The sequence below is a fragment of the Sulfurovum indicum genome (assembly GCF_014931715.1).
Taxonomy (GTDB): Bacteria; Campylobacterota; Campylobacteria; order Campylobacterales; family Sulfurovaceae; genus Sulfurovum; species Sulfurovum indicum.
Map to the genome: position 1 here is coordinate 1,090,043 of NZ_CP063164.1, position 115,343 is coordinate 1,205,385.

The 115,343-nt window shown below is 42.2% G+C and carries 119 protein-coding genes (2 of these 119 running past the window's edge); 72 read left to right on the forward strand and 47 right to left on the reverse strand.

Annotated elements, in window-relative coordinates; translation table 11 throughout:
• The 3 genes in view from IMZ28_RS05490 to IMZ28_RS05500 are tightly spaced (at most 40 nt apart) and all read left to right on the forward strand, a layout consistent with a single transcriptional unit that may run on beyond the window.
• On the forward strand, positions 1 to 482 hold the 3' portion of the coding sequence (locus IMZ28_RS05490) for a phosphatidylserine decarboxylase (RefSeq protein ID WP_197549733.1). It extends 337 nt beyond the left edge of the window; 482 of the gene's 819 nt are visible here — the last part of the coding sequence; the start codon falls outside the window, past its left edge; it ends in the stop codon at positions 480 to 482.
• A 40-nt stretch (positions 483 to 522) separates the two neighbouring features.
• A complete protein-coding gene (locus tag IMZ28_RS05495; RefSeq protein WP_197549734.1) occupies positions 523 to 1,452 on the forward strand; it encodes a PDC sensor domain-containing protein in 930 nt (309 codons plus the stop codon).
• A 6-nt stretch (positions 1,453 to 1,458) separates the two neighbouring features.
• Positions 1,459 to 2,109 (forward strand): HAD family hydrolase, encoded by a 651-nt coding sequence (locus IMZ28_RS05500; protein ID WP_197549735.1) that lies wholly within the window; start codon positions 1,459 to 1,461, stop codon positions 2,107 to 2,109.
• Here IMZ28_RS05500 and IMZ28_RS05505 read toward each other — a convergent pair.
• On the reverse strand, positions 2,091 to 2,402 hold the full coding sequence (locus IMZ28_RS05505) for a hypothetical protein (RefSeq protein ID WP_197549736.1): 312 nt from the start codon (positions 2,400 to 2,402) through the stop codon (positions 2,091 to 2,093). The genes IMZ28_RS05500 and IMZ28_RS05505 overlap by 19 nt on opposite strands.
• A 121-nt stretch (positions 2,403 to 2,523) precedes the next feature.
• The gene (locus IMZ28_RS05510) at positions 2,524 to 3,660 is read right to left on the reverse strand and encodes a type IV pilus twitching motility protein PilT (RefSeq protein ID WP_197549737.1); all 1,137 of its coding nucleotides are present in this window, start codon (positions 3,658 to 3,660) and stop codon (positions 2,524 to 2,526) included.
• Positions 3,661 to 3,849: 189 nt separating this feature from the next.
• Here IMZ28_RS05510 and IMZ28_RS05515 point away from each other — a divergent pair, with 189 nt between their 5' ends.
• From IMZ28_RS05515 to IMZ28_RS05540, 6 genes are all read left to right on the forward strand, one after another.
• Positions 3,850 to 4,677 (forward strand): hypothetical protein, encoded by an 828-nt coding sequence (locus IMZ28_RS05515; RefSeq protein WP_232087526.1) that lies wholly within the window; start codon positions 3,850 to 3,852, stop codon positions 4,675 to 4,677.
• Between the two features lie 61 nt (positions 4,678 to 4,738).
• A complete protein-coding gene (locus IMZ28_RS05520; RefSeq protein ID WP_197549738.1) occupies positions 4,739 to 5,185 on the forward strand; it encodes a hypothetical protein in 447 nt (148 codons plus the stop codon).
• Positions 5,186 to 5,206: 21 nt separating this feature from the next.
• Positions 5,207 to 5,821: a hypothetical protein gene (locus IMZ28_RS05525; RefSeq protein ID WP_197549739.1), complete on the forward strand. Its 615-nt coding sequence runs from the start codon at positions 5,207 to 5,209 to the stop codon at positions 5,819 to 5,821.
• A gap of 739 nt (positions 5,822 to 6,560) precedes the next feature.
• On the forward strand, positions 6,561 to 7,214 hold the full coding sequence (locus IMZ28_RS05530) for a TetR/AcrR family transcriptional regulator (protein WP_197549740.1): 654 nt from the start codon (positions 6,561 to 6,563) through the stop codon (positions 7,212 to 7,214).
• A gap of 57 nt (positions 7,215 to 7,271) precedes the next feature.
• The gene (locus IMZ28_RS05535) at positions 7,272 to 7,877 is read left to right on the forward strand and encodes a class I SAM-dependent DNA methyltransferase (protein WP_197549741.1); all 606 of its coding nucleotides are present in this window, start codon (positions 7,272 to 7,274) and stop codon (positions 7,875 to 7,877) included.
• Position 7,878: 1 nt separating this feature from the next.
• Complete coding sequence (locus tag IMZ28_RS05540) at positions 7,879 to 8,472, forward strand: DUF2238 domain-containing protein (protein ID WP_197549742.1); 594 nt, start codon at positions 7,879 to 7,881, stop codon at positions 8,470 to 8,472.
• A gap of 8 nt (positions 8,473 to 8,480) precedes the next feature.
• Here the strand turns inward: IMZ28_RS05540 and IMZ28_RS05545 are convergent, their stop codons facing one another.
• Positions 8,481 to 9,041: a Tll0287-like domain-containing protein gene (locus IMZ28_RS05545; RefSeq protein ID WP_197549743.1), complete on the reverse strand. Its 561-nt coding sequence runs from the start codon at positions 9,039 to 9,041 to the stop codon at positions 8,481 to 8,483.
• A gap of 129 nt (positions 9,042 to 9,170) precedes the next feature.
• Between IMZ28_RS05545 and IMZ28_RS05550 the strand changes: the two genes are divergently transcribed.
• A complete protein-coding gene (locus tag IMZ28_RS05550) occupies positions 9,171 to 9,875 on the forward strand; it encodes a DUF445 family protein (protein WP_197549744.1) in 705 nt (234 codons plus the stop codon).
• 122 nt (positions 9,876 to 9,997) lie between these two features.
• On the opposite strand, the gene IMZ28_RS05555 is transcribed toward IMZ28_RS05550, so the two are convergent.
• From IMZ28_RS05555 to IMZ28_RS05570, 4 genes are all read right to left on the reverse strand, one after another.
• Positions 9,998 to 10,876, reverse strand: coding sequence for an FRG domain-containing protein (locus IMZ28_RS05555; protein WP_197549745.1), 879 nt, complete (start codon positions 10,874 to 10,876; stop codon positions 9,998 to 10,000).
• Entirely contained in the window at positions 10,876 to 11,847 is a 972-nt protein-coding gene (locus IMZ28_RS05560) for a Fic family protein (RefSeq protein WP_197549746.1), read from the reverse strand. Before IMZ28_RS05560 ends, IMZ28_RS05555 begins: the two co-directional genes overlap by 1 nt.
• A 384-nt stretch (positions 11,848 to 12,231) precedes the next feature.
• Positions 12,232 to 13,167, reverse strand: coding sequence for a class I SAM-dependent methyltransferase (locus IMZ28_RS05565; RefSeq protein ID WP_197549747.1), 936 nt, complete (start codon positions 13,165 to 13,167; stop codon positions 12,232 to 12,234).
• 7 nt (positions 13,168 to 13,174) lie between these two features.
• The gene (locus IMZ28_RS05570; RefSeq protein ID WP_197549748.1) at positions 13,175 to 13,897 is read right to left on the reverse strand and encodes a methyltransferase; all 723 of its coding nucleotides are present in this window, start codon (positions 13,895 to 13,897) and stop codon (positions 13,175 to 13,177) included.
• A gap of 260 nt (positions 13,898 to 14,157) precedes the next feature.
• On the opposite strand from IMZ28_RS05570, the gene IMZ28_RS05575 reads away from it, so the two are divergent.
• The 5 genes from IMZ28_RS05575 to IMZ28_RS05595 all read left to right on the forward strand — a co-directional run bounded on the left by IMZ28_RS05575 (position 14,158) and on the right by IMZ28_RS05595 (position 18,716).
• Entirely contained in the window at positions 14,158 to 15,414 is a 1,257-nt protein-coding gene (locus IMZ28_RS05575) for a BaiN/RdsA family NAD(P)/FAD-dependent oxidoreductase (protein ID WP_197549749.1), read from the forward strand.
• Between the two features lie 78 nt (positions 15,415 to 15,492).
• Complete coding sequence (locus tag IMZ28_RS05580) at positions 15,493 to 16,833, forward strand: SH3 domain-containing C40 family peptidase (RefSeq protein WP_197547609.1); 1,341 nt, start codon at positions 15,493 to 15,495, stop codon at positions 16,831 to 16,833.
• Positions 16,834 to 16,850: 17 nt separating this feature from the next.
• Positions 16,851 to 17,462: a 16S rRNA (guanine(966)-N(2))-methyltransferase RsmD gene (gene rsmD, locus IMZ28_RS05585; RefSeq protein WP_197547610.1), complete on the forward strand. Its 612-nt coding sequence runs from the start codon at positions 16,851 to 16,853 to the stop codon at positions 17,460 to 17,462.
• On the forward strand, positions 17,459 to 18,208 hold the full coding sequence (locus IMZ28_RS05590; protein ID WP_197547611.1) for an NYN domain-containing protein: 750 nt from the start codon (positions 17,459 to 17,461) through the stop codon (positions 18,206 to 18,208). The genes rsmD and IMZ28_RS05590 overlap by 4 nt, the downstream gene beginning before the upstream one ends.
• Before the next feature lie 25 nt (positions 18,209 to 18,233).
• Positions 18,234 to 18,716 (forward strand): hypothetical protein, encoded by a 483-nt coding sequence (locus tag IMZ28_RS05595; RefSeq protein WP_197547612.1) that lies wholly within the window; start codon positions 18,234 to 18,236, stop codon positions 18,714 to 18,716.
• Here the strand turns inward: IMZ28_RS05595 and IMZ28_RS05600 are convergent.
• The 3 genes from IMZ28_RS05600 to IMZ28_RS05610 all read right to left on the reverse strand — a co-directional run bounded on the left by IMZ28_RS05600 (position 18,703) and on the right by IMZ28_RS05610 (position 21,824).
• Positions 18,703 to 20,775, reverse strand: coding sequence for an ATP-dependent helicase (locus IMZ28_RS05600; RefSeq protein ID WP_197547613.1), 2,073 nt, complete (start codon positions 20,773 to 20,775; stop codon positions 18,703 to 18,705). The genes IMZ28_RS05595 and IMZ28_RS05600 overlap by 14 nt on opposite strands.
• A complete protein-coding gene (locus tag IMZ28_RS05605) occupies positions 20,776 to 21,114 on the reverse strand; it encodes a hypothetical protein (RefSeq protein WP_197547614.1) in 339 nt (112 codons plus the stop codon).
• A 146-nt stretch (positions 21,115 to 21,260) separates the two neighbouring features.
• A complete protein-coding gene (locus IMZ28_RS05610; RefSeq protein WP_197547615.1) occupies positions 21,261 to 21,824 on the reverse strand; it encodes a hypothetical protein in 564 nt (187 codons plus the stop codon).
• Between the two features lie 234 nt (positions 21,825 to 22,058).
• Here IMZ28_RS05610 and murA point away from each other — a divergent pair, with 234 nt between their 5' ends.
• Together murA and IMZ28_RS05620 are read left to right on the forward strand one after the other, a co-directional pair.
• Complete coding sequence (gene murA, locus IMZ28_RS05615) at positions 22,059 to 23,327, forward strand: UDP-N-acetylglucosamine 1-carboxyvinyltransferase (RefSeq protein ID WP_197547616.1); 1,269 nt, start codon at positions 22,059 to 22,061, stop codon at positions 23,325 to 23,327.
• The gene (locus tag IMZ28_RS05620) at positions 23,327 to 23,788 is read left to right on the forward strand and encodes a CYTH domain-containing protein (RefSeq protein ID WP_197547617.1); all 462 of its coding nucleotides are present in this window, start codon (positions 23,327 to 23,329) and stop codon (positions 23,786 to 23,788) included. Before murA ends, IMZ28_RS05620 begins: the two co-directional genes overlap by 1 nt.
• A gap of 345 nt (positions 23,789 to 24,133) precedes the next feature.
• Here IMZ28_RS05620 and truD read toward each other — a convergent pair whose 3' ends face one another.
• On the reverse strand, positions 24,134 to 25,201 hold the full coding sequence (gene truD / locus IMZ28_RS05625; protein ID WP_197547618.1) for a tRNA pseudouridine(13) synthase TruD: 1,068 nt from the start codon (positions 25,199 to 25,201) through the stop codon (positions 24,134 to 24,136).
• A 254-nt stretch (positions 25,202 to 25,455) separates the two neighbouring features.
• Here truD and IMZ28_RS05630 point away from each other — a divergent pair, with 254 nt between their 5' ends.
• Complete coding sequence (locus tag IMZ28_RS05630; RefSeq protein ID WP_197547619.1) at positions 25,456 to 25,629, forward strand: helix-turn-helix domain-containing protein; 174 nt, start codon at positions 25,456 to 25,458, stop codon at positions 25,627 to 25,629.
• 51 nt (positions 25,630 to 25,680) lie between these two features.
• On the forward strand, positions 25,681 to 26,742 hold the full coding sequence (locus IMZ28_RS05635; protein WP_197547620.1) for a hypothetical protein: 1,062 nt from the start codon (positions 25,681 to 25,683) through the stop codon (positions 26,740 to 26,742).
• A gap of 293 nt (positions 26,743 to 27,035) precedes the next feature.
• Here IMZ28_RS05635 and IMZ28_RS05640 read toward each other — a convergent pair whose 3' ends face one another.
• Positions 27,036 to 28,037 (reverse strand): IS110 family RNA-guided transposase, encoded by a 1,002-nt coding sequence (locus IMZ28_RS05640; RefSeq protein ID WP_197547621.1) that lies wholly within the window; start codon positions 28,035 to 28,037, stop codon positions 27,036 to 27,038.
• 381 nt (positions 28,038 to 28,418) lie between these two features.
• Here IMZ28_RS05640 and IMZ28_RS05645 point away from each other — a divergent pair, with 381 nt between their 5' ends.
• Positions 28,419 to 29,186: a transposase gene (locus IMZ28_RS05645; RefSeq protein WP_197547622.1), complete on the forward strand. Its 768-nt coding sequence runs from the start codon at positions 28,419 to 28,421 to the stop codon at positions 29,184 to 29,186.
• A gap of 10 nt (positions 29,187 to 29,196) precedes the next feature.
• Here IMZ28_RS05645 and IMZ28_RS05650 read toward each other — a convergent pair whose 3' ends face one another.
• A complete protein-coding gene (locus IMZ28_RS05650) occupies positions 29,197 to 30,075 on the reverse strand; it encodes an integron integrase (RefSeq protein ID WP_197547623.1) in 879 nt (292 codons plus the stop codon).
• Between the two features lie 434 nt (positions 30,076 to 30,509).
• Here IMZ28_RS05650 and IMZ28_RS05655 point away from each other — a divergent pair, with 434 nt between their 5' ends.
• From IMZ28_RS05655 to IMZ28_RS05695, 9 genes are all read left to right on the forward strand, one after another.
• A complete protein-coding gene (locus IMZ28_RS05655; RefSeq protein ID WP_197547624.1) occupies positions 30,510 to 30,941 on the forward strand; it encodes a GNAT family N-acetyltransferase in 432 nt (143 codons plus the stop codon).
• A 449-nt stretch (positions 30,942 to 31,390) separates the two neighbouring features.
• Positions 31,391 to 32,158 (forward strand): transposase, encoded by a 768-nt coding sequence (locus IMZ28_RS05660; protein ID WP_197547622.1) that lies wholly within the window; start codon positions 31,391 to 31,393, stop codon positions 32,156 to 32,158.
• Between the two features lie 58 nt (positions 32,159 to 32,216).
• The gene (locus IMZ28_RS05665) at positions 32,217 to 33,044 is read left to right on the forward strand and encodes a glycosyltransferase family A protein (protein WP_197547625.1); all 828 of its coding nucleotides are present in this window, start codon (positions 32,217 to 32,219) and stop codon (positions 33,042 to 33,044) included.
• Between the two features lie 8 nt (positions 33,045 to 33,052).
• A complete protein-coding gene (locus IMZ28_RS05670; RefSeq protein WP_269472890.1) occupies positions 33,053 to 36,961 on the forward strand; it encodes a glycosyltransferase in 3,909 nt (1,302 codons plus the stop codon).
• 189 nt (positions 36,962 to 37,150) lie between these two features.
• Positions 37,151 to 37,591 carry a hypothetical protein gene (locus tag IMZ28_RS05675; RefSeq protein WP_197547627.1) on the forward strand — a complete coding sequence of 147 codons (441 nt, stop codon included), beginning with the start codon at positions 37,151 to 37,153 and terminating at the stop codon, positions 37,589 to 37,591.
• Between the two features lie 131 nt (positions 37,592 to 37,722).
• The gene (locus tag IMZ28_RS05680; protein ID WP_197547628.1) at positions 37,723 to 38,304 is read left to right on the forward strand and encodes a hypothetical protein; all 582 of its coding nucleotides are present in this window, start codon (positions 37,723 to 37,725) and stop codon (positions 38,302 to 38,304) included.
• Positions 38,305 to 38,336: 32 nt separating this feature from the next.
• Positions 38,337 to 38,612 carry a type II toxin-antitoxin system Phd/YefM family antitoxin gene (locus IMZ28_RS05685; RefSeq protein WP_197547629.1) on the forward strand — a complete coding sequence of 92 codons (276 nt, stop codon included), beginning with the start codon at positions 38,337 to 38,339 and terminating at the stop codon, positions 38,610 to 38,612.
• On the forward strand, positions 38,605 to 38,961 hold the full coding sequence (locus tag IMZ28_RS05690; RefSeq protein WP_197547630.1) for a type II toxin-antitoxin system RelE/ParE family toxin: 357 nt from the start codon (positions 38,605 to 38,607) through the stop codon (positions 38,959 to 38,961). Before IMZ28_RS05685 ends, IMZ28_RS05690 begins: the two co-directional genes overlap by 8 nt.
• 23 nt (positions 38,962 to 38,984) lie before the next feature.
• On the forward strand, positions 38,985 to 39,230 hold the full coding sequence (locus tag IMZ28_RS05695; RefSeq protein ID WP_197547631.1) for a DUF6868 family protein: 246 nt from the start codon (positions 38,985 to 38,987) through the stop codon (positions 39,228 to 39,230).
• Between the two features lie 228 nt (positions 39,231 to 39,458).
• Here IMZ28_RS05695 and IMZ28_RS05700 read toward each other — a convergent pair whose 3' ends face one another.
• Positions 39,459 to 40,115 (reverse strand): CDP-alcohol phosphatidyltransferase family protein, encoded by a 657-nt coding sequence (locus IMZ28_RS05700; RefSeq protein ID WP_197547632.1) that lies wholly within the window; start codon positions 40,113 to 40,115, stop codon positions 39,459 to 39,461.
• 308 nt (positions 40,116 to 40,423) lie between these two features.
• Between IMZ28_RS05700 and IMZ28_RS05705 the strand changes: the two genes are divergently transcribed.
• Complete coding sequence (locus IMZ28_RS05705; RefSeq protein WP_197547633.1) at positions 40,424 to 40,912, forward strand: adenylyltransferase/cytidyltransferase family protein; 489 nt, start codon at positions 40,424 to 40,426, stop codon at positions 40,910 to 40,912.
• A gap of 242 nt (positions 40,913 to 41,154) precedes the next feature.
• Here IMZ28_RS05705 and IMZ28_RS05710 read toward each other — a convergent pair whose 3' ends face one another.
• Entirely contained in the window at positions 41,155 to 41,607 is a 453-nt protein-coding gene (locus IMZ28_RS05710) for a hypothetical protein (RefSeq protein ID WP_197547634.1), read from the reverse strand.
• A gap of 339 nt (positions 41,608 to 41,946) precedes the next feature.
• Between IMZ28_RS05710 and IMZ28_RS05715 the strand changes: the two genes are divergently transcribed.
• The 3 genes from IMZ28_RS05715 to IMZ28_RS05725 all read left to right on the forward strand — a co-directional run bounded on the left by IMZ28_RS05715 (position 41,947) and on the right by IMZ28_RS05725 (position 44,778).
• A complete protein-coding gene (locus IMZ28_RS05715) occupies positions 41,947 to 42,624 on the forward strand; it encodes a phosphoglycolate phosphatase (RefSeq protein ID WP_197547635.1) in 678 nt (225 codons plus the stop codon).
• A gap of 39 nt (positions 42,625 to 42,663) precedes the next feature.
• On the forward strand, positions 42,664 to 44,100 hold the full coding sequence (locus IMZ28_RS05720; RefSeq protein WP_197547636.1) for an FAD-dependent oxidoreductase: 1,437 nt from the start codon (positions 42,664 to 42,666) through the stop codon (positions 44,098 to 44,100).
• Between the two features lie 72 nt (positions 44,101 to 44,172).
• A complete protein-coding gene (locus IMZ28_RS05725; RefSeq protein ID WP_197547637.1) occupies positions 44,173 to 44,778 on the forward strand; it encodes a hypothetical protein in 606 nt (201 codons plus the stop codon).
• On the opposite strand, the gene IMZ28_RS05730 is transcribed toward IMZ28_RS05725, so the two are convergent.
• The gene (locus IMZ28_RS05730; protein ID WP_197547638.1) at positions 44,779 to 45,600 is read right to left on the reverse strand and encodes a thiamine-phosphate kinase; all 822 of its coding nucleotides are present in this window, start codon (positions 45,598 to 45,600) and stop codon (positions 44,779 to 44,781) included. It lies immediately after the preceding gene.
• A 190-nt stretch (positions 45,601 to 45,790) separates the two neighbouring features.
• Between IMZ28_RS05730 and IMZ28_RS05735 the strand changes: the two genes are divergently transcribed.
• The 9 genes from IMZ28_RS05735 (at position 45,791) to IMZ28_RS05775 (ending at position 55,867) form a co-directional block, all read left to right on the forward strand.
• Positions 45,791 to 46,837, forward strand: a complete 1,047-nt coding sequence (locus IMZ28_RS05735) for a hypothetical protein (RefSeq protein ID WP_197547639.1) — start codon at positions 45,791 to 45,793, stop codon at positions 46,835 to 46,837.
• A 194-nt stretch (positions 46,838 to 47,031) separates the two neighbouring features.
• The gene (locus IMZ28_RS05740) at positions 47,032 to 48,747 is read left to right on the forward strand and encodes an FAD-binding protein (RefSeq protein WP_197547640.1); all 1,716 of its coding nucleotides are present in this window, start codon (positions 47,032 to 47,034) and stop codon (positions 48,745 to 48,747) included.
• 10 nt (positions 48,748 to 48,757) lie between these two features.
• Entirely contained in the window at positions 48,758 to 49,747 is a 990-nt protein-coding gene (locus IMZ28_RS05745; protein WP_197547641.1) for a succinate dehydrogenase/fumarate reductase iron-sulfur subunit, read from the forward strand.
• Positions 49,748 to 49,756: 9 nt separating this feature from the next.
• Positions 49,757 to 50,650 (forward strand): CoB--CoM heterodisulfide reductase iron-sulfur subunit B family protein, encoded by an 894-nt coding sequence (locus IMZ28_RS05750; protein ID WP_197547642.1) that lies wholly within the window; start codon positions 49,757 to 49,759, stop codon positions 50,648 to 50,650.
• 83 nt (positions 50,651 to 50,733) lie between these two features.
• Positions 50,734 to 51,516, forward strand: a complete 783-nt coding sequence (locus IMZ28_RS05755) for a patatin-like phospholipase family protein (protein WP_197547643.1) — start codon at positions 50,734 to 50,736, stop codon at positions 51,514 to 51,516.
• A gap of 34 nt (positions 51,517 to 51,550) precedes the next feature.
• Positions 51,551 to 52,720, forward strand: coding sequence for a DUF819 family protein (locus tag IMZ28_RS05760; RefSeq protein WP_197547644.1), 1,170 nt, complete (start codon positions 51,551 to 51,553; stop codon positions 52,718 to 52,720).
• A 191-nt stretch (positions 52,721 to 52,911) separates the two neighbouring features.
• Complete coding sequence (locus IMZ28_RS05765; protein ID WP_197547645.1) at positions 52,912 to 53,139, forward strand: hypothetical protein; 228 nt, start codon at positions 52,912 to 52,914, stop codon at positions 53,137 to 53,139.
• Between the two features lies 1 nt (position 53,140).
• The gene (locus IMZ28_RS05770; RefSeq protein ID WP_197547646.1) at positions 53,141 to 54,208 is read left to right on the forward strand and encodes a dipeptide epimerase; all 1,068 of its coding nucleotides are present in this window, start codon (positions 53,141 to 53,143) and stop codon (positions 54,206 to 54,208) included.
• 75 nt (positions 54,209 to 54,283) lie between these two features.
• Positions 54,284 to 55,867 (forward strand): SulP family inorganic anion transporter, encoded by a 1,584-nt coding sequence (locus tag IMZ28_RS05775; RefSeq protein WP_197547647.1) that lies wholly within the window; start codon positions 54,284 to 54,286, stop codon positions 55,865 to 55,867.
• Between the two features lie 10 nt (positions 55,868 to 55,877).
• On the opposite strand, the gene IMZ28_RS05780 is transcribed toward IMZ28_RS05775, so the two are convergent.
• The gene (locus IMZ28_RS05780) at positions 55,878 to 58,532 is read right to left on the reverse strand and encodes a hybrid sensor histidine kinase/response regulator (RefSeq protein ID WP_197547648.1); all 2,655 of its coding nucleotides are present in this window, start codon (positions 58,530 to 58,532) and stop codon (positions 55,878 to 55,880) included.
• A gap of 287 nt (positions 58,533 to 58,819) precedes the next feature.
• Here IMZ28_RS05780 and IMZ28_RS05785 point away from each other — a divergent pair, with 287 nt between their 5' ends.
• On the forward strand, positions 58,820 to 59,482 hold the full coding sequence (locus IMZ28_RS05785) for a rhodanese-like domain-containing protein (RefSeq protein ID WP_197547649.1): 663 nt from the start codon (positions 58,820 to 58,822) through the stop codon (positions 59,480 to 59,482).
• A 28-nt stretch (positions 59,483 to 59,510) separates the two neighbouring features.
• Here the strand turns inward: IMZ28_RS05785 and IMZ28_RS05790 are convergent, their stop codons facing one another.
• From IMZ28_RS05790 to IMZ28_RS05805, 4 genes are read right to left on the reverse strand one after another with little or no spacing between them, the layout of a single operon-like run.
• Positions 59,511 to 59,660 carry a hypothetical protein gene (locus tag IMZ28_RS05790; RefSeq protein ID WP_197547650.1) on the reverse strand — a complete coding sequence of 50 codons (150 nt, stop codon included), beginning with the start codon at positions 59,658 to 59,660 and terminating at the stop codon, positions 59,511 to 59,513.
• The gene (locus tag IMZ28_RS05795; RefSeq protein WP_197547651.1) at positions 59,657 to 59,872 is read right to left on the reverse strand and encodes a hypothetical protein; all 216 of its coding nucleotides are present in this window, start codon (positions 59,870 to 59,872) and stop codon (positions 59,657 to 59,659) included. The genes IMZ28_RS05790 and IMZ28_RS05795 overlap by 4 nt, the downstream gene beginning before the upstream one ends.
• Positions 59,873 to 59,914: 42 nt before the next feature.
• Positions 59,915 to 60,445, reverse strand: a complete 531-nt coding sequence (gene mog / locus IMZ28_RS05800; protein WP_197547652.1) for a molybdopterin adenylyltransferase — start codon at positions 60,443 to 60,445, stop codon at positions 59,915 to 59,917.
• A 3-nt stretch (positions 60,446 to 60,448) separates the two neighbouring features.
• Entirely contained in the window at positions 60,449 to 61,264 is an 816-nt protein-coding gene (locus IMZ28_RS05805) for an SDR family NAD(P)-dependent oxidoreductase (protein ID WP_197547653.1), read from the reverse strand.
• Positions 61,265 to 61,449: 185 nt separating this feature from the next.
• Here IMZ28_RS05805 and IMZ28_RS05810 point away from each other — a divergent pair, with 185 nt between their 5' ends.
• Positions 61,450 to 62,457: an AI-2E family transporter gene (locus tag IMZ28_RS05810; RefSeq protein ID WP_197547654.1), complete on the forward strand. Its 1,008-nt coding sequence runs from the start codon at positions 61,450 to 61,452 to the stop codon at positions 62,455 to 62,457.
• On the opposite strand, the gene IMZ28_RS05815 is transcribed toward IMZ28_RS05810, so the two are convergent.
• From IMZ28_RS05815 to IMZ28_RS05850, 8 genes are all read right to left on the reverse strand, one after another.
• On the reverse strand, positions 62,454 to 63,128 hold the full coding sequence (locus tag IMZ28_RS05815) for a 3-methyladenine DNA glycosylase (RefSeq protein ID WP_232087422.1): 675 nt from the start codon (positions 63,126 to 63,128) through the stop codon (positions 62,454 to 62,456). The two genes, IMZ28_RS05810 and IMZ28_RS05815, sit on opposite strands and share 4 nt — an antisense overlap.
• Positions 63,129 to 63,135: 7 nt before the next feature.
• Positions 63,136 to 63,558 carry an NUDIX domain-containing protein gene (locus IMZ28_RS05820; RefSeq protein ID WP_197547655.1) on the reverse strand — a complete coding sequence of 141 codons (423 nt, stop codon included), beginning with the start codon at positions 63,556 to 63,558 and terminating at the stop codon, positions 63,136 to 63,138.
• A 48-nt stretch (positions 63,559 to 63,606) separates the two neighbouring features.
• Positions 63,607 to 64,122 (reverse strand): pimelyl-ACP methyl ester esterase BioV, encoded by a 516-nt coding sequence (gene bioV / locus IMZ28_RS05825; protein ID WP_197547656.1) that lies wholly within the window; start codon positions 64,120 to 64,122, stop codon positions 63,607 to 63,609.
• On the reverse strand, positions 64,109 to 65,779 hold the full coding sequence (locus IMZ28_RS05830) for an AAA family ATPase (protein WP_197547657.1): 1,671 nt from the start codon (positions 65,777 to 65,779) through the stop codon (positions 64,109 to 64,111). The genes bioV and IMZ28_RS05830 overlap by 14 nt, the downstream gene beginning before the upstream one ends.
• Positions 65,757 to 67,004: a tRNA (N(6)-L-threonylcarbamoyladenosine(37)-C(2))-methylthiotransferase MtaB gene (mtaB, locus tag IMZ28_RS05835; RefSeq protein WP_197547658.1), complete on the reverse strand. Its 1,248-nt coding sequence runs from the start codon at positions 67,002 to 67,004 to the stop codon at positions 65,757 to 65,759. Before mtaB ends, IMZ28_RS05830 begins: the two co-directional genes overlap by 23 nt.
• Positions 67,001 to 68,671: a mechanosensitive ion channel family protein gene (locus IMZ28_RS05840; RefSeq protein ID WP_197547659.1), complete on the reverse strand. Its 1,671-nt coding sequence runs from the start codon at positions 68,669 to 68,671 to the stop codon at positions 67,001 to 67,003. The genes mtaB and IMZ28_RS05840 overlap by 4 nt, the downstream gene beginning before the upstream one ends.
• A complete protein-coding gene (gene aroB, locus IMZ28_RS05845; RefSeq protein ID WP_197547660.1) occupies positions 68,671 to 69,720 on the reverse strand; it encodes a 3-dehydroquinate synthase in 1,050 nt (349 codons plus the stop codon). The genes IMZ28_RS05840 and aroB overlap by 1 nt, the downstream gene beginning before the upstream one ends.
• 72 nt (positions 69,721 to 69,792) lie before the next feature.
• Entirely contained in the window at positions 69,793 to 71,226 is a 1,434-nt protein-coding gene (locus IMZ28_RS05850) for a COG3400 family protein (RefSeq protein ID WP_197547661.1), read from the reverse strand.
• A 95-nt stretch (positions 71,227 to 71,321) separates the two neighbouring features.
• Between IMZ28_RS05850 and tgt the strand changes: the two genes are divergently transcribed.
• On the forward strand, positions 71,322 to 72,443 hold the full coding sequence (gene tgt / locus IMZ28_RS05855) for a tRNA guanosine(34) transglycosylase Tgt (RefSeq protein ID WP_197547662.1): 1,122 nt from the start codon (positions 71,322 to 71,324) through the stop codon (positions 72,441 to 72,443).
• A gap of 66 nt (positions 72,444 to 72,509) precedes the next feature.
• The gene (locus IMZ28_RS05860; protein WP_197547663.1) at positions 72,510 to 73,082 is read left to right on the forward strand and encodes a class I SAM-dependent methyltransferase; all 573 of its coding nucleotides are present in this window, start codon (positions 72,510 to 72,512) and stop codon (positions 73,080 to 73,082) included.
• Positions 73,083 to 73,111: 29 nt separating this feature from the next.
• Here IMZ28_RS05860 and IMZ28_RS05865 read toward each other — a convergent pair whose 3' ends face one another.
• Both IMZ28_RS05865 and IMZ28_RS05870 read right to left on the reverse strand, forming a co-directional pair.
• Positions 73,112 to 73,489: a SpoIIAA family protein gene (locus IMZ28_RS05865; RefSeq protein WP_197547664.1), complete on the reverse strand. Its 378-nt coding sequence runs from the start codon at positions 73,487 to 73,489 to the stop codon at positions 73,112 to 73,114.
• Between the two features lie 76 nt (positions 73,490 to 73,565).
• Entirely contained in the window at positions 73,566 to 74,456 is an 891-nt protein-coding gene (locus IMZ28_RS05870; protein ID WP_197547665.1) for a 5'-nucleotidase, read from the reverse strand.
• Positions 74,457 to 74,522: 66 nt separating this feature from the next.
• On the opposite strand from IMZ28_RS05870, the gene IMZ28_RS05875 reads away from it, so the two are divergent.
• The 4 genes from IMZ28_RS05875 to IMZ28_RS05890 all read left to right on the forward strand — a co-directional run bounded on the left by IMZ28_RS05875 (position 74,523) and on the right by IMZ28_RS05890 (position 77,775).
• Positions 74,523 to 75,086 (forward strand): LemA family protein, encoded by a 564-nt coding sequence (locus IMZ28_RS05875; RefSeq protein ID WP_197547666.1) that lies wholly within the window; start codon positions 74,523 to 74,525, stop codon positions 75,084 to 75,086.
• A gap of 9 nt (positions 75,087 to 75,095) precedes the next feature.
• The gene (locus IMZ28_RS05880) at positions 75,096 to 76,961 is read left to right on the forward strand and encodes a DUF2207 domain-containing protein (RefSeq protein ID WP_197547667.1); all 1,866 of its coding nucleotides are present in this window, start codon (positions 75,096 to 75,098) and stop codon (positions 76,959 to 76,961) included.
• Positions 76,962 to 77,049: 88 nt separating this feature from the next.
• Positions 77,050 to 77,301 (forward strand): hypothetical protein, encoded by a 252-nt coding sequence (locus IMZ28_RS05885; protein ID WP_197547668.1) that lies wholly within the window; start codon positions 77,050 to 77,052, stop codon positions 77,299 to 77,301.
• A gap of 132 nt (positions 77,302 to 77,433) precedes the next feature.
• Positions 77,434 to 77,775: a hypothetical protein gene (locus tag IMZ28_RS05890; protein ID WP_197547669.1), complete on the forward strand. Its 342-nt coding sequence runs from the start codon at positions 77,434 to 77,436 to the stop codon at positions 77,773 to 77,775.
• A 201-nt stretch (positions 77,776 to 77,976) separates the two neighbouring features.
• Here the strand turns inward: IMZ28_RS05890 and IMZ28_RS05895 are convergent, their stop codons facing one another.
• A complete protein-coding gene (locus IMZ28_RS05895) occupies positions 77,977 to 80,415 on the reverse strand; it encodes an EAL domain-containing protein (protein WP_197547670.1) in 2,439 nt (812 codons plus the stop codon).
• A gap of 329 nt (positions 80,416 to 80,744) precedes the next feature.
• Here IMZ28_RS05895 and IMZ28_RS05900 point away from each other — a divergent pair, with 329 nt between their 5' ends.
• A complete protein-coding gene (locus IMZ28_RS05900) occupies positions 80,745 to 82,202 on the forward strand; it encodes a DEAD/DEAH box helicase (protein WP_197547671.1) in 1,458 nt (485 codons plus the stop codon).
• 185 nt (positions 82,203 to 82,387) lie between these two features.
• Positions 82,388 to 83,410, forward strand: a complete 1,023-nt coding sequence (locus IMZ28_RS05905) for a cytochrome-c peroxidase (RefSeq protein ID WP_197547672.1) — start codon at positions 82,388 to 82,390, stop codon at positions 83,408 to 83,410.
• Here the strand turns inward: IMZ28_RS05905 and IMZ28_RS05910 are convergent.
• Positions 83,403 to 85,157, reverse strand: a complete 1,755-nt coding sequence (locus IMZ28_RS05910; RefSeq protein ID WP_197547673.1) for a sensor domain-containing diguanylate cyclase — start codon at positions 85,155 to 85,157, stop codon at positions 83,403 to 83,405. The genes IMZ28_RS05905 and IMZ28_RS05910 overlap by 8 nt on opposite strands.
• Before the next feature lie 125 nt (positions 85,158 to 85,282).
• On the opposite strand from IMZ28_RS05910, the gene IMZ28_RS05915 reads away from it, so the two are divergent.
• From IMZ28_RS05915 to IMZ28_RS05925, 3 genes are all read left to right on the forward strand, one after another.
• Positions 85,283 to 86,464 carry an NnrS family protein gene (locus tag IMZ28_RS05915; RefSeq protein WP_197547674.1) on the forward strand — a complete coding sequence of 394 codons (1,182 nt, stop codon included), beginning with the start codon at positions 85,283 to 85,285 and terminating at the stop codon, positions 86,462 to 86,464.
• Between the two features lie 88 nt (positions 86,465 to 86,552).
• Positions 86,553 to 87,305 carry a hypothetical protein gene (locus IMZ28_RS05920; protein ID WP_197547675.1) on the forward strand — a complete coding sequence of 251 codons (753 nt, stop codon included), beginning with the start codon at positions 86,553 to 86,555 and terminating at the stop codon, positions 87,303 to 87,305.
• Between the two features lie 9 nt (positions 87,306 to 87,314).
• The gene (locus IMZ28_RS05925) at positions 87,315 to 88,133 is read left to right on the forward strand and encodes an HAD hydrolase family protein (protein ID WP_197547676.1); all 819 of its coding nucleotides are present in this window, start codon (positions 87,315 to 87,317) and stop codon (positions 88,131 to 88,133) included.
• A gap of 11 nt (positions 88,134 to 88,144) precedes the next feature.
• Here the strand turns inward: IMZ28_RS05925 and murU are convergent, their stop codons facing one another.
• Positions 88,145 to 88,816: an N-acetylmuramate alpha-1-phosphate uridylyltransferase MurU gene (murU, locus tag IMZ28_RS05930; RefSeq protein WP_197547677.1), complete on the reverse strand. Its 672-nt coding sequence runs from the start codon at positions 88,814 to 88,816 to the stop codon at positions 88,145 to 88,147.
• 152 nt (positions 88,817 to 88,968) lie between these two features.
• Here murU and IMZ28_RS05935 point away from each other — a divergent pair, with 152 nt between their 5' ends.
• From IMZ28_RS05935 to IMZ28_RS05960, 6 genes are read left to right on the forward strand one after another with little or no spacing between them, the layout of a single operon-like run.
• A complete protein-coding gene (locus IMZ28_RS05935) occupies positions 88,969 to 89,376 on the forward strand; it encodes a DUF1924 domain-containing protein (RefSeq protein ID WP_197547678.1) in 408 nt (135 codons plus the stop codon).
• Positions 89,377 to 89,399: 23 nt separating this feature from the next.
• Positions 89,400 to 89,936: a diheme cytochrome c gene (locus IMZ28_RS05940; protein WP_197547679.1), complete on the forward strand. Its 537-nt coding sequence runs from the start codon at positions 89,400 to 89,402 to the stop codon at positions 89,934 to 89,936.
• A gap of 10 nt (positions 89,937 to 89,946) precedes the next feature.
• Positions 89,947 to 91,059 carry a cytochrome b/b6 domain-containing protein gene (locus tag IMZ28_RS10985; RefSeq protein WP_232087423.1) on the forward strand — a complete coding sequence of 371 codons (1,113 nt, stop codon included), beginning with the start codon at positions 89,947 to 89,949 and terminating at the stop codon, positions 91,057 to 91,059.
• 1 nt (position 91,060) lies between these two features.
• On the forward strand, positions 91,061 to 91,462 hold the full coding sequence (locus IMZ28_RS05950) for a Spy/CpxP family protein refolding chaperone (RefSeq protein WP_197547680.1): 402 nt from the start codon (positions 91,061 to 91,063) through the stop codon (positions 91,460 to 91,462).
• Positions 91,455 to 92,126, forward strand: a complete 672-nt coding sequence (locus IMZ28_RS05955; protein ID WP_197547681.1) for a response regulator transcription factor — start codon at positions 91,455 to 91,457, stop codon at positions 92,124 to 92,126. Before IMZ28_RS05950 ends, IMZ28_RS05955 begins: the two co-directional genes overlap by 8 nt.
• Positions 92,127 to 92,130: 4 nt before the next feature.
• The gene (locus IMZ28_RS05960) at positions 92,131 to 93,339 is read left to right on the forward strand and encodes an ArsS family sensor histidine kinase (RefSeq protein WP_197547682.1); all 1,209 of its coding nucleotides are present in this window, start codon (positions 92,131 to 92,133) and stop codon (positions 93,337 to 93,339) included.
• On the opposite strand, the gene IMZ28_RS05965 is transcribed toward IMZ28_RS05960, so the two are convergent.
• Together IMZ28_RS05965 and IMZ28_RS05970 are read right to left on the reverse strand one after the other, a co-directional pair.
• Positions 93,324 to 94,268 (reverse strand): aminoglycoside phosphotransferase family protein, encoded by a 945-nt coding sequence (locus IMZ28_RS05965; protein WP_197547683.1) that lies wholly within the window; start codon positions 94,266 to 94,268, stop codon positions 93,324 to 93,326. The two genes, IMZ28_RS05960 and IMZ28_RS05965, sit on opposite strands and share 16 nt — an antisense overlap.
• Positions 94,265 to 95,344: an anhydro-N-acetylmuramic acid kinase gene (locus tag IMZ28_RS05970; RefSeq protein WP_197547684.1), complete on the reverse strand. Its 1,080-nt coding sequence runs from the start codon at positions 95,342 to 95,344 to the stop codon at positions 94,265 to 94,267. Before IMZ28_RS05970 ends, IMZ28_RS05965 begins: the two co-directional genes overlap by 4 nt.
• Before the next feature lie 141 nt (positions 95,345 to 95,485).
• Here IMZ28_RS05970 and IMZ28_RS05975 point away from each other — a divergent pair, with 141 nt between their 5' ends.
• The 3 genes from IMZ28_RS05975 to IMZ28_RS05985 all read left to right on the forward strand — a co-directional run bounded on the left by IMZ28_RS05975 (position 95,486) and on the right by IMZ28_RS05985 (position 98,899).
• Entirely contained in the window at positions 95,486 to 96,040 is a 555-nt protein-coding gene (locus IMZ28_RS05975) for a hypothetical protein (protein ID WP_197547685.1), read from the forward strand.
• 228 nt (positions 96,041 to 96,268) lie between these two features.
• On the forward strand, positions 96,269 to 97,645 hold the full coding sequence (locus tag IMZ28_RS05980) for a DUF4832 domain-containing protein (protein WP_197547686.1): 1,377 nt from the start codon (positions 96,269 to 96,271) through the stop codon (positions 97,643 to 97,645).
• A gap of 168 nt (positions 97,646 to 97,813) precedes the next feature.
• A complete protein-coding gene (locus tag IMZ28_RS05985) occupies positions 97,814 to 98,899 on the forward strand; it encodes a S1C family serine protease (RefSeq protein ID WP_197547687.1) in 1,086 nt (361 codons plus the stop codon).
• Between the two features lie 2 nt (positions 98,900 to 98,901).
• On the opposite strand, the gene IMZ28_RS05990 is transcribed toward IMZ28_RS05985, so the two are convergent.
• From IMZ28_RS05990 to IMZ28_RS06005, 4 genes are read right to left on the reverse strand one after another with little or no spacing between them, the layout of a single operon-like run.
• Positions 98,902 to 100,410, reverse strand: coding sequence for a sodium:solute symporter (locus IMZ28_RS05990; protein ID WP_197547688.1), 1,509 nt, complete (start codon positions 100,408 to 100,410; stop codon positions 98,902 to 98,904).
• Positions 100,411 to 101,127 (reverse strand): N-acetylmuramoyl-L-alanine amidase, encoded by a 717-nt coding sequence (locus tag IMZ28_RS05995; RefSeq protein WP_197547689.1) that lies wholly within the window; start codon positions 101,125 to 101,127, stop codon positions 100,411 to 100,413.
• Positions 101,128 to 101,154: 27 nt separating this feature from the next.
• The gene (locus IMZ28_RS06000; protein WP_197547690.1) at positions 101,155 to 101,706 is read right to left on the reverse strand and encodes a hypothetical protein; all 552 of its coding nucleotides are present in this window, start codon (positions 101,704 to 101,706) and stop codon (positions 101,155 to 101,157) included.
• A complete protein-coding gene (locus IMZ28_RS06005) occupies positions 101,693 to 102,001 on the reverse strand; it encodes an AtpZ/AtpI family protein (protein WP_197547691.1) in 309 nt (102 codons plus the stop codon). The genes IMZ28_RS06000 and IMZ28_RS06005 overlap by 14 nt, the downstream gene beginning before the upstream one ends.
• Before the next feature lie 99 nt (positions 102,002 to 102,100).
• Here IMZ28_RS06005 and IMZ28_RS06010 point away from each other — a divergent pair, with 99 nt between their 5' ends.
• Positions 102,101 to 102,382, forward strand: a complete 282-nt coding sequence (locus tag IMZ28_RS06010) for a hypothetical protein (protein WP_197547692.1) — start codon at positions 102,101 to 102,103, stop codon at positions 102,380 to 102,382.
• A gap of 52 nt (positions 102,383 to 102,434) precedes the next feature.
• Here IMZ28_RS06010 and hemL read toward each other — a convergent pair whose 3' ends face one another.
• Complete coding sequence (gene hemL, locus IMZ28_RS06015) at positions 102,435 to 103,727, reverse strand: glutamate-1-semialdehyde 2,1-aminomutase (RefSeq protein WP_197547693.1); 1,293 nt, start codon at positions 103,725 to 103,727, stop codon at positions 102,435 to 102,437.
• A gap of 156 nt (positions 103,728 to 103,883) precedes the next feature.
• Between hemL and IMZ28_RS06020 the strand changes: the two genes are divergently transcribed.
• Positions 103,884 to 104,714: an energy transducer TonB gene (locus IMZ28_RS06020; RefSeq protein ID WP_197547694.1), complete on the forward strand. Its 831-nt coding sequence runs from the start codon at positions 103,884 to 103,886 to the stop codon at positions 104,712 to 104,714.
• A gap of 148 nt (positions 104,715 to 104,862) precedes the next feature.
• On the opposite strand, the gene IMZ28_RS06025 is transcribed toward IMZ28_RS06020, so the two are convergent.
• The 3 genes from IMZ28_RS06025 to IMZ28_RS06030 form a co-directional block, all read right to left on the reverse strand.
• Complete coding sequence (locus IMZ28_RS06025; RefSeq protein WP_197547695.1) at positions 104,863 to 105,573, reverse strand: outer membrane protein; 711 nt, start codon at positions 105,571 to 105,573, stop codon at positions 104,863 to 104,865.
• Between the two features lie 50 nt (positions 105,574 to 105,623).
• Positions 105,624 to 105,758 carry a hypothetical protein gene (locus tag IMZ28_RS11085; protein ID WP_269472891.1) on the reverse strand — a complete coding sequence of 45 codons (135 nt, stop codon included), beginning with the start codon at positions 105,756 to 105,758 and terminating at the stop codon, positions 105,624 to 105,626.
• 204 nt (positions 105,759 to 105,962) lie between these two features.
• The gene (locus tag IMZ28_RS06030) at positions 105,963 to 106,673 is read right to left on the reverse strand and encodes a L,D-transpeptidase family protein (protein ID WP_197547696.1); all 711 of its coding nucleotides are present in this window, start codon (positions 106,671 to 106,673) and stop codon (positions 105,963 to 105,965) included.
• Positions 106,674 to 106,784: 111 nt separating this feature from the next.
• Here IMZ28_RS06030 and IMZ28_RS06035 point away from each other — a divergent pair, with 111 nt between their 5' ends.
• The 5 genes from IMZ28_RS06035 (at position 106,785) to polX (ending at position 111,738) form a co-directional block, all read left to right on the forward strand.
• Positions 106,785 to 108,164 (forward strand): Na+/H+ antiporter NhaC family protein, encoded by a 1,380-nt coding sequence (locus tag IMZ28_RS06035; protein ID WP_197547697.1) that lies wholly within the window; start codon positions 106,785 to 106,787, stop codon positions 108,162 to 108,164.
• Positions 108,165 to 108,205: 41 nt separating this feature from the next.
• Positions 108,206 to 109,114, forward strand: a complete 909-nt coding sequence (locus IMZ28_RS06040; RefSeq protein ID WP_232087425.1) for a hypothetical protein — start codon at positions 108,206 to 108,208, stop codon at positions 109,112 to 109,114.
• Between the two features lie 47 nt (positions 109,115 to 109,161).
• Positions 109,162 to 109,452, forward strand: coding sequence for a hypothetical protein (locus tag IMZ28_RS06045; protein WP_197547698.1), 291 nt, complete (start codon positions 109,162 to 109,164; stop codon positions 109,450 to 109,452).
• On the forward strand, positions 109,422 to 109,937 hold the full coding sequence (locus tag IMZ28_RS06050) for a SixA phosphatase family protein (protein ID WP_197547699.1): 516 nt from the start codon (positions 109,422 to 109,424) through the stop codon (positions 109,935 to 109,937). The genes IMZ28_RS06045 and IMZ28_RS06050 overlap by 31 nt, the downstream gene beginning before the upstream one ends.
• Positions 109,938 to 110,019: 82 nt before the next feature.
• Entirely contained in the window at positions 110,020 to 111,738 is a 1,719-nt protein-coding gene (polX, locus tag IMZ28_RS06055) for a DNA polymerase/3'-5' exonuclease PolX (RefSeq protein ID WP_197547700.1), read from the forward strand.
• A 205-nt stretch (positions 111,739 to 111,943) separates the two neighbouring features.
• Here polX and amrA read toward each other — a convergent pair whose 3' ends face one another.
• The 3 genes from amrA to amrS form a co-directional block, all read right to left on the reverse strand.
• Complete coding sequence (gene amrA / locus IMZ28_RS06060) at positions 111,944 to 112,507, reverse strand: AmmeMemoRadiSam system protein A (protein WP_197547701.1); 564 nt, start codon at positions 112,505 to 112,507, stop codon at positions 111,944 to 111,946.
• On the reverse strand, positions 112,500 to 113,327 hold the full coding sequence (gene amrB, locus IMZ28_RS06065) for an AmmeMemoRadiSam system protein B (RefSeq protein ID WP_197547702.1): 828 nt from the start codon (positions 113,325 to 113,327) through the stop codon (positions 112,500 to 112,502). The genes amrA and amrB overlap by 8 nt, the downstream gene beginning before the upstream one ends.
• 182 nt (positions 113,328 to 113,509) lie before the next feature.
• Complete coding sequence (gene amrS, locus IMZ28_RS06070) at positions 113,510 to 114,517, reverse strand: AmmeMemoRadiSam system radical SAM enzyme (protein ID WP_197547703.1); 1,008 nt, start codon at positions 114,515 to 114,517, stop codon at positions 113,510 to 113,512.
• A gap of 142 nt (positions 114,518 to 114,659) precedes the next feature.
• Here amrS and lpxB point away from each other — a divergent pair, with 142 nt between their 5' ends.
• Positions 114,660 to 115,343 carry the 5' portion of a lipid-A-disaccharide synthase gene (gene lpxB / locus IMZ28_RS06075; RefSeq protein ID WP_197547704.1) on the forward strand. The gene runs 363 nt beyond the window's last position, so only the first 684 of its 1,047 coding nucleotides appear in the window; the start codon lies at positions 114,660 to 114,662; its stop codon lies off the right edge, out of view.

Below are 115,343 nucleotides of genomic sequence, written 5' to 3' on the forward strand. Positions count from 1 at the left end.
AGGAGGCCGCGGCCAAAATGGAAGGAGGGGAGTTCATCAACTTCTATCTCTCTCCCAGAGATTACCACAGATACCATATGCCGATGCGGCTTAAAGTAAATACCCTGACACATATCCCTGGAAAGCACTATCCGGTGAACTTTCCGCTGCTTCGCAACAAGAGAGATCTCTTTATTGAAAATGAAAGGGTGGTCATTGAGTGTGAGGATGAAAAAGGCAGGGTGCAGGTACTTGTACTCGTAGCCGCACTGAATGTAGGCCAAATGGTTGTTACATTTGAAGAAAATGTAAGAACAAACTCGGAGATCAGAGAACCTGTTCACTACAGATACGAAGATCTCTGGGTGGAAAGAGGAGAGTTCTACGGATGGTTTGAGATGGGTTCCACTATCCTGACTTTCTCCCAAAAAGGAAGTATTGTTCCTGAAGTTGCGATCAATCAGAAGGTATCTTTTGGTGATATCCTGGGGAAGATCTGTTAAAGATGGATCAATAAAGAAAATAAATTGAAAGGAAAATAAAATGTTAGTAGTCAAAGAGATACAGGAGTACGCGCAGATACGTACCAAAGCCAGAGCCTATCTCTGCTATATCATGAGCCGTAATATCTCTCAGAGTATTGAAAAAGATGAGGCTGCAACACTCGATATGGTCATCAGCAAGATCAAAAATCTCAAGGAGGCGATCCCCCATGCCGAAGTGATCTACGCTATTGACGGAAACGGTATCCAGATAGTTGACAACATCTCTTCCAAGGCAAAACTCAATGGTTTTGGAAAAGGAGAGGACAGGAGTGATCGCGCATACTACTACAAGACACTTAAAGAGCATCGCTGTATCCTGACCGATCCTTACCCGTCACTGGTAAGCAATGAACTGGTGGTGACCGCTTCTTTCCCTCTTTATGATACACAAAACAAACTGGTTGCTATAATCTGTGTGGATATTACGCTTAAAAATATTCTGAAAATGGTTCATCCAAGTTCAATAGATTCTAATTTCGGAGTGGCAAGCAAATGGGTCTATGGTGCATTTTCAATCGCACTGATGGGAGTAGCACTTCTGCTTTTTATCAAAGGTATTACCAGCTTTTTACATTTTGGCGTGGATTTCAGCAATATCGATATCAATGAAGTGTTCAAGTCAACCATTCTGCTGACCCTCTCTCTTGCCATTGCCGACCTTGTCAAGGCGATCTTTGAAGAGGAGGTCCTGGGGAAAGAGAGGAAGAACGGCAATGCGGATGAGACCCATCAGACGATGGTGAAGTTCCTGGGGTCCATCATTATTGCCCTCTCCATTGAAGCACTGATGCTGGTATTCAAGTCGGCACTGACAGATCCCAGCAAGATCGAGTATGCAGTCTATCTGATTGTTGGGGTCTCATTTTTACTGGTAAGTTTGTCTCTGTATATCAAGTTCAGTCGTCCTGAGCCAAGAACACGAAAGTAAGTCTATATGTTTAAAAAACTGATTATTTTCGATATGGACGGGACCTTGGTGAACTCATCCGTCACTATTGCCAATGCCATCAATTATGTCAGAAAACAGCTTGGCTTTGAACCTCTGGATACAGAGTATATTCTTGAGAGGGTAAATGACCATACCATTAATCCTGCACAGGTTTTTTATCATACACAGAAGTTTGAACGCGATCATGAGAAGTGGTTTACAGAGTATTATACAAAGAACCATGATAAAGAACTGGTCCTTTACGAAGGTATCAATGAACTTCTTGTCTCTCTAAGAGAGCAGGGGCACAAGCTTGCCGTTGCCACCAATGCCTACAGAAGTTCTACTATTGAGTCCCTTACCCATCTCGGTATTTATGTACTCTTTGATGCTATAGCCTGCTATGACGATGTCCATAAAGGAAAACCTTATCCGGATATGCTTTTCAAACTGCTTGAAGAACTTGAAACAGAGAAAGAAGAGGCACTTTTTATAGGTGACGGTCCGCGTGATGAAATGGCGGCGAAAAGAGCAGGGATTGACTATCTCATGGTTGACTGGGGATTTACCAACCATGAAAAAAAGGTTATTGGCAGTGTAGAAGAGTTAAAGACAATTCTTTTGAAGGATCACAAAGATCAGATATCGTCCCTGTAGACATCAGTGATATCAAAGTCATAGTCCGGTTCAATAACGGGTACATCAGGAAGAGAGTTCGGGTCCACTTCGTGTGACTTGAGATCATACGCATCACCCTGATAGAACTTTTGTTCTCTCGCATACTTTTTTTCCCGTTCCATCTGTTCTTTAAGCTGCTTTTTGAGACGTTCGGATTTGGAAGTATTGCTCTCTTTTTGTTTTATACCACTCTTTGGAGCAGCATTTGTTTCAGCGTAGAGGGCAAGTGTTGTCAATACAGAGAAGAGTGTTAAAAGAGATCCTATTTTCATAAATTCACCTTATTATAATAATATGTATGGATTATACAATAAAAATATAGGAAAGGCAATACAAAAAAGATCGGTCATATTTCATGGGTATATGGTAAGAATGAGGATCTAGATACAGGTACTATTCTGATTTGAACCCAATATCCTCTTCTTTTTTTGCATGTTTTTTTGCAGCATATTCATTACTGAGCGTGAACATGAGTTTTAAGTCAGCCGGACTGCTGGCATACTCATAGGCCTGATCTTCTGTGATCTTCTCATTAAGTGTCAGATCAAAGAGTGCTCTGTCAAAGAGAACTGAGTCGTACATAATTCCTTCTTTTGCAATGGCATCAGGAAGTTCATTGTCTCTTTTGCTTCGAATGAGTTCTTGAACAAGCGGTGTTTTGAACATCATCTCTACAGCCGGTATCATATTTCCGTCCGCACCTTCGACAAGACGCTGAGAGATGGTTGCCTCGAGTGTTGAAGCAATAACCTGTCGTACACGGTTCTGTTCTCTTGCAGGAAAGAGCCCGATCACCCTGTCAATCGTTTCCTGGGCATTGAGTGTATGAACGGTCGAGAATACAAGGTGTCCTGTATTGACCGCCTGAACAATACTCTCCGCTGTTGCCGTATCACGGATCTCTCCAACCATAATAATATCCGGATCCTCACGCAGTGCAGCACGGAGTGCCGTATCAAAACTGTAAGTATTTATGCCAAGTTCACGCTGCTCTACAATAGACTTTTTGTCTTTAAAAACATATTCGACAGGGTCTTCGATCGTAATGATGTGGCGAGGATGTTTCTGATTGATCATTTCTATCAATGTCGCAAGTGTTGTTGTTTTGCCGCTTCCGGTAGTTCCTGTCACCAAAATCAGACCACGGCGAAGGTCAACCAGTTTCTTTAATGCCAGGGGGAGATTGAGCTCTTCAAGTGTTCTGATCTTGTCAGGAATAAGACGGAAGGCAATGGATACACCATTTATATGCTGGAATATATTGAAACGAAAACGGTATTGTTCATCGAGCTTATAGGCACCATCATACTCTTTTTTCCTATCAAATGCTTCATAGCTGTCATGTGTCAAAAATACAACCAGTTCTTTTAGGAGCTTATCATCTGATACTTCCTTGGAGAGCTGAACAATGTCACTTTTCAGCCTTGCATACAAAGGGCTGTTGCTTTTGATATGCAGATCCGCCCCTTCAATGGAGATAAGCATATAAAGCCATCTGTTAAGCCTCTCTTCTACTTCTTCAATTGACACTTTATCTCCTTTTGCAGATCTGCGTATTCATATAGTATCCAAAACTATAAGATAATGTAAAGTTAGCGGCAACTTATAATGATTTGAAAATAAGTTTGATATAATCACACCTTTAAAGGATATCAAAGATGAAAATGATGGTATGGTTCACATTTACGTGGAGAGCATTGTATAGAAACAGAATATGGCATGGCATTAAAAAAGGTACTGCCCGCCTCACTGCTGCTGCAGGATCATAGGTCGGATCTCATGCAGGATCGTTATGTTGCAGATATAGGAGATTTTGGAAAATTCCAGCTCTTCCGCTACCTTTTTAACCAATCTGAGAGTCCGCTGAACGGAAAAGCACTGGCCCAGATTTGGTTCATGCATGAAGGGGAGGGTGAGAGGAACAACGATGGCAGGTATATAGACTATTTCGAACGGATGACGGGATCTGACGAATATCTGGAGTATTCTCTTATGGACCTTGTTATGCGTAACAAACGCGAAGTGGAAGAACTTGAGAAGCTGAAACTGCTTAAACATGCAAAATTCTTTTATGACACTGTTCCCAAAGCCCTTGAAGACCGTTATCTGTGGCTGAACAAAGCACTGATGTTCTCCAGCAGATCACAGATCGTTGCTGTTGCACCCGATAACGGAATGGCACTTAAGTGCAACAGAAAAGAGAAGTGTTTTGACTTTTTGACCCTTGCGGATCATTACAGACAGAAAGTGTATCCGCACAAATACATTTTTTCCGATGAAATAAGCTATTTTTATCGTCTGCCTTATCTTGAGATATGTATTGTCTATCAACACTTGGGACGCTGTTTTTCACACAATGAACAGATAGCTTCACTGATGAAAGATCTAACGAGCAGGTATCATCACGTAGCCGCTGTCAAACACAAGCCATATTCACCAAGGGTCTTTTTCTTTTTATGTAAAAGTCAAGTGATCAAAGAGAGCTTGATACTGCGTCTTGAAGCATTTACAAAAGAGTTTTCGGACTTTTGGGAACTGTTTCAATAGAGAAACGGTTAACCCTATTATCCTATGATTATATTATCCTAATAAATCAAAGGATCAAAATATGGATAAACGTCACCTGATAAATGTAACGCTTTTGCTCTCTGCACTTGCATGCACCCCTTTGAGCGCCACAGAGCAGATCGAAGTTTCGGGAAGCATACAATATGAGCGCAAGAATCTTATAAAAAGTATTGCTCTTCATCTACATCAAAAAGGATTGGATAAGGAGGCAGCAGTAAAAATATCCGGTGAACTGGCAGGTGAAGATGCATTACGCTTCAGCCTGATGGCAGAGAATCTTATGGCTCATTGTTCAGAGTTGAATGGTGGAGAGGTCATTGAGTACTTCAGTCAGGAGGCGCTTTACCGACAAAAAGTTGAACTTCACTCTTACGGATACCTTGTCGGTATGGTCACAAAGATCAAACAGAGATCACCGGATGAAAAAGTACTGCAACAGCTTAGCAATATTGCCAAAGTCAATCAAAGCATATTAAAAAATGTATAAACACCGCAAAAGGAAATAAAAATGAAAAAAACAACACTATTTATGATAGCTTCAGCAACAATACTTCTAGCAGCACCTGGAGATGCTATGCCAATGCAGGGTATGCAGGGGCAGGGTAAAGGGATGATGAATTCCAAATGCAGAATGATGCATACAAAAATGGCAAAAAAGAAGATGGACTCTCCATTTCTCATCAAACATGGTTTGCCGCATTTAACAAAAATGATTATGCCTTACCTTAACGATCCGGCATTCAATCTGACTGCTGTGCAAAAAGAGAAACTTGCAGGAGTAAGAAAAGAGACGATAGGTGCCATCAGACAGATCAAACCGGAGATCATGCAACTCAAAAAGGAGATCGTACTGGCCAGCAGCTCCGGAGCAAGTGCAGATTCACTCAAAAGCAAAGTTGAAAAGCTGGCAGACCTTGAAGCCAAGGCAACAATGGTGCATCTTAAATGTATTGAAAAAACCAAGAATATTTTGACAAAAGACCAGCTTCTGTTCCTTTTGGCAAACAAGAACAAAATGAAAAATATGAGGGGTCAGGGAAAAATGAAAATGATGAAATGTAGCTCCGGAAAATGCGGAGGCATGATGGGGCAGGGAAAAATGAAAATGATGCAGAACCAGTAAAAAACAACGGCATACAAATGTTGGGTAAGTCTTTCAAAACAGGCTTACCAAACTCAGATTCTCTATTTGGTTAACATAATATAAATTCTATTAAAAAACAGGATCAATCCTCCCACACAGAAGTACAGAACTATTATCAGAAAATATCAAATAGATATTTCAGTTGCAGCAGCTCTTGTTACTTCGCTGTTGAAATGATTGATGACCTGTATTTTGTACGATATCTCCAAGCTCTTCAATGACAGAAAGCCTATCCCGCTTTTTCTCTTTTCTGATTATGATCATTTTGTAATAATGCAGATGCCATATTTATAGAATCACCAAAAACAGTTTGTGCCTATCAGATGAAATATCCTAAAACACCCCAAAACATCTCACACTAATATTATAAAATATATTAAATGGGAACTTCTTTTTCGTTTGTATGCGCAACCCAAAAGACTCTGGAAAGAAAAAAGAAGATATTTTTAATATTTAATAATATATTTATTATGCTTATCTGCATCTGTATATCTTCTAAATAAAAATATATCCTCTGAAACCCCCTGAATATCGTATGTTCATGGGCATATAGTGAACGTTTGTTCTTTTAATATAATTTCAAATTGAAGCTTTAAGAACACTTGTTCATTAAAAAGAAATATCTTTTTTTAATTTATGAACAGTTGTTCTTAAAGCTACTTTTCTCTCTCTTGACAAATGAACAATTGTTCTTTATAATATCGTAAAAGGAGCCGCAATGAACGATAATACGGGCACTTCCGCCCTATCAAAAGGAAGCAAAACCAAGGAGAAGATTCTCAAGCATGCATTAAAGCTCTTCTCTGCCAAGGGTTATAAGGCAACTACTGTAAGAGATATTGCCGGATCTGTCGGTATCAAGCAGAGTGCACTCTATAACCACTTTAAAAATAAAGATGAGATACTTGAAACCCTTATCTCCAATCTCACCAGATCGGCGATAGTGACCTTATTCAGCAATAAAGAGGGCCAGGAGCTTCATAAACAGGGAAAATCACTTTTAATGAGTATTGCCACTACCTTCAAGCTTTTGAGCTTTGATACGGAAAATGAGGCACTTTTCAAGCTTTTGATGCAGGAGATCTTTCGAAATACACGTATTCGTGAGATATATAACGAATATTTTTACCAGGAGAATGTCAAAAAGCTCTCCGGGGTCTTCTTCGCAATGATGCAGGAGGAGCAGATCAAGTCTTCAGACCCTCTGTTGCTTGCAAATGAGTTCTTTTCACCTCTGTTTTTCTACCAAATGCAGGTTTCATTGTTAAAACTGGACAAAAAATCAACCTCTTCTGTGGTATCATTATTTGAAAAACATGTTGAACATTTTTGGGATAATATTAAAATAGAGAAGCAAAACACCCTCTTTTAGGTAAATACTAATTAATATTAACCAAAATTTCAAAAACTATATTAAGGAATATGAATTATGCAAAAAGAAGATCTCTTTGCTCACAAATCAAAATCATGGGACATGAACTCCAAACGTGTCGGGAATGCCCGAAGTATTGCGGAATTAATAGTAAAGAATATTAGTCTTGATAAAACAATGGAACTTATGGACTTTGGTGCAGGTACAGGCCTTTTGAGTTATTTCATAGCACCATATGTAAAAAAGATCACAGCTGTAGACAACTCCCCTTCAATGCTTCTGGAGTTTGAAAACAAGTGCAATGAGTTTGCCTGTGAAACAGAAGTCATTGAAAAAGATCTGAGTACCCATACCTTAGACCGGAAATTTGACGGGATCATCTCCTCCATGACGGTACATCATATCAAGGACCTTGTCGATCTTTTCTCGAAGTTCTATGATATGCTCAATGAGAATGGCTTTATTGCCATTGCAGACCTGGACACAGAAGATGGAAGCTTTCATAGTGACAATACCGGTGTACACCATCACGGTTTTGACAGAGAAGTTCTTAAAGAGATAGCAGAAGAGGCAGGATTCAGAGAGGTGAGCTTTGATACGGCATCGGTCATCAACAAACCTCACAGAGAGTTCACCGTTTTCCTGATGACAGCTGTAAAGTAAGATGAAATATCTCTGGCTTGCCGTTTTTATGAGCGTACTGATCTGGTCAGGCATCGCTCCCAAAGACCAGTTGACATGGTTTCTGGAGGTATTCCCTGCTTTGACAGGTTTTGCTCTGATCATCTACACCTATAAAAGTTTTCCGCTTACACCCCTGCTCTATACGCTCATATTGATTCATATGATCATTCTGATGGTGGGCGGTCACTATACCTATGCGGAGGTACCGCTTTTTGACTGGATCAGGGAAGTCCTGCATCAAAGCCGTAACAACTATGATAAAGTGGGGCATTTTGCACAAGGGTTTGTCCCGGCTATTCTTGCACGGGAGATACTCATTCGCAAAAAAGTGGTCAAGCAGAGTAGATTGTGGTTAAACTATATTGTATTAAGTATCATTTTAAGCGTTTCTGCCTTCTATGAAATGCTGGAATGGTGGGTTGCCCTCGTTTCAGAGCAGGCTGCTGACGCATTTTTGGGTACGCAGGGATATGTCTGGGACACCCAGTCTGATATGGCATGGTGTCTTTTGGGCGGCATCACCGCCCTGCTTCTGCTCAGCCGTCATCATGACAGAGAGCTGGAAAAACTCTAAACCCCGGATCAGTGTTTTTTGATCTCGGCAACGATGACACCTCTGAGATCCCCTTCTTTGAATCCAACAGCCTGGTCATGCGGATAGGCACTCTTTAATGCATCTTTTATCTTTGGATCAAGTGTGTTTCCGTGACATTTAAGACAGACTTTCCCGGTTACAAGCGGTTTGTAGACACGGGTTACATCTCCCTCTTCTATGACCTTGATGCTCTTGTTGTCAAGTTGTTTCTCTTTGATGGCTGCTGCAAAAGCTTCCATCACTTTTCTGTCGGTTGCATCCGGAGTATTGACTTTGTTGTTACGCACTTTCAGTGAAGTTCTTCTTACCGTAGCATACTTTGGCAGTTTGGCATTGACCTCATTCGTGATCCTTTCTGCACTGCCTGTACAGAATGCCAGTGCTTCCATGCCGCTTGGATCATTTTTCATATGTCTCTTCAGTTCACTTTTAAGTGCACCTCCAAGCATTTTGATATACTTGATTCCCTCTTGTTTGACCGACATGTCGTCAGCCATTGATACCGATGCCAACACTACAGTTGATAATAAAAAAGCCGATAGTCTCATAAAGTCTCTCCTTACAGTTTTTATGGGATTATAGGTAAGTTTTTTTAATGGAAGGTTAAGCCTGGGGAAGACAAAAACAGATAAATCCAAAATATGTTATAGTTCAACAAAAATTCAAGAGGAGCACACATGTCAAAATCACTCATAACCGATCTTGTTTCCATACTCCTTATAGCACTTTCATTTACTGTAGAGATGCCATACCGTGATGCAGTGCTTTTTACTGGACTGTTTGCACTTTCAGGTGCCGTGACCAATCAGCTGGCCATTCATATGTTGTTTGAAAAGGTCCCTTTTCTGTACGGATCCGGCGTGATCGAGAAGAATTTTAAACAGTTCAGGCTCTCTATTAAAGAGATGATCATGAAACAGTTCTTTACGAAAGAACAGCTTGGAGAGTTCTTTGCCAAAGAGGAGCAGAAGATAGATTTAAAACCGTTGGTAGAGAGTGCAGACTTTACACCGGCATTCGAAGCGCTCTCCAAAACGGTCATGGAGTCCAAATTCGGAGGTGCTGTCGCAATGTTCGGCGGTGAAGAGGCATTAGAGGGGCTGAGAGAACCCTTCTCCCGAAAACTCAAGTCAGCGGTAAGCGCCATTGTCTCTTCAGAGACATTCAAAAAGCAGCTTGACCATCATATACAGCACTCTGCTCTGAGCGAAGACATGATCGAAGCCGTTGACACATTGATCACTGAGCGTCTTGAAGAGTTGACACCACAGGCGGTAAAAGAGCTTGTGCAGAAGCTTATCAGGGAACATTTGAGTTGGCTTGTGGTCTGGGGCGGAGTATTTGGAGGGCTTATCGGACTGCTCTCCTCTTTTGTGGTGTAGCCCTTTATTGAGGGCTTTATCAAGATTTAAGATTTTAAAGAATTAAAAAACTCTTGTTCTTTTTCATCACTACTTTTATAATCTGTTAGTCTTATATATGTTGCCATTTTATTTTGCCTTTTTTAAAATTTCTTTAAAAACTCATCTTTAAGTCCTTTTATTAATTCTTCTTCAGATTTAGTTTTAAAATCTTCATTTTGCATTAAAAGTAATTTGGTTATATATTTTGATTCTAATGTTTTTAAAATATCATCTTTTTGTGATGCTGGTAATATATATTTTATACATTGGTTCCTAATATTTCCATCATCTAAATCATTACTGTTCCAATTATAATCTTCATAACTATCATAAAAAAAGTTTTGCTTAAATTCATCACAATCTTTATCAACTTGAGTTGATTTGCAAACTGTGTATTGGGCTTGCTGTAAAGAGTGTCTTGCATGAGTGTTTAGATGTTTCCCAAGATGAATAACTGTACTTTTATCTTCAGATACCATCGAATTATCATTACTTTGTTTATAGATATATATTGCAACCTTATTAGCATTTACATTATCACTATATGCAAAATATGCAGCTATATATGGATTTTCAGTCCAATCAAGCAATGGCGATGGAAAACCAAAATGTCTTAGATAAACTATAAAATCATAAGCAAGAGGATGATCAAATATATTTCTATGTCCATCTTCAATATATGGTTTATTGATATATTGAGGTACACACCATTCTTTACCAGTATATTCATATATTTTTTTAACTAAAGAAGCAATTTCATTATGATATTTTTCTTCAGAATAAACTTTAATATCACTATCTCTAACTAAAGTACTTTCTAATTTCCAAGTTGAATCAGCATGTCCACGGAATAATACATCTGTTGGTTTTGAGATAATATTTGTAACTTGCTCAAACTTATTTTGACAAATCTGTTCCTTTACTATTTGTTCAAACTCTTCAAATGAATTTAATTCAATTTCTTTTATATTTTTATCCACTAAACAACCTCCCAATGTCCAGCTTTTAAACTACCAACTCTTTTGATTTTATCTTCATCTTTGAGTTTTTTAATAACCTTTTTTACGCCTGATTCACTCATAGATAATTTTGAGCAGATTTCGGCTATGGTTATCTGAGAATTCTGTTTCATAAGTGCCAATATTTTTTGGTCACTTTTTTGTTTACTTTTTTGGTCACTTTTTGCACTCTCTTTGATATACTCTTGAAGTGATTTTAAGATAATTCCCAGCATAAATTCTATAAATGGGGTGCTTTCCCCTGCACTTCCTGCATCTTCTAAGGCTTCATAGTATTTTGTTTGGTTGGCTCTTATCATACTCTCTATTGGTATATGTTCAAATAGGTCTTTAAAAGATTTTAGTATGACATTCTGCCAAAGTCTTCCTATCCTTCCATTTCCATCGTTAAACGGATGGATAAATTCAAATTCATAGTGAAACACACAACTTGCTATAAGAAGATGCTCATCAGTACTGTTTAGCCACTCAAATATCTCTCCCATAAGTTGTGGCACCATGTTTGATGGTGGTGCAACATGAGTTACACCATCAGCTCCACCAACTCCTACATTAGATTGTCTATATACCCCTGCATTGTTTAGAAGATTACCCATAAGTAACTTATGAGCATGAAGTAGATCTTTTTCGCTTTTGTAATCATACTTATTAAAATAATCATAGGCTAATACTGCACCCTTAACCTCTTCTATCTCTCTAGTTGTTCCTAAAACAGTTTTTCCATTTATGACACTTGTAACCTTAGCCTCATCAAAACTATTTCCCTCTATTTGAAGCGTGCCCGTAATCGATCTGATTCTATTTTTTTTACGAAGCTTTAAGGTGCTGTATTGTTTATCTATATGTTTAATATCTGAGATGAGTTCAGATATTTCACTTGTGAGCTTTACTATCTTTGATGTAATGGTATAAGGAGGTTTATATGTAGCCACTATTTTCCTTTTTTAGAGATAGAGGGTTGTTTTAAATATAGAAATTTTATAAAATATAAATAATCTATTTCTATCACTATTTGATCTTTTACAAATTATATTTTTATGGTGTTGAGGATTTTTCAACTACGATTTTTTGTAAAACTCTGACTATTATTATAGTTAAGTATAAATACTATATATTACTCAGCTTTTACTTTTTAAAAATCCATTACCCTCTCATTTTAGTGCTAAAACTTTACTATATTATTCTACTATATTTTGTAGTAAATGTAATAAAATTGTAAAATATTAAAAATTCTAAAAAGCAAAAAGTTTTTCAGAAAGTATTAGACTAGGTTTATAGGAGAAAGTGTAGTCTCTCCAGAGGTGCTTTAGGGATCTCTACACGATTTTTGTAGCCGTAAGGAAAATGTACTGTTTTCCGGTAAGGGTTACACGGTATTTTTTCTGCTGCAAATACTTTTTACAGAAGATGACATCGTTAAAAAGAAGACTCATTTCACTCATGGCATAGTTGGGGGCTTTCGCCCCATAGATCAACTCTCCTCCTTTCCATCTGGAGTTCGGGAACCCCAAAATAAGGGCAGAGTCCTCTTTATGGAGGTGACTCTGTACCAGTTCCATAAAAAAAGGTTTGAAATTGATCCCCGGGCTTTGAAGTGTTCCGATACTGATAAGCAGATCGAACGTACCGAGGTCAAGTTCTTGCAGGCGGTTGATATCGTGTATATGAAAGGTGACATTCTCTTCGGGAAATAATGCCCGGGCATATGCTATTGCACTTTTTGAATGATCAATACCTACAAGCTCCATATTTTGATATTTTATAGTATCTAACATCTTTCTGATAACTTCAAACTCATCCCCCCTGTTGATACCGAGGTTTAAAATGCGTTTTCGTTTCTCTATGGCTACATTTTCCAGTGCCTGTAGATAATAGTAGAAAAATGCCGGCTCTTCCATTTTATGTATTTGGGAAAAGATGGAATCAGCACCATATTTCTCTTCTTTGTTTTCTCTCTTCTCATCATGAAAAGAGATATCAGCAGTGATCTTTTCAAAAGTGAGAGAGAGAAGATGAGACTCTTTTGAAGGCAGAGGCACAAGCATACGGCACTCAAGCAGCTGAGCCAGCTCCATCCAGGCTCTTAAACTGCGATAAAGATAGTCTCTTCCGTTCACTTCAACTTCAGTACCGGCATAGACACCGTTCACTGTATCCGGATTAAGTACCTCGAATGTGACCTGATGATCCGTTTGCAGTTTCTCTTTGAGGAGAGGAAGGATCTCCTGTATGGTCTGGGTTGTAAAAATCATGGTGTTATTATAACATGGTTGATTTTTCAGGACGTTTACTTCCTGTGCGCTCATGAATAAGTACGATCTCATACTCCAGGTGGTCAAGGGGATAACTCTCTATAAGCCGCTTCATCTCTTTGTAGCCCAACACGTTGCGCCCTGCCCCTACACCGCTTTTTTTCATATAGCGGAACATTTCCCTGACTGAAGGGAACGCCAGTGTGTATTGCAGGAGTTCGATGTCGGCATCAAAATATTTCTGCAGCAGTGCTATGACCTCTTCTCTGCTTCTAAGCAGAGGCGGAAGTCCGGCTGTTTCATAGAGTGTTTTAAAGGTATTGGAAGTAAAAACAGAAAGGGAGACCGGTGCACCCAGTCTGGCAATGTTCCCCAGTGTTGCATCAAGGTCTTTGGCCCATTGCAGTGCGGAAGAGGAGATGATCCGGTCAAAACGGTAGTTTGAAAGCGTTTCAAAGGAGCTCTCTTCATTGAAGTCTTTCATCAGAAGCGTAATATTCTTCCCTTTGGGATGCAATGCTATCATCCCCTGTGCAAAGTCCATGCCGACAAAATGTGAAAGTTCCCAGTCAATAGCCTGATATACGCCGCCTCTGCCACATCCGATATCAAGTATGTGTGCAGGTTTCTCATCGATCCTGACGATGAGTTCCTCCAGTACCCTCTTCTGTATGACATTGACCTGGTTGTATGCTTTTGCATTTTGGGAGAACTCGCGCTGGATCTTCATGACACCTTCAGACTATATTTTTTTGCTGTTTTGGAATTTCGGCTCCACTATGAGCGCATTATACATTTTTATTGGTTAGAGATGTTCCATAAAAAGGGAGGGACCCCTTCCTAACATTAAAAGGGAGAAGAATGTTTGATGTTTTTGAAAGGAAGTTAAAACATTGTTTTAGGAAGGGGGCTGATAGCAGTATAATAAAGCTTTACTAATCGAATGTTAATCGTATGACATTTTGGTATCATTTCAAATAAAGGAAATATATGGCTGAAAAATACGATTTGATCGTTGTCGGTTCCGGTGCTGCCGGGATGATGGCTGCCATTACAGCAGCAAGAAGCGGTGCTTCTGTCCTGCTGCTTGAAAAACTTTCAAAAATCGGTGCCAAACTCAAAGCTACCGGTGGCGGACGCTGCAACCTGACAAATACCCTTGACAATGAAACGTTCATGTCCCGTTTCGGACGTGACGGAAAGTTCATGATGCCCTCCCTTCAGGCTTTTGACCATACTGCACTGACCGCCTTTTTCAAAGAGCTTGGTGTAGAGAGTCATGCTCCTGACGGCTTCAGGGTCTTTCCTCGTACACACAGTTCCTCCACGATCATTGATGCAATGCAGCAGGAGATGCAGAGGCTGTGCATCACAGTAGCGTGTTCACAGCGTGTTGTCAGTCTGGAACATAACGGAGAGAGGATCACAGGAGTGGGAACGGAAAAGGGATCGTATTCGGCAGATATGGTCGTCATTGCAACAGGAGGTAAAGGCTATCCCGTGCTTGGTGCAGAGGGAGACGGCTATCTCCTGGCAGAATCGGCAGGACACAAAGTAACGGAGCTCTATCCTGCCATGATGCCTCTGAAAACCAAAGAGAAATGGGTGGGAAGCTGCCGTGCCGATACCATCGCAAAGGTTGAACTTCGCGTCAATATGAAAAAATACAAGAGACTCCATGCCAAAGGTGATCTCATCTTTACAAAGGAGGGAATACGCGGACCTGTCGTACTCGATTTTTCCCGGGAGATCACACCGCTGCTGAGCAAATTTGAAGAGGTACCGCTTATTGCCAATTTTACCAAAGGCATGAATGAAGAGCAGATACGGGAGCACTTCAAAAAGATCATTGCGAAAGAGCCGCAAAGCGATCTGCTGACACTGCTCAAAACGCTTCTACCGGAGTCTTTGAGCCTGGAACTGTGCAAACTTTCAGACACCGATCCCTCTTTGACCCTGGCCAAACAGAAAGGTGAAGCCAGAGACCGCCTTTTCAAACTTTTAGTCTGGACACCTCTGACCGTCAACGGGCATGACGGCTTTAAAATGGCAATGATAACACGCGGCGGTGTAAGCCTCAGGGAGATAGACCCCTATACCATGGAGAGCAGAAAAATAAAAGGACTTTACTTCTGCGGAGAGGTCATGAATCTTGATGGGCCCTGCGGAGGATACAATCTTCAGTGGTCATTTGCCAGCGGCTATCTTGCCGGAAAGGCAGCTGCCGGGCAGCTTCACCTTTCATGAAAATAAAATGCAGTCGGTAAATACACCAATGGTTAACCAAAGTGTATTATGATTTTGAAAAATATGAGGGATGACCTTATGCAGTTACGAGCCGTTCCACCGATCATTATACTCTTTTTCATGAGCTTTTCCCTGCTTCATGCCGACTACACGCTCAAACCAAGCAAACGCAAACCAAGCCGTATAGACCATATGCCAAAAGGTGTGGTCGCAGATATGAAGAATATCCCTCAGGACCCGGCTTTTTATGCCAGGCAGATCAAACCCTGGTCCAAAGCGGCACAAAAAAAAGCGGATGCTGCTTTCAACCGCAAATATTTCAAGCCATGGAGGCTTAAAAAGCTGGATATTCCGGCCAAAGATTTTGGCTGGGAAGTACGCTTTGTCACAAAGAACAGGATCTACACGGCCAACGGGAAAAAGATCCCTCCATCAACTTACAAACGATGGATAGAGAACGCCAACTATGGGCAGAAAGACAGCAAGCGCTACCATGCCATTACAACAGAACGTGTCAATGTAAGGGCACTGCCCACACTGAGCGCCTTTTATCTTGACCCCAAACGTGTGGGAGAAGGGTTTCCGTTCAACTACAACCAGAACTCTGCACTCCATATGAATGTACCGCTTTATGTCTCCCATTTTTCAAAAGACGGAAAGTGGGCCTTTGTGCGTGCCTCCTATGCTTTTGGCTGGGTAAGAGTAAGTGACATCGCCTTTGTTGATGAAAAATTCATACACAGGTTCATGAACGGCAACTATGCCATAACTGTCAGGGACAACCTCCGCCTTTTCAATGAAAGGGGAAGAGAAGTGAGTTTTGTCAAGCTTGGCACACTTTTCCCCGTTGCAAAGGACGGCGTACGCTACCTGGCTGCCGGAAGGACAGCCAACGGTCAGGTGCGTCTTAAAAAAGTCAGGGTAACAACCCCGGGACTCATTGCCAAAAAACCGCTGCCTTTCAATGCTGAGAATGTGGCCAGGGTCGCCAGGGAGTTCTACGGTGAGCCTTACGGCTGGGGCGGAGGTTACGGCTGCCGTGACTGTTCAGCCACCACCCGTGACTTCCTGGGGGTATTCGGCATCTTTTTACGGCGCAACTCGAGCAAGCAGGCAAAAGACGGAACTTCCGTCTATATCAAAGGTATTTCCAAGAAAGCGAAGAAAAAGAAGATCATACGTGAAGCCGAACCGTTCCGTTCCCTGCTCTATGTACCGGGTCATATCGTACTCTATCTCGGCCAGTACAGGGGCGAACCTGTCATTATGCATACCTATTGGGGTATACGCAGAAAAGACGGCAGCAAACTGATCACGGGACGGACTATCATCACAACGACTGAACCGGGAAAAGAACGAAAAGATATCCGTGAAGAAAGCAAACTGATCAACACATTTAAAACGATTGTGAAGTTTTAAAAGGTAGAATACATATCATGAAAAACAAAGAGAAGATCAAACTATTTACTACAACTATTATTGCCGGAGAATACAAAGGCAAACGGATCGAAATACCTGATATTTCGACAACCAGAAGTTCCAAGTCCATTCTCAGAGAGTCTTTTTTCAACACGATCCAGTTCGAGATCATCGACCGGAATTTTGTAGAAGTCTTTGCCGGGAGCGGTTCAGTCGGGCTTGAAGCTCTCAGCCGCGGTGCTGCACAGTGCTACTTTATGGAGTATAACAAGGTAGCGTTCCGTTCGCTGGAGAAGAACATCAAACAGACAGATCCAAGCCGCTGCCACGCATTCTTCGGTGACAGTTTCGAAAAGTTCTCTACAGTCTATGAGATGGTCAAACGGCAGGGAGGCAGGACCTATTTCTATTTCGATCCGCCTTTTTCCACCCGTGACGGGATGGACGAGATCTATGACAAGACCATCGCTCTTATTGAACAGATAGAAGCGGATGTATGTGAAATGGTTGCTGTAGAACATATGACAAACCTTACAATGCCCGAAACGATAGGTGCACTTGAGAAGGTCAAGAAGAAAAAGTTCGGCCGCAGCACGCTGAGCTACTATAAACCCAAAGGTGAAGCATGACAAAGAAAGAAGATCATATTGCCCTTTTCATTGACTGTGACAATATCTCCCACAAAGCAATAGAAGGGATCATCAACGAACTCAGCAAGTATGGTGTCGTCAACATTCGGCAGGCATACGGGAACTGGACGAAAGAGAACTTAAAGAACTGGGAGGACAAACTGCTTGAGTTCGCCATTAAACCCATTCAGCAGTTTGACTACTCCAAAAACAAGAATGCCACAGATATTCTCATGACCATCGATGCCATCGACCTTCTGCACACCAAAGATATCGATGCTTTCGCTTTTGCCACCAGTGATTCCGACTTTACACCTGTAGTGATGCGTGTGCAGGCAGAAGGTATCAAGGTATTCGGTTTTGGAGAGAAGAAGACGCCAAAGCCTTTTATGGCTGCCTGTTCACAGTTCATCTTCACCGAAAAGCTTATGAGTACTGCTACGACCAAAGCCCAGGATGACACAAGCGTCACCACGATGCCGGGCCGCCAAAACGGCAAGGAGATGCGTCAGGATACCTGGCTGGTCAATGTTCTGCGCAATGCTGTTGACCATACCATGGATGAATACGGATGGGCAAACCTCTCCGATGTCGGAAAGTACATTAACAACTCCACCTCCTTCTCCCCTATCAATTACGGATACAAGAAACTGAGCAATCTCATTAAAGAGATCGATCTTTTCGATATCGCCTATGATGATGTCCGAAAGCAGATGAGTATACGGGACAAACGCTGGAAACAGTGATCAATCATACATGTTGGAGAAAATCATGAAATCATTATCTTTATCTATCGCTGCGGGCATACTGTTGCATCTCACTGCCAATGCCCAGAGCATGGAAAAGTTCCAGCCAAAACTGCAGGCAGCCAATACACTGAGTATTGACAAATTACGCGAACAGAACCTCAATGTTGTCAGAAAAGCGGTGGAAGGGATACGTGAGAATCTCCCTCAGCAGGTAGATGCATATACCGAACTGGTTGATGTTGAGAGTAACGGTACTACACTGATCTACATCTTTGAAGTCAAAGCCGGTGTAAAAACCGATGCAACGCTGAAAGAGGAAGGCGCCCAAATAGCACCGCGTATCAGAGAAGGAATATGCCTCTCCTCCAAACGCTTTCTGGAAGCAGACATCTCTCTAAGATACCGATATATCAGCAGTACGACCAAAGCCGAAGTCCTGAGGGTTGATGTAGACAGAACACAATGCCAAACAGGATCCCCAAGAAGGCAGATCAAGAGGCTTTAGCCGTTTTCTTCTCCCTTTTTGTTTTTGGCTCAGGTTCTGTGAACTCTCCCTTGATCAGTCCTGCTTCATGGAGGAACTGTGAAGGTTTGTACTCTACCTTTTTGACTTTGTCGTAAGTTGCCAGGGAGAGATAGAGCTTATCTTTTGCCCGGGTAACAGCTACATAGAAAAGCCGCCTCTCCTCTTCAATGGAACTCATCATCTTTCTGTTTGGAAAACGTCCGTCTACAAGATCTACAACATACACTTCCGGGAACTCCAGTCCTTTACTCGCGTGCACGGTAAGAAGATTCACCCCCTCTCCCTCACTCAGCTCACCTCCCCCAAGCACCATGGCATTGACAAAGCGCCTTAACTCTTTATACTGACGGGAAAGATTAAGGAGCAGTCTTGCTTTCTGTATGATCCGCTCTCTTGCAGTTTTTTTCTTCTCCTCGTCGATCTCTCCATTCTTCAGCCGTCCTCTCTGGGAAGAGAGCATTTCAATGATCCCTTCGTAGAGTTTGGATGCAATTACTGTCTGCAGTACCTTTGCAGGATTCTCTTCATTCCTGACTGCTCTCATCAGACGGTAGAAGTTGTTGAAGAACTTTACCCCGTCCTGAATCAGTTTCGGATGTTTCAGTAAAGGATGGCTATAGACTTCAGGTGGAAGATCAAGGTGTTTGAAACGTGCGGCAGAACCTATCTCATGGTCATCATCAAAGAGTCCAAGCTGTACATTTTTGTTCGGTTTGAGTTTTGGCAGCTCTTTTTCGATAGGATGCAGTACTCCCTGCATAAAGCTGCCCCTTCCAAAATGGTTGAAACACTGGAACAGCTCTTTGGAGAGTGCCGATCCGACGCCTGACGCATACTCGAAAATATGGATGAATGCCATCATATCTTTGGGATTGACCAGCAAAGAGAGCATATCGAGCAGGAACTTGATCTCTTTGGCATCGAAAAAACTCGTTCCGCCTTTACGTTTGCAGGTAATCCCCATCTCTCTCAAACTTGCTTCGATCCCGTCTGCAGAGGAGTTGTTACGGAAGATCACTGCAATGTCGTTGTTGGGAACATGGGTATGCTTGATGCTGTGGGCGATCGCCTGGTACTGTTCGAACAGGTCATTGTAGATCAGCAGACGCGGAGGATGGGTCTTGCCGTGACGCCCTACTTCAAGTTTTTTAGGGTAGATACGCTCATTTCTCTCAATCACACGGTTTGCCAATGAGAGGATCGGTGCTGTTGAGCGGTAGTTCGTCTTCAGTGTAAAAACCTCTGCATTGGGGTAACGTTTGGAAAAAGTGGCAATATTCTCAATATTCGCACCATTAAAAGCATAAATACTCTGATCATAATCCCCTACGCAGAAAAGCGACTTGGGTTTAAGCGAATCAATAAGCGCGCTCTGAAGGGTATTGGTATCCTGGTACTCATCAACAAGTACTTCATCAAAGGGTATGCTATTCTCCTCAAGATGGGCTTTGATACGCAGGAGAAGATCATTGAACGAAGCAAAACCGTAAGCGATCTTTTCTGCCTCGAACTCCTCAATAATGTGCATATAGGCATCCATGACCACTTCATGTTCAGGATACTTCTCCAAAAACCAGGTATCAAAACCATCAAGTGAAGCATTTTGGTAAAGTGAATACATCTCATAGAGATAGGTAGCCGAAAAAGGTGCCAGCGGCAGGTTCATGCGTTCAAAATTACGCTTCTCGTAAATACTTCTAAAGAGTGTTTTCAGCTCACTGGGCTGTTTAAGCGACAGGTTGGGATGCATCTCCTTGAGCCAGCGGTAAGAGACGGCGTGAAAAGTACCTGATTCTATTTTTGAGACCACTTTTTTCGGGAAAAAGCGCTCAAGTCTTGCGATCATCTCACCGGCAGCCTTGTTGGTAAAGGTGAGCAGAAGTATCTTTGAGGGCTCTATGCCGCTTTGCAGAAGGTGGGCAATTCGTCCGACGATCGTCGATGTTTTTCCCGTTCCGGCACTGGCAATGATAAGATTGTGTCCAAGAGATGCCGTAGCAGCACTCAGCTGCTCGTCATTGAGGGCTGAGAGCGGCACTTACTTAAGACCGATAATGTAGTAAGTATTTTTGTTGTCTACTTTTTTGAGGGCAAGTTTGTATTTGTCTGCCCAGCGGCTGACCAGCTCAGTGAATGCTGCAAGGTTGTCTGCATTAATGTCTGCATCACATTTGATCTTCAGATAGTCTTCTGAATTCGACATGGCCAGATATCCTTTTTCGACAGCAAGTGCATCAGAAAAAGAGGGAATATGGGGAAGGAACTTTTCAAGTCCTTCAGTATTTTCGATAATTCGCTTGATCTGGTTGAGTGTCTGCTCTGTTACAGAGTAGCCAAGTTGGGTCAGAAGTGCTTCAGGTGTTAATTCTAAATGCATGGAAATCCTCAAAATATGTGGTATAAAACAGAAACTTGATTGTATCGAATTTTTGATTAACATCGACAGGTGCAATGATCTGAATTTATACGAAATGATACGACAGATAGTAACCCTCTATACTTACCTGCGGAAAGGTGAAAGGATCAAAAGAGTGTATCGGACGGAGTGTCGATCTTTTCTATGAGTTCTTTATAGTGTTCAACATTCTGGAAAGCTTTTTCATAACGCCAGCGCAGGACGAATTCAATGATCTCGTTCTTGAGTTTCTGCTCCAGTGTTTCCGCTTTTCCGAAATACCCAAGAGAGATGTTCTTGGCTTTTTTCTTACCGTTCTTATCCGGCTCATAGGTAATGGCGATCACCTGAATATATTTTCCTTCACGAATCTGACCAAAATCCTCTTCCTTCAGACCGATCCCGGAAAGGTTCATTGCTTTATAGATGAAAATTTTGTCAAAGTCCGGAGATTTTTCATAGATCCTCAGTTTTTCATAAAGCTCTTTGACCCGGTCTATGTTTGCCTGGCGAACATCTTCAGACTGTGCTTTTTTTATTGTCGTTTTATGCTTTTTCGGAACAGTTTCTGTTTCAGGTACAACAGGCTCTTTTTTCTCTGCCTGAGACTCTTCTTTCCGTATCTCTTTCTGTTCAAGTTTCTCTTCCAAACGACTGGTAAGTTCTTTAAGCTTATCTAAACTACTTGACATACTTGTCCCTTTATATGGGCATTTGCGCGCCCCATAAATATATATTAGAAAATATAGTACACTACATTTAATAATAGACTCTTTAAAGTTATAGTCTATAATATCAATTTTTCTATTTTTTAATGTAAAAATGGTTTAAATGGCATATATTTTATAATATACAGCGTCTCTCTTCTCCTCTTAACCTATCTTTGGATAAAATCCTGTCTACTATAATATATGAGGATGTTTCGGATGGATTATCTAGAGATAAATGGCGGGAAAAAGTTAAGTGGCTGTGTCACGATAAGCGGTGCAAAAAATGCAGCTTTACCCGTGATCGCGGCAACGATACTGAGCGACAAGCCAGTTACACTGACAAATCTCCCGAATGTTGTAGATATCCGTACACTGCTCAAACTTCTTACCATGCTTGGCGGAGAGGTCAAGCATGAGGGAACGGTCGCACATATCGACAACGGCCCTATCAGCTCCCACAAAGCGGTCTATGAGATCGTTTCGCAGATGCGTGCTTCCATTCTGGTACTCGGTCCCCTTCTTGCCCGTTTTGGCGAATGTGAAGTGAGTCTTCCCGGCGGATGTGCTATAGGACAGCGTCCTATCGATCTGCACCTTAAAGCGTTGGAAGCAATGGGTGCTCAGATCGAGATCAAAAGCGGGTATGTGCACGCCATGGCACCTGAAGGTCTCAAAGGTGCAAAGATCATCTTTGACAAGATCACTGTAGGCGGAACGGAAAACACGTTGATGGCCGCTGCACTTGCGACAGGTACCACCACCATTATCAATGCTGCAAAAGAACCGGAGATCATTCAACTGTGCGAGATGCTTGCCTCTGCCGGTGTCGGCATAGAAGGTATCGGTACAGGAGAACTCACTGTTGAAGGAACAGGGGGGAAACCTCTGGTATTCCCTCCTGTAGAGATCATCCCAGACCGTATAGAAGCAGGGACCTATCTGTGTGCCGGTGCGATCACACGCTCATGCATTAAACTGGAAAAAGTGAATGCGGAACATATTCGTGCGTCTATTGACAAACTTGAATCTATGGGCTTTACTTTTGATATTGGCGAAGAGACCATCACCATCTACCCTGCCGAAACGATCAGACCGGTCAACCTGATCACAGTCGAGTATCCGGGCTTCCCTACCGATATGCAGGCACAGTTCATGGCTTTGGCTGTAGTAGCCGAGGGAGAGAGTCTGATTGAAGAGAGACTGTTCGAGAACCGCTTTATGCATGTCAGTGAGCTTAACCGTCTCGGTGCGGATATCTGGCTGAAAGGCAATGTCGCTGCGGTCAAAGGTGTTGAAAAGCTCTACGGTGCAGATGTAATGGCGACAGATCTGCGTGCAAGTTCTGCACTGGTCCTTGCCGGACTGGTTGCAGAAGGAACGACCAATGTTCGCCGTATTTACCACCTTGACCGCGGATATGACAACCTTGAAGGCAAACTGGCTGCTCTTGGCGCCGATATTGTCCGTAAAAAAGAACAGAAGTAATGTCAAAAGAGATCGAACGCAAGTTTCTGGTCTACAAAGAGAAACTGCCGCCTCTTCCTGCACCAAAAGTGATCAAACAGGGTTACATTTCAGGCGGGGAGACGACTGTTCGTGTACGTATCAGCAACGAGAAGGCATTTTTGACCCTCAAAGGGAAAACCAAAGGGCTGACACGTTCGGAGTTTGAGTATGCCATCCCTCTTTCAGATGCCGAAGCGATGCTGCAGGAGCTCTGCATAAAGCCTTTCATCGAGAAGAAGCGCTATCTCATCGAGCATGCCGGACATACATGGGAACTTGATATCTTCGAAGGGGAAAATGAAGGGTTGATCGTGGCAGAGATCGAGCTTGAGTGTGAAGATGAGCCGTTTGAGAAACCCGAATGGGTGGCAGAAGAGGTTTCTGATGATCCCCGATACCGGAATGCAAATTTAATAAAACATCCATATGGGCACCTCTAATAACCCCATACGCCCATAATGGGTTTTGCAGATGTGAGATTTTGCAAGAGGCTTTCAAGTCCTAGCCAAAGCTAAGACGATGGAAGCATCTTGTGAAAGATCGCGTCTGCAAAGCCCACCCCTTTGGGCAATGCCGGCTTTGCCCTATGCGGCGTTACACTTTTTCGACTTAGCTACGGCTAGGTCTGTAAAGTGTGCCTTGCCTAGAACAAAGCCGGCAATGTTATGAGCATATGGGGTTATTAGAGGTGCCCATATAAAAATTGGTAACACATAAAAGCTCTCTTCTCTACTTTTTTTAAAAAAAACAGGTAAAAAAGCGTCACATTCACAAAATGAAAAAACTTAGAGTGCTTCTCCTCTCAACACATCCAGCACATTAGTCGCATACGAGCCTTTGGGAAGTACAAAGCTCAGTTCATAGTGCGCTTTCTCTTCAATATACCTCTTTTTGACCTCTGTGACCTGTATCCATGCATAGCGTCTGGCACCAAAAAGCTTCATCTCCTCATCGAACATTTGTTCGAAATAGCCGGCCAGACCGCCTGCCCGTTTGGTCTTGCTGCCGGGAATGAGCCCTGTGGGGGCAATGTCCTTGGTGGCAAAACGTTCCGCTTCTGTTTCAAGGTCTTCTACCTCAAAGAGCCTGCCGTACGGGTAGTGCATCATCAGATCACCTTCAAGCAGTTTGTAAAAGCCCGGCTGTTTCCCGACACCTTTCAGTGAGCCTTCCGGCAGTCCCATCACCTGTTCCGTCTCTGCTTCGGTGAACTTCTCAAGCAGGAGGTTGAGCTCCATACGTTTGATGAGCCATTTGTTAAAAAGATAACTCTGGTAAGAGCCCATAAGAAACTCCCTGGTCTTCCTGTCACGCATCTTCAGCGTTCCATCAAGAAGCTTCTTCCCGTCTTCCCAGTTATTCCCGTTGGTACCGAAGCGCTGGTTGCCAAAGTAGTTGGGAACGCCGTTTTGTTTGATCCACTTCAAGACGGAGTCAAGCTTGTCTTTCTGTACTCCAAGCACCTTTTTAAGACGGATCTCAAAACGGTTGCCCTTAAGGTGCCCTACGCGTATCTTGTTGTTGTGACGTGTGGTATCGAGTATCTTTATCTTCTCATGGGAGAAGGAGGAGAGTTTCTCTTCAAACTTGGCAGGGAGAGAGATGTACTGTATGGTCATCGCATGCTTGTCTTTGAGCCCGGCATACCCTATATCTCGGCGGCGGATGCCCACATGTCCGGAGACGGCATCAAGCATCTCCCATGTGGTCATCTCTTTCTTTCGCACTTTAAGAACCAGATGCTCCCCCTCCCCCGTAAACTCATACAGGGGTATCTCCTCAACGGTAAAATCACGCGGTGAGGAGTTGAAGACAAATTCGTTCTTGACGTTAAGGGGGTAGATGAGTTTCATGGGCACCTTTGAATGTTTTGATGAGGGTATTTTAGCCAAAATGGGGTTAGATGTCTAACAGAATCTTATCGCTTTCAATACAAAATAATTTCTTTTAGACTGCATCATCTTATCCGGGTTTCAACAGGAGGTTTTATGTGGATATACCTTTGGTATGTCTTTAAATTTTGTTTGCATCTGTAGGGGCGATCCCTTGTGGTTGCCCCATAATGTGGAAGATGACGTAGTTTATTTGTTCTATATCAGGATATGGAATGAGAAAAGAAGAGGATTTGAGAGAACTTTTTCAAAATATCACCGACACAAAACAGCGAAACAAAGTAATTCTCCAAGCCATAGAACAAGGCTATTCTCAGCATATGATTGCTAAAGTATTGGGTATATCACAACAGGCTGTGTATGGTGTAGTGAAGAGGAGTAGGCGATGAGTTGTCATTGTCACCTGACCCTGCCCTTGCCCCTGAAAATGGAGATAACTAATGCAAAATAAAACTGTTAAAGAACTATTAAAAAAAATATTTAAAAATAAGCAATTAAGTCAAAATGAACAAAAAATTATCATAAATCAGGCATTAAAAATTGCAGAAGATAGTGAAGATTATTGTGAAATTGCAACATATGTTTGCCATAATGATGTATTGTCTGATAAAGAATGGGGAAGAGAACTTTTTAAAAAAGCTCTTGAAAAGTCTGATATAGAATATGGAACACAAGGTTTGTATAATATTGCTAGACAAGTTGCGGATAAAAGTCAATTAAATGATAAGGTTTGGGCAAAAGAATTATATTTACAAGCTATTAATCAAACTGATGATATTGATGATCTATTGGCGATTGCTGACAATGTAGCAGATGAAGATGATATTAATGATAAAAATATATCTAAAATGGCAATAGAAAAAGCATTATCTATATCTTCTAATACTTCTAATATTATTGAAGTAATAAAACTTATTGCACATACTCATGTGTTAAATGATAAAAAATGGGCAATTAAGCTACTTGATAATATTAAAAATAACTTAGACTATGGAAGTGATTATATAGAGATTGCAACCATATATTCTCATAAAGATTTACTAAACGATAAATCAAATGGGAGAATTTGGTTTGAAAAAAGTATAAAGATAGAAGATAGTTATGATGATGGCGATTATCTGCTAATTGCACAAAGAGTTTTTGATGAAAATTTTCTTGATGATAAGGAGTGGGCTGCAAAAATATGTATTGATAATTATAAAAATACATATGATATACAATCGCTCATAAAGATGTCAAAAATTACATATCAAACCAACCAAAAAGAGGCTAAAAAAATCTTAATTTATACAATCAATATGATAGAAAAAGATGATGACTATTCAAGTGATGATTTATTTAATATTGCAGCACATATATCAGATAAAACATTATCAAATATACCTTTTTTTAATGATAAATCTTGGGGAAGAGAAGTTTTTAATAAAGCAAAAAACAAAGCTTTGACTAATGAAGATAAAATTTTAATAGAAGAAAGTATGGAGCAATATTTGAAAAACTAAAGTATAACAAAACCTTGGAGAGAAATAAATGCCCTCGACAATTTTTAAAGACAAATAAAACTTATCTAGCAAAAAAATTTACAAGACTTGAAAAACTGATTGAAAGGCATTTATTTCTCAAGTCAACCGTTAGGTAAACAAATATATGAAGAAATTGAAAAACAAATATGAACCAATGATTATTGTTCTTTACTTTGCAATAATGGGGTATAGGATCAAGGGGGTCAGTTACCACCTTAAAAATCCCTAAAAAAACATAACAATTCTACCAGTTTTTACCAAAAGAATGTATTCTATGCTTTTAGCTGTACTCCTGTGCTTATTTTGTAGCGGTTTTTATTATACACTTCGCCACTTTTATATAAAGAGTGTGCCACGACAATAAGTTTTCTTATCACTGCAATTTGTGCTTGTGTTGTGTGTTTACCATTGGCTTTAAGTCGCTCATAAAATGCTTTCATTTTTTCATTGTGCTTGGTTGAAGCCATCGCAGCCATAAAGAGTGTCCCACGATAGAGCCTGTTGCCTGCTTTTGAGATACGCGTTTGTCCTTTGATTGAAGTACCTGATTCTCTCATCACTGGGTCAAGTCCTGCAAGGGAGACAATTTGTCTTTGGTTGGCATGAGGATATTTGATAAACAGATGAAGCATCACAATACCTCCTATTTTACCTATACCGTCTATGGAGGTAATGGCATTATATTTTTCTTTGAGGTTTTTGCTTTTTTCTATGATGGCATAGACTTGTTCTATTATTTTGTCTTCACTTTTCTTTAGTGCTTTTATCTCTGCTTTGATAGTACGACAGAGTGTCTTACTTCCTTCTTTGGTACTAAGCGATTCCAAATGATTTGAAAGCTGTGTGCGCTGTTTGACCTTAAGTCTGTAATAAACCATAAACTCTTTTATCTCTTCAACCAAGGGATCTATGGTCGGTACTTTTATCTCATTTTCTTTTGCAACTACAATGGCTTCTGAAAGCACCCTTGCATCTATCTTGTCACTTTTGTTTCTCTGTGCAATAGCTTTGGCAAAGTTTCTGGCTTGTTTTGGGTTTGGCATATAAGCCATAATGCCTTTTTGGGCACAGAAACGGTACAGTAAAGCAGAGTAGCTTCCAGTGGATTCGAAGACAAACACCACCTTCTCTATCTCTTTTTTATAAAGTTTTTTAAGTTTGGAGTAGAGTGATTTGAATGCTTTGTCTGTATTTGCTATTTCTAAATCCAACTTTCCCAGCGGTACATACACATTGACGCTTGACTTGGAGATATCTAATCCGATAGAATACATTTGAGAGCCTTTAAAGTAATTTAGAGAGCTCGTTAGCACAGAGGACAACCTCTGTGTGAAAACTGTAGCATCAGCCACACATAACTTGACCTCGTAAAATACAATCTAGCATTTGCCAATTTTCTAAAGAAATGTTTAACTTTATAAAACTGCATTTACTGATTTTGTTACCACTCAAGCTTATAGTGCAACTATCTAACTGACCCTCAAGCTAGTTATGATTTATACGCATAACCGCTTCGGTGACATCCGATGTATTACACCCAACAAACTCTCATTTGTATGGTAGCTAAAATGCTACATTTTTATTATACGAGGTGACAATGACAATCCAATAAAACCTCTGCTATACTTTTCTTCTAATACACAAGGAGGGATAGTATGCCACGTAAACCTCGTATTGAGTTAGCAGGGAAATACCATATCATTAACAGAGGTGTAGAACAAAGAAAGGTCTTTGAGGAACCTGCTGACTATGAACAGTTCGAAGAGTTGATGTGTTTTTATGCTAAAAGCTTCGGTATTACTATTCATAACTATTGTCTTATGTCCAACCACTATCATCTACTTATAGAGATCTCCAGAGAGAATCTCTCAAAGTTCATGCGACAATTGAATATGAACTACTCTATCTACTTCAATAAAAAGAACAGAAGAACCGGACACTTATGGCAAGGAAGATACAAATCATGGTATGTGACTGATGAAGCTTACCTTTATACTCTCATGTGCTACATAGAACAAAATCCCCTTAAAGCCAATATTGTTAAAACGTTAGAAGCATATCCTTACAGTAGCTATCATTACTTTTTAGAAAAAGAGATACCGGAATGTCTGAAAGATTCATGGGTAGTAGAGCAGTATCAGGATGACAAAGAAGCCATAGAAGCTTTTTTAACCAATCCAGTAGATACCTCACAACTCCAAGAGCTTAAGAGAGCATCATCATTGATAGAGGCTCCCAATGTAGATAAAAGACCAAAAGAAGAGGATTTGAGAGAACTTTTTCAAAATATCACCGATATAAAACAGCGAAACAAAGTAATTCTCCAAGCCATAGAACAAGGCTATTCTCAGCATATGATTGCTAAAGTATTGGGTATATCACAACAGGCTGTGTATGGTGTAGTGAAGAGGAGTAGGCGATGAGTTGTTATTGTCACCTGACCTCTCCCCCCAGGTCGATACCGTTTTGCAAGAGATGCGTTGCATACGAATGTCTGAATATATGTGAAGTCACCCGCTTGTGCACGCTTGCTTTTATTGCTGCCTGCTTAATATTCCGCCCCAATGTTTTTTCATGGATATGATGTCTGCGTATCACTCCACTGCGAGGATCTTTAGCTACATTTCGCATAGGAAAGAGAAATTGCCATTTTGTTTCAAACTTTGCATTGGGATATTTACGCTCCAAAGAATACGGCAGATACACAGAACCGAAACCGTCTGATACATCTTTAGCATGAAGCTGTTCTACATACTCCACTTGTGCCTTAAGCCTTTGCTTTAACACTTGCGGTAGCGGTACTGTTCTGTCTTTAAGGCTTTTACTATCCCAAATATAGACTTTGTCAAACCCGAAATCTACATCTTTTATGCGAAGGTTAAGGGCCTCTTGCATACGAAGTCCACAGCCATACATCACTTGAACAATAAGCTGATAAATTCCTGTAAGTTCTGCTATGACCTTTTGCACTTCATCTTTCGTCAATACCTGTGGAATATGTTTTCTCTCTTGAGCTCTGAGAGCTTGTATATTCCAAGTGCTCATGTCTACACCCAGAACTTCTTTATAAAGAAACAAGATAGCGGCAAAGGCTTGGTTTTGCGTAGTAGGCGAAACTTTTTTCTGCACAGCAAGAAAAGTAAGAAACTGTTCTATCTCCTCTTTGCCCATTTCAATGGGATGCTTCTTATTATGAAAAAAGATGTAGTGTTTGATCCAATGAATATAGGTTCTCTCAGTTGAAAGACTATAATGCTTCAAACGGATCTTATCTCTTACCATATCAAGTAGTTTTCTCTTTGGTTTCTGCATTGTTCTCTCCAAAAATTAAAAAGACATAATGTCCGTTAATGCCCTATATCTCCATTTAACAGACAAAATGTCCTGTTAATGGCTTATTTCGGTCAAAAAGGACATAAACCATTTTTATAATTGTAAGATATTTTCAGAAAACAGGGCAAAAATATGACAATATGACATATTTTTGATTTTTAACGGACATTTTTGGTGCGCTGTTAATCATGTGTTTTAAGGGTAAAATGCCTATAATGTTCCTTGAATAAATAGTTGCCTCGGACGCTTCGCTTACCGAGGCAACGGGGGCGCGGGTTGAACACCCGCTGGTCGCCCGGCGCATCAGCGCCAGGCAACAAGCGGGAGGAACGATCTACCAAATCTGAAAACATGTTTTCATATTCGGTAGCCGTTCACCCGCGCCCCCGTTATGTTTACAAAGGATAAACAAATTGAATTTAAAATGGATATACAATAGTGATAATATTAACTGGAATGAATTATCAAATTTATATAAAATAGCACCACTTGGAGATAAGAAACCAAATGATTTAAAAACTGTATTTTCTAACAGTATGTTTAAATGTTTTGTCTATTCCGATAACATACTCATTGGAGTTGGTAGAGCTTTAGCAGATGGAATTGATTGTTCATATATTTGTGATGTAGCAATACATCCCAAATATAAAGGTCAAGGTATTGGGAAAAAAATAGTTAATAAACTTATTGAGTTATCAAAAGGTCATAATAAAATTATCTTATATTCATATCCGGGAAAAGAACAGTTTTATTCTAAATTAGGATTTGATATGATGAATACTGCAATGGCTATATTTAAAAATAAAGAACAAGCAAGAGAGTGGCAACTTACAAGAAAAACATAACAAATCATTGGAGAGAAATATTTGACCCTAGCGGCTCAAATATTTCTCAACTCAGCCGTTGCCTCGGACGCTTCGCTTACCGAGGCAACGGGGGCGCGGGTTGAACACCCGCTGGTCGCCCGGCGCATCAGCGCCAGGCAACAAGCGGGAGGAACGATCTACCAAATCTGAAAACATGTTTTCATATTCGGTAGCCGTTCACCCGCGCCCCCGTTATATCAAGCTTGCATGATAATCAGGCTATTTATAAAATCAAAATGAAGGGAAAAAATGAAAAAAATCAATTCTTTAGTGATGAGTTTAAGCTCAACGATAATTTTAGCATTATCTGGTTGTGGAGGTGGCAGTAGTTCGACACCAACAGATACTGGATCAAGGGGGTCAGGTGACAATGACAATCCAATAAAACCTCTGCTATACTTTTCTTCTAATACACAAGGAGGGATAGTATGCCACGTAAACCTCGTATTGAGTTAGCAGGGAAATACCATATCATTAACAGAGGTGTAGAACAAAGAAAGGTCTTTGAGGAACCTGCTGACTATGAACAGTTCGAAGAGTTGATGTGTTTTTATGCTAAAAGCTTCGGTATTACTATTCATAACTATTGTCTTATGTCCAACCACTATCATCTACTTATAGAGATCTCCAGAGAGAATCTCTCAAAGTTCATGCGACAATTGAATATGAACTACTCTATCTACTTCAATAAAAAGAACAGAAGAACCGGACACTTATGGCAAGGAAGATACAAATCATGGTATGTGACTGATGAAGCTTACCTTTATACTCTCATGTGCTACATAGAACAAAATCCCCTTAAAGCCAATATTGTTAAAACGTTAGAAGCATATCCTTACAGTAGCTATCATTACTTTTTAGAAAAAGAGATACCGGAATGTCTGAAAGATTCATGGGTAGTAGAGCAGTATCAGGATGACAAAGAAGCCATAGAAGCTTTTTTAACCAATCCAGTAGATACCTCACAACTCCAAGAGCTTAAGAGAGCATCATCATTGATAGAGGCTCCCAATGTAGATAAAAGACCAAAAGAAGAGGATTTGAGAGAACTTTTTCAAAATATCACCGATATAAAACAGCGAAACAAAGTAATTCTCCAAGCCATAGAACAAGGCTATTCTCAGCATATGATTGCTAAAGTATTGGGTATATCACAACAGGCTGTGTATGGTGTAGTGAAGAGGAGTAGGCGATGAGTTGTTATTGTCACCTGACCTCTCCCCGTTTCTCCCCGTTATCTGTAAGAAGGACAAAATGAATTTCTCTGTAATCATAGCCACCTCACAAAAAAGAACAGATTGGTTGATTAATCGAAGTTTGCTTTCTGTTTACAATCAAGATGGAATTAACAAATCGGAATGGAGTGTAATAGTAGTTGACGATAATAAAGACAAGTCTGAGTTTGTTAAAGTCCAAAAACAAGTTGACTTTCTAAGAAACAAATTAAATCTTAATCCTACTGATTTTCCAACAACTGTAATAAAGAACAGACGAACCCAATTTATGTCTGGAACTGGTGCATGGAATACAGGCATTTTTGAAGCAAACTATATCTCCCCTAATGGTTTTATAAGTATTTTGGATGATGATGACGAGTATTTACCTAATCATTTGTCAGAATGTGTTTCAGCAATAAAGTCTGACTCTGTCGCAGTGTTTCAGCGATTGATTTGGTATAATAATGAAAAATCAACTATGAATGTAGATTTGACAAAAGAATGTTTGACCGCTGAAAATTTCTTTATCGGTAACCCAGGTGTTCAGGGAAGTAATATGTTTTTTAAATCACAAAACTTTGTTGATATTGGTGGTTTTGATGAGGCATTACCAAATACAACTGATAGAGACTTAATGATTCGCTTCCTTTTGAAGAATGAATTGACTAAAATTGAAGTTATCGAAAAAATCGGAGTAATTCACTATAATCATAAAAGACAAAAAGTGAACAATGACATCCCAAGAAAACAACAGGGCTTGGATTTATTCTATAAGAAATACAAACACTATTTTTCAGAAGAAGCCTATTTAAAATCATTATCGAGAGCAAAGAAATGTTTCAATTATACTCCACCGAACAGATAGTAATTTGTATGCCCTTAAAAAATTCAGAAAAGACTGTGAAAAAAGCGGTCATTTCTGTGTTAAAACAAACTAATACAAAACGTGAAATTATTTTATTAATAGGAAACGATAACTCAACTGACAATTCAGAAACGATACTAAAAGAAATTGCTTCTAAAAATCCTAATATTGTTTTACTTAATGTGAATTTTGGCAAAACATATTTAGTCAGAAATTATTTGAACAAATATGCACGAATAAACTATCCTAATTGCATACTAATTGGCAGACTTGATGCTGATGATGTGATTTACAATGATAAAACAATTAGTCAGATTGAAAAATTGTATGATGAAACAAATTTTGATGTTTTAATATGCGGTAATAAGCAGGTTAAAAACGGTGTTGTTTTAGAGTGGGAAAATAAACCAAGTAAAAAACTATTACAAGAGGAATATCTTTTACGACAACTATTAGAAATAACAGAAGGGAATCCCAAAGCAGAACTTCCTTCCTGTAATACTTTCATAAAACCATTTATAAAGACAGAGTATCCAAAAAAATTAAGTGCAGAAGACCATTGGTTTACAGTATTGCTTCTTCTTCAAAAAGAAAATCTAAATATTCAAATTGATCAAAGTTTGATTTATTCTATTTACTCGTTAGATGGACATACTACCACCAAAAATAAAAAAGCAAATCTCTTTAAAGAAAGCAGAAAGGAACTTTATGAGTTTTTTAAACATCATAAAAGAATAAAAAAAGCAAAAGATATCCTGTTAAAACAAGGTATTAAATCTGTTGAATATCTGGGAGTCGGGCATGAAGGAGTGGTTTTTACTGACACAAAAAGTGTATATAAGGTTCTTCTGCCAATAAACAACAATACATTTGATTTTGAAATTGCTTACAGAAGAAAATCCTTTTTTGTAAATCTATCTAAGGACTTAAAACATTTGTATTGCATTGAGCTAATAAAAACAAAAGAAACCATCATTATAAAATATCCTTTTGAAAAAGGAGAAAAATGCAGCTTTTATACAGAATACGAAGCTATTAGCATACTAACTGAGCTTTGGCAACAAAAAATAATTATTTTAGACTCTAAACCAGAGAACTGTATTCGAGTCGGAGGAGTCATAAAAATCATTGATTTAGATGGTAAAGAGTATAATGATAATTTGTTTTTAAATATGTGTGCAAGAATGTATTTGTATGCTAATTATTATAGTAAATATACATACGCAGAGTTTCAAAAACTAAAACGAAGTGCTATCAATAATTTTGAACTACCAGAGCTGAAAGGATTGCGTGTTTTTGTAAATCGAGTTTTTACTAACATCATTTTTGAAGAATCAAAGCACTTTACCCTTTTTGAAAACTCTGTAAAAAATAAAATTCAGGAACAAATCAACATCAATGACAATTTGGAGAACATATTCTTCTCTAAAATCAAAGACAATAAATATTTAACAGGAATCTATTTTGATGGTTATAAATTGAATAGTGATAATTATTTTGAGCCTATAAATTTACGAGTAGGCTATAAAGAAATTACACCTATTGATAAAAAAGTGACACTGCTTATAAAAACCTGCCCCCAAGATACTGCAACTATCGAAGAAAATATAAAACATATTGTAAAGCAGTTATCCTCTCCAAATTCATTTTATGAAGTAGTGGTTTCCATTGATACAAAAGAAGAGAATTATCTTCGAGAATTTAATAGTAAAGGAACACTGAAAGCGCTACTTGATAAAGTCGAGAAGCTCAAAGAAAATAATGTTATTGACAGATATATCATTTTCGACAAATCCAAAACTAAAGAATTAAATAAACGATGGTTTGACATAGATACAGCAGAATCTCATACAATTAGCAATGCCCCTTTAGCCCCTCAGCTATATGCTTTTGAACAATGTAAAGGAGATTATATTCTGCAAATGGACTCTGATGTATTGATTGGTCGAAAAGACTATCAACATTCATTTCTTGCCGATATGTTATCTGAGTTTGATAAAAATGAAAATGTTATTTCGGTAGGTTTTAATATTCCAAATAAAGAAACTAACGACTATTTTGGATTTGAAAATGGCGGATTTGTTCCAGAGGTTCGGATGGGATTATTGCATAAAGAAAGAATATATAATTTGCTTCCCTTGCCAAACTCTGTCGGAAAGAATGGAAAACTCAAATTAACGTGGCAACGATCATTATTGGAAAAACAAAAAGTAAGCAAAAAAGTTTCCATTCGAGGTGGAGACCATCGCAGTTTTTATATTCATCCACAAAATTATCGAAAACAAGAACCGTATGCATGGCTAACTATTTTAGATGCAGTAGAACAAAATATTTTACCTAATTCTCAATATGGAAAGTTTGATGTAGAAGGTTCATTGTATGATTGGTCAATTCCCAAAAGGAATGAAAAAATCATAGTGGTTTCGTGTTTTAGAAATGTTAGTATTGATCGATTTCTAAGAATGTGGTGTTCCTTAATGGCTCAAAATACAAGTGATTTTGGAATTATTCTTTTAGATGATAACTCTGATAACGGACTCCCTTATTTTATTGATAGTTTAATCAAACCTTATTTACATAAGGTTACTTTCATAAAAAAAAGAAACCGCTCTACACGCATGGAAAATGTGTACACTGCGATTCATTATTATGTGTCGAACCCTGACTCAATAATTGTAATGCTAGATGGTGATGACGCTTTGATAGGAAATAAGGTATTAACTACAATTGCTGAAAAATATGATGCCTACAATGCAGATGTTTCAGTAGGTCGCTTTCATCAAACTTACAGGATACAGCCACATTATCGTTATCCTGTGAACTTTGCAAACCCAAGAAAAGCAGGAGGTAATGTTTGGCAACATTTGAAAACATTCAAGAAATATCTTTTTGATTCAATACCACTTCCTTATTTCAAACACAAAAGCGAATCAGTAAAACTTTATAAAAACAAATGGCTACAAACTTGTGATGATTTTGCTTTTATGGTTCCAATTGTAGAAATGGCTCAACAACCAATTCAGTTAGATGATATTAATTATTATTACGAAAGGGATTATGAAAAAAGAAATGATGATAGGGACATAAAAGAACAATGTATTGCGGAGATATTAACTAACCCGCCTTTATCTAAAATGGATGTATTCAAAGAAAGGAAAACTTTTCTTCCCAATATAAATAAAGTTGAAATAGACATTACATATGAGTGCAATCTTAAGTGTTTAGGATGCAACCGTTCATGCACACAAGCACCTACAACCGAATCTGTTGAGTTTTCAGATATTAAGCAATTTGTAGAAGAATCTGTAATTACTAATAAAAAATGGGAACTAATAAATATTCTTGGTGGTGAACCAACTTTACATCCAGAATTCAAAAAGATTGTAGCATATATTCATGATGAATATATCATAAAGCAATCTCCTAAAACAATATTACAAGTTGTCTCTAACGGATATGATGAAAAATCACGAAATTTATGTGAAGATATTAGAGCAAAATACAAAAATGTTCGCATTGATTATGGTTCCTATAAAACAGATAGAGTGGTGGAGTATTTTTCACCATTTAATGATGCACCGATTGATGATGATAAATTCAAGGAGGCAGACTTTAAAAAAGGTTGTTGGGTTACTAGTTATTGTGGTATTGGCTTAAATAAAAATGGGTATTATGCCTGTGCAGTTGCAGGTGGAATTGATAGAATTTTCAATAAAAATACAGCTATCCCAAAATTGACTGAAATAACTAATGATAGATTAAAACAGCAATTAGAGGAATTTTGCAGATACTGTGGTAACTTTAAAGCATACGAAGATAATTTTGGCGATTTTATTCCAAGAGTAGAAAAAGAACCTTTTAGAAATGAGATTTCAGAATCGTGGAAAAGATTATATGAAGAATACAGAACACAATAAGACGACAATTATACTCTTGAGTGGAGGAATCGACTCTGCGACTTTACTTGCAAAACTATCAAGTGAAATTATTAACTTGTTGCAAGGAAAACAGATAACAAATCATTGCACTTGACATTTTTCCGCTACGCTCCAAAATGCAGGTGAACTCAACCGTTAGGCGAACATTAAACTATGGAGGTATATCAAGTGGAAAATAATTTATCATTATCAGATTCAGAAATAAAAAGATTAGTCCAAGAAAAAGTTGAGAGTTATAAAAATTTTAGTAATTTAGAACAATACGCAATATTTATGGGAAAAGCTCAGATATTGGAGTTTGGATTAAAGGGTTTACTCTCTATAAAGTATGAATTTTCATTTGAGTCGATAGAAAAATGGACATTAGGACGAGTCAAAAATGAGCTTGAGAAAAAGGGGCTACGTCAGGACTTTATAACGCTCCTTAGTAGTGTAGTAACTCATCGAAATCACATTGCACATGAGTTTTTAGTTAATAATTCAATAGTGAAAAGTTTAGGTGATTTCAGCGATAAAAAACTATATGGTGACTTATTTTGTGCGATATACGAGCTTGAACAAATAATCATAATTTACGATTGGAATGAAGAAAACAATGGCTGGGGATAATTTCAACTACATTAAACACCTATGATACAGGGTTCAGGCGATGCTAATGCTATATAGACTCCCCTTCATGCTGCTTATACCCTCAGTCGTTGTCTCGAACGCTTCGCTTGCCACGACAATGGGGGATTAAATTGAAAAAAGTAGCTATGACTTTGATTTTATTGTTTTTATTGTTTTTACTCATATTTATAATAGGTTTTTTTAATTCAATTTTTGTGAATCCTGGTTTGTTTATTTATCATTGGGATAAAGTATTGATTATTTTTATAACCATACTTACCATAAAAAAAGTCTCTGATAAAGATAGTATAATTTCAAAAGGGTTTCATTACAAAAATCAAAAAAGAAATATAAAAACTTTTATGTCAATTTTAATAGGCATACCTATACTGCTATCAATTTTAATTCATATATCTATACCATCTATTATGCATAAACTAGTTGCCAAAGAATCAACTAAGAGCGTAATAGTTAGTAAAAAAACGAATAGAGAAAAGCGTTGCTTAACTTATATATACACAACAGATAAAACAGTAAAGGGATTCTGTATAAATAAAGATATTTACGACAATATACATATAGGAGATAGATTACTTTTAAAAGGCACTTCATCTATATTTGGTTTTTCACTTGATCGAGTGATTAAAGATAACAAAACAGAGCGGAAGGAGCAAGCAACCCCGTTAGCATCACATTTGCAAATTCAGTCTTAATTCGGTACAATAAAAAGACTGAAGGAGAATTTATGCACATTGTAAATGATATAAAACCTGTTACCTATCTCAAAAGCAAAACAGCTGATGTTCTAAAATATATCAATGAAACCCATAGACCTATGATAATCACACAAAACGGTGAGGCTAAAGCTGTAATACAAGACCCAAAAAGCTATGAAGATATGAAAAATGCTCTTGCTATCATGAAGCTTCTTTCATTTGCAGAGGAAGATACCAGGAATGGAAATTTGCATTCGGAAGAGGATGTTTTTAATGCTGTTGAAGAGCTCTTAGAAAATGAGTAAAACCTACAAAATTCAGTGGACTTCAAATGCAAAAGAAGACCTTTTGAATATTGTTGATTACATTAAAAAAGATAACAAAAATGCTGCAAGAAAAGTGTATGGACAAATAAGAGAAAAAGCACAATCTAGCAATTTGTTTCCATTACAAGGTAGAATAGTACCTGAACTTCAAAAAGAAGGTATCACTATTTACAGAGAACTCATTGTTCAACCTTGGAGAATTATGTATAAAATTGAAAATGATACTGTTTATATTATGGCTATTTTTGACTCAAGACAAAATGTAGAAGAGCTGTTATTGCAAAAACTGTTGAAAGGGCATATACTAACAAATCAGAGCAATAGTTAACTCTAAAATAAAAAAGGAAAAATATGAGCACAATCGAAGCAATAAGAGAATTTCTTGGCTGGTGCTCTGTGATCAATATTGGGTTACTGATACTGTCGTCAGTTTTAATCATTGCCATTCGCCGCCCAGTTTCACGTATCCACGCCAAAATGTTTGATTTGAACGAGAACGATGTACAACTTGCATACTTTCAGTATTTGGGACAATACAAGGTTGCCATAATAATGTTTAATATCGTCCCATACCTTGCATTGAAGATCATGAGTTAATTCAAAGGAACTAACAAATCCCCTGCCCCGTTTCTCCCGGATTTAAATCTGGGTGAGACTGCGGATGTCTTGAAATTTTGTTTGCATCTGTAGGGGCGATCCCTTGTGGTTGCTCCATAATGTGGAGGATAATTATGGTGTGCGCCAATGCCAGGGATCAAATATGAGATGGCGACTGCCCCTCTATTCTCCTATATTTTATTTTGTTTCCTTTTTTTGAATTACTTTTTATAGAAGTTTTGAACCATAAATAGCTGTGATTCCTAAAGTATAAGCCCCAAGTAAATAGACATTTCTGGGGTTTCCTGAAAGTTTTGGTGTTTTAATTTCAGATATATTTAAAACAGCCAGACCAACTCCAGTAATATATAAAACTACAGAAAAAGCCCCATGAGTAAAAAAGCCTTCAAATAAAAATACAAAAACCAAAATTAAACTATTATTGTCAAGAGCAAGTCCTGTATATTTTGTACCGCCTGCTAATCCATAAGTGCTAAAATAACTGAGACGAACAGCTGCGGCTGCCAACATTACAAATGCTCCTATTAAATATATAGGCTCAAACTTTCCATAACTTAAAAGCAAAATAGCAGGAGTTACCCCATAACTTACTATATCTATCACAACATCAAGTTGTCCGCCAAATTTAGCATCAGTAGCTGTTCTGCCTTTTAGTTTTCTAGCAACCAATCCATCAGCCCAATCAAAAGCAACAGCCCAAACCATACCAATCATAGCGGCTCCGTAAAGACCCTTAATACTAAAATAGATAGCTAATACAGTACAGGCCAATCCTGAAAGTGATAAAAGATTTGGAAGATCATTGAGATAAGATAAAATCGTTGGTTGCAGTGTTTCTCTGGTCGTAGAGTTTTTTTTTGGCATAAATTGAGGTCCTTTAATTTAAGTACGTATAGTAAACTTTTTTAATAATGCCAAATATTTGGAATAAAAATGGTATTATATCGTAAATTATATTATAAATTGAACTTATATACTATATTGCACTCATAGTAAATGCTCTCTCGTTTTCTCCAAGGGATGACCTTAATAATATTTTGATGACATCGTTACACTTTAATTGTCATAGTTTAAAGCCATGACTCAAAAAATGCCTCGTAATTAAATATTATTAAAGCCACTATCTATGTGATATTGTACAAAGTCAGTTATTTACCAAAGGAGATTAGATTATGGTTGTATATACTGTTGGTACATTTGATTTGTTACATGTAGGTCATTTGGCTTTGTTGGAATATTGTAAAACATTGGGTGATACTTTTATTGTGGGGGTCGCTTCTGATAAAGTGGTAAACTCTTACAAACCCAATGTTCCAGTTATCTCTTTAGAGCAAAGAATGCAGATGCTTAAAGCTCTAAAGTGCGTAGATGATGTACGTGCATATCATGAACTTGAATATGTATCAGCCTGTAAAGAGTTAGATATTGATATTTTTGTTATTGGAGAGGATTGGGGAGACAACCCACATAATAAAGCCGTGGAAAAATATCTTAAATCAAAAGGAAAGAAAATAGTTCAGGTTAATTATAATCCACAAACTTCATCCACAAAAATAAAACAAAATGTTATAGCTCAATCTTATAAGAGTGAGTATATACCACATACTTTTGCGCACAAGAGAAGCTTGACTGATAAGGCGAACATCCAACAAAAAGCATAATAGCCAATAAATTACTTAGCGATAATTTACTGGGCTCAAACGTCAGTGGGATGTCTCTTCAAGTATTTTAACAATGAAGGGTAACCCTACGGTCTGTCTTGGAATCTGCAGGGGCGATCCCTTTATGGTTACCCGTGAATGTAGAGGATGTTATGGTTTCTTTGTTCTATATCGGGAGATATGGAACAAGCCAAGTGTTTTAAAAACCTTTAATGAAGCGTATCTTAAACTCAACAGTGGCACTACTGTGCCAAAGCAATAAGAAGGCTGTTAAAGTTTTCCTGTGCTTTTAGGATGTTTGCCTGTGTAAGCGCTATATTTTCATTTTGCAGCTTTTGGGTCTCGAGAATTCTATCTGCCATTATCCCTATTTGCAACTCTGTAGCTACAATTCTGTCTGCCATCTCACCAATACGGTCAGCCATCTTACCAATATCATCTGAGAGTCTCAGCATCGCATTGATATATTCAGTATTTGCGGTTGATGAATTATTCACCAACTGATTTGAAATACTTAAAAGGTTCTGAGATGATGTCAGCAAAAGTTTGCTCTGTTCATAGTTACTTACCATTGTACTGTAGTCAGTATCACTTACAATGCTGTAGTCGCAAGTGTCTGTCAAGGTAAGTGACCATGCTGAAGACAAAATCAGAGGACTGATAAAAAGAGCCAATAAAAACTTTTTTATTTTCATGTGTACAACTCCAAGTATAAAATTTTTATAATATTAACAAATAAATATTAAAACAAAACTTTATTTAATAGAGTTTTGGAGAGAATATCTTATATAATATGATAAAAATATAAATATAAGAGTATAAAGTATAAAATGAAGGGGTAACCCTACGGTCTGTGTTGGAATTTTGTCTGCATCTACAGGGGCGATCCCTTTATGGTTGCTCGTGAGAATACGGAGAATATTATGGTTTCAAAGGGTAACCACAAAAAAATCACCCCCAAAAAAAACTCTCATTAAGAATACTGCAATCCATTTTATGTATACTCAGCCTTATGATTTAGATAAGGAAATATCTTGAAATTTAGAAACAAAAAAGCGATCTTCTTCGACCTTGACGGTACGCTCATAGACAGTGTGCCTGATCTGGCACTGGCAGTAAATGAGATGCTGACCATTCTGGGAAAAGAGACATTCAGTGAAGATACCATCCGTTACTGGGTAGGCAACGGCGCACAGACCCTGGTCAAACGTGCACTGCTTGGCAGAAGAGAGGTAGAGAATGAGCGTATTGACGAAACATATTTTAAAAAGGCTCATACCATCTTTTTGGAAGCCTACGGCAAACATCTCTGCAAGGCAACCCGTCCCTACCCCCATGTCGTTGAGACACTGGAAGCGCTCAAAAGCAGAGGGTACAGACTGACCATCATCACCAACAAACCCGAACAGTTTGTAGAACCTATACTCAAAGGGCTTGGGTTTGATGACCTGTTCGAAACATACCTGGGCGGAGATTCACTGCCAAAGAAAAAACCCGACCCGATGCCGCTGCTGCATATGTGTGATCTGCTGGGCCTTACAGTAGAATCGTGCGTTATGGTGGGCGACTCCAAAAATGACATTTTGGCCGCCAATGCATGCGGGATGCAGAGCATAGGTGTCACTTACGGCTATAATTACGGAGAAGAGATCAGCATCTATGAACCTGATGCTGTTGTCAATGATTTTTCAAATATTTCAGAACTGTTTTAGCTAAACCTGAAAACAGCAACGATCTTTTCAAGGAAGACAATGAAAGAAAACAAAACCAACATTGCCATTGTAGGCGGAGGAATCGCAGGAAGTACAGCTGCCCTTTTTCTGGCAAATGCAGGCCTCAGTGTCACTCTCTTTGAAAAGGCACCCAGCCTTGTCAGCGGTCCGCCTTTCTGCCACCTGCATGCCGGAGGCAATCTCTATCCGGAGATATCCGATGAGCAGTGCCTGACACTTTTAAAACAGTCTATTGACTTTGCCAGACTCTACCCGCACGGGGTCGATCACCGTCCTACCGTTATTGCACTGCCTACATATTGCAGCAGAAGCACAGAACACCTGCTGCCGCGCCTGCAAAAGCTTCAGGCATACTATGAAGCACTCATCAAGGAGGATGCAGAGAACCGCGTACTGAACGATCCGTCCGTCTATTTCAAACTCTATGAGAAGTCTGAGATAGAAGCACTCAGAGAAAAAAAGAGTCTCAGGCACCCTGAAACACTTGATGAATGGATGATCCCTTTTGCAAAAGAGACCGACCTGGAGAAGATACAGTTCCCGGTCATTCTGGTCCAGGAGTACGGGCTCAACCTCTTTCGTATCGGTGCAAGGCTGCTGCTCTCTTTGGAAGCCGACACTCATGTCGATCTGCGTCTTTCTACTTCAGTCACAAAAATAGAAAAAGAGAATGGGCTCTGGCGTATCCACTCCATAGACCAGAAGGGAAAAAAAGAAGAGAGATTTGACTACCTGATCAATGCAGCAGGCTACCAGACAGGCAAGATAGATGATATGATAGGTGTACCCTGTGAGCGTATGGTAGAATTCAAAGCTGCCTATGTCAGTCAATGGGAGTGTGAAGAGGATCATCTCTGGCCGGAGATCATCTTCCAGGGAGAGCGTGGAACACCAAGGGGTATGGGACAGTTCACTCCCTATCCCCAGGGCTATTTCCAGCTCCACGGTATGACCAAGGATATCACACTCTATGAGGGAGGACTGGTTGCAAGCACACCGCTGAGCTGTCAGCCTCAGCTTCCGCAGAAGTTTATAGAGAAAATAGAATATGCATGGAAAGAGGAAGAGACGATAGAACGTACACGAAAAGCCATTAGGCATCTCTCTCAATTCATCCCCTCTTTCGCTTCGGCAAAAGTAGGCTCCAAGCCGCTATTTGGTGCACAACAGATCCCCGGAAACGACCCCACACTGCGTGTTGCAGAGGTGGCATTTCCTGCACCACACTATGCACGATGTGAGATCGTCAAGGTCTCTTCGACTATCGATATGTCCTATGCCATTCTCGATGATCTTGTAAAATCAGGACTGCTTGAACCTTCCTCTTGCAAGCCCGTTGTACCAGAAAAGATGAAACAGATCAAAGAAGATGCGGTAAGCAAACAAGCTGAAATACTCTGTGAAATGAGAGAATACCCCACAGCACTCGCACACCTCTGCGTACCAAAGTGCTGATCTCATAGAAAATAGATAACACACAGGCTATACTTATATATCTGTAAACTATTTTAAGGACATATTCATATAATGAAAGCTTTCTTGATACTGTTTCTTTTTATCACACAGCTCTTTTCAGAAGCGAAACTCGAACACGTCACCATCAACAACCATGACTTCACCATTGTCACAGAGGATTACGATATTTATGACAGCAAAGGTACGGTCCTGAAGTTCTACAGGGAAGAACGGAATAATGATCTTAAACACCTCTTTAGTCTGACCCTTTATGACAAAACGGGCTCATGCAGTGCCAAAAGTATTGAAAACGGGCACTACGAGATCAACGGTACCACCATCACACTTTACAGTTTCTGGGATCGTCAGGGACGTATTTACGACGTACCTTACGGTGCACGTATCATGAAGTATGAAGTGCAGCCATCGGGTACACTAAAATTGATTTCAAGCGAAATATACATAGAGACTGCCGAAAAAAGCTTTGATAAAGAGAGCGGCATGCGCTTTTTATGGCAAACACCTGAAACAGAAAAAGAGAGAATGGCTTTTAGCCGCTACATACAAAACACAGAGCGTCAGTTCAAAGGGACCTTTCTCGTCGGAGAAGAAGCCGAGCAACTGATGAAAAAGGTAAAGTCGGCACTTGAAAGAAAGATGTCAAAGCGCTGGAAGTAGCTACAGGAAATGGTGGCTTTTACAGGGAAAACGTTCATCATTCCTGACAACTTCGGCAAATACATTTAAAGGTGTATCTGTCTCTCTGGCAATAGCTTCCAACGTACTCAAATGCTCTTTTTTAAAGCCGACAAGCATCTCGTACTCTTCTCCGCTAAAGCCGACATCATCGCTAATATTATCTAATATATCAAACCCATATTCATTCATATCAAGAAGCTTGTTCGTGTCACAGTAGAGTCCGTCTGAAATATCCATCCCTACACGCAGGAACGGTCGTGCCTTATAGACAAAGTCGGCTCTGAGCACCGGTTCGTAAAATCGTGAACCGGGATCTACTCTCCCGCCTTCCAAAAGTATATCCAGATCCCTTTTGCTTTCACCCAGCGTACCGGTAAATGCAAGCAGATCACCCTCTTTCAGCCCTTTGCGCAAAAGAGGATTTTTACTCTCGGAAACTATAGTAATACTCAGGTGCAGTTTCTCTCCGCCTATCGTATCGCCTCCGATGATCTCACAGCCGTACTCACCTGCTGTCTGCTCCATACTCTGCATCAGTTCATCGATCTCAGTGATACTCAGCTCTTTGGGAAGGGAAACCGTTACAAGTGCGTATTTCGGATAGGCATTCATGGCAACTGCATCAGAAAGATTGATCAGCATCGCCTTGCGGCCTATCTGCGACATACTCATCCACTCTCTTTTAAAGTGTGTATCCTCAAAGAAAGCATCCATGCTGTAGAGAGTATTCCCTATGATCGCAGCATCATCCCCCACATATTTTGAATTAAGTCTACTAATAAGGTAAGCTTCTTTATCCATTATTTTGTCTTCTTTATATTTTTGATTCTCTCTGAACAGCGTTTTGCTGTAGAGTTTGTATGTACCAAAGTTGGCAAAATTGTAACATACTTACCTCTATATTGGGTTTTAAAAACAGAATTGCTCTCTTTTGGAAGTATATATAGTTATAATCATCATAATTTAAGTTTGATTTTTAAGGACAAACACGATGCAGTATACATTACAGACAAGAGCATTCTTTTTTAATGCACAGACAGATTACCTCCCCTACTATAAAAACTTCACTGTGAAGCTCGATGGCGATGCACAGGCTGTTGAGATACTCAAAGAGATCAAAGCACAGAATGAAAACTTTGCCTACCCTGAAGAGAGACTCATTTTCAGGATAAATGACCTGGTTGTGACAGGAGAAGAGAGCGTTGCTCAGATCGTTGAAAAGCTGGGTACAGAACTGCAGATAGACCCTGTGCTCTCCTACCGTTCAAACCACTGCCTCGTCATCAACGATGATGACTTCATGGAGCGCTTCGAACTGCTTGCTCCCTATGCAACAGAGGAAGACAAAGCATACTACGAGTCTCTTTATTCCCTGCACTATGCTTCAGAGAGCTCTAGATTCAACCATGACTATATCGGCGATGCCGTTTTGCTTCTCGCACACAGAATGATAGAGAATGGCTCGGAATACAAAAAAGAGATCCTGGACGCTATCAATGATGAATATGACGGTCTCAATGCCTGCGAATACGAGAATAACCTCTTTGAAGCACAGGACCACACTGCAACATTCGAAGCGCTTCACAGTATGTATGAGCATCCTGTACCGAACAAATTCCTTGAAAAGGTCAGCCAGAAGCTTTCCAGAGAGGCGAGAGCAGCCCATCAGACCAAGAACATACATGGACGCAATGTTGCATTCTATGCGGCACAGGAAGAGACACCTGCAGCCGAAGAGGTCTATGCTGCCATAGAGGCGGCCGGAGGCAGAGTAATACGTTTCTCAAGAGAGAAAAAGCTTTGCGGCCGTTCACTTATCGGCAGAGAGAACAATCTTGCCTACCTCAAAGCCGCCACGACACTGCTTGATGCGCTTGACAATGGTGCAGAGATCCTCATCGTTGCAAACAAAGAGGACCTTGATATGTTCAACAAGCACTTCGCCGCGATACAAAAGCGTATTGGAAGAGAGATACCGCTTGCCCTTCTCTCTTTTGATGCATTCAAAGCATTGGCCGAAAAAGATAAGGTGGCGTAAAAAAGCTGCTTTTTTTGATCACATCAACATGACTTATGCGTTAGATAATCTGATATTCTGATTCTCCCTTCCCCGGGAGAAAATGTGTAACAATCCCCTCTTAAAAACCCTAATTCCCCCTTCCTATTAATCAATTTGATACCTTCGAAACGATATAATGGACGCAAATTTGACATGAAAAGGACGTAAGCGTAATGAACGTTAAAATCTACGAATACGATGCTGTGATCGTCGGTGCAGGTCTGGCTGGTTTGGCGGCAGCCAAAGAGTTAACCGAAGCAGGAAAGAAAACAGCAGTGATCACCAAACTTCACCCTCTCAGAAGCCACTCCGGTGCAGCTCAGGGTGGTATCAATGCCGCACTGGGAAAAGAGGACTCTGTAGAGCTTCATATGTTTGACACGATAAAAGGTTCTGACTATCTTGCAGACCAGGATGCTGTTGAACTGATGTGTACCAAAGCGCCGGAGACCATTCGCTGGGCAGAGAGAATGGGTGCGGTCTTCTCAAGAGACGAGGAAGGCAACATCGCAATCCGTCCTTTTGGTGGACAGAGCAAACCAAGAGCATGTTATGCGAAGGACAGAACCGGACTGGCTGTACTTCAAGCGATCTATGAACAGGCTTTCCGTGCGGGAATCGAAGTATTTGACGAGTGGTACTGTGCAGACCTTCTTTATGAAGACGGCAAAGCCTACGGTGTCTCTGCCTACAATATCCGCAACTCCGAGCCTGCGATCTTCAATGCAAAAGTAGTTATGTTCGCAACAGGCGGACATGCACGTGCATACCGTTTTAACTCTAATGCGCATGCCAATACGGGAGATGCTCTCTCAATTGTTGCACGTCACGGACTTCCTTTGGAAGATATGGAGTTCGTACAGTTCCACCCAAGCGGACTTGGCGGTTCAGGTGTTCTCATCTCTGAAGCGGCACGCGGTGAAGGCGGACGTCTTTACAACGCACTCGGTGAGCGTTTCATGGAGAAGTATGCACCTAATGCTCTCGAACTTGCTTCACGTGATGTGGTCAGCCGTGCGATCATGGAGGAGGTACGTCAGGGACGCGGTGTAGGAAAAGACGGACAGTCAGTCAATATTGATCTGACCCACCTTGATCCTGAGATCATCCTTACACGTCTTCCGGAGCTTCGTGAACTCGCTATCGCTTTCCAGGGACAGGATATGCTTAAAGAGCCTATCCATATCTCTGCAACAGCGCACTACTCCATGGGCGGTATCCCGACAACGATCAACTGTGAAGTGAAGAAGAACCCCAAAGAAACGGTAGAAGGCTTCTATGCAGCCGGTGAGTGTTCATGTGTGTCGGTACACGGAGCAAACCGTCTTGGTGCGAACTCTGTACTTGAAGCACTTCTCTTTGGACGTCATGCGGGAGAGAACATGGTCAAAGCACTCGATGAAGGGGTAGAACTCAAAAAAGCAGTCCCTGAAGATGCCAAAAGAATGCTTGATGAGCTCCACAGACTCAAAACATCCAACGGTACAGAGACTGTTCCGGGACTTCGTGAAGAGCTTCAAAACGGTATGACCGCCAATGCAGGTGTCTTTAGAACCAGAGAATCTCTTGAGAAGCAGCTCAAACTCATCGATGAACTTCTGGTACGTTTCAACAATATCCGTATCGATGACAAATCCAACACCTTCAACACAGACCTTCAGGAAGCACTGGAGCTTGGGCACATGCTGGAGTTCAGCAAGTTCATCGTTGTCGGTGCGCTTGAACGTGAAGAGAGCCGTGGCGGACACTACAGAGAGGATTTCCCGGAGCGTGATGATGAAAAGTTCCTGAAACACACTTACGCTTATATGGATGAGAATTACAACATTACAACCGAATGGGGTGATGTCGTTCTTGGTAAGTTCGAACCAAAAGAAAGATCATATTAAGGAGGTTGTGATGAGTGATACAAGAAAAGTGACATTAAAAACATTTAGATTCAACGCTGAAACCGACTATCTGCCCTACTATAAACACTATGAGCTGGAAGTAGGGAAAGATGAGTTGATGCTTGACCTCCTTAACCGTATCAAGTGGGAACATGACGGTTCTTTCTCATACCGTCGTTCATGCCGGCACGGTATCTGTGGTGCCTGCGGTATCAAGGTTAACGGCAAAGCGACACTCGCATGTAAACAGAATGCGCTTGAACTGGTCGAACTTTTTGGCGATGAACTTCTTATCGAGCCTCAAAGCAAAAAGCGTGTGGTTAAAGATATGATCATCGACAAAAAAGATTTCTGGGACAAACATGCAGAGGTCAAGCCGTATGTGGTAGCAGAAATCGATCCTCACCCCGAACACGAAACAAAGCAGAGCATCGAAGAGTTCAACAAATTCCTCGATGCCGACCTCTGTATCCAGTGCGGAAGCTGTCACTATGCCTGTCCTGCGGTAGAAGTGAATGAAGACTTCCTTGGGCCTGCTGCATTCACCGCAGCATACAGGTTTACCGTCGATACCAGAGATGAGGCCGGGAAAGAGAGACTTGAACTCACTTCCCAGATGGGTCCTGGAGTCTGGGACTGTGTAAAGTGTTATGAGTGTGCAGAGGCCTGTCCGAAAGAGATCAACCCTATCGAGAAGATCACCAAACTCCACAACATGCAGTTTGAGCAGGGTGTGGCAGTACCAAACGTTGCTACACGCCATGCGGAAGGTTTCCTCAGAGGGATGAAAAAATACGGACTGCTGGATGAAGCAGATATCGTCTCCTACTCAGAAGGCTACCTTGGTATGTACAAGCATCTCAAGACAGCACTCAAAATGCTTAAAGCAGGGAAGATCCACTGGCATTCAGGCGTACCGTTCATCAACAGTGTACCTAAGATCAAACATCTGGATGAAGTTCAGAAACTTATTAAAATATCACAAACCAACAAACTGTAAGGAGATATGATGAGCAAACTAAAATATGCACTATTTACCGGATGTACCGCAAAACAATCCACACCGGAGCTACTCTCATCTACCCTTGCAGTAGCCCAGAAGCTCGGTATTGAGATCACGATCCTCGAAGAGGCAAGCTGTTGTGGTGCCAGCCACCTTCAGGACTTCGATGAGTTCCTGGCACATGTACTCAATGCACGTAACATCTGTTATGCGGAAAAGCTGGGACTTACGATGATCACTATCTGTAACACCTGTCAGCTTAACTCTGCCATGACCAAACATGCACTTGACACTGACCCTGAACTGAAAGCCAGAGTCAATGAGAAACTGGCTGAAGTCGGTCTTGAGTACAAAGGAACTTCAGAGATCAAACACTTCCTCTACTGTCTGATCGATGAGTATGGGCTTGAGAACATCAAAGAGAAGGTCAAAGTTCCGCTTAGCCACTTCAACATTGCACCGTTCTATGGTTGTCACAATATCCGTCCTTCCGAACTGCACCATAATGCAAACGGCGGGGAGAACCCTTACAACCCTACTTCTCTTGACCAGCTCATTGAAGCACTTGAGGGGAATCCTGTCAATTATGACCATAAGAACAAGTGCTGCGGTTTCCATGTTGAACTCCAGGCAAACCATACCTCAGAGGTCCTTGCAGGGAATGCCATGGTCGATGCCATTGACAACAACGCCGACCTTATGGTCACACCATGTCCTCTCTGCCACCTCAAAATGGATACCTACCAGGATGACATCGGTCATGTTATCGGCCGTGATGTAGAACTTCCGGTACTTCATATGCCTCAAATGGTCGCACTGGCACTTGGATGTACAGAAAAAGAGATCGGTCTGAACTTCCACGTTCAAAAAGCAACACACCTCTACTCCGAAACAGCGTAAACAAACGCTTCCCCCTCGTTCTCACACTCAGCATGGAAGTGAGGGACGGGGAATCCACACTCATCTTACGCTATAATATCTTCATGAACACAGACACACTCCAACAAAACCCTTTCTCGCTAGTTCTCTCCGGAGGCGGTGCCCTGGGCATTGCCCATCTTGGTGTCCTGCACGATATGGAACACAAAGGGCTTTCCCCTTCTGAGGTCGTAGGGACCAGTATGGGCGGCATCATCGGTGCGTGTCTGAGCATCGGAATGGATGAAGCAATGATCTATGAACAGATACGCTCCTTTGTCAAGGTCTCCAACTGGATCAAGTTCTCCTTTTCGGGCAATGCGATCGTTGACAATGACAAGGTCGCCAGTATATTTACGACTCTTTTCGGTGAGAGAAAAATGGCAGATACGCAAATACCGCTTAAACTTATTACAACCAATCTCAAAAGCGGCAAAAAACGTGTTTTTAGCGCTAAAGACAACGTCTACATCAAAGATGCGCTCTTGGCGAGCATGGCAATTCCGGGAGTATATGAAGAACATACCATTGAAGGCGAGGTCTACGGTGACGGTTTTTTATGTGAAAACCTTGGTATCAGTGAAACTTCATACAAGGATGTTCTGGCTGTAGATGTACTCGGAGAGCACTCCTTTGAAAAAGAACTGCCCGACAATTTTTTTAAGACACACAATGTTCTGGAGATGTTCGAACGTTCTGTCAGACTGCTTATCTATAACCAGAGCAGGACGATATTGTCCTATACAGATAAAAATATAGTGCTTATAGAACCCCAAACCAAAGATTTCAGTACCTACCAGTTTCATAAACATGAAGCCATACGTACCTTGGGATTAGGACTCCTGTGAATAAGATATTTTATAATATTAAGGATGGCTCTTTATGATCACTGACGGATTCAGCTACCTGGCACTGCTGATGATGATCGCAGCAAGCATCGTCTACACCGAGAAAAAAACCCGTTACAACAAACTCTTTGAGTATCTCCCCTCAATCGTAATCATCTATTTTGTCATCATGTTATTATCTACATTTGGCATCTGGGAAAAAACTGAAGAGATCACAGCTGCATATAAAGCTCTCAAATCCAATCTGCTCCCTGCCATGATCTTTCTTATGCTTCTTTCTGCCGATATGCGTGAGATACGAAAACTCGGTAAAAAGATGATACTCACATTTTTACTGGCGGCTGTAAGTATTTCACTCGGATTTATCGGTATGTATGCCCTTTTTCATACAGCCTTTGGCCCGGAGTCATGGAAACCCTTTGCCGCACTCTCCGGTTCCTGGATGGGAGGAACAGGAAATATGGTCGCCATACAGGGCGCCTTGCACCTGCCTGACAGCGATATGGGTTATGCACTCCTTATTGACTCCATAGACTATGCCGTCTGGGTCATGGTACTCCTGGCACTGGTGCCTTTTGCAAAACGTTTCAATCGCTGGAGCGGAGCCGATACCTCCATCATTGATGAGGTAGGCAGAAAACTTGCACAGAAGGAAGAGCGCAGAGAGACGATGGATTTTGTTTCACTCTTTTTGCTTCTGGCTGCTGCCCTCTTTCTCTCTGCACTCTCCCAATTCCTGGCAGACTTCATGCCGACCACTGATTTTCTGACACATACCACCTGGGTCGTGATCATTGCGACTGTTGCAGGTATTCTCCTTGCCATGACCCCTCTGGCATCTCTTGGCGGAGCATCTGCTCTTGGGAATATGATGCTCTACCTTATCGTTGCACTGATCGCTTCACGGGCAAATTTTGCAGAACTTGCCCAGGCACCGCTCTATATTGCAGCCGGTTTTGTGATCATCGCCATTCATGCACTCATCATGGTGATCTTTGCCAAACTTTTCAAACTTGACCTCTTCTCCCTGGGAGTTGCATCCCTGGCAAATATTGGAGGGGTTGCATCAGCCCCCATACTGGCTTCGGCATACTCCAGAGCACTCATCCCTATTGGTGTGCTTATGGCGATGATGGGATATATTCTGGGAACGTTTGGCGGACTGGCGGTCGGGAAAGTATTGAAGATGATCGTACAGCAGTAGCACTCCTTCAACCCGAAATATGCCGGAACAGAAATATATCCATTCTTCTGCATAGTTGCTGTTGCGACCCCTGCTGTATCACCGCTCTTTCTCTATTTGCTGTGAAACGACCTTGACAAGAGTGCTCCGGGATAATCTCATGTTAATGCACTTTGGATAAAATTGCTTCAATACAGCGTAAAGGATCTATGATGAATCTAACAGAAGAACAGTTAGCCAAGATCGCAAAAAAAGATGAGTATGAAGCGTTAAAAAAGAGACTTGTCCAAAAGCGCAAGGAGATGCTTGAAGATATCGAATTTGCAGAAAATGATTTCGATGAGTACCTCATAGAGCAGGAACGTGAAAAGCTCGCAAAAGAGATCAAAACACTTGCTGCGAATCTCAGAGAGATCGAAGAGTGGGAAGCGCTGGCATAGAATGAAAATAGCCTCCATCCGAACCATCCTCTTCAAAGCTCCACTGGAGACCCCTTTTGTCACTGCTCTCAGACGGGTGGATTCCCTTGAAGACCTTGTTGTCATTATTGAGGGTGATGACGGCAGTATCGGTTACGGAGAAGGAGCCCCCACACCGCAGATCACCGGTGAGACCATCGGTTCCATGCAGGCAGCCATCGACTTCATCTCTCCACAACTGATCGGTAAGGAGATAGATGACTTTTCCTCCCTCATTTCTCTGGTACATACCACCATTGTCGGGAACACCACAGCAAAATCCGCACTTGAGATCGCCCTCTATGACCTCAAAGCCAAAGCTCAAAAACTGCCTCTTTACAAAATGCTTGGCGGCACAAGGAGAAGTTTCAGAACTGATATTACCATCAGTATGGGGGAGACCGGGAAAATGGTCTCAGAGAGTCTGTCCGCGGTATCTCTGGGGTACGATACACTCAAAATAAAGATCGGTGACAACCCCCAAAAAGATGCAGAACGCATCAAGGCTATCCATAAGGTACTGGAGGGAAAGGTCTCCCTCAGGCTTGATGCCAATCAGGGCTGGAGTGCCCAGGAGAGCGTGGCCCTTTTAGAGTCGCTCGAAAAAGAAGAGATTATGGCAGAATTTATTGAGCAGCCGGTGGCCGCAGATGACATAGAGGGCCTTAAGTACATCAAAGAGCGTGTACAGACTCCTCTACTGGCTGACGAATCTGTCTTTTCACTCAAAGATGCCCGCAGGCTGCTTGAAATGGAGGCAGTAGATTACATCAATATCAAACTGGCCAAAACAGGCGGGATCTCTCAGGCACTTGCGCTTGCAGATCTCTGTGCCTCTTACCAAGTCAAATGTATGGTAGGATGCATGCTTGAAGGTCCCATCTCCGTTGCTGCCGGTGTACACCTTGCCTCTAGCAGAGCCGACACCGTTACGATGCTTGATCTCGATGCCGTTGCCCTGCTCGCTTCCCATTCGCTGAAAACCGATACACTCTTCAATGAGAGTGAGATCGTTTTAAGCGATACCGCCGGTATTGGTATATCACTTTAGCATAGATCCGCTCTAATCTCTCCCATAAACAATTATGGTAAAATTCCACAACTTTTTACCCCAAAGGATATTGACTTGGTCGACATTCAACGATACTCGAAACAGAACATCAAAAATGACATTCTCTCAGGTGCACTGGTTGCCGTAGCACTGGTCCCAGAAGCGATCGCCTTCTCCTTTATTGCCGGGGTTTCACCGGTTGTGGGGCTCTATGCAGCGTTTATCATCGGATTGATCACCTCCTTGCTGGGCGGTAAGCCGGGGATGATCTCAGGAGCAACCGGTTCGGTGGCAGTCGTCTTCGTCTCTCTCGGACTTTGGGTCAAACAGCACTATCCTGATCTTGACACCGAAGCACTCTCCATCATGGTACTGCACTATATTCTCGTCACTTCAATCATTGCAGGACTCATACAGATCGCCATTGGTCTGATGAAGATGGGTAAATTCATCCGTCTGGTTCCCCAGCCTGCCCTTTTCGGCTTTGTCAACGGTCTGGCCATCGTGATCGCTCTCGCACAGCTTCCTTTCCTTGCCCCGGCACACATCGAACAGTATCACTCATGGTTTGAGATCATCAAAGCCAGTCTGCAGGAAAATTATGTCATGTATATTATTATTGCTGTCACGATGCTGACCATGCAGTACCTTCCAAAAATAAGCAAAGCGGTCCCTGCCGGACTTGTAGCGATCGTTGTGATCACACTGGCCGTTTACTATAGCGGTATCGATACAAAGACCGTAGGGGATATGGCTGATCTCTCCCATGTCTCTTTTCCGCATTTTGTCATGCCTGATCTCTCTATTCTTTTGAGTTGGGAATCGCTGAAGGTTATTTTGCCTACTGCGGTCATCGTAGCACTTGTCGGACTTATCGAGTCTCTGCTTACACTCTCTGTACTTGATGAAATGGGTGGGAAACGCGGTTCGGGAAACAAGGAGTGTGTAGCGCTTGGTATCGGGAATACTACCTCCGGTCTCTTTGGCGGTATGGCAGGATGTGCGATGATCGGACAGTCTGTCATCAACTTCACCTCCGGCGGTCTCGGCAGACTCTCTTCCTTTACAGCTGCTCTCCTGCTTATCATCCTTGTGGTCAGTTTCTCTGATGTCATCTCGGCCATTCCTATTGCCGTACTGGTGGGGATCATGTTCATGGTAAGCATCGGGACCTTCGAATTCTCCTCTCTCAAGCGTATCAAACACATGCCAAAATCCGATGCCTTTGTTCTGGTCGTTGTAACGATCATCACTATTTTCGAAGACCTGGCAGTGGCGGTTATCGCCGGTATTATTATCTCTGCCCTCGTCTTTGCATGGGAGCATGCAAAGATCTTTTCCCGTACCCGGCAGGAAGGGAACAAAAAGATCTATGAACTGGATGGTCCTCTCTTCTTTGGCTCTGTAACCTCTTTTAATGAACAGTTCGATGTGGAAAATGACCCTGACGAAGTGGTTATAGACTTCAAAAAAGCCAGGGTCATGGACTCTTCGGGAGCCGAAGCGATCGATGCATTGACAGAAAAATACAGAAAAGCAGGGAAGAAACTGACACTCAGACACCTTTCAGAAGACTGTAAAAAGACACTGAAGATCGCCGGACCGTTCTGTACCTACGAAGAGGATGATCCGACCTATAAAGTTGCACATAACGTATAAAAAGAGGCTATTATTCTGAAATAACCTCTGATTCTACTATGATCTTCTCCTCAAAGTAAGTGCTGAAGATCTCTCTTAACGCCTCCAACTCTATCGGTTTGGAGAGGTAGCCCTCCATACCGGCCCCCATATATTTTGCCTTGTCTCCGCTGAGGGTGTTTGCCGTCAAAGCAATGATCGGAATATGTTCTTTACCGCTACTGTGTTCATAGCTCAATATCTTTGCTGTCGCTTCCATCCCGCCCATTACCGGCATCTCAATATCCATGAATATCATATCGAACGCTTCTCTCATGCGATATTCCAGTGCCTCCTGACCGTTTTTTGCAATACACACCTCTATACCGGCCTTGTTCAATACATTGGTGATCAGTTTTTGGTTAATTGGATTGTCTTCTGCGACAAGAACACGAATATCTTTAAAATATATCTGTTTTTTCTGCTCAGTACTCTCTTCTTTATCACGCAGCGCCTTCAGAGTTTTAGTAAATGTAACCGGCTTATAGAGGATCTTGTCTATACGTGAACCGTACCGTCTGAGATTTTTTTTCTGCTCACCTGTTGAGATAATAACGATTTTGCTCTCTAAGTCCAAAAATTTATCGATCTCACCTTCTCTTTGATGGAACTTGTGATCGATAAAAAGAATATCGGGAAGCTCCCCTCTCTCTTTTGCAGCAAAAAGTGTTTTGGCAGTATAATGCTTGACCTTCGCACCGGTATGTGCAATATATCTCTCAAGATTCCTGTTGGTATCATACTCTATACCAATTTTGAAATCGAAAATCCCTGCTGTATACGTATGCATATCCTCAACAACTCTTCGTTCTGCACCTTCAGCATTTTGCAGTATAAGTGTAAAGTAAAAAGTCGAACCTTCTCCTTTTGTACTGGTAAGACTGAGCTTGCCGCCCATCAGGTCGACAAGTTTACCGGAAATGGTAAGCCCAAGTCCTGTTCCACCATACTTTCTGCTTGTACTGACATCAGCCTGGGAAAATGCTGCAAAGATCTTCTTTTGCTGCTCTTTTGCAATACCGATCCCGGTATCAGAAACTGAGAATTTCACTTCTGTTTTGTCATTGCTTTCCGATACTTTCTCTATGGAAACACTCACTTTCCCATTCTTCGGAGTAAACTTTATCGCATTGCTTACAAGGTTGACGATCACTTGTGAGATCTTTGTAGGATCGCCTTTCATACGTGTCGGCAGCTCCGGATCAATAAAAATGTTGAAGTCGATATTCTCTTTTAGCGCCTTACCGGCATAGGATTCCACAGAAGACTCAAAATGCTCGATCGGATCAAATACCATATACTCCAGATCGATTTTCTGCGCCTTTATCTTGGCAAGATCAAGAATATCATTGACAATACTCAAGAGGTGTTCGGAACTTTTTTCAACCACAGAGAGAAACTCTCTTTGTTCTTCTGTCATCTCCGTTTCTTTAAGCAGCTGAGTAAACCCCACTATACCGTTAAGCGGAGTACGTATCTCATGAGACATACTTGCCAGGAACATATCTTTGGTCTGATTTGCATCCTGTATCGCCTGTATCAGAAATCTATAGATCAAATTGAGATTGCCGTTCTCAATAAGATGTTTAAGCTTTTTTTGCTGATTTTGATCAAAGACCAGTTCAATATCCCGCAGTGTATCCTTATAGAGCTTTTTATTTTTGCTCTGGTCCATATGCAGCGTGACAAGTTTGTATAAGAGCAGCAGGAACAGTATAGTACCGATGCCATAGCTGATAAGATCTATTTTTGCATTGGAGACACTCTCCAGGGCACTCTTTTCAATCTGCTCAAGAAGTATCGCCTCTACCTTACCGAAATACTCCATCTTTCTACTGATCTTATCCAGCCATGATACGACTGAAACCCTGTATATCCCGCTCTTGGCATCCTCAAGTATCTGTCCACGTTCTTTTTTGAGAAGATCGGCATACGCTTCATGTGAAAGAAGTGCACGGAGATCTACCGCTGCAACCGGATCAGGAACCATCTCAAAGTTTGGCTCTCTGTCATTTACCGTCACCTGCTCCCAGATCACTCTTTCCTTCTCTGTCATTGGATCTTTTTTCAGCAATAGAGGGTAGATCAGTGTATTTTCAAGAACTGTATTTTCTCTCAATTCAATATGATTCTCATATAATAGCAGATAGTATGTCAAGACTTCAGAGTTCTGAGCCAGAGCCAACTCACTGAGCATGTAGGTAAACGGCATAAAGACTTCTCCGTGATACCCGTGAAAGAGAATATCCACCTTGTCACTTCTGAGACTCTCTACCGATTCCCTAACATGACGCAATGCTCTATAGACACCTCTGAAATGGATCCTATAGGGGTGAAAAGCACTCTTTCCCTCTACCAGGCTTCTGAGTTCCAATAATCTTCTATCTGTATCTTCCCTTGCACGCTTTATTCTTTCAAAACTGCTTTTTGAATGTATTGCCAGATAAGAAGCCGTATTGAGCCTCTCTTCATCTATCTTCTCAACTGCTTCAGCAACCTTCTTTAAAAAAACAGGAATATCTATACTTTTTTGTGACGCGGAATATTGTAGATAAGAAAGATACGTATGGTAAAAAAGAAGAGAAGTGAGCAGCGATACAAAAAGGATCAGCAGTTTGAGGAGAAATGTATGCTTTAATATTTTCATATTGACTCTTTCATTTGCTTATATGGATTCCAAAGAAGAGATAGGAAAACAACAAAATGGTCTTTATCTTCCTCCATAGCAAAAAAGAGATCTTTTCTCTCTATAGGTCTGGCCGATCTTTATCGAACAGTAAAGAAGAATATTTTTCTGTCACTCCTTCACACAAAGTTTAAATTTCAATATTGGGACACTTCATTATACTCCGATAAATATTAAATTATTTAATATTTGATGTTACACATATAATACACATACCTCATGGTAGTATCAAAACAAAAAGGATTTTCATGCGGACCCTGTTTTTGTTACTTCTCCCTGCTCTGCTCTCTGCCGGCTCCAACAGCCTGGAACATCAAGGTATCAAGGTCACAGCCAATGGCAAAACCTACAGTGTCAAACGTATTATCCCCAAAGAGTGTAAAAGTGTTCCCATAAACAACGAAATGCTCTGGACAGGCAACTATGCCAACCCAAAAGTGCCCGAAGCCTGCAAATCAACCTATGTACATACCAAAGGGAAGCTCCTTCCCATGCATCTGGATGAAGAGCTTGAAACATACGGTGAACTGGAAGTGCTGGCAACGATTAAAGAGATGCAGACCGATAAAAATCTTCTGCTTATAGACAGTCGCAAAGAGAGTTGGTTTGAATACCGTACGATACCCGGCGCGGTCAATGTACCGTTTCACTATTTTAAAGAACGTGAAAGTTATGAGTTTCATTTTGAATCTGCACTCAAATCTTTGGGGGTTACGATAACTAAAGATGAAGAGTATGATTTCAGCCATGCCAAAACACTGGTACTTTTCTGTAACGGTCCATGGTGCAGCCAGTCACCCAGTATGATCTTTGCACTGCTTGAGATCGGATATCCGGCTGAAAAGATCAAATGGTACCGGGGAGGAATGCAGGACTGGCTCGGTGCAGGAATGACGTCTACAAGAGATTAGTACTCACAGAAAGAAGCGGTAAATCCTTCTATAGAAAGAATATCCCTATCATCAGGCCAAAGAAAGGAATCATTGCCAGCATATAGACCTTTCTTTGGCTTTTCAGGGTTTTCCAGACACCCCAGAAAAAAAGAACAAGTGTCACAAGAAAGATCAAAATGACCATTAAGTTGTTCATGAGAGCTTCTCCAGGTCCTCTTTGTAGAGCCTGTCGACCATTTTAATGCTCTCAAGTGCATTAAGCAGTATCTTCTTGGTCGATGCGAGCGGCTTCATATGCGTGTTGGTGTACTGCTTGTCTATCGTCTCATCGGTTACAAGCTCCATCACCTCTTTCTCCAGTTCTGCAATGATCTCATTGATCTTCTCTTCTATAAATATCACATCCATCTCATACACCCTCTTTTAAACTATTATTTTCACTATCGGCGATCACTTTTTTGGTCTGAAGACTTTGATCACCTCTTCATTGGCTTCCATATAGTTCCCGCCGATCAGGTCGATACAGTAAGGTACTGCGGGGAATACCGCATCGAGACACTCACGGATCGATTTTGGTTTTCCCGGAAGATTGATAATGAGAGAGCCGTTGCAGATACCTGCTGTCTGGCGGGAAAGAATGGCTGTGGGTACATACTGGAGACTCACCGCCCTCATCTGTTCTCCAAACCCGGGAAGCAGTTTCTGACAGACATTTTCTGTCGCTTCTGTCGTTACATCTCTTGGTGCAGGACCTGTACCCCCTGTAGTCACGATAAGGTCACAGTTCATATCGCGTGACAGCTCTATAAGTGTCGTCTCAATGATACTCTGTTCATCCGGTATACAGCGGTACTCATACTCACATTCATTCAACAAATACTCTTTCATTGTATCCATTATCGCCACACCGGAGATATCTTCATATATACCTTGTGATGCCCTGTCGCTTGTGGTTACCACACCGATCTTTATCTTATCCATATTTCATCCTATTTTCAGTAAAAGTTTATCCATTAAAGTTGTACTCAAAACTCTCTTTAAGTATCCTAAAAGATAGGTCGCTTTGGTAATGTAGTAGCGTGGTTTCGGATGTTGTGCCAGTATGATCGTGTACACAGTTTTGGCAACGGCATCCGCCTCAAGATTGAAAGGAACCGTACTTTTGTCCGCATTGAGGTTCTTTTCGTACTTCTCTTTGAATATAGAATGTTCAATATCGATATTCTCTCTAAGTTTCTTCATGGCCGTTTCCCTGAAATGGCTGGTAACCGGTCCGGTATTAAGCAGTACAGGATAGATATTTGTGCCGTGAAGTTCCAGTCTCAGCGTATCGGTCAGCCCCTCTACTGCATATTTTGCGGCATTGTACGCCCCTCTTCCGAAAAGTGATATGAGTCCCAGTACCGAACTGTGCTGTATGATCTTGCCATATCCCTGTCTGCGCATCACCGGTATGATCTGCCTGGTACACTCATGCAGACCAAAGACATTTGTCTCAAACTGTTCTCTGAGCAGATCAGTACCGATATCTTCTATGGCACCTGGTTGTCCATATCCGGCATTGTTGAACCAGACATCGATCTTCCCTTCAAGTTCAAGCACACATGCTATCACCCTGCTGATAAGCAGAGGATCGGTCACATCCAGCTGCATGGCATTCTCAAACCCCCGTTCCCTAAGCATCCTGACATCTTCCGGATCCCTGGCAGTCGGGTAAACGGTGATGCCTCTCTCTTTCAGATAGATAGCTGTTTCAAGCCCAATACCCGTACTGCATCCTGTAATGACGATATTGCCCACTTTTTTCCTTTACACTGAGACTACTGCCTGATATATCTCGTGAATTATAGCATGAATGAAGCCCTTTTATTATCTCAGGCAGGTATAATGCAGTATAATATTGATAAGATTATTTTCCAACCATGCATCCAGGATCGCCACACATCTTGCTGATGCCTGTTTCGGGATCATACAAAAGAGGGTTTATGTCACTGTCAAAACATACTGTCGGATATGGTGTTATGGTAATGGCTGCAGTGGTCATTGTTCTTGCAGGCATAAAAGCGGCTTCTGTCATCATTGTCCCTTTCCTGCTTGCATTCTTTCTTGCAATCATCCTCGCTCCGCTTTTTTTATGGCTGAAAAAGAAAAAAGTTCCACAGGGTATCGCCCTGCTGCTGATCGTTATACTTCTGTTCGCTTCCATAAGTACACTGGTAATACTTATAGGAACATCCGTACAGGACTTTACACAGAATGTCCCCACCTATGAAGCAAAGCTGCGAACGGATTTTCAAAACCTTCTTGCCCTGCTCGACAATTACAACATCAAAGTTCCCAAAGAGGATATCCTGTCCATATTTGCCACAAACAGTGTGATGGAATATATTGCCAAAACACTCAAGTCACTAGGCGGGTTGATGACCAACTCTTTTATGATCATCATTACGGTGCTCTTCATGCTTATGGAGATCTCCCAGTTCTCCAGAAAGCTTGAACGCACGAACTCCAACAGCCTGCACTCTTTTATCAAGGTCAGCGATAACATCAAACACTTCATTCTGCTCAAATCAATGACCTCTGCCGCAACAGGTATTTTTGTTACAGTCGCGCTGAAAGTTCTGGGAGTGGACTATGCTATTCTCTGGGGAGTAGTCGCTTTTTTACTGAACTTTATTCCCAATATAGGCTCTATCATCGCCGCTGTACCTGCTGTACTCATGGCGCTGGTACAGTTTGATCCGGGAACAGCACTTGCGGTAACAGGTATCTATGTTGCCATCAACATCACTATCGGGTCTATCATAGAACCCAGGATCATGGGTGAGGGACTGGGGATCTCTACTTTGGTCGTATTTCTCTCATTGATCTTCTGGGGCTGGCTGCTTGGGCCGGTCGGTATGCTGCTTTCCGTACCCCTTACCATTATGCTCAAGATCGCACTGGATGCGAAAGAGGATACAAAGTGGATCGCCACACTATTGGGAAATTAAAGGGCTGATTCCAAGAGAGAGATATCTACTTTCCGACCCTTGATATATGTTTTCGCAAACTCTACGATCTTTCCATGAAAGCGCGCATAGAGTGTAGAAAGAGGAAGGTCGTAACCGTACAGCAGAGTGACCTTTTCTCTATTCTCCTCTATCCCCTCCTGCAACCACTCCTGCATCTGCATATAGTGATCGAACCTGTACCCAAAGGCACTCAGAAGCCTGCCGGTATAGCTGTCTACTACCATTACCGGCCGGTGACAGGCATAGCAGAGTATGGAGTCTGCACTCTCCATACCGATCCCTTTCTGCGCCAGCAGCCACTCTCTGTCCACCTCTTTTTGAAATAGTGCAAAACAGCCATATCTCTGAATGATACTGCTGCAAAGCAGTTTGAGTCTCAGGGCTTTGGTATTGTAAAAACCGCTGGGTTTAATAAGGTATGCTATCTCCTTCTCAGAAGTACAGCTCAGCGCTTCCAAAGAGAGCAGTCCATGTGCTTTCAGATTATCAAGGGACTCTTCTACTTTCTCCCATTTTGTCTGCTGTGTCAGCAGTGCACCGACCACCACTTCAAAAGTTCCACTGTGTGGCCACCAAAGTGGATCTCTGCTGCTCTTTAGATAGCCCATATTTTTGAGCCCACGTAGTAGATCATAACTGCTGTGCAACATTGTTTCCCTAACCTTCACGTGCAGAGAGGTAGTCGGTCACGATCCTTGCATGGTCAAAAAGCAGTCTCTTAAGAGGAATAGCATCCAGTGCATAAACTGCTGCCTCTTTGGCATCGTCTCCGCCCTTTGGCGTTCCCTCCGCTCTTGCAACATAGACCACACTCACTGTATGAAACCGAGGATCTCGCAAAGGGTCAGAATAGATGCCAAGCAGTCTGCTGACAGTAACATCCAGACCCGTTTCCTCTTTCATTTCGCGTATAAGGGCATTTTCCACACTCTCGCCTACATCAACAAAACCGCCAGGCAGTGCCAGCCCCCTTGGTTCGTTCATGCGCTCAATGAGTACGATGCCTTGAAATCTCTCTTTTTCATATATTTCAATGATACCGTCCGTAGCAAGATAGGGTGTTTTAGGTGTGAATGCCATAGTGTGCCTCGCTGTTTCTCTTTTTACCCTCTTAAAAATCTTCAAAACTCAGGGCAGTTTTAACAGGTGTCCTGCATCTTTGATAAAATAGGTTGTACCCAACGGTGCAAAGAAATCCAATGCCGACAGGGCATCAATGATCTTGTCTTTTCCTCCCAGAAACACTTCAATGACCGTACCGCGTTCTTTTATCTGCCGCAGTTTCTCTTCTTCCCAGACATATCCCAGAAGTGTTTCAAGCTCTTCTTCGGTTCCAATATTCAGACAGGATGACAGATCCTCTTCTGCCGGGTAGGTGACATTTTTCAGAAACTGCTCTACATAGGCATCTTTGCCTGCTTTGAAGTAACGGAGCTGTGCACGGATAAAACTTGCTTTCTGATTCTGGAAAAAAGCTGGAGAGAGCAAAATAAGACGGTCTACACGTTCACTGCTTTGGAGTACATGCTCCAGTGCCTGCTGCGCCCCATAACTGAAACCTGCTACACAAAGCTCACTCTGGACAAGATACTCACTGAAAAGTATCTCCTCTCCCTTTAATGAGAAACCGTTAAAATATTTCAAGCAGTATTTTCCTACACGCTTCATGAGTAATATTCTCATGTTCCAGAAGGTAAGCAGAAACTTCTTTCAGTGCCCTGTCAAGCGTTTTAAGCAGTGCTTTCAGCTCCGAGACAGACTCTCTCATCAGTGCTTCCTCCTCTGCGGGTGTGACAATGAAGTTCTCGCTCATAGAGTATTCATAGATAACTTTTCGTACCAGTTCTTTTGCCTGCATAATATCATGACTTGCATTGGTAAACTGTTCATTGTAGTGTATCTGCGTTGCAATACTTCCGGCAAGATAGACTTTGATACGGTTGAGCAGCACTGAACGGGAAAGTATCTCATGCTCCTGCATGAGCAGACGTGTCGTAACGATACCTATCTTCTCAAACTCCACATCCAGCCAGGTAGCGACAACTGCCTTGGCCCCCTGATAGAGTGCCTGTATCTTTCGTTCCTCTTCGGTAAAGCTCAGGATCTTGCGTTTTCCAAGCAGTACTTTCTCCTTAACCGCCTCAAAGTCAGATGTTTCCACCACATTTCGTCCTTCACGCATTGCATGGATCGCTGCTTCGTTTGTAAGCGTATCAAGTGCTGCTGAATTGAACCCGACGGTCATACGTGCTACATATTCAATGTCAACCTTGTTGGGTTTATGTGCCAGATAGAGTTCCAGTGTTTTTGCCCTGTCTTCAAGATCGGGCAGTGAGATATGAATGCGTCTGTCAAAACGCCCGGCACGAAGAAGGGCTTCATCGAGTACATCTATCTTGTTGGTTGCTCCAATAACAATGACCCCGGAACTATCTTCAAAACCGTCCATCTCGGTAAGGAGCTGGTTAAGTGTTGCTTCCCGTTCATCGTTTCTGAACTCTCCCCGGCTCTTTCCGACTGCATCGATCTCATCGATAAAGATAATGCTTGGTGCATACTGCTTCGCCTTTGTGAAGAGTTCGCTTACACGTTTGGCCCCCATCCCCACATAGATATGTACGAACGACGCACCGCTCTGATAGAAGAAGGGAACGCCTGCCTCTCCTGCCACCGCCTTGGAGATAAGTGTCTTTCCGACACCCGGAGGTCCTACAAGAAGGACACCTTTAGGCAAGCGGATATCAAGTTCACGGTACTTCTGCGGTTCACGCAGGAAATCTATGATCTCCTCAAGCTCCTCTTTGACATCCTTAATCCCCGCTACATCGTCAAATGTGACATTCGATCTCATAGGCCGGATGGGAGAATCTTTGGCTTCACTTCCCTGTTGTACCGCTTCGATCTGTCTGATCTGCTGCATACGGCTCTCTTTCATGAAACGGAAAAGAAAGATAAAAGCACCGACAAGAACAAGCAGTGAAAAGAGATCATACAAATGGGAAGGCTCCTCTTTGACCTCTACGGGATATTTACTGAAAAAAGCATTTTTATTGATAGCATCTTTATAGACTTTGTACTGCCCCTCATCCGTCTTGATACGGATGTATTCTCCATCCACAATGAGCTTTTTGATCTTCTCTTTGTTGTAGAGTGCGTTGGCCTGCTTGTGTGTGATCAGTTTATCCGTATCCCTCAGCATGGCAAATACAATCAGTACGATAAAGAGACTCAAAAGTCCAATGATGATCTTCAGATTCTTGCTATCGAAACCTTTAAACCTAAATTTTCGCACTGTTTCCATCAGGCTGGACCTCCACACGGTTTAAGAGTACCCAGTTGCTGCCAAGATCCTCTTCACTTCTGACCTCTACCTTGTTAAAGTACTGGTCAAAACCGTAAAATATCCCCTCTTTTCCATTTTCCAGAAGGACTTCCAGATTATCGGTATGTGCACGTCTGAAAGCATAATTCTTGGCCTTGACCAGTTCAGTCAGTTCTCTATGCCGCTCTTTGGCGATATTCCCTCTGATCTCAGGCTTCATTGTTGCAGAGACTGTATTGTCACGTTTAGAGTAGGAAAAGGCATGAATATGGGTCAAAGGAAGTTCTTTTACACGTTCTATCGCCTCTTTCCACTCTTTCTCACCTTCTCCCGGATGCCCCACAATAAAATCCGTTCCCAAAGCATAGCCCAGGGAAGCAATTTTATTGAAAAGTCTGATATCTTCTTCAAAACGATTACGACGGTTCATCAGCTCCAGCATTTTGTCCGAAGTGTGCTGCAGTGCAATATGCAGATGCTTCGCCATCCACGGCTCATTCAGCAGCTCCATGAACTCATCATCGATCTGGATAGGTTCGAGACTTCCGATACGTATACGTCTTACTCCGCGGATCATGCTCATCTTCTTGAGGAGTTTCGCCATGGAAGTTCCATGATCCTGCCCATAACTTCCCACATTGGTACCCGTCAGGATGAACTCACCAAAACCATTGGCCGCAAGGCGTTGTATCTGTTCGAGTATCGTCTCTTCTTTATGTGATCGTGCCTTCCCCCGTACAGAAGGGATAATACAGTAAGAACAGCTGAAGTCACACCCCTCCTGAATCTTGATGAATGCCCTGCTCTTGCCTACGAACTCTTCGACTATCGTCGAGTCAATATGTTCAAGGTCACCGATCTCGTAAAAACGGGTCTCTTTTTTCAGTATCTCGTTGATCTTCTCTTTTTCAGAGTGTCCCATGACTCCGAATACTTTCTTATCCTCAAACAGAGATTCTCCTTTGGAGTGGGAACCGCAACCGGCAAGGATCACTTTTGCATTGGGGTTTTTGCGCTTCATCGATGAGATATAGTTACGCACCGATGAGTCCGCACCGTTGGTCACAGTACAGGAGTTGACCACAATAATATCAGAACTGTTCTCATCAGTCGTCAGTTCAAACTCTTTGAGTCTGGAGATCATCACTTGTGTATCAAACTGGTTGGTTCTGCACCCGAAGGTTTTAAAAAAGACTTTTTTCATGATTCCTCGCTCTCAGATTCCGTAGACTGCGGCATAGCAGGCTTACGTACATCTTTATCCATATAAATGGACTGTGTCGGAAATGCGAGGTGGATATCCTCTTCCTTTTGAATACGCTCGATGATCTCCATGGAGATCGTACTTCTCAGTGTCAGTGTTGCATAGGCATTTGTATGGTACCAGGCAGAGATCTTAATCCCGTAAGGTTCTATAAAACTGTAGATACGCGGTTCAACATTGGTATTTTTCATACTATACTGACTTCTAAGTTTGTTAAGCTGCTTTCTTGTAATGTCTGTATACCCCTTGGAGTATTTTTTAGTGACCTCTTTGGCAATGCTGTTTGCTTTACTGACATTGGAATCAAATGTAATGACAAAATCGATCCCGTCCCATACGGTTTTAAGCCCGGCATGTGAATAGTTGGCGATCATATCGGTAAAGACATAATTGTTCGGCACAAAGATGATACGTCCTGCTCTGCGGTTGCGCATATAGGTGGTCAGTGTAATATCTTCCTGAATCGTCATACGCAACAGAGAGATATCTACCACATCCCCTACATACTCCATACCGTTTCTGACGAACTTCACTCTGTCTCCTACATGAATGGCACCCCCGACCATGATCACAAACCAGCCCATTAAAGACATAAACCAGTCTTTAAGTGCAATGGCAATACCCGCAGAAGCAAATCCGAGAATCGTCACCAGATAACTGACATTCTCGATGTAGGCAAAAAGAAGTGTCAGCAGCAAAAGAGTGAAAAAGGTGAAGTTCAGAAACTTGTTGATCGTATAAAAACGCTCATTGTCCGACATATAACGGCGTACCAGATATTTGATCAGGAAAATAAAGACCAAAATGATCAATATGATGATCCCTATGGTGGTTGCCTTCTCTATCTCTTTTTTCACTTCTGTTTGAAGATTAAGTTTGATCTCGTCTATCTTTTTGGTATAGACATTCTGTGTTGTTTTAAAGATCTCTACGACCGGTGTAAAGGTCTTGATCTGCTCCCTGGTATCCTCCAGCTCTTTTTTGTAATCTTCATTACCCGGATCATTTTGGAGAAGGGAGTGAAGTATTTTCTCTTTCTTCTTCAGTTCCTCCATGACCAGGCTGATCGATTCATAACGGCTGTTATACTCATTTTGGTCATTTTTCAGTTTTTCCTGAAAAGAGAGTGCGGAGATAATAGCAAGCGGATTTTCTACATGAGGAACCTCTCCGATAGGAGGTGGCGTAAGAAATTTTTTGAAAGGGTTGTCTTCATACTCTTTAAGCAGCTGGAGTTTCCCCACCAGTATCTTTTTTTTGTTCTTTAACTCTTCAAACACCTCTCTCTGCTTCTCATTCAGTCTGCGTCTGGTAGAAAGTTTTTCCAACTCGGCTATCTTTTTGTCCAGCACAGCTTGCTGTTGTTTAAGCTCTTTGTAAATATGGTAGTTGCTATAGATCTTTGACCAGATATTGTTCTCTTTGAGCTCTATATCAAGCTGCTGCTTCTCCTCCAGCAGATGTCCTATCATACTGGCTGACTGCTTTTTAGCAGTACCGTTCCCTTCTGATTTCATATCCGGAGAAGAGATGGTGCTGCCTGTTACAGTCGGTTGGGCAAGAAGGATACCAAGAGCAAGAAGAAAGAGGAGGAAAATTTTCTGCATCACTCCTCTCCAAATCGGCGCAGCACTTTTTTGACGACAGCTTCATCAATATCCTGTACGATCTTATGTGAACCGATCTTTTTGGGAAGAATGAACTTAATAGAGTTGTTCGCACTTTTCTTGTCAAGGAAGAAGTGTTCATAGAATGCATCCACATCGTCAATACAATAGGTTGTCGGCAGCTCCTGCGTCTTAAGCAGTGCTTTCACTTCATCCGCTTCTTCTTCACTCATTAATCCAAGTTCGACCGCCAGAGCATTAGCCATGACCATACCGATCGCTACAGCTTCTCCATGCAGGTAGGTCGTATAGTCGGTCTCATTCTCCACGACATGACCAAAGGTGTGGCCATAGTTGAGTACAGCACGTATACCGGCTTCCTTCTCATCCTGGTTGACCACCCATGCTTTGAGTTCAACACTGCGTCGGATCGTCTCCTTAAGCTGTGCTTCATCTGCAAGATCAGCATTTTTTAAAAAATCAAAATACTCTCTGTCGAACATAACCGCCATTTTGACGATCTCTGCAAAACCAGCCGCAAATTCCCGCTTGGGAAGTGTCTTCAGGAATTCAGGGTTGATGTAGACCGCTTTTGGCTGATAGAAAGCACCGATGAGATTTTTCCCGTATTTGTTGTTAACCCCTGTCTTTCCTCCTACACTGGCATCGACCTGGGAGAGCAGTGTCGTAGGGATCTGGATAAAATCGATCCCGCGCTGATAAAGACTGGCAGTAAAACCTGTCATATCTCCTATAACCCCTCCGCCAAAAGCGATCAGAAGTGATTTTCTGTCAAGCTTATGCTCAAAACACTCGTTAAGGATACTCTCTACTGTCTGCAGGGTTTTATACTGCTCACCGTCAGGTATTGTTACCACATGAAGTTCGGGAGACTGAATATGACTTAAAAGTGTCTCAAGATGGAAACCTGCAACCGTTGGATTTGTGACTACGACCACTTTGGTATTGAATGTAAGTTTGGGAAGCTTGTCTATAGTAATATCGTACTTTACAGGTTGTGGAGGAATAAGTTCAATAGGAACGATCATTGGAAAAAGCCTTGAGATAATAATTTGCTTTATTTTATCTTATATGCCCTTAAAAATAGCTCTTGTCGAGTCCTACTGCTCCTCCCCGATAGCAAAAGGCACAAGAAGTTTCGGATGTTTTTTCGACGTAAGAAGAAAGTCCTGTACTTTGGTCGATATCAGCCTCCATATACCGCCTGAATGCAGATCTTTTTCAAACGGCGCGATCTGCAGCACATTCTCCTTGCTGTTCATCTCCCGGATAGGGTTGGAGACCTTCTGTTCTATCTTGATCTCCATATTGAAGATATGTGCCAGCGTTTCATAATGTTCAATCACGATCTTCTTGCTCTCAAAATCCCCTTCCGGATCAAAATCACACAGTGTCAACTCCAATCCGAGAGATTCGGAAACATCAAAAGCCGTTGAAGAGATAGATTCCATTTTACGGTCATTATCCATCAAAATAACACTCTCTTTGATATTGTAAAGCAGCTGATCACCAAAAAGATAGACCACTTTTCTTAGACTGTAAAGTGTCTCCATGATCTCCTCGTGGGAAAAAGTATCAATGCTGTTCAGTATCAGACCTATATCATACTCCTGAATATCATACTCGATCAGTTGGGCGATATTGCTGTCATCATAACAGATGGAGATGGTCACCCTATCCGATTCATACTGCTTTATTTCATCTATCAACTCAAAATTATTGGGATAGAGAAGACGGATAAAGAGTGATTTCTCCTCCAGCTTTTCAAGCATGTAGAGACTCTCTTTGAGATACAGTATCGCATTCTCTTTGTCGGTACGGAAATCGATGATCAGATAAAGATCTTTTCCAAAAGGCTCAGGGAAGAGCCCTATACGTTTGTTGATCGTACGGTAGACTCCGTCAAGCACCATAGGTTTGCCCAGCACCAGAAGCGTATCGTTTGGAAGAATCGTCGTTGCATTGGTAGGAAGTATCTGCTTCTCCTCACGATAGATCGCTGCGATCTTCCATTTTCTCTGCAGTATCGATCCTACATGTCTGAAAGCGAAAGTACTTCCAAACGGAACATGGATCTCCATGATCTCACCTTTTCCAAGACCGACATTCTGTGCTACAACAGGAACGTTGGGCAGATGATCGTACAGATGTGCTGCGATCAGCTCATCGACATTGAGCAGTGTCACATTCTTTTCATCACGCCCTACTTCGGGATCATCCCACTGATTGACCAGTACAATACGTATCTTGTCTTCGACCAGACGTATATTTTTCAAGGTATAAACAGCATCTTCTTTGTTCTCCATGACGATGAATACATGAGAGAACTTTATATCATCCATAATATGTCTGATACGGGCATAACTGGTAGGGTCCGCTTTAATAAGCGTAATATTCTTACCCATCTTCTCCGGTGTTGCACCTTCATTGAAACAAGTCACATAATATTTGTTTTCTGCAACTCTTTTACGCCCGACCCACTCTACAAAATGTTTTGCAATGCTGCCGTCGGCAAGTATCAGTATGTTCTTCATTTATGCCCTAATTAGATATAATCGTTTTACGATTTTACCAGGATTGCAGGTTTTTACTGCATAATCCGGGTTTATTAAGAGGATATTATAACACAATGCAATTTCAGATAGATAAAACCGATGGGAAAGCCAGAGCCTGTACCATCAAAACAGCACACTCTACTATACAAACACCTGTATTCATGCCTGTAGGTACGGTCGGTGCGGTCAAGTCACTCGATGCTACCGACCTTGCTACCTTTATCAAACCGGAGATCATTCTTGCCAACACCTACCATATGTACCTCCGTCCGGGAGATAATGTGGTTGCAAAAATGGGAAAACTTCATGGTTTCACCAAGTATCCCAAAAGTTTTTTAACGGATTCGGGCGGATTTCAGGCATTTTCACTTTCAGACAACGTCAAAATAGATGAAGGAGGGATCACCTTCAGAAGCCATCTTGACGGAAGCAAGCACTATTTTACGCCAAAAAAGGTCATAGACATTCAGCATAATCTTGGATCTGATATCATGATGATCCTTGATGACCTGGTAGCCTTGCCGGCTACACAGGAGCGTATTGCAGCCAGTATAGACCGGACAACCCGATGGGCGGAAGAATCCATAGCATACTTCCGTGCCAGGCAGAAGGAAGGTATTGGTACAGAGCAGAACATTTTCGCCATCATTCAGGGAGGTACGGACAAAGCTTTCAGAGAAAAGTCAGCGAGAGAACTGTGTGCCTTGGATTATGACGGCTTCGCTATTGGCGGGTTAAGTGTCGGGGAGGCCAATCAGGATATGTATGATACGGTCGAATGGACAACACAGTTCATGCCAACAAACAAACCACGCTACCTGATGGGCGTGGGAACACCCGAAGACCTGGTCGAGAATGTCTACCGGGGAGTCGATATGTTCGACTGTGTCATGCCGACAAGAAATGCACGTAACGGTACACTCTTTACCAGTTTCGGCAAGGTAAACATCAAAAAAGCATGCTATACGACCGACACGGAACCTATTGACCCCGAATGTAACTGTATGGTCTGCCAAACCTACTCGCGATCTTATCTCAGACACCTTTTCAGAGCAAGAGAGATCACCTACTTCAGGCTGGCAACCATACATAACCTATACTACTATCTGCATCTGATGAAACAGATGAGAGAGGCTGTTTTGGAAGAGAGATTTGAAGCATTCAGAACAGCATTCTATAAAAAGAGAGAGCAATAGAGTACACACAGAGCCAACAGCACTGTGTTACAATAATGAAAGTCATACATTACCAGAAGGATATAAATGATCCCTTTCAATAGACTCGGCTGGATCTTTAAAGCATTCGCTCCAATGATCTATCCCACCTATATACGTCAGTCACTTTGTGATTTTCTTCAACCGCTGAAGAAAGGGGCAAAAGTACTTGACATAGGAAGCGGTACAGGTATTTTATGTGAGTTTTCTGCACGATGCCGTGAAGATCTTCAGCTTGAAGCCCTTGATCCTGCCAGAGGCATGTTGAAATATGCACCTTCGTATGTTAAGACCCATGAAGCATATGCTGAAGCTCTCCCGTTTGAAAGCACTCTTTTTGATGCCATACTGCTTGGTGAGACACTGCATCATCTAAATGATGTCGAAAAGGCCATACAGGAAATACGCCGTGTTCTTCGTCCTGACGGGCGGCTTTACATTTATGACTTTGATCCGACAGAATGGATAGGGAACATCATACGAAAAGGCGAGCTCTTTCTTGGGGAACCCGGCAACTTTTTTAAACCCGAAGAGATCAAAGTAGTTTTGGAAAAATACGGTTTCAGTGTAGAAATAAAGCAGTACGGGTATCGATATACTGTGTCAGCCAGAGCCGTTTAGCACATCCGAAGACTACCTGATAATAAAACTCAGGTATGTTTTCTTCTTTGAAGTATCCACTCTCTTGCCTCTTTTCGCTTTTCAAAAGGAAAATGCCTGACCTCCGCATTGATAAAATGTGAGATGATGTTTTCAGCGAACTCCTCTGTGTCAGAGTCTGTTACAACTGCCAGACGTTTGAGCTTCTTATGATATTTTTTAATAAAAACAAGATGTTTGACCAGTGCAGAAAATGCCTTTTGTACGGAAAAAGATTCCGATGCGATGATCAAACCGGTCAATTTGCCATGTTCTGCGATAAAAGGGTCAATGACCTTCACTGCAATATCAAAATCCTCTTTGCTTAATATATCTTCGGGTTCCAGTGTAACGATCGCTTTCTCTCTATCCAAAGTGATATTTAACATAATACTGCCTTTCATGAATGATTATTCAATAATAGCAGATAAATATTAATGATATATTATAAATAACAATTATTATTTAAGATTTGTATGGAACTTTCGCAGAAGGAGTCTTCTTGCTTGTCTTGTCAAGATGCACATCCTGGTCATCAAAAAAGATATCGGCTTTGAATGATTTTACCACACGGCGTTTTTCTATGCCTCCAAGAAAAAAAGCTTCATCTATACGAACACCCCAGGCATCGAAAGTACGTATGACCCTCTCGAACGTAGAAAAGTTCCTTGCTGTGATCAGTGATGTCTTAATAGGAGCCTGTTCCATAGGAAATTCTGTCTGAATACGGGAGATCACCTTCAGCAACTTTGCAAAAGGACCTTTTGGCAGAGGTTTTTTGGCATTTTCTTTTTCATGTTTTAAAAAGGCTTCAAGTCCATGCTTCTTATATATCTTCTCAGACTCATCCGAAAAGAGCACTGCATCTCCGTCAAAAGCGATACGGACATCTTTGCGTTTTCCCTTCTTCTTGTACTTATTGGGGATGATACGTGCCGCAGCGATACCGACATTGATGGCCTCCTGTACATCCTCTTCATGTGCAGAAAGAAAAAGATCCACATCAAAAGCTTTTAGATAATTGGAGATCAATGTCCCTGCAGTCCAACCTGCTCTGTCAATATCAAGTCCATACTTGTCAATGGAGTTTTTTATACGCAGTCCTGTGGCTGCATTGTTTCTGGAAAGCACGATCACTTCAATTAGCTTGTCATCAAAGTGTTTGTTGATACGCAGAATATTTTTTACAAAATCAAAAGCAGCACCGCGCTTAAGCAGTTTGTTCTCATTCTTGATCTGATACCTGTAGTATTTCTCCAGACCTTTTTTCTCAAAAAGCCGATTCTCCTCTTCAAGGTCAAAAAGTGCTCTGGAGGAGATCGCAATGACCAGCTTCTTTTTTAGATCGTATGCCATATTAACTCTTTTTTTAGGAAAGTATAACGTGCTATAATAAAAAAATCCAACTGGAGGAGAAATATTATGAGTTTTGGGAATATCATACTTTTGGTCATTGCAGGTGCCGGGGTATATCTTATCGCTATCTATAACAAACTTGTCTCACTGCGTGCAGGAATGGATGCTGCATGGTCTGACATCGATGTGCAGCTTAAACGGCGCTACAATCTTATACCCGCACTGGTAGATACAGTCAAGGGATACAAAGCGTATGAGGGAGAGACCCTTGAAAAAGTGATCGCGGCACGGCAGCAGGGGTTGACTGCCGGCAGTGTTGAAGAGAAAGCACAAGCGGCCAATATGCTTTCAGGCGCACTGGGAAAGCTTTTTGCACTTTCAGAAGCCTATCCTGACCTCAAGGCAAATACCAACTTTCTTAAACTGCAGGATGAACTGGGCAGTATTGAACATGCCATTCAGAATGCCAGACGCTACTATAATGCGATCGTACGGGACTACAATGCAAAGATCGAATCCTTTCCTGACCTCTTTGTAGCACAGAAGTTCGATTTTACCAGGCGCGACTACTTTGAACTTGACGAGAGCGAAGCAGAAAGAGTCAGGCAGATGCCCAAAATAGATCTTTGATACCAGTAGATGAAAAAGTTTTTTTTCACTCTGTTGTTGGCAGGTATTGTCACACATCTTTTTGCAGAGAAGATCGACCGTTTCGACATTGATATCACAGTGATGCAGAGTGGTGAACTCTCCGTTATTGAACGTATTGACTACAATTTCGGCAATATACGCAGACATGGTATCTTCAGAGATATCCCTTACCAGATCAGATATCAGGGTATTGTCAAAGATATCGGTCTTTACGACTTCACCGTAAGTATGGATGGCGATCCGGTTAGTTGGGAAAAGAACACCGTAAAATCCAACTATGCAGGAGATACCGTACGACTGAAGATCGGAAGTGCTTCCAACTATGTCACAGGCAAACATCTTTACGAGATCCGTTACCGGGTCAAAAAAGGGGTTCTTCCTGCCGCACAGAATGAATACAGTGATGCAATACGCTGGAATATTATAGGAAGTGGCTGGAATATACCTGTTTACAATATCAAAGCAGATTTTCATCTTCCTCACTCACTTTCACAGGCAAATATTGCACTCTCTGTCTATACGGGGAAATATGGTGCAACTGCTTCATCTGCAATCACCAAATGGATCACACCAACGCACTTGCAGGTCAACATTAAAGCACTCTCGCCGTATGAAGGTGCCACTGTTGAACTGGCCTACCCTCCTGATAGTCTCGATCAGAACGGTTTGGATAATGTTACACCTACACTATGGGAGCGGTTTCTTGCACGTTGGCATTGGATGGCCCTTGCAGGCTTTCTTCTCTACTTTTTTAATATATATAAGAAATATGCCGGGTATGAAGACAAACGCTCCATTGCTGTACAGTATGAACCGCCAAAAGGGTTGAGTCTTCTGCAGTCGGCTCTTCTGCTCGACAGATATGCGGACAACAGGGATTTTGCCGCTGCTGTCCTTGAACTTGCATATTTAGGCTACCTGAAGATAGAACAGAGAAGTCAAAAAACAGACCCGGTTCTTATACGTTTAAAAAAAACAGGCTCTCTGACTTTAAACCAGAAATATCTTCTCAATGAAGTGCTTTTCAAGGAGAAAAACTATTTTGTTATGAAAAAAGGGACAAAAGAGAATGCGGAAAAACTAAAAAGAGGTTTCAACTACATCAACAATAATCTCTATACCTGGTCTGTTGCGGAAGGCTATATGGAGGAGAATCCGAAACATACACGTAACAGGTTCCTTGCAAAAAGTCTTATAATGCTCCTGCCTGTTGTTCTACTGACTCTTTTCTCTCTTTATCAAGCGTTGGGAGCAGACGCACTTTTTGTACTTCTTTTTCCTCTGGCATTCGGTGCTGCAGGTATCTATTTGTTTATTTCACAGCAGAATATATTGGCTAAAATACAAGGACTCCTCTTTGCCGGAACAGGAGTGATACCGCTTGTTTTTATCCCCCAAGGAGATGGACTGGACTTTATTTCCCTGGTTTTCGGACCGTTGGGTGTATTGCTGGCCATTATAGCTGCAATGCTTTATACCTATAAACATATAGGCAGGTTCACTCCAAAAGGTGCTTATGTACAAAAGCACCTTCTTGGGCTTAAAGAGTTTGTCAAACGTGTCAAACAGGATGAGATCAAACGCCGCCTTGCCGAAGATCCTCTCTACCTTGAGAAGATGCTTCCCTATGCAATGCTGTTCGGGCAGACAAAACACTGGCTCGACTTTTTTGAGCTGTTTCATCTCTCAACCCCTGCCTGGTACCATGGTAACCTTGAAAATATGAGAAGTTTTGATGCAGCTGTGCAGCAGGCAGCTACACCTCCGGCTCAAAACAGTGGTGGCAGCGGTTTCTCCGGCAGCGGCGGTTTTTCAGGTGGTGGCGGTGGCGGAGGTGGCGGTGGTTCATGGTAATCATGAATTTTTTTGTTTAATTCAACTTATTATTATCTTTTAAAAATTATAATTATATTATGATAATAAAAGGGGTTGGGGGATTGTTATGAAAGAAAGAAGGAGCTGTTCAAAGGTCAAACCTTGGATCTATTTTATGCTGGAACTGTCGATCTTTATGATCATAGGCATGGATATTATTGCATATTTCGGAAGTAAGACCGGTATTCCTACCGCTTTTCTTTTTGTTCTTTTTGCACTCCATAAAACAAAATCCATACAGCGTTTGGAACGTGTACTGGAAAGAGCTGGAGAAGTCAGAAAGGTAAAAGTACGGGAAAGGTATAGAAACCATATCTGACTTATCATTTCAGAGCGTAGAAGCTGCAGCAAAAGAGTGCTTCAAACTGTAATAAATAATATGTCAATTTGACATATTATCTTCCATTCTTCTCTTTTTTTTCTATACTTTCACAAAACGAAAGATAGAACAATGTACAAAAAGAAAAAAGAGAAACTCTTCACTACAGAAATTTTAAAAGATCCTGCCCTAACCTATCCCTCATACTATGTTCTCTCACCTGCAATGATACAAAATGAGATGCTGCATAGTGCATTATATGCTCTGCATAGCCTGGATTTCTCCTTCTATGAGATACCTAAAAGCTTTGAAGAGATCTTTAATATGTTCAGTTCGGGGACTTTTCCCATTTATAAAGAGAAGTATATTATAGGATATTTTGGAAATAAAATGATGTATCTGGAAGCGTATGGATGGAAAGGATTGCCTGCTACAGCAGAAGTGTTCAAGCTTGAGAACTGGCTTGTTTGCTGATTTTATAAAGAGCGGTTTTCTAAAAGATAAAAATTCTTTTTTTAATTAAGAGTAATTTTATCTTATTTAAGATATACTTCTCTCATATCTTAGGTATCGACATAAACTTTTTTCATTCTTCCTCCTTTTAAAAGTTTTTGTTGTATCGACTACCCTCGTACACTCCTATTTATAGCCGTCGGTACCTAAGATTAATATGCTCTACTTTTTCAAAAACAATTTTTCTATTTCATCTGCGACAACCGGTTTACAATAATAATACCCCTGCATATAATAATACCCGTATTCCATAAGAGATATTTTCTGCTTCTCCTCTTCAACTCCCTCGGCTACCACACTGATACCAAGACTCTCGGTAAGCGCAATAATTGCTTTGACTATAGCTACACTATCCGTGTTTTCCGGGATATGCTCTATAATAGAATGATCTATCTTGAGCATGGAAACCGGCAGACGCCTCAGATATGCCAAAGAGGAATACCCTGTACCAAAATCATCAATTGCAATTGTAATCCCCATATCATGAAGTATCTGAAGTTTCTTAATATACTCATCAGGTTTTGACATGACCTGCTCTTCACTGATCTCAAGTATTAACCATGACGGAAGAAAACCGGTCTGGGCAATACACTCTTCCAGAGTACGTATAAAATCACTGCTGTTTAACTGACGTATTACAAGATTCAGTCCAAGGCGTCCGGGATTCAACCCCTCTTCATACCATTGTACAAACTGTTCCATTGCCGTTCTCATCACCCATCTGTCTATTTTCAGAATAAGTTCATTCTCTTCGGCAAGCGGGATGAACTGATCAGGCAAAAGCAGACCGAGCTTTGGATGTTCCCACCGGATCAGTGCTTCCAAACCGCTGATCTCTCCTGTGCGTGTATCAAATTGCGGCTGATAATAGAGTCTGAACTCTTTATTCTCCAATGCCTGCTGTAAATTCTCCTCCATAACAAGACGCTCGAAGGCAAGTGTAGTCATCTCTTTGGAGTAGAACCGGTAGCTGTTACGGCCTTCCTCTTTTGCCTGATACATTGCAGTATCGGCATACTTGACCAGTTCATTCGGGTCATCTGTATCCTGCGGACAGATACTGATCCCCATACTTCCTGTAAGACGGAGCGTATGCCCATCAAGATCCATCGGCTGACTGAGTACCTTCTGTATCTTGTCCGCAAGAAAATAGATATCCTGCATTCTTTGGATATCTTCCATAATAATGGTAAATTCATCACCCCCGAGTCTTGTAAGTGTATCTTCATGCCGTAAACTGGCCTTAAGCCTTTGTGCAACAATCTTGAGTACTTTGTCACCGACCTGATGCCCCAATGAGTCATTGATGTTTTTAAAATGGTCCAAATCTATAAAGAAAAGCGCAAGTATAGTGTTATTTCGTTTGGTACGTTCGATACCGTGTGCAAGCCTGTCATTAAAGAGTGTACGGTTTGGAAGTCCCGTCAATGCATCATGGTGTGCCTGATAATAAAGCATATTTTTCTGTTCTATCAGTTTCTCCTGTGCTTTTTTCTTTTCCGAAATATCCCTTATAACCATATGCAGTACCTCTGAATCATTCAATATGATCGGGGTAAGTATGATTTCCGAGAAAAAAGTATCACCATTTTTTTTAAGACTTTCCCACTCAAACTGATACCCCTGATGCTGTTTTGCCAGGGTGATCATCTCTTTCATTTTTTCAGATGATGGGATATTGTCTGACTGGAACCTTGGAGAAAAATCTTTCAATGTATGGTTCACAAGTTCTTTTTTGGAGGCATAACCGAACATTTGAACCGCTTTCTCATTACACTCGAGCACTCTTTCCCCGCTTATGATCAATGTACCGTCAGCAGACTTCTCAAAGAGCGTTTCGAAGGTATCTTTTTGTTTCTGTATCACCGATGTTTTTGTCTTGATCTCATCTTTAAGGTGCTGTGTATAACGCTTCTCTTTCTTGCGCATACTCTGTAAAAGAAAATAGATCAAAACCAGAAAGAGTATATAGATCACGCATGTAGTGATCACTGTATTACGAAAATCCGCATACAGAACATCAAAAAATTCATGCCTCTTGACTGTAATATTCATTATCCCACGCAACTCTCCAAGCTTATAGTCATAGGCACTGTCATACCTTTTTCGTATACTGGGAATTGTCTCTGTCCGTTTGCCATGACATTTCAAACAGGACGTTTTGGTATACAGCGGTTTTACATAATGGTACTTTCCATCCACCTGAACAAATTGTTCTTTCATGTCCGGATCAGTTTTGAAAAGATCAATCATCTTCATTTCAAAAGCATTGGCTTTGTTCTCCGGGTTTCTTGGTCTGTCTGAGACTGTCCTGATAACGATATCCCCTTTAACACTCTTGGAAAAGTGCTTACTGATCTCCCTGATCGTTTTTACAGGTAGAAGATGGAGCGTTTGATCTGTTATATTGATATCATGTTTAAGGAATACATCCTGATATGTCTGTCTGAATGCCTCAATGAAATTTGCCAGGGATCTGCTCTCATTTTGAAGTATAAGATGCTTTGTATGTGAGATACGCTGGTACTGTTCATAGGTTTTATACCCTATTGCAGCAAAAAGCAATAACGCAAAGATAGTGAAAAATTGCACTTTTCGCATTACTGCCCTCCTTCTTGTTTTCATTATTAACAGGTTATTTATAATTGTATCATAATTTAAAAGTCATCAGTATAATTTATTTTTTATTGAAAAACTATCTTTTCATAAAAAAACCTGCTATAATGCCGAACTTTTCTGCAAGAGTGTACTGAACACCTTTATTTGAGATAAAACTTATCTCCTCTATATTTCCACGAACAAAAACGTGTGACAAGTTTGGTATCGGTTGCATAAAAGAGGGTTTTAGACCTCGGGTACCATATGAAACAAAACTTCCTATGAATCGCAAGTCACCTACAACACCGACCATTTTAACATAAAGAAAACATATGAAATTTACAGATTTTAACCTCAAAGAGACCATTCAGGCAGCCGTAACAGAAGCTGGCTTTAAAGAACCAAGTCCGGTACAGAAAGAGGCCATTCCTCTCGTACTTGAAGGACACGATATGATCGCACAGGCACAAACAGGAACAGGAAAGACCGCAGCATTCGGTCTGCCGATCATGAGTATGATGAAAGCCGATGGCAGCGTTGAAGGGCTTGTCATCGTTCCTACACGTGAACTTGCTATGCAGGTCAGTGATGAACTTTACCGTTTCGGGAAACTTTCCGGGCTGAAAACCGCTACTGTTTACGGTGGTACCGCCTATGGCAAACAGATCGAGCGTATCAGACAGGCTTCCATCATCGTAGCGACTCCCGGACGTCTTCAGGATCTTCTTATGAGCGGGAAAATAAAACTCAATCCAAAATTCGTAGTACTCGATGAAGCTGATGAAATGCTTGATATGGGATTCCTTGACGAGATCAAGAATATCTTCACCTTCCTGCCAAAAGAGCGTCAGACATTGATGTTCTCTGCAACCATGCCCAAAGCCATCAGAAAACTGGCCGAAGAGATCCTTGAAAATCCCAAGACCGTCTCTATCACAAAAAGCGAAAGTACCAACTCCAAGATCACCCAGTACTACTATGTAGTTCAGGAGAGAGAAAGAGACGATGCCCTGGTCAGACTTATTGACTACAAGAACCCTGACAAGTGTATTATCTTCTGCCGTATGAAAAAAGAGGTCGACAGACTTGTCGCACACCTTACCGCCCAGGGATTCAAGGTAAGCGGTCTGCACGGAGATATGGAACAGAAACAGAGAGAAGTAACCATCAGAGCATTCAAACAGGGAGGTGTAGACATCTTTGTGGCAACTGATGTTGCTGCACGTGGTCTCGATGTCAATGATGTAACCCATGTCTTCAACTACCATATTCCATTTGATTCCGAAAGTTATGTACACCGTATCGGACGTACAGGACGCGGCGGTAAGAGCGGTGAAGCGATCACACTGGTAAGTCCTAACGAACTGCGTACCATCAAACGTATCGAAAAAGATGTCGGAGCAAAGCTGGTCACACAAGTCATTCCTACCCGTATCGAGGTACAGAACAACCGTCAGGATGAGCTCATAGCGAAGATCGCAGAGACACAGATCACCGATAAAGCCATTGAACTGGTAAAAACCCTGCAGCATGATCTTGACATTGTTACCATCGCCCACCTGCTCGCATCAATGATACAGAATGAAAATACAGTCAAAGGCAAAGACATTATCGGTCTTGGACTCGAAGAGATCGAACTGCTCATTGAAAGAGCAATGCAGAACCGGGGCAATGACAGAGGCCGTAACCGCAGTGGTTACCGTGGAAACAGAAGAAGATCCGGAGGTGGTGACCGAAACAGACACGGAAAAAACGGACGCAACAGCAGAAATGGGGGCCATCGCTCTTAACAAACAGGCATAGGATATTCTCCTGTGCTCTCCTCTCTACACTCCTCCTACTATCTCCTACACATCACTGTCATGAATTTCTATTAGCTTCTCCTGGAAGAGTAATATTTTTAAAAATAATATTAATTATCCTTTAATACTTTTTATCATATAATTACAACATATTAAAATTATTAGGAGAAACGATGAAACTACTACCGATGATAAGTGTGTCCATTTTGGCATCTTCATTACTGATTGGCTCAACAGATATTGCAGAAAAAGCATTAAAGGCCGGTCTCAGAGCGATACCTTCAGACCAGGCATCACTTTCCAAACTGATCGATCCAAACAGGACCATTACTCCCAAAAGAGTAGAACTTGGCAAAAAACTCTACTTTGAACCAAGACTTTCCAAAAGCGGGATCATCTCCTGTAATACCTGTCACAACCTCGGACTTGGCGGTACGGATGGTGTGCCTGCTGCAGTCGGACACCAATGGACGGCAAACCCGCACCATTTGAATTCACCGACAGTTTACAATGCCGTCTTCTTTAAAGCTCAGTTCTGGGACGGGAGAAGCCCACACCTTGAGGATCAGGCAAAAGGTCCGATGCAGGCAAGCCCTGAAATGGCTTCACCAAAGTCACTGGTAGAGGAGAGAATCAACTCCATACCTGAGTATGTCGAAGCATTTAGAGACGCTTATGGGAAAGATGTAAAGATAGATTTTGAAAAAATCACATCCACAATCGGTATTTTTGAGAGAACACTTGTCACACCGTCACGATTTGATGACTTTCTAAACGGTCAGAAAGATGCATTGACCGACGCTGAAAAGGAGGGGCTCAATCTCTTTATAGACAAAGGTTGTGCAAGCTGTCATACAGGCGTGGCACTCGGTGGAACTATGCAGCCGTTTGAAATTGCTGCCAAATACAGGTTCGGGAATATAGGAGACTTCAAAGGTGATGAAAAGGGTATGGTGAAAACACCGACTCTTAGAAACATTACTGAAACTGCCCCCTACTTCCACAATGGTGCTATTTGGAATTTGGCAGATGCAGTCAAAGAGATGGGAAGCACACAGCTTGGTATCACTATTTCAGATGAAGAAGCAGCGAAGATCGTTACCTTCTTTGGTGCATTGGAGGGCAGAAAACCTGAGATCGTATATCCACAGCTTCCAAAAAGTACGCTCAAAACACCTAAACCGGATTTCAAATAGACAGTCTAAGAGAAGGGTTTCCTTCTCTTATATCATATTTACTTACTCTGTTCCTTCCCTCTTTTTTCGCACGATAGAGTGCATCATCTGCATAAAGATATATCTGTTTCGCATTTTTAAGAATAAGCTCATCGGTACAATACATACCGATAGATACCGTTAAGTATTTACTGATTTTACTTCTTTTGTGCTCTATCTTCAAAGATTCGATGCTTTTCAGTATCTTCTCAGCATATACAGAAAGCTTTTGGGGACTGGTATTCGTACAAATAACAGCAAACTCCTCTCCTCCTATCCTAAAGGCCATATCATCCGGATGTTCCAGTACATTCTTGAGTACATTGGCAACTGCTCTCAACGCAACATCTCCGGAAATATGACCATAGGTATCATTATACTGTTTGAAGTAGTCGATATCTATCACAAACAAGCCGAGTGTTTTCTTTGTATCACGGTGCACTTTAAGTTGTTTTTGCAACATCTGTTCAAAATAGCTTTTATTGTAAAGTGTGGTCATAGTATCGGTCAGAAGTATTGCATCTTTTCTCTGATTGGCCTCCTCAAGGATCTTGATACGGTGAGAGACCAGGATTGCCAGAAGGAGTGCTTCTATCATCGTACCGATTGCAATAGCATGAGATGTCAGGAAGTTGAATGCTATAATATTATTGTAATGCATCAGTGCGATCGAACTGAATATGATATAAAAAATATGGGCAACCAAAAAGTATTTTACCAGTGGTACTTTTTTAATAAGCAGCGACAACGCCACACCCAGCATAACGACCAGCATATAGATATAAATAAAGGATGTCACCTCAATCGCACGATAATAATCAAAAAAGCTATAAATATAGGTTACACCAAAAACAGTGATGAGACTATTGAGCATAAAATTCTCTTTGGTATGTTTCGCAGAGGTGTTAAAAACAGACTTGACGAACAGTGCCAGAAATATAGGAGCAACTATGACAGTGGCATTCAGATAGAGTGTTATCTTGCCATAAAGATGAAAATAGTGTGAAACCATACCATAGCTATATGCAATAAAAACAGAAGAGCTGATCAGGTAGAGACTGTAGTAGAGGTACTCTCTGTGTCTTGAAAAGAGAAAAAGTATAAGATAATATCCTGCAAGTGTAATAAGTACGCTGGTGAGTGCAATAACCCACATAAATGTATGTACCAGATTCTCTTTTGCATGTTTATCGTCCAAAATCCTCAGATCAATGATCTGATAGGCCAGAAATTTGGATCGTATATATACAGTCTGCTTTTCATGCGCCTCCAGTTTCACTTTGAATGAGGCGACAGCACCCTCCAAAAGATCTGTATTGACACAGTTTCGCGGTTGAAAACTGATCGTATCAAGAAGTCTCTCCTCTTCATCAAAGGCATAAAATGTTGTATTTGATGAATGAAAGACATAAATATCCTGTATAAAAAGTGTTTTTGGCTCTTCTGTTTTATTTTCCAGAATAATCTTAACCCATGTTGTATGGGCATTAATTCCCAAACTCAGCCGGTTCGGTCCCTCTATGAATGTTTCTTTTTTTATACTCTCAAGAGACATTTTCTCTGAGTGGTCAATAAAATAGTTGAGGGTAAATGTATTAAGATTAACACTCTCCCCCGTAATACGCACGACTGCTTCAGCATAGAGCATAACTGTAGAGAGGAAAAGGAACAAACATACTTTTTTAATCAAAACTTCCCTCTCTTTTTCCAGGTTTGTAGTTCTTAGCATAGCATAAAATCTTTTGCTGGTACAACATTCATTGAATTTTTGATATGATTATCTCCAGCATCACTGTATGAGTGAGAAAAGTGCTCAGCTGATGCAGCAATCATCGACAAGGTTCTGACATGCACATGAAATTCAATGAGAAAGCAGAGGAGAATTACTTCTTTTCACAACCCCATCAACCTTTTTTCGTTTTAGCTTTTATCAACGCTATTGCTACTATGCTTCTTTTTATGCTCTCATTTAAAAGTGTTGTACATTTAGAAGTTTCAGCCGCTGCTTTTCACAGTTACAGCATGCTATACCTGCTGTTTACACCTGCATTCACGGCATTCTTGTTTACAACTTTTCCGAAATTTACTTCCACTCCGCCCATATCTAAAAAAAACTATATGCAGGTATTTGCTCTTTTCTGCCTCGGTACGGTACTGTTCGTAGCAGGCAGCATCACTTCTCCTCTCTTCTTGCATATAGGTATGGTCACCCTTTTGCTTGGGCATACTATGATATTCCGTATGCTTTACAATATCTACAAAACAACAACCATCTCTGATACACATGATATATTCTGGATACTCTCTGCCATGGGATGGGGACTTTTATCCCATTTCCTATTCATCGCAGCTTCACTTTTCTATACACCGCTGATGGGAGTTGCAATAGAGATCGGTACCTATCTCTACCTCTTTCTGCTTACCTTCTCTGTCGCACAACGCATGGTTCCTTTCTTCTCCCACTGTATGCATGAGAAGAACATAAACTTGCTAAAGACAGTATTTGTGCTGCTTGCAGTACGTCTATTTCTTGAAACCGTCTATACCGGCAGTGCATTTGCAGTTGACCTGGCACTTGCCTATATCATAGGAAAGGAGATACTCTCATGGAAGCTCCCTTTTCCAAACCCCAATCCCCTCCTCTGGATATTACATCTTTCACTCTACTGGATACCTGTGGCTTTCATCTTCGGCGCTATGTCAAACCTGACAGCACTCATCGGCAACAGAAGCTTCCTTTTCCTTGATACACACGTCCTTATGCTTGGTTTCGTCTTTACAATACTGATCGGGTTCGGAACCCGTGTAACCATAGGACACTCGGGTAATCTAATGCAGGCAGGAGTGTGGGAAAAGGTACTGTTTAACTGGACACAGGTTGTCGTAGTCATGCGCCTGTTTGTCTCTATGGCTGCTGCTTTCGGATGGGATTTTATGATACTTTTTGATATCTCCGCAACAGTATGGATGATCATGTTCATCCTCTGGGGAATACGTTTCTTCCCTCTACTTATCAAGGGAAAAAAGCTCAATTAAGAAAGGGGGGATCAAAATAGACCCTGTATTATTCAGAATTAACCGCAAAGATCCAAAATAAGCTCTCACCTATGGTATAATCCCACTTATGAAAAAGATATTGCTATCCATCCTTTTATCGACCCTTCTCTTTGCAGCAACCCCTGAACAGGTAGACCGCTATCTAAGCATCTCCAATGCCGATGAACAGCTTGTGGAGCTTGAGACACAGTTTAGCCGTATGCAGACCAACCTGAACAGTATCAGCAAAGAGGAGGATACCCAAAGCTACGATATGCAGCTTCTTTCCATCCGCTTCAAAGAGTATCTGCAGAAACACCTCAGTGAAGATGAGATGGATGAGATACTTAATCTCTATAAAAATGTCATACTCCTACAGTTCGTCTCTGCCACTGCTGAAGAGGTATCCGATCCCAAAGAGGCAGAAGCCTATGTAAAAAAGCTAGAAACAGACCCTGAGTCACATATGCGCATTGAGCTTGTTAAAAAGATCTCTCATGAAATGTATGACAAAGAGTCAATGGTACTGATGTTCGATAATCTTATGAAGCCCCTGCTGGAAAATGCACAGGGAGGTGACAAGCTTGACCCTGAAATGCTCAAAAAGAGCCGTGAAGCGTACGTCAAACGTATGATCGAAGAGACAGAGAACGAAACACTCTATGCAACCAGAGACTTTACCTTCGAAGAACTCGAAGCACTTGAAAAGATCGCCAGAGAGCCGGTCATTGATAAAGAGAGCAAAGCTGTATTTGGTGCAACTGCCTACGCTCTTGAAGAGTTCTTTCTCTCTCTTGCCAAGCGCTATGATATAAAAAAACATCAACCGGGCAACCACTAAAGAGCATTTATGAAACCTATCTATATTACCGACCTCGACCATACCTTTTTGCGCTCAGATCTGAGTCTCAGTCCTTTCAGTATAGAGACATGGAACCAAAAAGCCCGAGACGCCCTCATGGGTGTAGCCACTGCACGCAGTTTCAGCAAGTCTAAAGAGCTGCTTGAGAAGCTTCACATCAATGCTCCCATGATACTGCTGGACGGTTCCATCATTGTTACACCCCAAAGAGAGCTAATTGATATGAAAACACTGGGCAAAGAGATGGGCGACGCCATTGTCGAAGTAGGCTTGCAGTATGATATCGATCCGTTCATCATAGGGGTAAAAGACAACGATCTTAATGAAGCTTTTCTCTACCCACGCAAGCTCAATGACTACCAGAAAGAGGTACTCAAAGGCTACAAAGATGACCCGCGTATGCAGTTTAACCCGGACAATAGAACGATGGAAAAGAATCTCAAGATCGTCTACTTTGGCTACGAAGATCAGCTAAGCCCTCTCTATGAGGCAATTAAACATACATTCGGTAAAGAGATAGAAGCAAAGCTCTCTCCTGAAAAATACGGCGGCGGATGGTTTTTGACCCTGCTTCATCCTGAAGGTGACAAGTCACACGCTCTTTCCAAAGTCATCGACTATCTTGGACAAGACCCCTCCGATGTTACGGTTTTTGGTGACTCAGTCAATGATGTGGGTATGTTCAAGCTCGCCGGTACCTCTGTAGCTGTCTCCAATGCGCTTGATGAAGTGAAAGCTCTGGCCGATGTAGTACTGCCTCACAGCAACGATGAGGACGGGGTAGCCAAATATCTGAACAGTCTGTGAAACGGAACAGGTCAATACCTGTTTATCAGTCCCATATTTAAATGCTCCAGCCTCTCAGGTGTACCTATGTCATGCCACTCTCCCCTATACAGCTCTCCTGTCACCTTTCCCTCCCGCATTGCTTCACGCAGCAGCGGTGCAAGCATACTTTTACCGTAGGGTACATCTTCAAAAAATTTGGGAGAATAGTAGCCAATGCCCGAAAAGGTATATTCAGGAGTGTTCACCACCTTTCCATCCAGCAGTGAAAAATCTCCTTTGGGGTTATGCTCCGGGTTAGGCACCAGAATGAGATGGGCAGAAATCCCTTCAGCAAGTCTGAAAGAAGCATCAAAGTCGTAATCTGTCCAGACATCACCGTTAACGACAAGAAAAGGATCGCTCTCTTCTAACTGCTCCAGTGCCTTGACGATCCCGCCTGCACTCTCCAGACCACCCTCTTCCTGCTCATCAGAGTAGATGATCTGCAATCCCCAGTCAGAGCCGTCACCTAGTGCCTGTGGTATTTTCCAGCCAAGATGGGCAATATTAATGACCACTTCTTTGAAACCGTAGTGTGCCAGCTTCTCCAGATGCCATACAATAAGCGGAATACCGCCCACTTCAAGCAGTGGCTTCGGTGTTCTCTCTGTCAGCGGACGCATTCGTGTACCAAGCCCGGCAGCGAGTATCATGGCTTTCATTTGCTCTCCTCATTCTATTTTCTTAATGGTACTTTGAAAATCCTTTAAAGCCGATCTAAAACTGTCAAGAGATCATCAAGAAAACACCTCTACCCCTCTTGACAATAGTACGTCACAATAACAGAGTAAGATAGCACACAATGGAGGCAAACATGAAACGAGAACTGATCGTACTTGCATATTTGGCAGGTACACTGGCATATGGCGGAACGGTAGATGACTACATACAGAACCTTGCTGCACAGGCAAAAAAGCAGAATCCTTCATTTGACGGATTCAGTGCCAAGAGAGGCAAAAATATCTACTTCTCCAAACATATTGGCAAAAGAGGCAAAGAGATCTCATGTGCAAGCTGCCATACGAATGATCCCAAACAGCCTGGTGAGAATATCTTTACAGGTAAAAAGATCAAACCACTCTCCCCATCGGTCAATCCCAAACGGTTCACTGATGTAAAAAAGATAAAAAAATGGCTTAGACGCAATTTCAAAGATGTCTACAGACGTGAAGGCAGCGCCACGGAAAAAGGCGATATCCTTCTTTTTATGCGATCAAACTAAAAAATATATAACAGGAGTCAATCATGAAAACAATCATTACAACCATCACAACAGCCCTTCTCATAGGAACCGTTACACTCTATGGAGACGGTGACAGAAAGAAGAAACAACCCTATATGCCCGAGACAGGCAAAGCTGCCGAACTCTACAAAACAGAGTGCGGTGCCTGTCACATGGCTTATCAGCCGGAATTTCTTCCCAAACGTTCATGGGAGAAGATGATGCGTACACTTTCAGAGCACTTCGATACCGATGCAACACTTGATAGAGAGGAGTACCGTACGATACAAGCATACCTCTTGCGAAATGCATCCGATGCCAAACCGGTATATGGTGACACAGGAAAGATCGCACGCAGTATCAGAGCTGAGCAAACCCCTTTGCGTATCAGCCAAACGCGCTACTTCAGAAAAGAGCACAGAGAGATACCGAAACGGCTGATCGTACAAAAAGAGGTAAGGAGCATCGCCAACTGTACCGCCTGCCATACCAAAGCCGAAAAAGGTGACTACAGTGAACGTGCTATCTTCATACCCAACTACGGGAAATGGGATGATTAGGGGGTGAGATATGAGAACCTATATCTGGACACTTCCCACACGCATCTTCCACTGGATGCTTGTACTCTACATACTGTTCATGTTTATCACTTCCGAAGAGGAGAACCTGCTTGACTACCATGCCGCATTCGGTTACGGTGTCTTGGTCCTGATACTCTTCAGGCTCTTATGGGGCGTCATGGGGCCACGCTACAGCCGATTTTCCCAATGGCCTCTCTCCCTGAAAGAGGCGATCGGTTTTGTGCGTTCACTCCCCAATCCCCAAAAGTACTATCCCGGACACAATCCGGCTGCCTCCTTTGTAATGCTTGGGATCATACTTGTCATACTCCTAAGTGTTCTTAGCGGTGTATTTACTTACGGCATACAGGAGGGAAGAGGCCTGTTCTCATGGCTTAACAGCACATTTTTTAAAGAGATGGAGCTTTTTGAGGAGATACATGAGTTCTTTTCAACACTGCTGCTGCTGCTTATCACTGCTCACCTTGGAGGTGTTGCCGCCGATCGCATCATGCACAAAGAGAGTGGTACCCTCTACTCCATATTTGGCGGATACAAACAGATAGATGCCCCTCCTGCAAAGCTTACGGGAGTGCAAAAAGCCGTAGCATGGCTCTTTCTTCTAAGTGCCTTGGTTATACCGTTTTATCTGCTCTTGTCGGATACACCTTTGACACAAAGCCGATACAGTGCAGTCCACTATGAAAAGGAACATCAACTCTTTGTCGAGGAGTGCGCATCGTGCCATACGCTCTATGCCCCCTACCTGCTGCCAAAACGCTCATGGAAGAAGCTCATGGCGAACCTTGCGGATCACTTCGGAGATGACGCTTCACTTGATGAGACGGACAGACGCTCTGTTGAAGCCTATCTGCTGGCAAATAGTGCAGAGAGTTCCACCAAAGAGGCGGCCCACTATATCCTGAATTCTGTTAAGAACATAAAAAAGGATATAATAGCCATAAGTGAATCACCCTATTGGCGTGATAAGCACGCTTCGCTTGACAAGGCGCTGTTTGACTCCCCAAAGGTAAAGAGCAAAGCCAACTGCAAAGCGTGTCACCGCCGATTTGAAAACGGCATCATAGAAGATGCGCTGATATCACTGCCCAAAGGAGTCTAAAATGCGTATGGTGCTTGCGGCAATGCTCTTGTCCAGTCTGCTTTTTTGTGATCATGATGCGTATGAGTATAATGAAGAGGGAAGAAAGAGTGTCCACATGCCTTACGATATGCACTACCTTGACCTCTCATCAAGGCAGCAAAAGGAGATACGCCATCTGCTTGCATCAAGCAGAGAGAAACGCAAAAACCTGCACAAAAGAACTGAAGCGCTTGAACGCTCCCTCTCGGCACTCTTTGATCAGAAGTATTTTGACAAACAGGCATTCATTGAGCGCCAGCTTCAACTTAAAAAAGAGGCATTGCAGATCGAAGCAGATCTTCTCGAAGGGATACACAGCATTCTGACCGAGAAACAGCGCAAAAAATTTGTACACTATCTCAAGGAGTGGGAAATTGACTAAAAGCGTACTCCTCATCGAAGATGACCTGCAAATGCAGGAGCTTATCTGCAGTTATCTGAAAGATTTCGGCTATGCAACCAGCGCGTTTTCCAACCCCAAAGAGGCACTGGAACACTTCTATGCGAACCCAGAAGCCTACGATATAGTGATCCTTGATCTGATGCTGCCGCACATGGATGGTTTCGATGTCTGCAAAAAGATCAAAGCCTGCCATGACATACCCGTCATCATCTCCTCGGCACGTGGAGATATCGGCAACAAGATACACGGCTATGAACTCGGCATCGACGACTATCTTGCCAAACCTTATGAGCCAAGAGAGCTTATTTTACGCATAGAAGCCGTATTGCGGAGGCTTGGACGTACGGAGAAGTTCACTGTTGGTGACATTTCCATAGATACAAGAAACAAAGAGGTAAGTGTAGAGGGGTATAGTGTCTCTTTGACCAAAGTGGAAATGGATATCTTTCTCTATCTGCTTCAGGAACGAGGCCATGCCGTCTCCAGAGAGCAGCTGACCGCAGCCGCCTCTTTGCCGCCTGAGACCAAGAACAGGACGATAGATATGCACATCAGCAACATACGGCATAAGATAGGCGATGATCCGAAACATCCCAAATATATCCGCTCACTCTGGGGGATAGGATACAAATTTATAGGATAATATCATGTCCATACGTACGAAGATCACCCTGCTTTTTCTCACAAGTCTTCTGCTTATGAGCGGTATGACCTACTGGGTACAGACACAGACTGCACAGAAAAACCGTACCATTCTCACAGAGAGGTATCTGCGTGCAGCCAAAACGCTCCTCTCCCCCATCATCAAAGGCGACAGCCGCAAACTCGAAGCCAAGCTTGACGAGTTGGGAATGCAGCGGGTAGAGATCAGGAAGGATACCCAGGCAGCCTCTATACTCTACCGTCAGCCGCTCAGCTACGGCGAGATCGTAATCTTTGCGGTACAGGGGAATATCTACCTCTCTCTTGCCTATCTTGATGAAACGCTTACACTCTATGATACGCTTCAGCAGGAGAGCCGACAGGAACAGCATATTACCTATCTCTTCTTTGCTCTGGATATCGGGCTGCTTCTGCTCATTTACCTTTTGGTTCTCACCATACTCTCACCACTGAAGCACCTCAGTCGGACAATGAAGCATTTCAGCCACGGCGATCTGGATGTCCGCTCAAAACTGACCGGAAAAGATGAAATAGCCGAACTCTCAGAAAGCTTTAACTTGATGGCCAAAAGACTGCAACATGCACTCAATGCCAAAGAGGAGCTGCTTCGGGAAGTGGGACATGAGCTTAAAACCCCTATCGCAAAAGGTAAATTCGCCCTTGAAGGCATAAACGAAAGCCACTCCAAAACAGTCATTAAAGAGGCATTTAACGATCTCGATACCCTCACCTCTGCCATATTGCATCAAAAGCGCATCGATGAGGAGAAGATGTATATAGAGAAGTTCAAAGCTTCCACACTCATTACACGGACACTCTCCAAACTCACCCTTAATGAAGAAGATGTCCATATTGTCATAGAGGATTTTGAGATCTCGGCAGATCTGCACTATATGAGCATGGCCCTGAAGAATCTTGTAGAGAATGCTCTTAAATATACCCATACCCTGCCTATAGAGATCAGAGCCTCCGATACCTGCATCCATATCATCAGCTGTGCCGAAGCGCTTGATAGACCGCTGGCATACTATACACAACCCTTTACACGGGCTGCAAACGATAAAAAAGGCTATGGACTGGGACTGAATATCACCCAGAAGATCCTGGACAGACACGGGTTTTCACTGCACTACACACATTCTGACGGCAGAAATGATTTTGTGATCTGTTTTGAACACTACAGTTCAAACTGATCTAAGAGTGCCGTCAAAGCGTGTGTCTGCAGATATTTTCCGCCTACCTCTTTAATATATTTCAACGTCAAAGGGATATCCTTTAAATACCATTCTTTACCGTCACGCAGGGCAAGACGCGCAAAGATCCCCAGTATCTTGATATGCCGCTGCAGACCCGTAAAGTCAAACCACTTCATAAAGGTCTCATCATCGACATCAAGCCCCTTGATATCTCTAAAATAGAGTGCAAGACGCTCTACCTCTGCAGCATCAAGCTCCACATAGACATCACGCAGGAGCGAGACAGGATCGTATGTCACCGCTCCCGCTCTGGCATCCTGAAAATCAATAACAACGATCTTGTCACTACAGTCAAACATCAAGTTTCGTGAATGAAAGTCACGGTGTACAAAAAATCCCTGAGGCTGTTCCAGTACAACATCTGCGATCTTTTCAAATGTCTCTTCAAGTACCGTTTTCTGGTCAGGGGAAAGAGATAACCCCAGATATTTATCCAGATACCACTCCTGCATCAAACTCATCTCTGCAAGCAGAAAATCCCTGTCGTAATCAGGCAGTCCGTCCGTATCTGTATATTGCATTTTAACGATCGTATCGATCGCCTGCGGATAGTAATGGATGCCCTCTTCTTCAATGACATCATAAAAGTGGCGATCACCCATATCTTCCATAAAAACAAATCCCTGCTCCAGGTCAAAAGCATTGACCTTGGGAGTTCTAACCTCTGCCTCATAGAGCCTGTGGCCAATGTCGACAAAAGGTTTGACCGACTCAGGCTGTGCGGATGCGTCCATGATGATACCGCTGTGAAAACTCTCCTCTATGCGATAGTACTTTCGCAAACTCGCATCACCTGTCAGTGGTTTGAGTTCTGCTTCTATCCCGTAGCGCTCCAGCCACTCTTCCAATACTTCATTGCTGCTCATTGGTAGATCCCTCCCAATATGGTGTTTTGTACTGCTCCTGTTACATCTTTCAGTTCAACCGTTTCATTATGTATACGCTTATAGGCAAGCCATGCCATCATCATTGCCTCCAGCGCATCTGCATGCTCCATGATACCTACCTGAATGTTCGGCATCAGCGCGGCAATACGTTCAACCAGAAAGCTGTTCCTTGCACCGCCGCCGCAGAGCATCAGAATGTCAGGGTTGAACCTCAGTACTTCGTTACTTATGCTTAGTGCAGTGAGTTCAAGAAGCGTACGTTGGACAGAAGAAGCACTGAGTACTGAACATTGTGCGTCAAGATGAGCCTGAAGCCATTTTTCGTTGAACCTCTCCCGTCCGGTACTTTTGGGGGAAGGCTGGTGAAAGTAGTTATCCTGCATCATTCTATCAAGCAGTTTGTAGTCCACTTTTCCCTCTCTTGCCCAGTTACCGTCTTTGTCATAAGGCAGATCTCTATGTTTGCCTATCCATGCATCCATCAGCATATTCCCCGGTCCTGTATCGTATCCGACCAGGGGTTCCTGTACTATGGTAATGTTAGCAATACCACCGAGGTTCACAACCGCGATCCTATTTCCAATATTTTTAAATATAAACTTATGGAAGGCCGGTGCCAGCGGTGCACCGCTGCCTCCAAATGCCATATCTTTACGTCTAAAATCGGCAACTGTGGGAATACCGGTACGTGCTGCAACAATGTTGGGATCACCAAGCTGCATGGTGAACGCCCTGTCACTCTCAGGCTCATGCCAGAGTGTCTGTCCATGCAGTCCGATGGCCGTGACTATTTCGGGGTCTATATTCACTTTATTCAAAAAGGTGTTGACCGCATCAGCAAAAAGAAGTGCAATTTCATGGTCAACTTCACCTATTTTGGCTATGGGTACGGTATTTTCTATGCATGAGAGTATCTCTGTTTTAAGGCTCTTTGGAAATGTGTGCTCATAACTTTCGAGCAGACGGCACTTGTCAGCATCTACCTGACAGAATACCACATCGATCCCATCCATAGAGGTACCGGACATCACACCGATAAAAAACTCACTCTTCATAAAAGCCTTTCCGTAGCAAAGTTCCCAAATGGTACACAAATAGCTCTTAAAAGCAAAACTTCACAATTTCTCTACAATCTCATCACAAATCTTCCACGAATTATCTTTACAATACTTTATCTTAATTTAAAGGAGTCAATCATGACAAAAAGTACTTTGAAACATTTCATAATAGGTATTCTTCTCTTAGCTGTTACACAGTCACTGACAGCAGAATCTTCCATGCAAAAAGCAAATATCCATCAACTGGATCGAAGTATGACCAAACATAAAGCGCGAAAACGTACTTTCAGAAACAAAGAGGAGTATCAAAAAGATAAAAAACATCTTCGAAACAAGACCATACAGCACTCAAAAAGAGGCAACTATACAGAATATGGAAAAGATGACTACAAGGAGAGATACAGATATAGTCGTCATGCCAACCCGTTCAGTATGCATCAACATCGTATTCATGCAAAAGCATACAGGGATTTTAAACGCGGATGGGTATTGGCATACAAATATGACAGAGCAGGTTTTTATGATCGTGACGGATTTTACTACGGCTACTTTAACCGGTACGGGTTTTTCTTTGACGGAAACTTCTATCGTTACGACCGCTACTACACCTATCGTGACAGAGTCAGAGGCAGGGGTATTTTTGACTACTATTTCTACCGTCCTGCCGACTGGGAATACTACGGGTTTTATTAATGCTCTTTGGTCAAACCAAAATGTTTTTAAAAGGGTGAATGTACTTTTCATGCTATAATCTCACTATTACGATCATGCCTTGGCGTTGTCAGATAATTTGTCTTAAGGATGTTTTCCAGTCATTCTGAGGTTTACCACAGGTTATTTGATGATGCCTGGCAAGTATGGTCTGTGCTGTCTAACAGATATTCCCGGATCATATGAAGATTGGACAAAAGAGAGGAAAAAATGTCATTAAAACTCTATGGAGGGATGTTTCTGCTTCTGCTGTTGGCAGGTTGCGGAGGAGGCAGCGAGAGTATGGGAGAGGAGATCTATCCTCCACTCACAATTACCTTTACCGAGCAGAGCAGTGTCAATGTGGAGAATCCTGACAGAGGTTTTTATGATGCGGACTATGCCCTTGAGCTGAATGTCAGCTATAATAGATTTGCTGCAGCATATTCAGAGGGCTATAGACTGGTCTATGCGCCACTGAATCTCGAAGAGTATAATGAAACTGTCACTCTTCCGGCATCACTGACAGATACTGTAGCACAAAACCTGCATGATGCCAACAACAGCGGCGTAAAACTGATACTCCGGCTGAAATACCGCTCATCTCTCAATGGGAACGACCCTTCAAAAGAGATCATTCTGGCGCATATGGAGCAGCTTAAGCCGCTGTTTCAATCTTATAGCAGTGTCATTTCTGTTGTTCAGGCAGGAACTATCGGTGCATGGGGGGAGTGGCACAGTTTTACCGGGGATTTTGCCGAGGATAATCCCGACTACCGGACAAATAGAAGAGCTATCATAGAGAAACTGACCGAAATATTCCCTGACAAATATATTCAGATACGTACCCCGATGCATAAAGAGCTGCTTTTTGGCTCTTCAGTAGTATATGGCGATGAGAACGATACAGGAAAGATCACACCTGAAATTGCATACAGCAGTGATATCCGTGCAAAGACAGGACATCACAATGACTGTTTTCTTTCAAACGAGACCGATATGGGAACCTACACCTCCGACAATACAGCGTTTTGGAAGCAATATGTCCAAAATGATTCAAAGTATGCTCCTTTAGGCGGTGAGACATGCGGCATCGGTGTGGGAGAAGATGCTGCACTCTCTGACTGCAGCAATGCGGTGGCAGCACTCAAAAGCATGCACTATGCCTATCTGAACAGTGCCTATCACCCGGATGTACTTCAAAAATGGAAAGATCAGGGATGCTACCAGACCATCAATGAAAACCTGGGCTACAGACTGGTTGCCGGATCATTGACAATCACACAAAGTCCAAAAGAGCTTGCTCTTTCACTCAATATTGAGAACAAAGGCTATGCTGCCCCGTATGTTGCAGCAGATGTGGCATTTATACTCAAGAACAGCAGTTATAGCTATCGTTTTGAACAGAGTGTCGATATACGTACTTTTTATGCCTCCGAAGAAAATACGATACAAAGCACTCTCTCTTTGGAAAATATGGAAAAGGGAACATACTGCCTTTACCTTCAGATAGGCAGAGATCATAATGCCATACGACTCTCAAATACAGAGATATGGGATGAGGAGAGCAGAAGCAACAGACTTTACTGTACAGTTACGGTAGAGTAGGTTTTTATCCGTTTACATTTAAGATCACTGCCCATACTGTAGTTGAAACCGGCAATAGAGTATCATCATTTGGCAGCATTACCTGCCATTCTCTCTATTTTTTGATCATAGATCCCATTTGTTAACAAATTATTATAGCTTTTCATATATTATGGGTATATGGAAACAATGAAAAAATACAAATATTATACCCTTCTTTTTATTCTGGTTGCACTACTGCTTCTGACAAATACAGTAATGACTAACCTGAAGGAAAGCCGAGCACTCTCTTTCAGGAACACTGCTTTGACTACAGAGGAACAACAGGATATCTCTATTTTTGAAAATGTGAAGGACAGTGTTGTTTTTATCTCAATTCATCAACAGGTCATTGACTACTGGCGTATGAGTACACTTGATATACCGAAAGGATCAGGAAGTGGCTTTATATGGGACAGGAACGGACATATCGTTACCAACTACCATGTGATCATGAATGCCAATAAAGCCATTGTCACACTGAAAAACGGTAAAAGGTATCAGGCTTCTCTTGTAGGGGTTGCACCAAGCTATGATATAGCCGTATTGAAGATACAGCCCTTAAAGCAGTTACTCAAACCTCTTGAACTCGCTACAAGCAGAGATCTCAGAGTCGGACAGACCGTCTATGCTGTCGGTAATCCTTTTGGTCTTGACTGGACGATGACAAAAGGCATCATATCTGCACTTGAGAGAAGTATGTATGCAACAAACGGCATACCTATCAAACATATGATACAGACCGATGCTTCCATCAACCCCGGAAATTCAGGAGGACCGCTCCTTAACAGCCAGGGCAGGGTCATCGGAGTCAACAATATGATCTTGAGTCCCAGCGGTGCAAATGCAGGTATCGGTTTTTCCATCCCTATAGATACGGTGAAGAGAGTTGTCAATGCCATTATCGAAAAAGGTATCTATGTCAGACCATCTATCGGCATCAGTGTAGACAACAGACTCAATGAACTTTATCAGCGATACAGCGGCATGCACGGTGTGGTTGTAGCCGATGTCATTCCAGATACGTCTGCTGCAAAAAACAGACTGAGATCAACTTTTATAGACCCAAAGGGCTCCATAATATTCGGGGATGTAATTATCTCTGTAGATGCGCAGAGAACTGAAACACTTGAAGATCTCTACAGCATACTTGATGAGTACAAAAAAGGAGATACTGTAATACTTGAAGTTTTAAGGGACAACAAGAAGAAAAAGATAGAGATAGAACTGCAGTGATGCTATATTCTGTTTTTTCCCATCATCATGATCCCAAATGCTGCTACCGTCCCGGCAACGATCTGCCAGGCAAATCCCAGTTTGACACCTGTCATCCCTCCCAGTACATAGGGTTGAAGCAGCAGAACCGTTATAAAACCGCCAAGCAGTGCCAGTGTCACTGTGGTACTGTTGCCTCTTTGGGTAAAGATAGCGGCCCCGTACACACCCAGCAGCCCCGTATAGGCAAATGCCATCACACCTAGGGCGAAACTGAGCAGCGGCAGATCAGTGTAACGCTGCCAATAGTAGCTGAGCATTGCCATGAGGCTGAGCAACACGGCAAAGAAGAGTACCGCCATGCGCCCTGCTTTGACAAAGTGATGTTCATCAACCTGTGTTTTTTTCAGTTTCCACGGCTTGTAGAGATCTTCTACCGCTACCGAGGACATGGCCCCAAGTACAGAATTTGAACTTGATAATGCTGCGGCTACTGCCCCTACTGTTACAAGCCCCCGCATCCCTTCAGGCATCTCATGAAGGATGTAAGACATGAAAATAGTAATCTTCTCACCCTCGAATTTCTGCACTACTTCCCTGTTCATACCGGAGAGTTCAGGATGATGGTAGAAGAGGTAGAGCAGCAACCCGATACAAAGAAACAAAAAAGCCACTGGAATGGTCAGATAAATACTCATCATCAGTGACTTTTGTGCCTCTTTGGCATTTTTACAGCTTAAAGCTCTCTGGGTCATATCCTGGTCAAGCCCGTAGGCTGCAATATTGAGCAGCAGCCAGCCGCCCAGCAGCGCCCAGATACTGAAACCTCCGCTAAACGAAGTGTCGATCAATTTGAGTTTTTCATCTGCCTGAAGTGTATTGACAACAGTACCAAAGTCAGTGTTTAGTGAAACATACAGGTAGACCAGTACTGCTACCCCTGCCCCGATATAAGTAACTGCCTGAATGATATCAGAAAAAATAATCGACTTTACCCCGCCAAAATAGGCATATGCCAATGCTCCCAGCATCAAAATAACAATGGAAAGTGCCACATGCGGTGCGGAGATATCAAGAAAGAGTATCATTGAAATAGCGAGTGCACCGATATAAAGACGTGCACCGCTGGCAAAAAGCCGTCCCACAAGGAACATTACCCCAGCTTGCTTCTTTGCCCTGTTTCCGTAACGTTTCTCCAGCAGTTCATAGACCGTTACAGCATTAATTGCATAAAATTTTGGAATAAGGACTTTGGCAACGAACCATACCGCCAAAAATGCCGAAGCGTAAAACCCAAGAAAGGTCAGGTCTTTGGAGTAACTGTACTCCGGTCCACCCAGGAAAGTCGCGGCTGACTGTGATGTTGCCAGTACGGACATGGCCGCTGCAAACATCGGAACAGTGTTGCCACCTACAAAATAGTCACGGGAATTATGGATCTTTATACGTGAGAAGAGAACGCTTGTAAGGGCTAATACTAAAAAATATGTGCTAAAGACGAGCCAGTCTGTGTTACTGAATGCAGAGTGCATCTATTTGCCTTTTGGGGGCTCTTTGAGTCCAAGCCACTTCACACCGCTTCTGACCTCCTGCATGAACTTCTCACCCGGATCATACTTTACCGTTCGGTATCCTTTATCCTTTTCAAGCCACAAAGATGTCTGCTCCATCTGCCTGTACTCATGGTGCCCTATCAGGTACTCTATGGTCGGATATTTTTGCTTAAGGTATTTCACAAGTTCAATATTGGCTTGTACCTGTGCCGCTGTCAGATCATTGGCATCTTTTGCTACATTTTCCACACCGATGGCATAGTAGTTAAGTCCTATAACATGGCGTGCCATCCAGTTTTCCGGCATCAGCCGGTAGATCATACCGTTGCGGTCAACGAGAAAATGGGTAGAGACATTGAGTGCTGAAGCTTTGGCAATATCTTTGCGTCCACCGCGAAGGGTCTGTGGTTTAAGCGTATTGTAGGAGGCATCAAGCAAACCTATTGCAGTATAGTGAAGCACTACCACACGCGGCGTGATGGTAATATCATTAACCTCTTTACCGTAATGTTTGCCAATGTAAGCTTTGGTCAGTTCAATACGTATTTTACCAAAATCAATAGGCTTCTGAATGATTTGTATCTTGTTTTGTGACGGAGGGGCAATAGGTTTGGTCCGGCATTGGTCAATTTCCGGATTTGTCGCACAGGCAGTAAGTGTCAGGGCAGAAAAAAGGATCAGAAATGCTCTACTCATCATCAGGTTCCTTGTCAAATTATTGGTCTATTTTAGCGAATCTTCACTATAGACTGCTTTGTTGCGAACAAGCAGTGTAACGATGATCAACGGAGGCAGTCCGAGGGAAAAGAGATAGGAAGGCATATCCAGCAACCCGTGTCTGTTAAGATAGAGAAAGCCCAATACCAGTACAAAATAGGCACCGATACGATAAAGCGAAAGTGCCGCTTTGGTATCTTTCAGCACTTCAAAAAGGGAGCGTCTGTTTGCTTTAAAGCGTGCTTTCTCCTCTTTGATAGCAGCTCTGACATCCTCGACCGGCTCCTCTTTGATCTCTTCAGAGTAAAGATCATGCGGATCTTCAAGTTTATCAATGACATCTTTGTCGATATCTGTGGTAATGAGCTCATTTTCAACTCTGGCATCGACCATACGCCGATAGCTTTTCATAGAACCGATCATTACAAGTGTCGCTGAGAGAAAACCTATCTGGGTGTTAAGAAGGATATCCATCGTGAAAAATGCCGCCGAAACAAAAATAAGGAGACCATCTACAATAAGAAGTGTCCGGAGAATGTGTCTGTTAGTATTTGTCATCCTCGTCCTCTTCATCCTCTCTGATCTCTCTGCCGTGTCTGTAACGCGGATCTTTTGCCAGTTCATCAAGTGACTTTTTCTGCTTTTTATAAGCGATGTAGACATTGTTGACTGCTGCACCGATACCAATGAACACCCCTATCCAGAGTGACCATGCCGCACCTGTCCATGACTTGAGGACAAGACCGATACCTATACCGATGAGCACGGCAACGACCATGGATATGCCGAGACTCAATCCGTCAGCGGCATCAACTACCTTTTTAAATTTTGGTTCTTCGTTCTTCTTTTGCATTGTGATTCCCTTGAATATGAACTGAAAGTATATCAAAAAGAGTTAAGGACACTTCCAATGTACTATACTTTGGAAAGCATTTTAAAGGAAATGTCGTCTATGAAATGGAACAAAGAAGCCGTAGTCATTGTCGGAGCGATCTTTCTTCTCTCCTACTTCTACTCTTCAAAGGTTGAACACGACCTGAACAACAGGATAAAAGCACAGAGTCTGAAAAGCTGCCTTGGGCAGAAACATGACTACTGTGACATGATCGACACATTTCATGACATCTGTTTTCCAGGAAGCTACCGAAGCCGCTACAAAGCCATGCACTTTTTTTCGGATGAATATGATGCCTGCATAAAAGAACAGATCGCAAAATATACAGGCAAGCGATAACCCGCCCTGCATCTATCAGCTATCACTCTCACTGACAACTGTCACTACCGGACTAGGAAGCTATCTCCGCCAGAGTCTCATACGCTGCTTTGATACTCTCTTCGATCATCTCATCTGTTGTAGCCGCAGAAATAAATCCTGCCTCAAATGATGAACAGGCGAGGTAGACTCCTCTGTCAAGCATCCCTTTGTGAAATTTGGCGAACATCTTCTGATCATTTTCCATTGCATCAGCAAAGTTCTTTACCGGTTTGTCTGAGAAGAAGAAGCCGAACATACTTCCGCGTACATCTGTGACCATCGGTACATTTACAGCATCAGCTGCTTTTTTGAAACCTTCAACCAGCTTTTTGGCTTTCTTTCCAAGATCAACATAGATAGCGGGATTGGACTTGAGTTTTCTAAGACTGGTCAGTCCGGCTGTCATGGCAACCGGATTACCAGAAAGTGTTCCCGCCTGGTAGACCGGTCCCTCAGGAGAAAGGTGTGCCATGATCTCAGCTCTGGCACCAAATGCACCTACTGGCATACCTGCTCCGATAACCTTGCCAAGTGTCACCATATCAGGCTTGACCTGGGTAATACCCTGTGCTCCTTTCAGCGAAGCTCTGAAGCCGCTCATCACTTCATCGAAAATAAGCAGGGTACCGTGTGCATCACAGAGGGTTCTAAGCCCTTCAAGAAAACTTTCATCAGCCGGTACCAGTCCCATATTTCCGGCAATAGGCTCAATGATAACACAGGCGATCTCACCGTTGGCATCTTCAAAACACTTCTCAACCGAAGCCATATCATTATAGGTGGCGAGCAGTGTATGTTTGGTAAGATCTGCAGGAACTCCCGGGCTTGAAGGTGCACCGAATGTTGCCAATCCCGAACCTGCCTGAACAAGCAATGAATCGGAATGTCCGTGGTAACATCCTGTAAATTTAAGAATATTGTCTCTTCCGGTAAATCCGCGTGCCAGACGAATGGCACTCATGACCGCTTCTGTTCCGGAACTGACAAAACGTACTTTATCAATGCTCTCAAAGAGAGCAACGATCTCTGCAGCCAACTCTGTCTCAACATTTGTCGGCGCACCAAAACTGAGTCCTCTTTTTACTGCATCAATAACAGATGCTTCGATATCTGCATCACAGTGACCAAAGATCAGCGGTCCCCAGCTCTGTACATAGTCTATATATCTGTTTCCGTCGATATCATAGAGATAACCGCCCTCTCCTCTTTCAATGAACGGTGGAGTACCTTCAACACCGTTAAATGCACGTACCGGAGAATCAACACCTCCGGGAATGACCTTGTATGCTTCTTCAAATGCTGCTATGCTCTTGTCGTATGCCACTTTATTAATCCTTCTTATGTATAATTCGAGATGATTTCAAGGATTATACACTATAGGGACTAAAAGGTGAGAGATACAAGAACACTAAAAGGATTTGCGCTCTCATTACTGCTTCACCTTTTTCTTTTTTTATTATTATCTCTCTCCTTTAAGGAGATGAAACTCCTGCCTCCCCCCTCTTCCAAAAAAGAGCAGAAGATAACACTGAACCTTTCGCAGTTTGTACCCCCGTCCATCCCCCAGCCAAAACCTCCTGCCAAGTCTGTGTCAAAGTCCGTACCGCCGGCTGTATCTCCCAGTCCCGCTACCGAAGCAAAAGCGGAAAAAGCGTCCACACCTGCTGCGAAAAGAAAAAGGGTTGAGGAGAAAAAAGGCTTAGAGGTCGCAAAAAAGTCGGCAAAGGAGAACAACGCTACCAAAACTGTCAAAACAGAGACTGAAAAACCCAAAAAGAGAAAAATAGCAAAAGCAAAGCACCAAAAGCCTGTCAAAAAAAAGCGTACACCTGAAAAAAAACCGTTACCAAAACACTTCCGTATTCCCAAACACTCAAAGGACAGACTTGCCAGTGCCCTGCTTGGTGGTATGAAACAGCCAGCAAAGCGAAGTAGCAGAGCACAACCGGCGAACACCAGGGCAGACCGTATGATCAAACGGCTTTACGGCAAAGAGTTCTACAGTTACACCAAGACCCAGCAGAAGTTCATCCGCCAACACCTTGATGAGATCTACCGCATTACCCAGAACACACTGGTGATCAACGGTTACCCGGATGTTGCCGTACGTACCGGACAGCAGGGGGTCAATATTGTCTCTTTCTACCTCCACCCAAACGGTGACATCAGTCACTTAAGACTGATCAAACCGATGGGATATGAAGTGCTGGATAAAAATACACTCGCAGTAATCCAGACAGCCTACAAAGACTACCCCAGACCCAAGACAAAGACCAAGATCGTTTTCTATGTAAATTATCAATTGTATTAATAGACAGATGTGTATTTTCAGCACCCAAATTTAAGTAGAAGTCCTGTTTTTTATCTTTTTTTGTGGATAAGGTTTTGGAAATAAATGAAAAGTTGTTTTAAAAAAGAAGCAAAAAGCCCGGCTATATGCCGGGCATCATGTATTGTATTTAGAACCGGTAGCTTATCCCTAAGGTAAGCATATGAGCATTATAATCAAGTTTACCGTCAAGATAGGTCTCACCATTGTCATAAAATCTCTCTGTATCATCACCATAGTCAGTATATCGATACTGGATACGGGTATACAAATCCTCTGACAATTTCTTCTCTACTCCTGCCCCGATCGTCCATCCTGTCAACGTCATGCTTGTGCTATACGAGACCGATCCGTCTGTCACAGTAACATCAAAGTCACCCCAGGCGACACCACCGGTCAGATAGGGCATAAAATCCTCCATTACCATACCGGCTCTCAGGCGCAGAGAGGCATCCCAGTTCTGTTCAACTTTAGTGAAGACACCTTGTGTATTGGTAACAGGGCCACTGTCATCGGCATCCACATAATTCCATTCTCCTTCAACCCCTACCAGCAGATCATTATCCAGCAACCAGTTATATCCTCCATAGACCCCTCCACTGAAGCCATCAACATCAAGATCGTATGTTCTGTAAATTCCAAACCCGCTTCCTGTATTATCATAGTCAACATCGGCATCTCCCCATACTCCGCCAACCTGCAGGCCGGCATAGAGTCCGCTCCAACTATCGACAGGTTCGGAAACCACAGGTGCAGGAGCCACAGGTGCAATATTTCCACCTGCCATCACGATACTGCTAAATCCCAAAGCCATAAATACTGACAAACTTATCTTTTTCATCTTATACTCCTTCTGTACTCTTTAAATAATGCTTACTCTAAGCATCGCCTTTACTGGCATCCGTCAAACGCCAATTCCAATATTGTTCCAGATGAGTTCCATTTCACCTGCAAAGTACTCTGTTTGAGTACTTTAAAGAAAAAACCGTTTCTCTTTTGGCTTCCGTTGTTTGTATACGCTGCCAAGTTTACTAAAGATCTTTTAAAGCCTCTATATACCATTGTAACAGTACTTTCTGAATATTTTATAAAATAAAATAATTATTAATTTTTAAATAAGATAATTAAAGTGACTGAAAATAAAGAGATACAAGCAATCTATTCGGCTTTTATTTTTCATAAAAAAAGAGGAGCAGCATGAAGAAATGAACATTTTGAGAAAAAATACATTTACTCCAGCTTCAAAAAGAAATATTCCTGTACCAAACGGTGGACCACTTTTTCTGTTCCCTGTATCAAAAGCGGATATTTCTTTGCGTCAAGCCATTGTATGATCTCCTTTATCTCCGCTTCACCCATCACGGTACATCCAGCCGTAGGTACTCTTTTGATATGAATAAAGATACAGGAACCTGCTCCCGGAACGGCTCCCTTTTCATCGATATGGTTATGGTTGACCACGATACCGTATTTATAGTAGTCTTTAGGGAACTTCATATGCTCTTTACTTTTATAGTCTACATTTATCCTGCTGCTGTCTACGATCTTGTTGTAGAGTTTTGAATTGACATCATCCACACAGTGGTCGCTCTCTTTGTAGACAATATAAGGATAGTCTGTATCAAAAGGAGCATAACCAAAGGCCTGTTTCAGTTCAAAAATGCCTGCCGGTGCTTTGCCGTCCCCCTCTTTTTTGATATATTTGGCATTTTTGGGAATGGTGTGCAGCCCTCTACCCCATCCAAGACCGTTACGTCCAAGCTTGATCTCGATCGTATCACCTGCTTTGTACCATTTACCGGCTCTCTTCTCATACCGCTGTAGTTTGCCGCTGTCAGCCGACCACTCCTTCGTTGTAACGACTATCAGCTGAGCTGCATCAGGTATTTGTGCCTGAAGTTTCAGCATAAGAACCAAAAGTGCAAGTAATATTTTTTTCATTGTGTTATAATCCCCTTATATCAATATTTATTCCCAAAGGGATGGGAAACCTGGAGCACATATCCCCGAATTGAGCCCAGGGAAAACTCTATATTAAGACAGGTACTTTTAATGGAATACGGAATCATATCGATCGCAATACCACTGCTGACTATCATCTTGGCCATTATAACAAAAGATGTCATCGTTTCACTCATCGGCGGGATCTTTGCCGGGCTTCTTGTTTTGAATGGATACGATCCGTTTAGTGCCTTTATCGCACTTTTCAACGGGATCGTTGAGCTCTTCTCAGAAGGGTGGATCACAAAAACCCTTCTTTTCGCATTGATGATAGGTGCCATTATCAAACTGCTCACTCTTTCGGGAGCAGTCGATCAATTTGTGACATATCTGAGTACCAAAGCAGAAAAAATCGATTCTCCCAAAGGAGCTATGCTGCTGGCATACACAATAGGCATAGTGATCTTCATAGAGTCATCCATCACCTCACTGGTAGCAGGAACCGTAGCAAAACCACTTTGCGACAAGAACAGTGTCAGCAGAGAAAAGCTCGCCTATATCTGTGATTCGACCTCTGCACCCATCTGTTCTCTTGTGCCTCTGAATGCCTGGGGTGCACTTCTGCTGGGGCTCATTGTGACTGCCATAGACTCTCACGTCATTTCCGGGGATGCCATTTCACTGCTGATCGCCTCCATCCCCTATAATTTCTATTCTATTTTTACACTCCTGATTGTTCTGGCAGTCATTCTCTTCAACTATGAAATCGGCCCATTAAAAGATACTGTTGCAAAACCCTACCATGGTGACCATACCAAACACGAAGGCAGACCTACTCCGCTCCCTATGCTTCTTCCCATTTTGGTAATGGTTCTTGCCGTACCTGCAGGACTGTACCTCACAGGTAAAGGTGATATTTTGAAGGGGAGCGGTTCCACTTCGGTCTATTATGCTGTCATCGTTACCCTGCTCTTTATGTATCTGTACTATGTCGGTGGGAAAATGCTGACCCACAAAAACTACTTTAAAGCGTTTTATGAAGGTTTGGGAGAGATGATTCCTGTCGTTATGATCCTGCTTTTTGCTCTCTTCATCGGTAAAGTCATCGGCGACCTGGGAACCGCCAAATACCTTGCCCATCTGCTCAGCGGTAATGTCTCCCCAGTACTTATGCCGATGCTCATTTTTCTGGTAGCCGGTATTACAGCATTTTCCACAGGAACCAGCTGGGGGACATTTTCCATCATGATGCCTATAGGCCTGGCACTCGCTGCAAGTATGGGGCTTGACATCCCGCTTGTCATCGCGGCAGTCATCAGCGGAGGGATCTTCGGAGACCATGCCTCTCCGATCTCAGACACGACTATCATCTCCTCAATGGCAGCAGGATGTGACCATGTCGAACACGTACGAACACAACTTCCCTATGCACTGACAGGCGGTGCTTTCGCCGCTTTGGCATTTCTGATTTCCGGATGGATACTGGTCTAACCGTCTGAAGCCAAACGTCACAAGAGATCAAGAGGAGTAAAATGATCACCAATATTCTAAAAACCGCTGGCATACTGCTGATACTTGGAACATCTGTTTTGGCATCAGAAAAGATCACCAGAGAAAAAGAAGATCTTTCAAAGCTTCCATCAGACTACGATATGATCCTGGCCTACTATGGACGCCCCGGCACCTCCAGAATGGGAATTTTGGGACAATACCCTCTTGATACGCTTTTCAGAAAGATCAAAGCTCATGCAAAAGAGTATGAAAAAATACTGAACTACAGGTACCGTATAACGCCCGGTGTAGATGTTGTCTATGATCTTGCTATCAGGGAGCCCGGTACCGGCGGGAACTATCTTATTCCGCTTTCAGAAAAAACTCTGCTCAAATACATTCACAAAGCCAAAGAGTATGGAGCAGTCGTGATCCTTGACATGCAGCTGGGTAAAAAGAGCCCTCCTCAGGCCATAAAGCCTGTTTTACGATATCTCAAGTATGAGAATGTCCATATAGCCATCGATCCGGAATTTTCCGTAGACAACCTGAACGTACGTCCGGGAAAAGTGATCGGTTCAGTTACAGCCGAAGAGATCAATCAGGTACAGGCTTTAATGAGCAGCTATCTTAAAGAGCACAGTATTAGAGAAGAGAAGATACTGATAGTACATATGTTCACGGAAAAGATGCTTGCCCATAAGAATGCACTCAGGTATTATGAGAAGATCCACCTTGTTATGAATCTGGACGGACATGGTTCACCTGCATTGAAAGTCAAAATCTATAACGGCATCTACACAAAGAGTCGAGCTGTAAAATTTGCCGGAGGGTTCAAACTCTTTTTTAAAGAAGACAACCCTCTTATGTCACCCAGGCAGGTACTTGGGCTGGAACCTGTGGGAAGATACAAAATAAAAAACATGCCTACATATATTAACTATCAATAAAGCATTATCTGTTAGAATATCTCAAAAAACGGACAGGAGGCAGACTAATGAAAAAGAAGAACCGGGCGCTTCACCTTGAGATCAGTGCGATCCTTCTGAAGTATGACCCCATGAACGTAGGTGCAGCTATTGCAGAAGATGATGAGTACGATCTTGAAGCAGCGACCATTCTCTCACGTATCAAAGAGGTACATACAAAAGAGGAGCTTGCCGATATTGTTTTTGAAGAGTTTCAAAGCTGGTACGGAAAAGATGCTGTCGGTGAACGTAAAAAGTATGAGGCTATGGCAGCCGAGATATGGGAAATATGGCACCAATACAACAGTCAGACTTCATGAAAAGGCTCTACCTTCTGCGTCATGCCAAATCAAGCTGGAAAGACTTTACCCTCTCTGATTTTGACAGACCGTTGAACAAACGCGGCAAACGCGATGCACCACTTATGGCCCAAAAGCTGAAAGAGATGGGCATTAGACCCGATATCATTATTTCAAGTCCTGCCAAACGGGCACGCAAAACAGCAAAGATCTTTGCAAAAACACTCCATGCAGCGCTTGAGACAGAAGAAAAACTCTACGAAGCCCACACTTCAGATATTAAAGAGGTCATCCAGACAGCATTTGAAAAGTATGATGCCGTTATGATAGTGGGACACAATCCGGGGCTGACAATGTTCAATGATGAGATATCCGATATCCCCATCTTCAATATTCCTACAACAGGAGTCGTCGGTATCGGCTTTCAAAATGATGACACCTCATTAGATAAAGGCAGCCAGCTTTTTTTTGAATATCCAAGGAAATATGCTCCCCATGCGGGGTGATCCTGTTTTTCAAACATCTTTTACTCTTTTCATTTTTCTATTCACATGATAGAATATATTCATCAAAGATGAAAGGACAAGTATGCGAGTCACCAACCGTCAGATCGCTGACATCTTCAATGAAACAGCCGATCTGATCGACATTGACGGTGAAAATCCTTTCAGGGTACGGGCTTACAGAAATGCTGCCAGAACCATTCTCTCCCATCCCAGAAATATGGCAGACCTTGTGGAGGAGCAATTTGATCTTACCTCTTTAAAAGGTATAGGCAGGGAGCTTGCCAAAAAGATCACGGAGATCGTCCAAACAGGAAAGCTCTCTTATCTTGAAAAACTCAAACGTATCCATCCTCCGGGAATAGAAAAACTGCTGAAGATACCGGGACTGGGTCCAAGACGGGTACGCCTCCTGCATGAATTTCTCCATATCAATTCCCTGCATGACCTTGAAAACGCACTCAGACAGGACAAACTGCAAAGTGTACCCAGCTTTGGTCCCAAACTTATAGAGATGATCGAAAAAGAACTGAAAAAGAGACGCTACGAGGAGAAGCGCTACCCTCTTTCAGAAGCAGATTCTGTTTCCCGGTGGCTTCTGGAAACACTCTGTTCAGCAAAAGGCCTGATCGAAATTGAAGTTGCAGGAAGTATCAGAAGAAGATCTGAAACAGTGCATGATATTGATATCGTTGCCGCTGCTGAAACAGAAAATGACATTATGGAGCATTTCACTACACTGCCGGAGGCAGAAAGAGTGCTCATGAAGGGACCGACACGCTCTTCCGTCATTCTGATCAACGGTATCACTGTCGACCTCAGGGTAGTTCCGGCTGAAAACTTTGGTGCGGCCCTACACCACTTTACCGGATCGAAAGCCCACAATATAGCCTTGCGAAAACTGGCCATTACCAAAGAGATGAAGATCAATGAATACGGTATTTACAAAAAGGGAAAAAGAATCGGCGGGGAGAAAGAAGAGGATATTTACAAAAAACTTGATATGGACTACATTGCGCCTGAACTTCGTGAAAACAGAGGAGAAATAGTGGTGGCCCAACAACACAGACTTCCCTCTTTGGTCTCAGAAGAAGAGATACAGGGTGATCTGCATATACATACGACCTACAGTGACGGCACCAATACGATCCGGGAAATGGCACTCAGAGCAAAAGAGAAAGGGTATGAATACATTGCTGTTACCGACCATACCAGACACCTTGCCGTCGCACACGGACTGGATGAGAAGAAAGCCAAAAAACAACTCGAGGAGATTGACCGGCTTAATGAGGAACTCCAGGGTATTACTATCCTGAAGTCCGCAGAAGTCGACATTCTTGAAGACGGCAGTCTTGATCTTCCGGAGAGTATTCTCAAAGAACTTGACCTTACTGTCTGCGCTGTCCATTTCAAGTTTGATCTTTCACAGCAGGCACAGACCAAACGTATTCTCAAAGCGATGGAACATCCCTTCTTCACCATTCTGGGCCATCCTACAGGACGGCTTATCGGTCTGCGTGATCCTTATGATATCGATATGGAGGCCATCATACATGCAGCAGCCCAATGCGGATGTATACTTGAACTCAATGCGCAGCCTGATCGTCTCGATCTCAATGATATACACTGTAAAATGGCAAAAGAGGCTGGGGTACCCATTGCTATCTCTACCGATGCCCACTCCGTCAATGATCTCGATCTCATGCATTACGGTATCGGACAGGCACGACGCGGATGGCTTGGAAAAGAGAATGTTGTCAATACAAGAGGTCTGAAAGAACTTAAAAAAGTATTAAAAAAGTAAACTTGTTCCGAACCTACAAACGACAAGCAGTTGTCGTTTGCTTAACGGTTTTTCCGCTGCGGCTCCGCTTTACTACGACCGCTCTGGTTCCGAACCTACAAACGACAAGCAGTTGTCGTTTGCTTAACGGTTTTGCCGCTGCGGCTCCGCTTTGCTACGACCGCTCTGGTTCCGAACCTACAAACGACAAGCAGTTGTCGTTTGCTTAACGGTTCTCATAATACTCTTCTGCCTGGTAGACAAAGATTTCAGGGTGCTCTTCCAGACAGTTTGACACCATACCTGCCTTTTGGCACAGGTGCGTCATAAAGCTCTCGAAGGTAGGCAGCTGCTCCCATACCTGCGGTAGAAAAGTTGCCTGGTAAGGTCCCTTTTTCAGGATTACCCCGTCAATGCCGGGTCTGAGTTTCGACTTCAGATCTGCTGCTGAAGTGTAAGGAAGCAGTTTTGGCTCGGTGAGTAAAGAGACCTCTATGGTGATCTTGTCGAACTCTTCAGGACTCAAGGCATCAAATCTCGGATCACCAAACGCAGCACTCTGGGCATTTTGAATGATATCCTCATAGAGTGCGCGGTGAGCTATGATGGAGCCGATACAGCCTCTAAGTGTCCCGTCTGCCTTTTTGTTCAGTGTCACAAATGCCGCCCCTTTTTTACTGAGCCACGGATTTTCTCTGCGCAGTGTCTCCATATCGACACCATAGTCGATGCCGAATTTCTGTGCGATCGCTGCACGTGCCAGTTTCAGCAATACCTCTTTTTTACCCATCTTGATCCTCCTGTGTAAAAGCAACACTGACATAGCCTACCACCTGTGATCTGTCCCCGCTGGCATCCGCACTTGTTCGATAGTCGAGTATATGCGGTCTCAAGCCTTTGTGTCTGGCTGATACCAGCATAGCCTCCACTCCTCTCTTCCCACACGCTTCACATCCCTGATGCAGTTCAGACGGCTTCAGATTCATAATGGCATCAAGACAAATACTGTCCAGCCGTTTAGCTTTCTCAATGTCATAGTAGTGACTCAGATCCGTGCTGATCACCACTGCTGTCTGAGGATCTTCAAGCAAATAGTCAATGACATCGGCAAGTTCCTGTGGTGCAACATCACCATAGACCAGTTCCACTACTGAAACATCAGGCATATAATGCTTAATGAACGGCATCTGTACCTCCGTACTGTGTTCCTGATGAGCATCCGGATAAAAGTGGATTCCAAACCGTCTCTCAAGGACCTTTACTGTCTCTTTGTCTATATTCAAAACACCAAGCGGCGTCTCATAACTCTCATAGTCAGCTACCGATATGCCATCAAGGTAAACCCGGTGGCTGGGCCCGATCACTGCAATACGCTTTAGATTCTGGGCTGCCAGCATACGCAGTACAACGTTTGCTGTGAATCCGGAATAGATATATCCAGCATGCGGGACAATAACTGCTCTGGATCTTAACGAGAACAGCTTCTTCATATCGGCATGCTCATCAAGTATCGTATTATAATGATCAATCATCTTTAATATTTCATCTTTTCCTGCCGGATAGAACTGTCCGGCTACAGCTGTACTTCTGACAGATTTACCTGTTGTCATAGCTGTACCCTCCTATTCATATATGCCTCTACAGGCTCTTTATTCCACTTTACCTTCAGTAGACTTACGAAGAGATCACCTCCGGTTTCAGGCTGATGAACATAAAACTGTTCCTGTTCACCTAAGGGCTTCACGGTTCCGAGGCTGCAAGCGTGAAGCAGTTTCCGTTCGTTCCGCACTTCTCATTCCCACACTCCTTCTATAGTGTTTTTACACACAGGGCAACGGTCACCTTCCAGATGTGTTGTGATCTCTCCATATCTTTTTCTTTCGATCAGCAGTGTTTCGCAGTGTGGACAGTACGTATCAGAGTCCGCATCAACATTCCCGAGATAAATATATTTCAGTCCAGCCTCTTTTCCGATCTTGCGGGCCCTTTTCAGTGTTGCCGTTTTTGTCGCATCATGGTCCTGCATCTTGTAGTTGGGATAGAATGCACTCAAATGCCATGGGACATGGACCCCCAGATCGTTTGCAATGAACGCAGCCATCTCGCTCAGCTCCTTGTCACTGTCATTTTCACCTTCTATAAGCAGTGTCGTCACTTCCACCCACACACCGTTCTTTACCAGTCGTCTCAGTGTATCCCTGACCTCTTCCAATCCGCCTTTGAGGACCTTTTTGTAATATTTGTCATCCCAGCTTTTAAGATCAATATTGGCCGCATCTACCCAGCTTGCCATATCATCGACCATCTCAGGGGACTCAAAGCCGTTACTGACAAAAATATTCTTAATCCCTTTCTCTTTTGCAATAAGCCCGATATCTTTTGCATACGGGTAAAAAATAGTCGGTTCATTATAGGTATAGGCTATTGACTTGGCACCATGTTCGATGGCAAGTTCTACCATCAGGTCAGGGCTCACTTCGATATCTTCATTGACCATTTTACTTTGTGAAATATCCCAGTTCTGACAGAATGGGCATTTGAAGTTACACCCAACTGTCCCAAAAGAAAGTACCTTCGAACCGGGAATGAGATGATAGAGCGGCTTCTTCTCAACCGGATCCACATGTACCGCTACAGGATGGCCATACACCAGCGTTTTCAGCTCTCCTTCTACATTCTGGTTCACTCCGCAGATACCTACTTCCCCTTCTTTCAGTTGACACCTGTGCCTGCAAAGGTTGCAAACAATCTTCCTATTCTCTTCAGGGGTATAGTATTTAAATGTTTCATGATAAGTCATCGGCTTAACCTTTATACTAATGGACTAAAGTTTACTTCATTATATCACTAAAGGTATCAAATGTCAAACGATACATTGTTATTTTAGATTCTTTTTGTATACTCCACAAATGAATATACCCCAAGCCCAAGGAAACTGACAAATGAAACTGCTTGTATCAGCTATCGAACCCTCTGCCAATCTGCATCTGCGTGAAGTACTCAAACATACAAAGGAGATTGAGCTTATAGGTATTTTTGACAAACGCATCGACGCAGGTACACCACTGTATGACATTACCCAAATGGCGATCATGGGGGTGGTCGATGCCGTCAAAAAGCTGCGCTGGTTCTTCAAAACAGCCGATAAGATGGTTGATCTTGCAAAAGAGGCGGACAAAGTGCTTTTGATGGACTCGTCAGGCTTCAACCTGCCGCTGGCCAAAAAACTCAAAGAGAAGTACCCAGAGAAGGAGATCGTCTACTACATCCTGCCTCAGGTCTGGGCAAGCCGTCCCAAACGTGTCGAGAAACTTGAAAAATACTGCGACCATCTACTTGGCATCCTCCCTTTTGAGACCAGTTATTATCCAAGCGGTAAAGCGCAATATGTCGGGCATCCTCTGCTCGATGAAATCAATGCTGTATGCCATCACGAAGAGAACAGGGGGTGTATTGCTTTTCTTCCCGGAAGCCGTAAAGGAGAGATAGAGCGTCTTATGCCCATTTTTCTTGAAGTACGCAAACAATTCCCCGATATCCGTCCTCTGCTTGTCATCCCTCCCCATTTCAGCAGAGACCAGATCGCAAAACTCTATATCGGTAACCGGAACTTTGAGATCGTACGC

Coding starts and splice junctions, on each gene's coding strand:
- IMZ28_RS05495 (WP_197549734.1), top strand. CDS start 523: ATGTTAGTAGTCAAAGAGATACAGGAGTACGCGCAGATACGTACCAAA.
- IMZ28_RS05500 (WP_197549735.1), top strand. CDS start 1,459: ATGTTTAAAAAACTGATTATTTTCGATATGGACGGGACCTTGGTGAAC.
- IMZ28_RS05505 (WP_197549736.1), bottom strand. CDS start 2,402: ATGAAAATAGGATCTCTTTTAACACTCTTCTCTGTATTGACAACACTT.
- IMZ28_RS05515 (WP_232087526.1), top strand. CDS start 3,850: ATGGCATTAAAAAAGGTACTGCCCGCCTCACTGCTGCTGCAGGATCAT.
- IMZ28_RS05520 (WP_197549738.1), top strand. CDS start 4,739: ATGGATAAACGTCACCTGATAAATGTAACGCTTTTGCTCTCTGCACTT.
- IMZ28_RS05525 (WP_197549739.1), top strand. CDS start 5,207: ATGAAAAAAACAACACTATTTATGATAGCTTCAGCAACAATACTTCTA.
- IMZ28_RS05530 (WP_197549740.1), top strand. CDS start 6,561: ATGAACGATAATACGGGCACTTCCGCCCTATCAAAAGGAAGCAAAACC.
- IMZ28_RS05535 (WP_197549741.1), top strand. CDS start 7,272: ATGCAAAAAGAAGATCTCTTTGCTCACAAATCAAAATCATGGGACATG.
- IMZ28_RS05540 (WP_197549742.1), top strand. CDS start 7,879: ATGAAATATCTCTGGCTTGCCGTTTTTATGAGCGTACTGATCTGGTCA.
- IMZ28_RS05545 (WP_197549743.1), bottom strand. CDS start 9,041: ATGAGACTATCGGCTTTTTTATTATCAACTGTAGTGTTGGCATCGGTA.
- IMZ28_RS05550 (WP_197549744.1), top strand. CDS start 9,171: ATGTCAAAATCACTCATAACCGATCTTGTTTCCATACTCCTTATAGCA.
- IMZ28_RS05565 (WP_197549747.1), bottom strand. CDS start 13,167: ATGATTTTTACAACCCAGACCATACAGGAGATCCTTCCTCTCCTCAAA.
- IMZ28_RS05570 (WP_197549748.1), bottom strand. CDS start 13,897: ATGAAGATCCAGCGCGAGTTCTCCCAAAATGCAAAAGCATACAACCAG.
- IMZ28_RS05575 (WP_197549749.1), top strand. CDS start 14,158: ATGGCTGAAAAATACGATTTGATCGTTGTCGGTTCCGGTGCTGCCGGG.
- IMZ28_RS05580 (WP_197547609.1), top strand. CDS start 15,493: ATGCAGTTACGAGCCGTTCCACCGATCATTATACTCTTTTTCATGAGC.
- rsmD (WP_197547610.1), top strand. CDS start 16,851: ATGAAAAACAAAGAGAAGATCAAACTATTTACTACAACTATTATTGCC.
- IMZ28_RS05590 (WP_197547611.1), top strand. CDS start 17,459: ATGACAAAGAAAGAAGATCATATTGCCCTTTTCATTGACTGTGACAAT.
- IMZ28_RS05595 (WP_197547612.1), top strand. CDS start 18,234: ATGAAATCATTATCTTTATCTATCGCTGCGGGCATACTGTTGCATCTC.
- IMZ28_RS05605 (WP_197547614.1), bottom strand. CDS start 21,114: ATGCATTTAGAATTAACACCTGAAGCACTTCTGACCCAACTTGGCTAC.
- IMZ28_RS05610 (WP_197547615.1), bottom strand. CDS start 21,824: ATGTCAAGTAGTTTAGATAAGCTTAAAGAACTTACCAGTCGTTTGGAA.
- murA (WP_197547616.1), top strand. CDS start 22,059: ATGGATTATCTAGAGATAAATGGCGGGAAAAAGTTAAGTGGCTGTGTC.
- IMZ28_RS05620 (WP_197547617.1), top strand. CDS start 23,327: ATGTCAAAAGAGATCGAACGCAAGTTTCTGGTCTACAAAGAGAAACTG.
- truD (WP_197547618.1), bottom strand. CDS start 25,201: ATGAAACTCATCTACCCCCTTAACGTCAAGAACGAATTTGTCTTCAAC.
- IMZ28_RS05630 (WP_197547619.1), top strand. CDS start 25,456: ATGAGAAAAGAAGAGGATTTGAGAGAACTTTTTCAAAATATCACCGAC.
- IMZ28_RS05635 (WP_197547620.1), top strand. CDS start 25,681: ATGCAAAATAAAACTGTTAAAGAACTATTAAAAAAAATATTTAAAAAT.
- IMZ28_RS05640 (WP_197547621.1), bottom strand. CDS start 28,037: ATGTATTCTATCGGATTAGATATCTCCAAGTCAAGCGTCAATGTGTAT.
- IMZ28_RS05645 (WP_197547622.1), top strand. CDS start 28,419: ATGCCACGTAAACCTCGTATTGAGTTAGCAGGGAAATACCATATCATT.
- IMZ28_RS05650 (WP_197547623.1), bottom strand. CDS start 30,075: ATGCAGAAACCAAAGAGAAAACTACTTGATATGGTAAGAGATAAGATC.
- IMZ28_RS05660 (WP_197547622.1), top strand. CDS start 31,391: ATGCCACGTAAACCTCGTATTGAGTTAGCAGGGAAATACCATATCATT.
- IMZ28_RS05665 (WP_197547625.1), top strand. CDS start 32,217: ATGAATTTCTCTGTAATCATAGCCACCTCACAAAAAAGAACAGATTGG.
- IMZ28_RS05670 (WP_269472890.1), top strand. CDS start 33,053: ATGCCCTTAAAAAATTCAGAAAAGACTGTGAAAAAAGCGGTCATTTCT.
- IMZ28_RS05685 (WP_197547629.1), top strand. CDS start 38,337: ATGCACATTGTAAATGATATAAAACCTGTTACCTATCTCAAAAGCAAA.
- IMZ28_RS05690 (WP_197547630.1), top strand. CDS start 38,605: ATGAGTAAAACCTACAAAATTCAGTGGACTTCAAATGCAAAAGAAGAC.
- IMZ28_RS05695 (WP_197547631.1), top strand. CDS start 38,985: ATGAGCACAATCGAAGCAATAAGAGAATTTCTTGGCTGGTGCTCTGTG.
- IMZ28_RS05700 (WP_197547632.1), bottom strand. CDS start 40,115: ATGCCAAAAAAAAACTCTACGACCAGAGAAACACTGCAACCAACGATT.
- IMZ28_RS05705 (WP_197547633.1), top strand. CDS start 40,424: ATGGTTGTATATACTGTTGGTACATTTGATTTGTTACATGTAGGTCAT.
- IMZ28_RS05710 (WP_197547634.1), bottom strand. CDS start 41,607: ATGAAAATAAAAAAGTTTTTATTGGCTCTTTTTATCAGTCCTCTGATT.
- IMZ28_RS05720 (WP_197547636.1), top strand. CDS start 42,664: ATGAAAGAAAACAAAACCAACATTGCCATTGTAGGCGGAGGAATCGCA.
- IMZ28_RS05725 (WP_197547637.1), top strand. CDS start 44,173: ATGAAAGCTTTCTTGATACTGTTTCTTTTTATCACACAGCTCTTTTCA.
- IMZ28_RS05730 (WP_197547638.1), bottom strand. CDS start 45,600: ATGGATAAAGAAGCTTACCTTATTAGTAGACTTAATTCAAAATATGTG.
- IMZ28_RS05735 (WP_197547639.1), top strand. CDS start 45,791: ATGCAGTATACATTACAGACAAGAGCATTCTTTTTTAATGCACAGACA.
- IMZ28_RS05740 (WP_197547640.1), top strand. CDS start 47,032: ATGAACGTTAAAATCTACGAATACGATGCTGTGATCGTCGGTGCAGGT.
- IMZ28_RS05745 (WP_197547641.1), top strand. CDS start 48,758: ATGAGTGATACAAGAAAAGTGACATTAAAAACATTTAGATTCAACGCT.
- IMZ28_RS05750 (WP_197547642.1), top strand. CDS start 49,757: ATGAGCAAACTAAAATATGCACTATTTACCGGATGTACCGCAAAACAA.
- IMZ28_RS05755 (WP_197547643.1), top strand. CDS start 50,734: ATGAACACAGACACACTCCAACAAAACCCTTTCTCGCTAGTTCTCTCC.
- IMZ28_RS05760 (WP_197547644.1), top strand. CDS start 51,551: ATGATCACTGACGGATTCAGCTACCTGGCACTGCTGATGATGATCGCA.
- IMZ28_RS05765 (WP_197547645.1), top strand. CDS start 52,912: ATGAATCTAACAGAAGAACAGTTAGCCAAGATCGCAAAAAAAGATGAG.
- IMZ28_RS05770 (WP_197547646.1), top strand. CDS start 53,141: ATGAAAATAGCCTCCATCCGAACCATCCTCTTCAAAGCTCCACTGGAG.
- IMZ28_RS05780 (WP_197547648.1), bottom strand. CDS start 58,532: ATGAAAATATTAAAGCATACATTTCTCCTCAAACTGCTGATCCTTTTT.
- IMZ28_RS05785 (WP_197547649.1), top strand. CDS start 58,820: ATGCGGACCCTGTTTTTGTTACTTCTCCCTGCTCTGCTCTCTGCCGGC.
- IMZ28_RS05790 (WP_197547650.1), bottom strand. CDS start 59,660: ATGAACAACTTAATGGTCATTTTGATCTTTCTTGTGACACTTGTTCTT.
- IMZ28_RS05795 (WP_197547651.1), bottom strand. CDS start 59,872: ATGGATGTGATATTTATAGAAGAGAAGATCAATGAGATCATTGCAGAA.
- mog (WP_197547652.1), bottom strand. CDS start 60,445: ATGGATAAGATAAAGATCGGTGTGGTAACCACAAGCGACAGGGCATCA.
- IMZ28_RS05810 (WP_197547654.1), top strand. CDS start 61,450: ATGTCACTGTCAAAACATACTGTCGGATATGGTGTTATGGTAATGGCT.
- IMZ28_RS05815 (WP_232087422.1), bottom strand. CDS start 63,128: ATGTTGCACAGCAGTTATGATCTACTACGTGGGCTCAAAAATATGGGC.
- IMZ28_RS05820 (WP_197547655.1), bottom strand. CDS start 63,558: ATGGCATTCACACCTAAAACACCCTATCTTGCTACGGACGGTATCATT.
- IMZ28_RS05830 (WP_197547657.1), bottom strand. CDS start 65,779: ATGGAAACAGTGCGAAAATTTAGGTTTAAAGGTTTCGATAGCAAGAAT.
- mtaB (WP_197547658.1), bottom strand. CDS start 67,004: ATGAAAAAAGTCTTTTTTAAAACCTTCGGGTGCAGAACCAACCAGTTT.
- IMZ28_RS05840 (WP_197547659.1), bottom strand. CDS start 68,671: ATGCAGAAAATTTTCCTCCTCTTTCTTCTTGCTCTTGGTATCCTTCTT.
- aroB (WP_197547660.1), bottom strand. CDS start 69,720: ATGATCGTTCCTATTGAACTTATTCCTCCACAACCTGTAAAGTACGAT.
- IMZ28_RS05850 (WP_197547661.1), bottom strand. CDS start 71,226: ATGAAGAACATACTGATACTTGCCGACGGCAGCATTGCAAAACATTTT.
- tgt (WP_197547662.1), top strand. CDS start 71,322: ATGCAATTTCAGATAGATAAAACCGATGGGAAAGCCAGAGCCTGTACC.
- IMZ28_RS05860 (WP_197547663.1), top strand. CDS start 72,510: ATGATCCCTTTCAATAGACTCGGCTGGATCTTTAAAGCATTCGCTCCA.
- IMZ28_RS05865 (WP_197547664.1), bottom strand. CDS start 73,489: ATGTTAAATATCACTTTGGATAGAGAGAAAGCGATCGTTACACTGGAA.
- IMZ28_RS05870 (WP_197547665.1), bottom strand. CDS start 74,456: ATGGCATACGATCTAAAAAAGAAGCTGGTCATTGCGATCTCCTCCAGA.
- IMZ28_RS05875 (WP_197547666.1), top strand. CDS start 74,523: ATGAGTTTTGGGAATATCATACTTTTGGTCATTGCAGGTGCCGGGGTA.
- IMZ28_RS05880 (WP_197547667.1), top strand. CDS start 75,096: ATGAAAAAGTTTTTTTTCACTCTGTTGTTGGCAGGTATTGTCACACAT.
- IMZ28_RS05885 (WP_197547668.1), top strand. CDS start 77,050: ATGAAAGAAAGAAGGAGCTGTTCAAAGGTCAAACCTTGGATCTATTTT.
- IMZ28_RS05890 (WP_197547669.1), top strand. CDS start 77,434: ATGTACAAAAAGAAAAAAGAGAAACTCTTCACTACAGAAATTTTAAAA.
- IMZ28_RS05895 (WP_197547670.1), bottom strand. CDS start 80,415: ATGCGAAAAGTGCAATTTTTCACTATCTTTGCGTTATTGCTTTTTGCT.
- IMZ28_RS05900 (WP_197547671.1), top strand. CDS start 80,745: ATGAAATTTACAGATTTTAACCTCAAAGAGACCATTCAGGCAGCCGTA.
- IMZ28_RS05905 (WP_197547672.1), top strand. CDS start 82,388: ATGAAACTACTACCGATGATAAGTGTGTCCATTTTGGCATCTTCATTA.
- IMZ28_RS05910 (WP_197547673.1), bottom strand. CDS start 85,157: ATGCTAAGAACTACAAACCTGGAAAAAGAGAGGGAAGTTTTGATTAAA.
- IMZ28_RS05915 (WP_197547674.1), top strand. CDS start 85,283: ATGAAATTCAATGAGAAAGCAGAGGAGAATTACTTCTTTTCACAACCC.
- IMZ28_RS05920 (WP_197547675.1), top strand. CDS start 86,553: ATGAAAAAGATATTGCTATCCATCCTTTTATCGACCCTTCTCTTTGCA.
- IMZ28_RS05925 (WP_197547676.1), top strand. CDS start 87,315: ATGAAACCTATCTATATTACCGACCTCGACCATACCTTTTTGCGCTCA.
- murU (WP_197547677.1), bottom strand. CDS start 88,816: ATGAAAGCCATGATACTCGCTGCCGGGCTTGGTACACGAATGCGTCCG.
- IMZ28_RS05935 (WP_197547678.1), top strand. CDS start 88,969: ATGAAACGAGAACTGATCGTACTTGCATATTTGGCAGGTACACTGGCA.
- IMZ28_RS05940 (WP_197547679.1), top strand. CDS start 89,400: ATGAAAACAATCATTACAACCATCACAACAGCCCTTCTCATAGGAACC.
- IMZ28_RS10985 (WP_232087423.1), top strand. CDS start 89,947: ATGAGAACCTATATCTGGACACTTCCCACACGCATCTTCCACTGGATG.
- IMZ28_RS05950 (WP_197547680.1), top strand. CDS start 91,061: ATGCGTATGGTGCTTGCGGCAATGCTCTTGTCCAGTCTGCTTTTTTGT.
- IMZ28_RS05960 (WP_197547682.1), top strand. CDS start 92,131: ATGTCCATACGTACGAAGATCACCCTGCTTTTTCTCACAAGTCTTCTG.
- IMZ28_RS05965 (WP_197547683.1), bottom strand. CDS start 94,268: ATGAGCAGCAATGAAGTATTGGAAGAGTGGCTGGAGCGCTACGGGATA.
- IMZ28_RS05970 (WP_197547684.1), bottom strand. CDS start 95,344: ATGAAGAGTGAGTTTTTTATCGGTGTGATGTCCGGTACCTCTATGGAT.
- IMZ28_RS05975 (WP_197547685.1), top strand. CDS start 95,486: ATGACAAAAAGTACTTTGAAACATTTCATAATAGGTATTCTTCTCTTA.
- IMZ28_RS05980 (WP_197547686.1), top strand. CDS start 96,269: ATGTCATTAAAACTCTATGGAGGGATGTTTCTGCTTCTGCTGTTGGCA.
- IMZ28_RS05985 (WP_197547687.1), top strand. CDS start 97,814: ATGAAAAAATACAAATATTATACCCTTCTTTTTATTCTGGTTGCACTA.
- IMZ28_RS05990 (WP_197547688.1), bottom strand. CDS start 100,410: ATGCACTCTGCATTCAGTAACACAGACTGGCTCGTCTTTAGCACATAT.
- IMZ28_RS05995 (WP_197547689.1), bottom strand. CDS start 101,127: ATGAGTAGAGCATTTCTGATCCTTTTTTCTGCCCTGACACTTACTGCC.
- IMZ28_RS06000 (WP_197547690.1), bottom strand. CDS start 101,706: ATGACAAATACTAACAGACACATTCTCCGGACACTTCTTATTGTAGAT.
- IMZ28_RS06005 (WP_197547691.1), bottom strand. CDS start 102,001: ATGCAAAAGAAGAACGAAGAACCAAAATTTAAAAAGGTAGTTGATGCC.
- IMZ28_RS06010 (WP_197547692.1), top strand. CDS start 102,101: ATGAAATGGAACAAAGAAGCCGTAGTCATTGTCGGAGCGATCTTTCTT.
- IMZ28_RS06020 (WP_197547694.1), top strand. CDS start 103,884: ATGAAACTCCTGCCTCCCCCCTCTTCCAAAAAAGAGCAGAAGATAACA.
- IMZ28_RS06025 (WP_197547695.1), bottom strand. CDS start 105,573: ATGAAAAAGATAAGTTTGTCAGTATTTATGGCTTTGGGATTTAGCAGT.
- IMZ28_RS06030 (WP_197547696.1), bottom strand. CDS start 106,673: ATGAAAAAAATATTACTTGCACTTTTGGTTCTTATGCTGAAACTTCAG.
- IMZ28_RS06035 (WP_197547697.1), top strand. CDS start 106,785: ATGGAATACGGAATCATATCGATCGCAATACCACTGCTGACTATCATC.
- IMZ28_RS06040 (WP_232087425.1), top strand. CDS start 108,206: ATGATCACCAATATTCTAAAAACCGCTGGCATACTGCTGATACTTGGA.
- IMZ28_RS06045 (WP_197547698.1), top strand. CDS start 109,162: ATGAAAAAGAAGAACCGGGCGCTTCACCTTGAGATCAGTGCGATCCTT.
- IMZ28_RS06050 (WP_197547699.1), top strand. CDS start 109,422: ATGGCACCAATACAACAGTCAGACTTCATGAAAAGGCTCTACCTTCTG.
- polX (WP_197547700.1), top strand. CDS start 110,020: ATGCGAGTCACCAACCGTCAGATCGCTGACATCTTCAATGAAACAGCC.
- amrA (WP_197547701.1), bottom strand. CDS start 112,507: ATGGGTAAAAAAGAGGTATTGCTGAAACTGGCACGTGCAGCGATCGCA.
- amrB (WP_197547702.1), bottom strand. CDS start 113,327: ATGACAACAGGTAAATCTGTCAGAAGTACAGCTGTAGCCGGACAGTTC.
- amrS (WP_197547703.1), bottom strand. CDS start 114,517: ATGACTTATCATGAAACATTTAAATACTATACCCCTGAAGAGAATAGG.